The sequence below is a fragment of the Burkholderia perseverans genome (assembly GCF_022870505.1).
Lineage (GTDB): Bacteria > Pseudomonadota > Gammaproteobacteria > Burkholderiales > Burkholderiaceae > Burkholderia > Burkholderia plantarii.
In genome coordinates this window covers 2,645,954-2,759,065 of sequence record NZ_CP045094.1, presented here as the reverse complement: position 1 = coordinate 2,759,065, position 113,112 = coordinate 2,645,954, and the positions used below count along the sequence as shown (strand labels likewise).

Here is a 113,112-nt window from a genome sequence, read left to right as displayed (position 1 = left end):
GATGAAAACAGGGTTGGGGATGACGCTGCTGGTTTCGGCGGCGGCACTGCTCGCCGGGACGGCCCATGCGCAATCGAGCGTGGAACTGTACGGCCTGGTCGACGCGTTCGTCGCCTACAAGAAGCCGATGAACGGGCAGTCGAGCGTGATCGCCGGCAACGGCGGCATGACGGCGCCGTATTTTGGTCTGCGCGGAACGGAGGACATCGGAGGCGGCACGAGCGTCGTCTTCGATCTCGAGGGTTATTTCAACGTCCAGACCGGCGCGATGGGCCGCACGGGGTTCCCGCACGACGGCCTGTTCTCGCGGAATGCCTACGTCGGCCTGAGCGGCCGCTACGGCACGCTGACCGCCGGCCTGATTCCGCCGCTGCTGTGGTTCTCGACGATCACGTTCAACCCGTTCGGGAATTCCTTCGTGTTCGCGCCGATCGTGCTGCACAGCTATGTCGGCGTGAACGGCCAGGGCGTGTTCGGCAACGCCGGCGAGTGGTGGAACGCGGTGTTCTACGCCACGCCGTCGTTCAACGGCCTGATCGGGCGGGCGATGTATGCGTTCGGCAACGAGCCGGGCCACCTCGGGCAGAACAAGTGGACGGGCCAGGTCGCGTACAGCCATGGCGGCTTCGCGGCCTCGGCCGTGTATCAGCAGATCAAGTACAGCCTGAACGCCGGCGACCTCGACACCGTGCTGCCGGGATTGACGACGCAGTCGGTGTTGAACGTCGGCGCGTCATATGACCTGCATTTCGTGAAGCTGTATGGCCAGTACCAGCATGTACGGGATGCGGTGTCGAGCGGCAACGTCGGCATCGATACCGGCCAGATCGGCTTCTCGATCCCGGTCGGTGTCGGCCGCATCCTTGGTTCGGATGCCTATTCGAAGAGCACCGGCCACAGCTCGGCGTATCGCAACACCTGGGCGCTCGCTTATGACTATCCGCTCTCGAAACGCACCGATATCTACGCGGCGGTGCTGGGCGATCGCGCGAACCGGATGTCGAGCGGCATCACGGCCGGCGGAGGGATTCGCACGCAGTTCTGATCGGTGGCCGGCGCCGATGCGTGTCCGGCGGATGCGTCTCCACGAGGGACGCGCGGGCATGCGAATACAACGGCAGGGGTGAGGGGGCGCACGCGGTTCGAGCGCGAGCTTCGTGCGATCCAGGGTTGAAGGCCAGGCAGGGGCGGTCCGCATTGCGTCCCGTGGCTGATTAATTTAATGATATCGATGGAGGAGACATGTCAGTAACTGGAACTGCAGGCCGCGGCGCACGCCGGTTCGGCCGTCGGCGATCGTTGGCCGCCGTGACCATGTTGGGGTTGTCGAGCGGCGTCGCATGCGCGCAAAGCAGCGTGACCTTGTACGGCTCGCTCGACGGCGGCCTGCGCAATCTCGTGAACGGCACGAGCGCCGGCGGGGCGGCGCTGTCGATGGCATCGAACGGCGTGTTCCGGTCGAATCGCCTCGGCTTCGAGGGCAAGGAGGACCTGGGCGGCGGCTACTATGCGCGCTTCGATCTGGAGGCGGGCTACGTCCTGTCGACCGGCGCGAACAGCAGCACCACCAACCAGATATTCCAGCGCAACTCGACGGTCGGCCTGTCCGGCCCGTTCGGCCAGGTCGACATCGGCCACCAGTTCACGCTGCAGCACCGGCTGATCCGCGACTTCGAGCCGTTCAACCTGCGTTATCTGGGCATTACCGAGGCGGCGGCGGTATCGGGCGGCACCAGCGGTCGCGACGACAATGCGATCCACTACCACGGGGACTTCGGTCCGTGGACGGCGCGCGCGGTGTACGCGCCGGGCGGCATCGCGGGCAGTCTGGCCAGCGGCACCGTGCTCGCGGGCGGCCTGAACTACCACACGAAAATGATCAAGTTCGGCGCCGGCTACACGCATCGCTCGAACGCGCTGTCGACCAACGCCGCCAACACCGCGTTTTTCGCGAACGATCAATATACGGCCGGCGGCGCCGTCTCGCTCGGTCCGGTCGACGTGATGGGCGGCTATTCGCTCGCCACGCAAGGGGTTCCCTCGACGGCGCATGGCGAGACGCGCAACCAGTACCTGTGGGGCGGCTTCCGCTATCAGGCGTCGCCGTACTTCAACGTGACGGCCGCCTATTACGACAACGCCAACTCGACGTCCGGCGTGGACGGCAGAAAGGACGTCGCCATCGTGGGCATCACCTATTCGCTGTCGAAGAGCACGCTGCTCTACGCCGATGTCGACTACACGCACTTCACGGGGGGCTACGTCACCAATGCGACGCTGAATCCGTCCCTGCACAGCAAGCAGACGGGCGTCTCGTTCGGGATGAACCACGATTTCTGAGGCGGAACGGTCCATGCTCCCTGGCCTCGCACGCCACGGTTCGGACAGGCCCGCGAGGGCCGATCGACGAAGCATCGTTATCGGCCTTCCCGCATCGCCCTCGGCCGCACCCGATGCGGCCCGCAGGATCGGCGGGCGAAGCGCGGCGTGCTAGGCTGACGGCACCACCTCGTCCGGCCGATGCACGCCGAAACTTCATGACTTCCAGCACGTCCCCCGAGCGTCATTCCCAAGCCTGCCCGACCTACATCGGCTGTGCCGGATGGGCGCTGTCGTCGCGCGTGGCGGGCCGGTTCCCCACCGAAGGCAGCCATCTCGAGCGTTACGCGCGAGTTTTCTCCTCGGTGGAAATCAACTCGTCGTTCTACCGCCCTCATCAGCCGAAGACTTACGCGCGCTGGGCTGCGAGCACGCCCGACGCGTTCCGGTTCTCGGTCAAGATGCCGCGACGGATTTCGCATGAACTGGGATTACGCGACGCCGACGCCGCCTTGAGCGAATTCCTGGCCCAGGTCGAACCGCTGAAGGAAAAGTTGGGGTGTCTGCTGCTTCAACTGCCGCCCGGCCTGGTGCTGGACGACGCCACGGCCCGGCGCTTCTTTGCGCGGCTGCGAAGCGCCACGCAAACGCCCGTCGTCTGCGAACCCCGCCACGCGACGTGGTTTTCCGAGGCCGGCGCGACCATCCTGAAACAGGCCGGGATCGGCTGCGTGCGGGCCGACCCGCCACCCGTCGCCAATGCCGAGCCGATCGGCGATCCGCGTATTGCCTACTTCCGCCTGCATGGCTCGCCGCAGATGTATTACTCGGCATACGACGAGCCATTCATCGAAGCGCTGGCGGCGCGGCTGATCGAAGCCGGCCGCGCCGGCTCCGAGGCCTGGTGCCTGTTCGACAATACCGCACGCGGCGAGGCGATTCCCAACGCGCTGGCGCTGATGGAAAAACTGCAAGAGGCGCATCGCTGAAACGGGCCGTTCCGCACGCGCCCGGCACCGCCCACCATCGCGTCGATCCGCTACCGCACCCGGGACGGCACGGTCCCGAACCGCTCCTTGAACCGCTCCGCGAACCTCGCCCGCGACCGGTACCCGCAAGCCTCGGCGATCCTCGCCAGATTCCACCCGGTGGTCTGCAGCAGCATCATCGCGTGGTGCATGCGGACCTCCACCAGCAAGCTCTCGAACTCGGCCTGTTCCGCCGCGAGTCGCCGTCTGAGCGTGGCCTCGCTCATCGCCAGTTCGCGTCCGGCCGCCTGCGCGGTCCAGTGATGGCCGGGCGCGTCGCCGAACAGCGCGCGCAGCCGCCCGGAGGTGGTCGGCGCGAGCGGCGGCGGCAGCCGGAAGCCGCGCTCCGCGAGCGCGTGCAGCAGATCCATGAGCCGATACCGCAACCGCGCATCGCTGAGCCCCGCCTGCTCGACGCCCTGCAACACGTGCTGCAGCGACGCGAGCAGGTCGGCGTCGAGTGCAACGGTCTGGAACGGCGGGCGCGACCGGTCGGCACCCGTCGTCCCGGAGAGGTCAGCCGGCGCCGTCTCGCGCTGAAACGCGGCGACCAGCGCCGGCGGGAACGTCAGGAACATCGACTGAAAGCGCCGCGCGTCGCCGCCGGGCGTCTTGCGCAGATCGGCGCAGGCATGCGCATCGACGAGCAGCAGCGGCGAACCGGCGTCGAGGTCGAGCCGCGTGTGGCCGTCGTCGAGGTTCAAGCGGCCGCACAGGATTTGCACGAGCGTCGTTTCGAAGAACCGGAAGCGCCGCGTGTGCTGCGGCAGCACCAGCGACGGCCGGGCCAGCCCGCAAAGATCGCGGCGCGCCACGAGCCGCGCGGTCGAGGCCGGCGACCCGTCCACCGACTCCGACGATCGCCCGCCGTCATGCATCCGCGGTCGCTCGCCATCCGGTGCGGCGCGCCAGGCTGACGACGCAACACAAGGCTCGACCGACATGAGATTCACCCGTTCCAGGAAACCTTCGAACCGCGCCGCATCGTCAGGCCGCGGCGACGCGCGGATTGAGGCTGTAGGTCCCGGTGAGGCTCGCCGTCGCCAGCACCGGCGCCCCGGCGAGCGCGGCCCGCACGTTGGCGCCCGTCAGCGCGCCGTTCACCGCGAGTTTTGGCACAGCGAGCGCGTAGACCGTGAACACGTAGTGATGGACGATCGTGTCGTTCCAGGGCGGGCAGGGGCCGTCATAGCCGTAGTAGTCGCCGCTCATCTGCCCGTCGCCGGCAAACCAGCCGGTGTAGTCGTTGATGCCGTGACGCAACCCCTCGGGTGCATCCGGTCCGGGCTTGCCGCGCGGCGTGACGGCGGCGGAGTGGCTGCCCGCGGCGATTGCGGTCGTCGCGGCGGGGAGGTCGAGCAGCAGCCAGTGGAAGAAGTCGACGCGCGCGAGCGAGGCGGGTACCTCGCGTCCTTCCTGGTTCACGTCGTCGCCACGGCTCGGTACGTCGGGATCGCGGCAGACCACGACGAACGATTGCGTGCCGGCCGGCGCGCCGGTCCAGGCGAGATGCGGATTGCGGTTCGACGACAGCGCGACGTGCGCGGCCGGATCGGCGACGGCGAACGCGAATTCGCCGGGAATCGGCTGGCCATCCTGGAAGCTCTGGCTGGTGAGTTGCATGGGCGGGTCGATGAAGTGTGGGGGGGCGGGGCCGGCGCGGTCGCGCGAGCCATGACCACAGTGTAGGCGGCTGCCGCGCCCCCGGATCAGCCGATCCGATCAACCTCGCTCGCGAACCCGTCAATCTGAACGCATCGGCGATCATACGGCAAGCGACCTGCCGCGTCGCCCGACCGCCTCAGCCCGCTTCGGCGTAATCGACATAGCCTTGCGCGCCGCCCTGGTGGAACGTCTGAGGGTCCGCCGCCGCCAGCGCCAGCCCGCGCTCGAAGCGCCGCACCAGATCGGGATTGCCGATGAACGGCTTGCCGAACGAGACGAGATCGGCGCCGCCGCGCTCGATCAAACGCCCGGCCGCGTCCCGGTCGAAGTTGCCGTTCGCGATCAGCGTGCCGTCGTAGCGCTGCCGGACGTAGCCGATCGTGTCCTGCAGCGCGGCGATCGACGTGCCGCTCAAGTCCTCCAGCGCGCGCACCACCTGCACGTAGGCGAGTGGCAGCCGGTTGCACGCCTGCAGCAGCCGGTCGTAGGTCGCGACCGTTTCATCGGTCTGCCGGAAGCCGCCCGTCTCGAAGGCCGGCGCGATCTTCACGCCGACGCGCCCCGGCCCCCATTCGGCGATCAGCGCATCGAGCACCTCGATCACGATCCGGCCGCGCCGTTCGGCGCTGCCGCCATAGGCGTCGTCGCGCCGGTTCAGCGCGCTGTTGAGGAATTCGGGCAGCAGGTAGGGGGTCGCGCAGTGCAGTTCGACGCCGTCGAAGCCGGCCGCGCGCGCGTGGCGCGCGGCGGCGCCGTAGTCGGCGACGGTCCGGCCGATCTCGGCCACCGTCATCGCGCGCGGCGTGACGGTGTCCTGGAAGCCGTCCGGCGTGTACGCGCGCAGCGCAGGATTGATTGCCGATGGTGCGAGCGGCGCGGCGCCGTCGAAGAAGTCGGGATGCGAGACGGCGCCCGAATGCGCGAGCTGCGCGAAGATCCGCCCGCCCGCGGCGTGGACCGCGTCGGTCACGCGGCGCCAGCCGTCGGCCTGCGCCGCGCTGAACAGGCCCGGCACGTTGACGAAGCCGATCGCCTCGCGGCTGATCCAGATGGCCTCGGTCACGATCAGCCCGGCGCTCGCGCGCTGCCGGTAATAGGCGATATGCAGCTCGGTCGGCACGTGGCCGGGCGCGCCCGCGCGTCATCGACGCCATCACGATGCGGTTGGACAGGCGGCTCGGGCCGAGCTGAAAGGGTTCGAGAAGCCTCATGTGGTCGGATCCGGAAGAAAGGGATCCGGCGAATCCAACGGGATGCGGCGCACGGCGGAACGCCAGGAAAGCGACTATCAGTCATGCGATTTGCGGATGAATCGCCGGCGCGCGGCGGGCAGTTGACTATTCAAATTTGGCCGGTTCAGATGCAAGGCGCGCGGAGCCGGATCATCGGGTGATCCATGGGCGGCCGGTGCGCGGCGCGGATCGGGTCGTTTCCATCGGGTAACTCCCGATTTTTCGCCGGGATGTCTAGACAAATAGATTCGACCGCGCAGCGCCGCCGGACGGAGACGGGCGGCGCCGCGCGGCTACCCCAACCGGAACTGGAGCGTTTCCCGTGACGAGCGAAAACAACGACGAGAGCGCGGGCCGCGCAGGCGGCGAACTGATCGAATCGCGGACGATCGACTTCATCCCCGACGCGGAGCGTCACGGCCGGCTCGGCAGCCAGTTCACGCTGTGGCTGTCGGCGAACCTGCAGATCACGGCGATCGTCACCGGCGCGCTGGCGGTGGTACTCGGCGGCGACGTGTTCTGGTCGCTCGTGGCGCTGCTGCTCGGCCAGCTGGTGGGCGGCGCGGTGATGGCCCTGCACGGCGCGCAGGGCCCGCAGCTGGGCCTGCCGCAGATGATCTCGAGCCGCGTGCAGTTCGGCGTCCACGGCGCGACGATCCCGATCGTGCTGGTCTGCCTGATGTACGTCGGCTTCTCGGCGAGCGGCTCGGTGCTCGCGGGCTCGGCGCTCGCGCGGCTGCTCGGCGTGGGCGACGTGGCCGGCATCGCGATCTTCTCGGCCTGCATCGTGGTCCTGACGATACTCGGCTATCGCACGATCCACCTGATCGGCCGCGTCGCAAGCGTGATCGGCGTGATCGCGTTCGCGTTCATGTTCGCACGGCTGTTCTCGCAGCACGACGTCGGCCTGCTGCTCGCCAACCGCCATTTCTCGATCGCGAGCTTCCTGCTGTCGATGTCGCTGTCGGCGTCGTGGCAGATCGCGTTCGGCCCGTATGTGGCCGACTATTCGCGCTACCTGCCGCGCACCACCTCGCCGCTCGGCACCTTCCTCGCGGTCGGGCTCGGCTCGGTGCTCGGCGCGCAGGCGGCGATGGTGTTCGGCGTGTTCGCGGCGGCGCTCGCGGGCAGGCAGTTCGCGCATCACGAGGTCGCGTTCATCGTCGGGCTCGGGTCGTCGGGCGCCATGGCGGCGCTGCTGTATTTCAGCATCGCGTTCGGCAAGCTCACGGTGACGACGCTCAACGCCTACGGCAGCTTCATGTCGATGGCCACCATCGTCAGCGGTTTCGGCGGCCAGCGCACGATTTCGCATCGCGCCCGGCTCGCGGCGATCCTCGCGATGGTGGCGCTCTCGACGGCGCTCGCGATCGCGGGCCGCGATTCGTTCCTGAAGGCATTCACGGCGTTCATCCTGTTCCTGCTCGCGTTCTTCACGCCGTGGAGCGCGATCAACCTGGTCGACTACTACGGCTTCACGCGCTCGCGCTACGACGTGCCGGCGCTGTCCGACCCGGATGGCCGCTACGGCCGCTGGAACCGCACCGCGATCGCCGTCTACGCGATCGGCATCGCCGTGCAGCTGCCGTTCGTCTCGACGAGCTTCTACACCGGCCCGCTCGTCGACGCGCTCGGCGGCACCGACATCTCGTGGATCCTCGGCCTGGTGGTGCCGGCGCTGCTCTATTACGCCTGCGCGCGTGCCGCCGCGCGCAGGATTCCCGAGCGCCTGATCCTGCCCGCCGAGATGCCGGGTGGCCGCGAGTGAGCAGAGGCACGGGGCGGGCGCAAGGTTGTTGACTGATCGATCCAGAATCGGTATCGTGCGCGTCATGGTCAGACCCAGGGAATTCGATCGCGACGAGGTACTGGACCGCGCGCTGCGCGTGTTCTGGGAGAAGGGCTATGCGGCGACGTCGACGGACGATCTGCTCGGTGCGATGAACATCGGCCGGCAGAGCCTCTACAACACGTTCGGCGACAAGCGCGGGCTCTACCTCGAGGCGCTGCAGCGTTATTCGCTGAACAGCGTGTCCACGCACATCGCGCGCCTGCGCGGCGCGGCTTCGCCGCTGGCCGGCATCGAGGCGCTGCTGTCCGGCCTGATCGAGGACGGTTGCGGCGGGCAGGCGCTCGGCTGCCTCGGCGTGAACGCGATCTGCGAATTCGGCACCAGCGACGCCGGGTTGCGCGCGCTTGGCGAGCGCGTGGCGCCCGTGCTCGAGCGCGCGCTGGCCGAGGCGATCGGCGACGGCCAGCAACGCGGCGAGATCGATCCGGCGCTCGATGCGCGCGCGGCGGCCGGCTTCGTGCAGATCGCGATGCAGGGCCTGCAGGTGGCGGCGCGGGCCGGCACCGCGGCCGAAGCGCTGCATGGCATCGCGAGTTTCACGGTCGAGCGGCTGCGGGCATGAAGGCATGAAGGCGGCCGTTCCCGGTCCGCCGGGCCGCTCGACTCTCTCGCGCCTCGCAGTTTGAAAACGTACCGGCCAGGGCGGCCGGTTTTTTATCGCCAGTTTTTGACTGATCAATCCATAAAGGAGATGACATGGTTCCGGATTCATTGCAGCAACGCAGGGCCATCGTGTTCGGCGGTTCGCGCGGCATCGGCGCGGCGATCGCGCGCCGGCTCGCGCGGCACGGCGCCGACGTCGCGCTGACCTACGTCTCGGCACCCGACAGCGCCGCCGAGGTGGCGGCCGACATTGCCGCGCTCGGGCGCCGGGCGCTCGCGATCCGCGCCGACAGCGCGCACGCCGACGCCATTCGCGCGGCGGCCGATCAGGCGGCCGCGCATTTCGGCGGGCTCGACATCGCGGTGGTCAATGCGGGCATCCTGAAGCTCGGCGACGTCGCCGCGTTCGGCGTCGAGGACCTGGACGCGATGCTGGCCGTCAACGTGCGCGGCGTGTTCCTCGCGATCCAGGCGGCCGTCGCGCACCTGCCGCGCGGCGGGCGGATCGTGACGATCGGCAGCAACACGGCGGTGCGCAGCAACTATCCCGGCTCGAGCGTCTACTCGATGACGAAGGCGGCGGTGGCGGTGATGGTGAAGGGCGTGGCCGTCGATCTCGCGCCGCGCGGCATCACCATCAACAACGTGCAGCCGGGGCCGACCGTGACCGACATGACGGCCGTGCACATCGAGGCGGTGCGCCCGCTGATCCCGCTGCAGCGCGCGGCCGACGCGGACGAGATCGCGGCGCTGGTCGCGTGGCTCGCGAGCGCCGAATCGAGTTACATGACGGGATCGAGCCTGACGATCGACGGCGGCATGGCGCTGTGAGCGCGAGGCGCGGCGGGCGGCGCGGCGATGATGGCCGCGCGCCGCCCGCGACGGGAAGTGCTGCGACGCGGCGGGACGACGAACCCCGCGTCGCGGGCGACGGCGGCCGGCGCCGGCCCGCCGCCGTGCGGGGCGTGGCTTATGCTTCCTCGGCCCAGGCCATGTTGTCGCGTGCGAGCAGCGCCGACGACGCGGCCGGCCCGAAGGTGCCCGCCGTGTAGAGGCGCGGCCGGTCGCCGGGCTGGTGCCAGCCGTCGAGGATCGGCTCGATCCAGGTCCAGGCCGCTTCCAGCTCGTCGCGGCGCATGAAGTGCGTGAGGCGGCCGCGGATCACGTCGATCAGCAGCCGTTCGTAGGCTTCGGCGCGCCGCTCGGGGATCGCCTGCTGCAGGTCGAGGTTGAGGCTCACGGGCACCATGTTCATGCCGCTGCCGGGTTCCTTCGCGAGCATCTGCAGCTGGATCGATTCCTCGGGCTGCAGCTGGATCACGAGCCGGTTGCTGTAGTGGCGCGGGCCGTTCGGGATGATCGAGAACGGCAGGTCGGCGAACTCGATGACGATCTCCGACTGGCGCTTCTGCAGCCGCTTGCCGGTGCGCAGGAAGAACGGCACGTTGGCCCAGCGCCAGTTGTTGATGTGCGCGCGCAGCGCGACGAAGGTCTCCGCGCGGCTGTCGGCCGGCACGTTGTCCTCTTCCAGGTAGCCCTTCACGGGCTGGCCGTCCACGGCGCCGGCCGAGTACTGGCCGCGCACCGTGTCGCGCGCGATGTCGGCGGGCGTCATCGGCCGCAGCGAGCGCAGCACCTTCAGTTTCTCGTCGCGCACCGCGTCGGGGTCGAGCGAGACGGGCGGCTCCATCGCGACGATGCAGAGCAGCTGCAGCAGGTGGTTCTGCACCATGTCGCGCAGCGCGCCGGTGTGATCGTAGAAGCCCGCGCGGCTGCCCACGCCAACCGTCTCGGCTACCGTGATCTGCACGCTGCGGATGTACGGCGCCTGCCACAGCGGCCCGAAGATCGGGTTGCCGAAGCGCAGCACCATCAGGTTCTGCACCGTTTCCTTGCCGAGGTAATGGTCGATCCGGTAGATCTGCGATTCGGCGAAGTGCTTGCCGACCGCGTTGTTGATCGCCTGCGCCGAGGCCAGGTCGTGGCCGAGCGGCTTTTCCAGCACCACGCGCGAATGCGCGTCGACGAGATCGGCCGACGAGAGGTTGTCGCAGATCGTCGTGAACAGCTCGGGCGAGGTGGACAGGTAGAACACGCGGATCGCCTCGCGGCGCGACGCCTCGGCGAGGCGCCGGTAGTCGGCCGGCTCGTTGACGTCGATCAGCGTGTACTGGAACAGGTCGAGGAAGCGGTCCCAGGCCTGCGCGTCGAACGCCTTCGCATCGATGAACGGGCGCGACTGTTCCTCCATGAACTTGCGGTAGCCGTCGATGCCCCAGTCGCGGCGGCCGACCGCGATGATGCGCGTCTCGGGCGGCAGGTTGCGGTGCAGGTGCGCCATGTAGAGCGCGGGCAGCAGCTTGCGGGCGGCGAGGTCGCCGCCGCCGCCGAAGATGATCATGTCGACGGGCTGTTCGGATGCGGTCGGGTTGGGCTGGTTCGTCATGGGTGGTTCGCGGGTCAAGATCGATGAGCGTTGAACGGAAGGCGGTGTAGCATGCCGCAGTGCGGCGGAAAGTCCTAGTTTGCACGGTTTTGCATGACTTCGTGCGGTCCGGCTTCGCTTTCGCGCGCCGGGAAGGGGGCGGCGCGCCCGCGAACGGCCGGCGCGCGGCGTGTTGCGCGGATCGCGACTAAACATGGCGCGGCGTCGGGCGGCGGGCGAGGGCGACGCCGGATCGACGCCGGCCGGGGAGTTTTGGCGATGCCGGTGCCGAGGCTGGTGCCGGCCGGGCGTGCCGGCTCCGGGCGCCATGATGCAGTGCCGCGATGTGATGCCGGCGCGCCGCGTGAAAGCACGGCGGCATGACATGCCACGGCGATGACGGCGGCGCGGACGCGAGGCGGTGTCCCGCCGCCCGGCTTCACGCGCGCGATCCGGTCGATCAGGAATGCGAATGATGAACTCGATAGAAATTTGCCCAAGCGCGCGCGGCGCGGCGCGGTGCCTCCCGCCGCCGCGCGCGGCATGCTCGCGCTCAGGACGCCGCCGCGCCGGCGGCCGGTTCGTCGCCGCTGATCACGAGCAGCACCTGCGCCGTCTTCGCGCCGAGCGAGCGGATCCGGTGCGGTACCTGCGCGTTGAAGTAGACCGCGTCGCCGGTCGCGAGCGTGACCTTCTGCGACGCGAAATCGATCTCGATCCTGCCGCTGTGGACGAACAGGAACTCCTCGCCCGCATGTTCCTTGAATTCGGACGAGGCGAAATCGTGCGCCGGACGGATCATGAACGGCAGCAGCCGCTTGCGCCCGGCCTCGGCCGCGATCACCTCGTAGCCGCCCTGCGCGTCGTCGGGCCCGCTGCCCATGCGCAGCCGCTCGCCGGCCCGCACGATGGTGATCGCCTTCTCGTCGCCGTCGGCCGAGAACAGCTGCCCGACCTCGACGTGCAGCGCCTGCGCGAGCTGCATCGCGACCGCCACCGACGGCGTGCTGAGGCCGCGCTCGACCTTCGACAGATAGCTTTTCGTCAGGCCCGCGCGCTCGGCCAGGTCCTGCAGGCTCAAGCCGAGCTGTTTTCTCAGCAGCTTCAGACGAATCGCCCCCAAGGCTTCCCCCTTCATTGATTTATCGTGAAATGACACATCGTGTCATATACTACCCGACGTGTACTCATGATCGCGATGTCGGTCGACTCGACATCCGCCGCCCCACCTGGAGATGCCGAAATGGCCGAAACGCTGAGTCTGTCGAAGTCCGAGCTGGTTGCCCGTTCGCAGGCGCAACTGGACACCACGCTGTCGGTGCGCCACTGGACGACGCGCCAGAAGCTGGCCCTGACGTGCCGCATTCTATTCGACGGCGGCCACGATTCGGGCCTCGCCGGCCAGATCACGGCGCGCGCCGAGGACCCGGACACCTACTACACCCAGCCGTTCGGCCATGGCTTCGACGAGATCACCGAGACGAACCTGCTGGTGGTCGACCAGGACTTGAAGACGGTGGACGGCCGCGGCATGCCGAATCCGGCGAACCGCTTCCACACCTGGGTCTACCGCGCGCGTCCCGACGTGAACTGCATCATCCACACGCATCCGCTGCACGTCTCGGCGCTGTCGATGCTGGAGGTGCCGCTGGCGGTCTCGCACATGGACACCTGTCCGCTCTACGACGACTGCGCGTTCCTCGAAAAATGGCCCGGCGTGCCGGTCGGCAACGAGGAGGGCGAGATCATCTCGGCCGCGCTCGGCAGCAAGCGCGCGGTGCTGCTCGCGCATCACGGCATGCTGGTGACCGGCAAGACCGTCGAGGAAGCCTGCTCGCTCGCGCTGCTGATGGAGCGCGCCGCGCGCATGCAGCTCGCGGCGATGGCGGCCGGCACGATCCGCCCGATCCCCGAGGCGCTCGCCACCGAGGCGCACGACTGGATCTCGACGCCGAAGCGCCACGCCGTCGCGTTCGACTATTACGCGCGCCGCGCGCTGCGTACCCATCACGACTGCCTGGCCGCCGACTGATTGCGGCGGGTACTTGCCGGCTGCGATCCGACACGCTGCACCGTTGTCACCGCCGACGCGGGCTGCCCCCATCGGGGCGATCTGCGTCGGCTTCGTATTTTTCGCTTGTGCGGGCGATCCGTTCTCGAATATGATTGAGCACTTACTCATTTAACAGGGCGCCGGTCTTGGCACGTCCCCGCAGTTCCGACAAGCACGAAGCGATTCTCGACGCGGCCGCCGCGGCGCTCGCGCAGCACGGCGCGGCCGCCACCACGGCCCGCATCGCGCGGCTCGCGGGGGTGGCCGAAGGCACCGTGTTCACCTATTTCGAAACGAAGGACGCGCTGCTGAACGCGCTCTACCTGCATCTGAAGGACGGGCTGCGCGCCGCGCTGATGACCGGCTTCCCCCATCAGGCCAGCGCCGAGCAGCGCGCGCGCCATGCCTGGAACGCTTACGTGTCGTGGGGCGTGTCGAATCCGGACGGACGCAGCGCGATGCGCCAGCTCGACGTCGGCGGCCGCATCGAGCCGGCGAGCCGCGCGGCCGGTTCGGCCGGCTTCGGCGCGATCCGCGACGTGTTCCGCGAACGCCTGTCGGGTACGAGCGGGCTCGACACGGATCAGGCGCTGACGTTCTGCGGCGCGCTGTTCTCGTCGATGGCGGAAGCGACCATGGATTTCATCGCGAACACGCCTGAGCTGGAGGCGCAGTATCGCGAAGCGGGGTTTCGGTCGATCTGGGCGGCGTTGCAGGCGCATTGAACGCCCTAGCGACCGGGTGGCAAGGCGGTGAAAGGCGGGCAGTGGCGTGAACTTGCCGTGCCGGCCGATCATCGCCATGACGGGCGCGAGATGGGAAGTCCATCCCTTCCTGCCTCGCGCATATTAATGAGTGAGCAATCATTCATTTCATGAAAGGAGCAAACGATGTCGAAAGTCTGGCTGGTAACGGGGGCCGCGCGCGGCCTCGGGCGCGCGATCGCGCAGGCGGTGCTGGAAGCGGGGGACAGCCTGGTGGCGGGCGCGCGCGATCCGGCGCGGCTCGCGGACCTGGCGGCAAGCCATGGTGAGCGGCTGCGCGCGGTCGAGCTCGACGTGACCGACGAAGCGGCGGCCGCGCGGGCGGTGGCGGTCGCGCGCGAGGCGTTCGGCCGGCTCGACGTGCTCGTCAACAACGCCGGCTACGGCCATACCGCGCCGTTCGAGCAGACCGCACCCGACGCGTTCCGCGCCCAGATCGAGACCAACCTGTTCGGTGTGATCAACCTGACGCGCGCCGCGTTGCCGGTCATGCGCGGGCAGCGCGCGGGGCATATCTTCCAGGTCTCGTCGGTCGGCGGGCGCACCGCCACGGCGGGGCTGTCGGCGTACCAGGCGGCGAAGTGGGCAGTGGGCGGCTTCAGCGACGTGGTCGGCATGGAGGTCGCGCCGTTCGGCGTGCGCGTCTGCACGCTCGAACCGGGCGGCATGCGTACCGACTGGGCCGCGCAGGCGAGGCAGGGCGTCGACGCGATGCTGCCCGAGTACGAACCGTCGGTCGGGCGCATCCTCGAATTGCTGAACACCTACGGCGGCCACGAAGTGAGCGATCCGGCGCGGATCGCGGCGCTGATCGTCGAGCTGTCGCGGCGCGACGACGTGCCGAAGCGCCTGCTGCTCGGCGGCGACGCGCTCTACGTCTGCGAGCAGGCCGAGGCGCAGCGTGCCGACGAAGCGGCGCGCTGGCGCTCGACCACGCTGTCGACGCAATTCCCCGACGCGAAGCTGCCGGCAGGGCTCGACGCGCTGAAGGGGCTTCAGTGAGCTGGGGCGTGCGGGACATGCCCGACCAGCGCGGGCAGCTCGCCGTGGTGACGGGCGCGACGGGCGGCATCGGCTACGAAGCCGCGCTCGCGCTGGCCGGCGCGGGCGCGCACGTGGTGCTGGCGGGCCGCAACGACGCGAAGGGCGCCGCCGCGCTGCGGGCGATCCGCGCCGCGCATCCGCAGGCGGCGGTCGACTACGCGCAGGTCGATCTGGCGAGCCTGGCCTCGGTGCGGCGGTTCGCCGCCGAGTTGACGGCGCGCTACCCGCGCATCGATCTGCTGATCGACAACGCCGGCGTGATGACGCCGCCCGTGCGGCACGAGACGGAGGACGGCTTCGAGCTGCAGTTCGGCACGAACCATCTGTCCCATTTCGCGCTGACCGGACTGTTGCTGCCGGCGCTGCGCCGCGCGCCGGCGCCGCGCGTGACGATCGTCAGCAGCGGCGCGCACCGCCTGCTCGCGGCGATCCATTTCGACGACCTGCAGTGGACGCGCCGCTACCATCCGTGGCGCGCCTACGCGCAGTCGAAGCTGGCGATCCTGATGTTCGGGTTCGAGCTGCAGCGCCGCAGCGACGCGCTCGGCTGGGGCCTGCGCGTGACCGCCGCGCATCCGGGCTTCGCGCGCACCGGCCTGCAGAGCGCCGGCCCGAATCTGGGCGGGTCGCGGCGCGGCGTGATCGGCGAGGCCGTGATGCGGATGCTCACGCCGCTGATGTCGCAATCGGCGGCCGAGGGCGCGCTGCCGACGCTGTTCGCCGCGGTGTCGCCCGAGGCGCGGCCGGGCGGCTATTACGGGCCGCAGCGGCGCTTCGAGCTGGTCGGGCCGGTGGGGCCCGCGAAGGTCGGCGAGGCCGCGCGCGACGAGGCGGTGGCCGCGCGGCTGTGGACCGAGTGCGAAGCGCTGACGGGCGTGCATTGGCCGACGCGGTGAGCGGCGACATAGCGAGATGGAGATGGCGGGATGGACGGCCCGCACGCGGCCGGCCGAGCCGGCGCCGAGCGCGGGCAAGTCTCTCGCCACGCGCGGCGTGGCGGTGATCAGCGCGCACGGGCGCGAGCGGATCGCGGCGGCGCGCCCGGTGCATGCGCGGGCGATTCGTGGGCGATTCGTGGGCGGATTCTCGCGCATCTCGACGCGCACGAGCGCGAGGTGATCGTCCACACGGCGGCGCGGCTCGTGCGCGCCGCAACCGGAACAGCGGCGTGACGCGTCCGACGGACGCGGGCCGCACGGACAGCCGTCACACGTCCACGCAGGCCTGGATCGCCGCGCCGAGCTTCCCGACGATCCACGCCGGCTCGGCCGCGTCGAGCGCGGGCGAGCCGAGCGCGGCCCGCAGCACCGCGAAGCCGAGCACGTAGGCGGTGATCATCGCCGCGCGCGCCGCGGCGGCCGGGCCGTCCAGCCGCGCGGCCAGCGCCTCGATGAAGTCCGCGTGCAGCGCGGCCGCCAGGATCGGCGCGGCCACCGGGCTGCCGACCGAGCGCAGCAGGAACGCGAACGCGTCGAAGCTGTCGGGCTCGGCCGGCTCGATCGGCCCGAGCAGATAGCGCGCGACGCGTTCGCCGAGGCCGTCCGACGGCCCCTCGAACACCGGCTCGAGCGCGAACGCGTCGGCCGCGATCTGCGTGAACAGCAATTCCTTCGAACCGAACAGCCGCGGCACCATTGCCGCATCGATGCCGGCTTCCGCCGCGATCTCGCGCACGCCGATCGTGTCGTAGCCGGCCCGCGTGAACGCGAGCCGCGCCGCGGCGGCAATCCGCTCGCGACTCTGTGCGGCGCTCAAACGCGGGGCGCGTGATTTTTTATCAACACTCGTTGACATTTTGTGTCGGGCCCTCCAGGATATCAACACTTGTTGATAACACGGGTTCGACCATGACACCAGACTTTCCCGCCGATTTTTCGAACCGGCTCATGCTCGTGACCGGCGCGTCCAGCGGCATTGGCCGCGCCGTCGCGCTGCGGCTGGCCACGGCAGGCGCCCGCGTGATCGCGACCGGGCGGGACGCGGCGCGGCTGGCGCGGCTCGCCGAGGCGCTGGGCGGCCGCGGCGAATGCCGCCCGCTCGACGTGACGCGTCCCGCTGCGATCGCCGCGCTGATGGCCGATATCGAGACGCGCCACGGCCGGCTGCACGGTCTCGTCGTCAATGCCGGCCGCTCCGACGGCGGCGAGATCGACTCGCCCGACGTGGCCGGCTACGACGCGCTGATGGACGTGAACGTGAAGGGCGCCGTGTTCACCTTCGTCCATGCGCTGCCGCGGCTCGCCGACGGCGCGTCGGTCGTGTTCGTGGGATCCGTCGCGGGGCGCCGCGGGCAGCCGGGCGACGCGCTGTACGCCGGCAGCAAGGGTTTCATCCGCGCCTACGCGCGCACGCTCGGCACCGCGCCGGCGCTGATGGCGCGGCGCATCCGCGTCAACGTCGTGTCGCCGGGGCCGATCGAGACGCCGCTGACCGCGGCGGCCACCGCCGATGCCGCGGTGCGCCGTCACGTCGAGACGCTGGTGCCGATGGGACGCTGGGGGCGGGCCGACGAGGTCGCCGAGGCGGTGCGCTTCCTGCTGTCGCCGGCCGCGAGCTTCACGACGGGCGCCGACCTGACCGTCGACGGAGGCATGGCGCATGTCTGAAACGACCTGCCAGCCGGCTGGCGCGCCGACCGGTCCCGCCGTCCCGGCGCTACTGCGGCACCGGCGCATTGCGATCGTCGGCGGCGGCCCGGCCGGGCTCACGCTCGCACGGCTGTTGCAGATGCAGGGGGCGGACGTGACCGTCTACGAACGCGACGCCTCGCGCGCGGCGCGCGGGCAGGGCGGCTCGCTCGACCTGCACGAGGATTCCGGCCAGCTCGCGCTGCGGCGGGCCGGCCTGATCGAGCGCTTTCGGGCGCAGGCGCGATTCGAGGGGCAGCTGTCGCGGATCGTTGACCGGCACGGCATCGAGCGGGCCGAACTGCGCGCCGATCACGAGACGCGGACACGGCCGGAAATCGATCGCGGCGCGCTGCGGGAATTGCTGCTCGATTCACTGGCGCCGGGCACCGTGGTCTGGGACGCACGGCTCGAACAGGCGAGCCCGGACCCGGCGGGCGGCTGGCGGCTCGCGTTCGCGCGGCGCCGCGAGGCGGTGGGCGCCGACCTGCTGTTCGGCTGCGACGGTGGCGGGTCGCGGGTGCGGCCGTTGCGTACCGCCGTGATGCCGGTCTACAGCGGCGTCACCTTCGTGCAGGCGTGGCTGTCGGACGTCGATCGGCGGCACCCCGAAATCGCGGCGCGGGTGGGGCCGGGCAGCCTGATGGCGCTTGGCGACGATCGCGCGCTGATGGCGCAGCGCAACGGCAACGCGTTGATTCGCGTGTATGCGGTGCTGCGCGTGGCGGAAGGCTGGCATGCGCGATGCGGCTTCGACTGGAACGACGCCGAACGCGCACGGTCGGCCCTGCTCGATCGCTTCGCCGGCTGGTCCGCCGCGCTGACCGAGCTGCTGGCACGGGCCGAGCCCGGCTTCGAACCGTGGCCGCTCCATCACGTGCCGGCGCGGCAATGCTGGATGCCGGCCGCCGGCGTGACGCTGCTCGGCGACGCGGCGCACATCATGCCGCCGTTTACGGGCCGCGGCGTGAATCTCGCGATGCTCGACGCGCTGGAACTCGCGCACTGCCTGAGCGCGGGCCGCTTCGACACGCTCGATGCGGCCATCTCGGCTTACGAGACCGCGATGCTGGCGCGAATGCGCGGCGCCATCGAGGAAACGCTGGCCGCGCAGGATCTGATGATCGCGCCGGACGCGCCCGCGGGCATCGTGGCCCGTTTGCAGGGGAACGAACCGTGACGGCGGGGAGCGGGCGGGATGCGCCGGGGCGGCGGGCGTCGAAGCCCGCTGCCGCTGTCCCGGCCGCTCAGTCGGGCCGGCGCGTACCCGCGGTGTCCGGCGCGCGCCTGGCCGCGGCCGCGTTCCTGCGCGGCGGCTTCGGCCGGGCGCGCCGCGCGAGCAGGGCCTCGCCGTGGCGGTCGGCCCAGTCGTGCAGCGCGCGGAACATCGGCAGCAGCGCGAGCGAGGCCGCCGTCAGTTCGTATTCGACGCGCGGCGGTACCTGCGCATGCACGGTGCGCGTCAGCAGCCCGTTCGCTTCCAGGTCGCGCAGCTGTGCCGTCAGCGTGTGCTGCGTGACGCCCGGCAGCGCGCGGCGCAAGTCGCCGAAGCGCAGCGTGCCGTCCAGCAGCACGCAAAGGATCTCGATCTTCCACTTGCCGGCCACGGCATCGATCGCCGCGTGGAAGCGTGCGATCGCCCGCGGTTCGGGAACGCAGGTGTCGGGACAGGCGTCGGGGTGAGCGCTCGTGTCGGTCTCGCCATGGGTATCTTTTTGCATACTCGGTAGGTTGAATGATCCTGCTTGTCGAAATCCGCCGGACGTCGAAAATGCATGCTAGCAGGCCGCGGGCGGGGTGCCGGGCGGCGCGGCATGAAATGACGGGGAGCGAGATGAGCCGGGTGCTGGTGACGGGTGGATCGGGTTTCGTGGGCAGCCACGTGATCATTCAATTGCTGCAGGCGGGGCATGCGGTCAGGACGACGATTCGGCATCCTGATCGCCGGCGTGAGGTCTGGGCGATGCTCGAACGCGGTGGCGTGCATGCCGATGCGGAGCTCGAGTTTCGCATTGCCGATCTGCTGCGCGACCCGGGCTGGGCCGAGGCCGTGCGCGGTTGCGATTACGTGCTGCATGTCGCCTCGCCGTTTCCCGGCGGCGTGCCCCGGCACGACGACGAACTGATCGTGCCGGCCCGCGAGGGCACGCTGCGGGTGTTGCGCGCGGCCCGCGACGCGGGCGTCAGGCGCGTGGTCGCGACCTCGTCGTTCGCGGCGATCGGCTACGGCCATGGCGCACCCGCATCGCGCGACGCGCCGTTTACCGAGGCCGACTGGACCGATCCGGCCGGCGCCGGCGTGGATGCCTATGTCCGTTCGAAGACGCTGGCCGAGCGCGCCGCGTGGGCGTTCATCGAAGAGCAGGGGGGCGGTCTCGAACTGGCCGTCGTGAATCCGGTCGGGATTTTCGGGCCGGTGCTGGGGCCGGATTATGCGAGTTCGATCGGGCTCGTGAAGGCGCTGCTGGACGGCGCGCTGCCGGCCGTGCCGCGGCTCGCCTTCGGCGTGGTCGACGTGCGCGACGTGGCGGACCTGCATCTGCGCGCGATGAGCGATCCGCGCGCGAACGGCGAACGCTTCATCGCGACGGCGGGCCCGGCGTTGTCGCTGCGCGAGCTGGCGCGGCTGCTGCGCCGCCGGCTCGGCGCCGCGGCGCGCCGGGTGCCGCGCCTGCCGATGCCCGATGCGGTCGTGCGCGGACTCGGCCGCGTCTCTCCCGCGCTGCGCGCGATGGCGCCGCAGCTCGGCATCGTGCGGCACGCGAGCGCCGGGAAGGCGCGCCGGCAGCTGGGCTGGACGCCGCGTCCGGCCGAGGAGGCCGTGCTCGCGAGCGCCGAGAGCCTGCTTGCGCTGGGCCTGCTGACGCACCGCTGAGCGCACCGCGGGCCTGCCGGACGCGCCGCGCCGGGCGCCGATCACGATGCTTCATTGTTGCGCCGTTCAGCGTGCCGGCTCGCTGATTCCTTCTCTATTCGCATCGATGCGGGCGCCTCAGCGGCGTTCGCCGAATCCCATTATGCTGTCGGCCGAACGCCGCGAAGCCGGCGGATTCTTCCCATCCCAAGGAGCCCTCATGTCTGTTTCCTTCTATGACGTTTCGATCCCCGTGCTGGTCCGCGGCCTGCGCAATCTGTCGAAGATCCTCGAGATCGGCGAGACCCATGCGCGCGAGAAAGGCATCGATCCCGACACGCTGACCACGGCGCGCCTGTTCGACGACATGCTGCCGCTCACGGGCCAGGTGCAACTGGCGAGCGACGCGGCCAAGGGTTGCGTGGCGCGGCTGGCCGGCGTCGCGGTCCCGTCGTTCGAAGACACCGAGAAGACCTTCGCCGACCTGCAGGCGCGCGTCGCGAAGACGATTGCGTTCGCGGAATCGATCGGCGCCGAGCAGTTCGCCGACGGCGCGACGCGGACGGTCACGCTGCCGCTGCGCAGCGGCCCGCGCGAATTCGAGGGCCGGGTCTACCTGACGGAATTCGTGCTGCCGAACTTCTATTTCCACGTGACGACGGCCTACGGCATCCTGCGCCACAACGGCGTGCCGCTCGGCAAGCTCGACTACCTGGGCCTGCGTTGATCGCCGGCCGCCGCGTCGCGCGCTCCTGCCTGTCGCGGGGAGCCGCGGGGCGGCGGTTCGCCTGAGCGATGAACCGGTGCGTCCCGCGCGCGACAACGAGCGCGGCCGGGCCACCACCTGCCGCACTGGGCGCCTTGAAGCGGGCCCCATGCAGCCGGGCCTCATGAATCCGGGCGCCATGCGGCGAGGTTGTGCGTCAATTTGACACGCAACCTCATTCGCGGCCGGCCGACCGGATCAGAAATGCACCGTGGTGCCGCAGGCGCCGCCGACCCAGCCATGGGTGCCGGCACCGTTGCAGAACACGCCGCAACCGCCAAGCGCAAGCGTTAGCGCGACGCACGCCAGCAGGAAAACGCGTCGTTTGATCGTTTGCCTCACTGTCATCGCTCCCTTGAAAAGCGCCGCCGACGCGGACATCGGCACGCGCGTCCGCGCTTCCCGAACTAGCATAGCGGCTTTCGGCCACGCACCATGACCTGAGTCGAGCATTTGCTCGACAGGGCTGGCACTTGCCCGATCCCCTGTTAGAATCGCTAGGACGTATTGCCCCTGACTTGTCCGAATGAGACTGCTTGATGCCCTGGTCGAACAACGCATCGCCGCTGCTGCGGCGCGTGGCGAGTTCGACGACTTGCCGGGAGCCGGCGCACCGATGGAACTGGACGACGACCTGCTCGTCCCGGCCGAGGTGCGGATGGCGAACCGGATCCTGAAGAACGCGGGCTTCGTGCCGCCCGCGGTCGAGCAACTGCGGGCGCTGCGCAATCTGCAGGATGAAATGCGCGCGGTCAGCGATCGCGCCACCCGTTGCCGTCTGCAGGCGAAGATGCTTGCGCTCGACATGGCCCTCGAATCCCTGCGTGGCGGCCCGCTCGTCGTGCCCCGCGAATACTGCCGCCGCATTGCCGAACGCCTGTCCGAGCGCGTGCTCGACGACGGTGCCGGTGAAGCGGGGGTCGCATGAACGCCGAATCCGTCGATTCGCTGCTCCCGTCCGCCACGCCCGATCCCACCGCCTGCGCGGCGCCGCCGCCTGATCCGGCCGCCGAACGCGACCGCCGCTTCATGCGGCTCGCGCTGGCCGCGGCCGACGAGGCGCGGGCCGCCGGCGAGGTGCCGGTGGGCGCCGTGCTGGTGCGCGGCGACGAGGTGATCGCGCGCGGCTTCAACCATCCCATCAGCGGCCACGACCCGTCCGCGCATGCCGAAATGGCCGCCCTGCGCGCGGCCGCGCGAACGCTCGGCAACTACCGGCTGCCCGGCTGCGAACTCTACGTCACGCTCGAACCGTGCCTGATGTGCTCCGGTGCGATCATGCATGCGCGGATCGCGCGCGTGGTGTACGGCGCGGCCGATCCGAAGACGGGCGCCTGCGGCAGCGTGGTCGACGCGTTCGCGAATCCGCAGCTGAACCATCACACGAGCGTGACGGGCGGCGTGCTGGCCGACGAATGCGGCGACACGCTGCGCGCGTTCTTTGCCGAACGCCGCCGCGCCTCGCGCGAGGCGCGCCGCGCGCAAGCCGCCGCGGCCGCGCGGGCCGCGTCCGCCGGCCCGTGCGACGGCGCCGGGCCGGCCGTTGCCGCGCCCGATCTGCCCGATGCGCCCGCGCCCGGCGCCGACTGAACCAGTCGCGGCGGCGCGGCTCTAATCGGGCAATCCCAGCCGGGCTGACCCCTTTTCCCTCCGCGAGCCGATGACGAATCCTTCCTCCCTGCCACGCACGATCCGCCTGCTGGCGCCGTCCGGCTACCCGCATGATCCGCTCGCCGTGCAGCGCGCGCTCGAACGCCTCAGCAACGCGCAGCACGTGCTGCAGAACCTGATCGCGGTGGAGCGGCGCTACCTGCGGTTCGCCGGCACCGACGGCGAGCGCGCGGCCGACCTCAACCATCTCGCCGATCCGTCGCAGCCGCTGCCCGACATCGGACTCGCGGTGCGCGGCGGCTACGGCGCCGCGCGCATCCTGCACGGGCTCGACTACCGCGGGCTCGAAAGCCGCCTGCGCGACCAGCCGATCGCGCTGTGCGGCCACAGCGATTTCACGGCGATCCAGCTCGCGCTGCTCGCGAAGTCGCGCGTGAAGACGTTCGGCGGCCCGATGCTGTCGGCCGATTTTGGCGCCGAAACGCCGAGCGAATTCACCATGGCGCAGTTCTGGTCGACGCTGACGCAGCCGTCCACGACGATCGTGGCCGAGGTGCCGCAGCAGCAGTCGGCGGATGTGGCGGGCACGCTCTGGGGCGGCAACCTCGCGATCCTCGCGTCGCTGGTCGGCACGCCGTACCTGCCGCAGATCGAGGGAGGCATCCTGTTCATCGAGGACGTCAACGAGCAGCCGTTCCGGATCGAGCGGATGATCTACACGCTGCATTTCGCCGGCATCCTGGCGCGCCAGCAGGCGCTGGTGCTGGGCCAGTTCACCGGCGCGCGCGCGTTCGACTACGACAACGGCTACGACATGCAGTCCGTGATCGACCAGATGCGCGAGGTGATCGGCATCCCGATCATCACGGGCCTGCAGTTCGGCCATGTGCCGGACATGCTGACGCTGCCGGTGGGCGGGCAGGCGCGGCTCGTCGCGAACGAACACGGCTTCCGCCTGACGTTGTCGGACTATCCGGTACTGGCCGGCTGACTGTCGGCCGGCACGCACGAAACGAGGCGGGCGACCGCCTTTTTTTGCGTCCGAATAAGCAACTAACGGGCTACCTCGACTGGCACCGTCAGCTGTCGTTTGCACCAATCCGGCGCCAGTTTTGTTGACAAAAAGAGCGCATGTTTTCATCGGAAACGCTTGCACAGTCAGCGGTAGTGTCGCCGCTGCATCCAGTTGGCACGCGTTCGCACTCGATCGGGGCCAAGCCATGCCTGGATACGGTGCAAGCTGGGCCAGATAAATTGTTGACAATATTTATGTCCATCCTAGGATGCTGAACATAACGAGATGGCAAACATGACGAAGAAGGAAACCGCGGCACCCGTGAGCGCGCCGGAGGCGATCGCCGAGCGCATCCGCGCGGCGATCCTCGAGCACCGGCTCGCGCCGGGCGCGAAGCTGACCGAAGCGCAGCTCTGCGACGTGTTCGGCGTGAAGCGCGGCACGATCCGGCAGGCGCTCGCGCTGCTCGCGACCGACCGGCTCGTCGACCTGGAGCCGAACCGCGGCGCGTTCGTGGCGAGCCCGACGCTGCAGGACGTCCACGAGGTGTTCGAGATGCGCCGCATCATCGAGCAGGCGGTGGTCGAGCGTCTCGCGGCGGGGCCGGGCGCGAAGCGCCTGCGCGGCGTGACGGCGATCATCGAGCGCGAGCGCGGCGCGTTCGAGCGGCGCGATTTCGCGGCCTGCGTGCGCCTGTCGGGCGAGTTCCACACCGCGCTCGCGGCGCTGACCGGCAACACCGTGCTCTGCGATTGCCTGAACGGGCTGGTCGCGCGCTCGACGCTGATGTCCTCGCTCTACGAATCGCATGGCCGCGGTTCCTGCTCGTTCGACGAGCATGCGCGGATCGCGCAGGCGCTGGAGGCCGGCGACGCGCGCGAGGCCGCGCAACGGATGGCACATCACCTGCAACTGGTGGAACTGAGAATGCTGGACCGCCCCGCACCGGGCGCGGTCGACCTGCGCGACGTGTTCGGCGGCACGGGCTGACGTCCCGCGCGTCGCGCCCGCGCCGAACGGACGGATTGACCGGATGCTGGCGGCAGCCTCGCGTTGCCGCACGCTGGCGCGGCCCGACACGAGGCGGGCCGCGATTTCAACGACGATCGCGCGGCCCGTCCGCGGCAGGCAAGGAGATGTCATGGCTCAGTTCAGCATTGCGCCGGAAAGTCCTCCCTATCATCCGGACCCGACGAACCGCGCGGATCCCGGCGCCGGCGGCCCCGGTGCGCCGGGCGGCTACAGCGAGCGGCTCTACAACGCCGATCTCGCGCCGCTCGCGCGGCAGGGCTGGGGCGCCTACAACATCTTCGCGTTCTGGATGTCGGACGTCCACAGCGTGGGCGGCTACGTGTTCGCGGGCAGCCTGTTCGCGCTCGGCCTGACGAGCTGGCAGGTGCTGGTGTCGCTGCTGGTCGGGATCGGCATCGTCAACCTGCTCTGCAACCTGATCGCCCGGCCGAGCCAGCAGCTCGGCGTGCCGTATCCGGTGGCCTGCCGCGCCACCTTCGGCGTGCTCGGCGCGAACGTGCCGGCCGTGATCCGCGGGCTGATCGCGGTGGCCTGGTACGGGATCCAGACCTATCTCGCCTCGAGCGCGCTGGTGGTGGTGGTGCTGAAGTTCGTGCCGCAGTGGATGCCCTACGCGGACGTCCATCAGCACGGCCTGCTCGGGCTGTCCGCGCTCGGCTGGGCCGGCTTCATGCTGCTCTGGGTGCTGCAGGCGCTGGTGTTCTGGAACGGCATGGAGACCATCAAGAAGTTCATCGACTTCGCGGGGCCGGCCGTCTACGTGGTGATGTTCGTGCTGGCCGGCTACATGGTCTGGCGCGCCGGCTGGCGCAACATCGGCATCAACCTGGGCGGCGTGCGCTACCACGGCGCCGCGGTGATCCCGGTGATGCTCACGGCGATCGCGCTGGTGGTCTCGTACTTCTCCGGGCCGATGCTCAATTTCGGCGATTTCTCGCGCTATTGCGGCAGCTTCCGCGCCGTGCGGCGCGGCAATTTCTGGGGCCTGCCGGTCAATTTCCTGGCCTTTTCGCTGGTCACCGTGGTCACCACGGCCGCCACGCTGCCGGTGTTCGGCGAGCTGCTGACCGATCCGGTCGCCACCGTCGCGCGCATCGATCACCCGACCGCCGTGATCCTCGGCGCGCTGACCTTCACGGTCGCCACCATCGGCATCAACATCGTCGCGAACTTCGTGTCGCCGGCCTTCGACTTCTCGAACGTCGCGCCGCAGCGCATCAGCTGGCGCGCGGGCGGCATGCTGGCCGCGGTCGCCTCGGTGTTCATCACGCCCTGGAACCTGTTCAACAACCCGGCGGTGATCCACGACACGCTCGACGTACTCGGCAGTTTCATCGGGCCGCTGTACGGCGTGCTGATCGTCGATTTCTATCTGGTCAAGCGCGGCCGGCTGCTGCGCGACGACCTCTACACGCTGTCGGAGACGGGCGCCTACTGGTATCGCGGCGGCGTGAACCGGCGCGCGGTGCTGGCGCTGCTGCCGGCCGCCGCGCTGGCCGTGGCCTGCGTGATGGTGCCGGCGCTCGCCGGCCTCGCGAACTTCTCGTGGTTCGTCGGCGCGCTGCTGGGCGGCCTGTTCTACCGGATCGTGGCGCGGCCCTGAACGAGGACGAGACCATGAAGATCAAGCTGATCAACCCGAACACCACGCAGCGCATGACCGACGCGATGGGGCGCTGCGCGCGCGGGGTGGCGAACGCGGGGACCGCGGTGGTGGCGGCGAGCCCGCCATCGGGGCCGCCCTCGATCGAGAGCCATTACGACGACGCGCTCGCCGTGCCGGGGCTGCTCGCCGAGATCGCCGCCGGCGAGCGCGACGGCTTCGACGGCTACGTGATCGCCTGCTTCGGCGACCCGGGCCTCTACGCGGCGCGCGAGCTCGCGCGCGGCCCGGTGGTCGGCATCGCCGAGGCCGCGATGCACGCGGCGAGCGTGCTCGCGCCCGGCTTCTCGGTGGTGACGACGCTCGCGCGCACGCGCGGCATGGCCTGGGAGCTGGCCGAGCGCTACGGCATGCGCCGCTTCTGCCGCAACGTGCGCGCCACCGACGTGCCGGTGCTGGAACTCGACCGGCCCGGCTCGCCGGCGCGAGGCCGGATCGTCGACGAATGCCGCCGCGCGCTCGACGAGGACGGCGCCGAGGCGATCGTGCTCGGCTGCGCGGGGATGGTCGAGTTCGCGCGCGAGATCGAGCAGACCATCGGCGCACCGGTGGTGGAGGGCGTGACCGCGGCCGTCAAGTGGGTGGAGGCGCTGGTCGCGCTGCGGCTCGCCACGGCCAAGCGCGGCGACTACGCGCGACCGCTCGCGAAGCGCTACGACGGCGAACTCGCGCGCTTCGGCCCCGGCGCCGACGGCCTGCCGGGCGGCGCGGCGGGGACAGAGCCGATGGCGGAAGCGGCCGCGCAAACGACCGCGCAAATCGCCACCGGCGCCGCCGCCGGACCGGCCTCGCCGCCGGTGCATATACACCCGGTGTGACACGCACTATCGGCCCCGCTGTATGGGCGCCCCGAACCCTTTTCGCTACACTGGCCCAACCCTCGCATCGGCGCCACCCGGCGCGCCGCCGGCCTCACCGCCGCCGCTGACGACGCCGATGCGAGCCCCATTGATACGGGTCCCTCTTCGCATCCAACCATGTCCCACGATTCCCACTATCCGCGCGACCTGATCGGCTACGGCCGGCATCCGGTGCAGGCGAACTGGCCGGGCCGCGCGCGCGTCGCCGTGCAGTTCGTGCTCAATTACGAGGAAGGCGGCGAGACCTGCGTGCTGCATGGCGACCCGGCCTCCGAGCAGTTCCTGTCCGAGATCGTCGGCGCGGCGGCCTATCCGGCGCGCCACATGAGCATGGAGTCGATCTACGAATACGGCTCGCGCGCGGGCGTCTGGCGGATCCTGCGCGAGTTCGAGAAGCGCGCGCTGCCGCTCACGGTGTTCGGCGTCGGCATGGCGATCGAGCGGCATCCCGAGCTCGCGCGCGCGTTCGTCGAGCTGGGTCACGAGATCGCCTGCCACGGCTGGCGCTGGATCCACTATCAGGACGCCACGCCCGAGCGCGAGGCCGAGCACATGCGGCTCGGCATGGAGGCGATCGAACGTGTCACGGGCGTGCGTCCGCTCGGCTGGTACACGGGCCGCGACAGCCCGAACACGCACCGCCTGGTGGCCGAACACGGCGGCTTCCTGTACGACGCCGACTACTACGGCGACGACCTGCCGTTCTGGATGGACGTCGCCGTCACGGGCGGCGCGAACGTGCCGCAACTGATCGTGCCGTACACGCTCGACACCAACGACATGCGGTTCGCGACGCCGCAAGGCTTCAACACCGCCGATCACTTCTTCCAGTACCTGCGCGACGCGTTCGACGTGCTCTACGAAGAGGGCGACGAGGCGCCGAAGATGCTGTCGATCGGCATGCACTGCCGGCTGCTCGGCCGGCCGGGGCGGTTCCGCGCGCTGCAACGCTTTCTCGATCACCTCGAGCGGCACGACCGCGTGTGGATCACGCGCCGCGTCGACATCGCGCGCCACTGGCGCGAGCACCATCCGTATTCCACCAATCACCAAGGCGAAGGGGCGGCATGAAGGCGATGCACTACACGTTGGCAGAACTGAACGACATGGCGAACGAGGCATTCGTCGCCGCGCTGTCGGGCATCTTCGAGCATTCGCCGTGGGTCGCCGAGGCGGCCGCGGCCGGGCGCCCCTACGCCAGCATCGACGCGCTGCACGCGGCGATGTCGGCGATCGTCGAGCAGGCCGGCGAGGCGCGCCGGCTCGCGCTCGTGAACGCCCACCCGGAGCTGGCCGGCAAGGCCGCCGTGCGCGGCGAGCTGACCGCCGAATCGACGCGAGAGCAGAGCGGCGCCGGGCTCGACCAGTGCTCGCAGGCCGAGTTCGACCGGCTGCAGCAACTCAATCTCGCCTATCGCGAGAAGTTCGGTTTCCCGTTCATCCTCGCCGTGCGCGGCTACGACCGGCACGGCATCATCGCGAACTTCGAGGCGCGCGTGGCCAACACGCGCGACGAGGAGCTGCGCGCGAGCCTGGCGCAGATCTACCGGATCGCGCGCTTCCGGCTCGACGACCTGATCGGCGCCTGAGCGGCGCCTCCCTCCGGCGCGCGACGGCCTTCGGCGCCGTCGCGGCGCCCGCCGTGTCCGCGCGAACGCGGGCGCGGCGCTTTTCACGAACCCAGTACAAGGACCTCATCATGGCCATTCCGCTGCTCGATCCCAACGCTCCCGAATTCACGCGCCGCTATGTGAATCTCGCCGATCCGCGTCTCGGGGCGCAGGCGCTCGAGGCGAGCGACGACTTCTTCGCGCCGAAGGAGCGCATGCTGAATCCGAAGCCGGCCGTGTTCATCGCCGGCAAGTACGACGATCACGGCAAGTGGATGGACGGCTGGGAAACGCGCCGCAAGCGCACCACCGGCTACGACTGGTGCGTGGTCAAGCTCGCGCGGCCCGGCGTGATCAAGGGACTCGACCTCGACACCAGCCACTTCACCGGCAACTTCCCGCCGGCCGCCTCGGTCGAGGCCTGCCATGTGGCCGAGGGCGCGCCGAACCAGGACACGCGCTGGGTCGAGATCGTGCCGTCGACGACGCTGCAGGGCAACCACCATCACTACGTCGAAGTGGCCGACGCCGCGCCGTACACGCACCTGCGCCTCAACCTCTATCCGGACGGCGGCATCGCGCGGCTGCGCGTGTACGGCCAGCCGCAGCTCGACTGGAGCGGCGCGGGCCGCGGCGAGCTGTTCGACCTGGCCGCGATGGAGAACGGCGGCTACCTGGTGGCCGCCAACAACCAGCACTTCGGCCTCGCCTCGACGATCCTGCTGCCGGGCCGCGGCGTGAACATGGGCGACGGCTGGGAGACGCGGCGCCGCCGCGAGCCCGGCAACGACTGGGCGATCGTCGCGCTCGCGCAGCCGGGCGTGATCCGCAAGATCGAGGTCGACACCGCGCACTTCAAGGGCAACTATCCGGACCGCTGCTCGATCCAGGCCGCCTATGTGCGCGGCGGCACCGACAGCTCGCTCGTCACGCAGGCGATGTTCTGGCCCGAGCTGCTCGGCGAGCAGAAGCTGCAGATGGACAAGCAGCATCACTTCGAGGCGGAGCTGGCCGCGCTCGGCGCCGTCACGCACGTGCGGCTCAACATCATCCCGGACGGCGGCGTCTCGCGTCTGCGCATCTGGGGCACGCTCGAGCAATGAAGACGCTTGCCATCGAGGCGCTGACGCGCGCCGCGTTCGCGCCGTTCGGCGACGTGATCGAGACCGCCGGCGCGAAGCAGATCCCGATCAATCTCGGCACCACGATCCGCTTCCACGATCTCGCCAGGATCGACGTCGCCGACGGCGGCGGCCAGCCGCTCGTCAACCTGTTTCGCGGCCAGCCGCGCGCGCTGCCGTTCGAGGTGACGATGCTCGAACGCCATCCGCTCGGCAGCCAGGCGTTCCTGCCGCTCGACACGCGGCCCTATCTGGTGGTGGTCGCGCCGGCCGGCGAGCTCGATCCCGCCAGGATTCGCGCGTTCGTCACGCGCGGCTGGCAGGGCGTGAACTACGCGAAGGGCGTCTGGCATCATCCGCTGATCGCGCTCGGCGAAACGAGCGATTTCATCGTCGTCGATCGCGGCGGCGAGGGCGTGAACCTGAACGAGACGACGCTCGACGAATCGCTCTGGCTCACCGACGCGGCCCTGCATCACGCGACGGCCTGATTGTCCCCGTCACGGCCGTCCCGTCCCTGGCCTCGCGAACCGCGGTTCGCGGGGTTTTTTTCAGGTTCGTCGTTCCCGCTGCCGTTCCCGGCATCGCCCGCTCAGACCGCTTCGCTGACGCGCGGCGCGGCACGCGTCTTGAGCCATTGTTCGAGCGCCTCGTTCGACATCGGCCGGGCGTAGTAGAAGCCCTGCAACTCGTCGCAGCCGATGCGCTTGAGCGCGTTCGCCTCGTGCGCCTGCTCGACGCCCTCGGCCACCACGCGCAGGCCCAGCTCGTGGCCGAGTTCGACGATGGCGCGGATCACGGCGAGATCGGCGAGCGCCTCGAGCCGGCCGTTCACGAACGCGCGGTCGATCTTGAGCCGGTCGAGCGGGAAGCGGTGCAGATAGCTGAGGCTGGAATAGCCGGTGCCGAAATCGTCGAGCGAGAGCTTCACGCCGAGCGCGCGGATCTCGTTGACGGTGTCCAGATAGTGATCGACGCTCTCCATCAGCACGGTCTCGGTGATTTCGAGTTCGAGGCTGTCCGGCTTGACGTCATGGGTCATCAGGCTGTCGCGCAGCTTGTCGACCAGTTGCGCGTCGTCGCGCAGCTGCACCACCGAGAGATTGATCGACACGCGGATCTCGGGCAAGCCCGCGGCGCGCCAGCGCGCGATCTGGCGGCAGGCCTCGTCGATCACCCAGGCGCCGATCGGCACGATGAGGCGCGTTTCCTCGGCGATCGGGATGAACTGCGAGGGCGGCACCATGCCCAGATGCGGATGCTGCCAGCGCAGCAGCGCCTCCACGCTCAGCAGCTGGCCCGTCTCGGCCTGCACGCAGGGCTGGTATTCGAGCCACAGCTCGCGGCGCTCCACCGAGGTGCGCAGATGGGTTTCGAGTTCGAGGCGGTGGCGCGCGCTTTCGGCCATCTCGGGCGAGAAGAACTTGACGAGATTGCGGCCGCCCGATTTCGCGCGGTACATCGCGGCATCGGCGTTCTGCATCAGCGTCTCGATGTCCTCGCCATCCTCCGGATACAGCGCGATGCCGATGCTGCACGCCACCTGCAGCGTCATGCCGCCGATCTGGTGTGGCTCCTGCATGGGTGGCAGCAGCCGTTCCTCGATCAGGTGCGCCACGTCGGCCGCGCTGCCGGCGCCGCCGAGCAGGACCGTGAATTCGTCGCCGCCGAGCCGGCTCACGGTGTCGCCCGCGCGCACCGACTGCAGCAGCCGCTGCGAGACCGAGCGCAGCAGCCCGTCGCCGGCGTGATGGCCGAACGTGTCGTTGATGTCCTTGAAGCGATCGAGATCGATGAACAGCACCGCCACCCGGCTGTTGCCCTGCCGCGCCTGCTCGATCGCGGCGCCGAGCCGCCGGGTGAACAGCGCGCGGTTCGGCAGTTCGGTGAGCACGTCGTGCTCGGCGAGGAAGCGGATGCGCGCCTCGCTCTTCTTGCGGTCGGTGATGTCGATCAGCGTGCAGATGTAGTGCGAGACCGCGCCGTGCTTGTCGCGCACCGCGCTGATCATGAGCCAGGCCGGATAGTCGCCGCCCGCGCGCCGGCGCACCACGGCTTCGCCGTTCCAGACGCTCGAGATGTCCACCAGCGCCGTGAGCCGCGGCATCAGCGGCTGGTCGCCGCCGCTCGCCACGATGAACTCGGGCAGCGTGCCGCCGATCTGCTCGGCGCGATAGCCGGTGGCGCGATAGAACGAGGCGTTCGCGGTCAGCAGGCGGCGCTCGCCGTCGAGGATCAGGATCGCCTCCGACGACGCCTCGAACACCTTCGCCCACAGTTCGAGGCGCTGCTCCATCAGCTTGATCTGGTTGATCGGCGTGAACGCGGTGAGCACCGCGTCGCGCCCCTGGAATTCGAGGCGGCGCGCCGAGAGCATGGCCCAGGTCGGTTCCTCGCTCGCCATCCAGCGCACCTCGAACTGGTCGACGGCATTGCGGTCGGAGAGCTGCTGGAAGAAGCGCGCGCGCACCGCCGAGTCGAGCCCCGAGGCCCACGGGTCCGAGGTGCAGCCGTTGAGCCAGTAGAGCGCCGGGTGGTTGGCGTGCAGCACCTCGTGGCCGGGCACGGCCGTGACCATCATCGGCACCGGCGTGGCCTCCACCAGCGCGTGCTGCGCCTGCGCGGCGCGCGCGCTGGCGGCGAGCTCCTTCTGCACGTCGCGCTCGTGATCGAGCTGCGCGAGCATCTCGTTGAAGCCGTTGACGAGCTGGCCGATCTCGTCCTGGCTGTGCCACGCGGCGCGCTGGCGATGGTCGCCGGTGCGGCGCACGGTGTCCATCACGCGCGCGAGCTGGCGCAGCGGCCGCGAGATCTGCTGCGCCACCAGGTAGACCATCGAGAGAATCCCGCAGAGCAGGAACAGCGCGGTGCCGAGATGCAGCCACATGCGCGAGAACAGCGCGCTCACGCGCGAGCGCAGCAGCATGTCGAGCTCGGCGCCGGTGGCGCGCCAGGCGTCGCCCGCGCGGGCCACCAGCGCCTGCTGGGCCGCGTCGGCGGCCGCGCGCGAGACGGCGTCGGTGCCACCGGCGGCCACCGCCAGGCGCGCGGCGTCGCGGTAGGTCTCGATCGACGCGAGCAGCTGCCCGACCGGCGCGGCCAGCACGCGCTGCACGCCGGCGTTGGCCGCGCCGGCCTCGGCGAAATCGGAGCGCAGCCCCTGCGCGACGGCGTCGAGCTGGCCTTCGAGCACGAGATAGCGCGTGCTCAGTTCGCGCCGGAGCCTGGGGTTGTCGGCGCCTTCGTGCAGGCGCTGGCCGATGCCGTCCACCGCGTCGAGCAGCGCGGGATAGCGCAGGACCGACAGCGACATCGAGTAGTAGCTGTCGAGATCGGGATCGAGGATCAGGTTCGACTGGTTGCCGACTCGCGTGATCAGGTCGCGGCAGGCCGTGAACGCGTCGCGCACGGCCCCGGCGCGGTCGGCTTGCGGCGCATGGGCGAGCGCCTCGAGCGCGGCGCGCACGCGCGCGTTCAGTTCGCCGCTTTGCAGTTCCGCGCCGTACTGCTGTTCGGCCGCGGACAGCGCGGTTTCGGTGCGCGCGACCTCGTGCGTGCCGAGGCGTCCGTCGGCGCCGAGCGTGGCGACTTCGACGAGCGCCTCGCGCACGGTGGCCAGGTAGGCGCTGCCGACGATCTCCTTCTGCGAGAAATCGATCGACATGGTTTTCTCGTGGATCAGGATGCTGCTGATGTAGACCACCGCGCTCAGGTCGAGCAGGTAGATCAGCAGCAGCTTGCGGCCGACCCGCAAGCGCCCGAGCAGTCGAAAGAACAGGTTGTGTTGCATCGCACGCGCCAGGATGACACCGAGGGTTGACGCCATGTTCCCGACCGGGAACCGGCGTGTCCGGAAGCGTCGCCGCGGGGTCCGCGTGCGCTCGCTCCCTGACTAACGGCAGCGGCGCGTGCGTGCTTTAGCGCGAGCGTGCGGAATCGGCGCGGCGGCGCGCGGATGCGTCGGCGTGGTGCGTGCGCACCGCCGTGGCGCGATGCGGGGAGGGGGAAAGCGCGTCGCGGCGGCATGCGGCGTGGTTGCACCGGGCCATCGCGGGTGGCGCCCGGTGGCGCTGCGTGAATAGCCGGTGACACCGGGCAGGCCCGGGCCGGGTTCTCCACCGGTCCCGTTGTTCGCGGCGCATCCGCCTCGCGATGCCGGCGCCGCGAAAACGAGACGGGCTCGCACCATCGCGAGCCCGTCTCGTCATGTCCGGTCGAGCGCGTGCCTACTTCGCCGCGCCCGCCTCGAACCAGGCGGCCACTTTCATGCGCTCGTCATCGGTCATGTGCGTGACGTTGCCGATCGGCATCGCCTTCAGCTGCACCGCCTGCTGGTAGATGCGCTGCGCGTTCTGCGCGATTTCCTCGGGCGTGTCGAACATCACGCCGGCCGGCGCGCTGCCCATCATCGTCGGCTTGGCCGAGTGGCAGGCCACGCAGCGCTGCTCGAGCACCGGCTGGATGTCCTTGATCGCGAGCTTCGGCAGGTTCGCCGCCTGCGCTTCCGACGCCACCGGGCGCGGCGCGGTCCAGACCAGCGCGAGCAGCATCAGCGCCACGCCGCCGAGCGGCAGGTACCAGAGCTGCTGGCCGCGGTGGCGCATCACGAAGAACTGGCGGATCAGCGCGCCGGCCAGCATGATGATCACGAGCACGACCCAGTTGTAGCGGTTGGTGTACGTCATCGCGTAGTGGTTCGACAGCATCGCGAACACCACCGGCAGCGTGAAATAGGTGTTGTGGACCGAACGCTGCTTGCCGCGCTTGCCGTAGATCGGATCCGGCGTCTCGCCCTTGAGCATCTTGTCGACCATCTTGCGCTGGCCCGGGATGATCACGAAGAACACGTTGGCCGACATGATGGTCGCCAGCATCGCGCCGACGATCAGGTAGGCCGCGCGCCCCGAGAAGACGTGGCAGGCCAGGTAGGCGGCGAGCACCACGTAGAGGCCCACGAACACGCCGAGCAGGCGGTCGCGGTTGCCGAGCAGGCGGCACGCGCAGTCGTAGACGATCCAGCCGGCCATCAGGAAGCCGAGCGCGGACGACACCGCCACCACCGGCCCCATGTCCAGCACGTTGCGATCGATCAGGTAGGTGTTCGGCGCGAGCAGGTAGAGCACGAAGAACAGCCCGAAGCCCGACATCCAGGTGGTGTACGACGGCCATTTCGACCAGTGCAGGTCGTCCGGCATGGCGGCCGGCGCGACCGTGTACTTCTGCATGTTGTAGAAGCCGCCGCCGTGGACGTGCCACAGCTCGCCGAACACGCCGCGCTGGCGCTGGTTCGGGTCCTTCGGCGGGGTCAGGCTGTTGTCGAGGGCGACGAAGTAGAACGATTCACCGATCCAGGCGATCGCGGCGATGACGTGCAACCAGCGAATCGCGAGATTCAGCCAGTCGTTGATGAAGCCTTCCATGAAACTCCTCCAGACAAACTCGGGGCATTGTTGTCGCGTCCTCGTCGGACGGGCGGCGGGCCGATACGCTGTCAGCTGCCGCGATAGGTGCTGTACGACCACGGCGAGACCAGCAGCGGCACGTGGTAGTGCGAGCCCGCGTCGGCCACGCCGAAGCGCAGCACGACGCGATCGACGAAACGCGGCTCGGGCAGCGCGACGCCAAGCGCGGAGAAATAGTCGCCGGCGTGGAAGACGAGTTCGTATTCGCCGGCCGCGAGCGCGTCGCCTTCGAGCAGCGGCGCGTCACAGCGGCCGTCGTCGTTGGTCGTCGCCTGCTTCAGCAAGCGGCGTGCCTCGCCGTCGATGGCATGGAGTTCGATCCGGATGCCGGCACCCGGCCGGCCGTGGGCGGTGTCGAGTACGTGGGTAGTCAGCTTTCCCATTCGCTTGTGTCCTTGTGTGAATGCGAAGAATCACGGCGCCTCGATCCGGTGTTGCGGCGGCGGATCGAGGCTCCACGGCTGTGGCTACATACCCGTCGGCGGATCGAAGCGAGCGCCGAGCCGCCATTCTAAGAAAGCTTGCGGCGCGATCCGCCGCGCGATAGCGAAGATAAGCCCGCATGCATGAGCGGCGGCGCGGATTTTTGTCCAAGGCATCCCGGACAACGTATCCGACCATATTGCCGGTGTGAAGGCGAGCATGCGGCGGGCACGCTTGCCAGCCGGCCGCGGCTGCGCGATGCTCGGCCGGTTCGCGCACGGCTTTAGCCGCGCCGCGGACCCCGAAGACGGCGGGGACGCCGGGTAACCGGGCCAGGGCGTTCGAACGGACGCGGCGGCACGGTTGATGCGCCGCCTCACGGTTCGAACGCCACGCTCGCCGCTGCTCAGCTACGCGGCATCACCGAACGGAGCACGAACCGCCATGCCTGACGAATCAAACCTGCGCCAAGCCGCATCCGTCTTTTCCCTCCCGACCGACCCGGCCGCGCGCGGCCGCACGCTGCTGGTGCGCCACGCCGAGGTGCTGGTCACGATGGACGCGCAGCGCCGCGAGCTGCGCGACGCGGGCCTCTACATCGAGGACAACCGGATCGTCGCGGTCGGCCCGAGCGACACGCTGCCCGACACGGCCGACGAGATCCTCGACCTGCGCGGCCATCTGCTGCTGCCGGGCCTCGTCAACACGCATCACCACATGTACCAGAGCCTGACGCGCGCGGTTCCGGCCGCGCAGAACGCCGAGCTGTTCGACTGGCTCACCGGCCTGTACCGGATCTGGCGGCACCTGACGCCCGAGATGATCGAGGTGTCGACGCTGACCGCGATGGCCGAGCTGCTGCTGTCGGGCTGCACCACCTCGAGCGACCATCTCTACCTCTATCCGAACGGCGTGCGGCTCGATCACAGCATCGAGGCCGCGCGCCGGATCGGCATGCGCTTCCACGCGAGCCGCGGCAGCATGAGCGTGGGGCAGCGCGACGGCGGCCTGCCGCCCGATGCGCTGGTCGAGCGCGAGGCCGCGATCCTCGCCGACACGCAGCGCCTGATCGAGACCTACCACGACGCCGGACGCTACGCGATGCTGCGGGTGGCGGTCGCGCCGTGTTCGCCGTTCTCGGTGAGCCGCGAGCTGATGCGCGACTCGGCGCGGCTCGCGCGCGCCCACGGCGTCTCGCTGCACACGCATCTGGCCGAGAACGCGCGCGACGTGGCCTACAGCCGCGAGCGCTTCGGCATGACGCCGGCGCAGTACGCCGAGGATCTCGGCTGGGTCGGCCCCGACGTCTGGCATGCGCACTGCGTGCAGCTCGACGAGGCCGGCATCGCGCTGTTCGCGCGGACCGGCACCGGCGTCGCGCATTGCCCGTGCTCGAACATGCGGCTCGCCTCGGGGATCGCGCCGGTCCGGCGCATGCGGCTCGCGGGCGTGCCGGTGGGGCTCGGCGTGGACGGATCGGCCTCCAACGACGGCGCGCAGATGGTCGCCGAGGCGCGCCAGGCGCTGCTGTTGCAGCGGGTCGGCTTCGGGCCCGACGCGATGACGGCGCGCGAGGCGCTCGAGATCGCGACGCTGGGCGGCGCGCGGGTGCTGAACCGCGACGACATCGGCGCGCTCACGCCGGGGATGGCCGCCGATTTCATCGCGTTCGATCTGGCCCAGCCCGGCTTCGCCGGCGCGCTGCACGATCCGGTCGCGGCGCTGGTGTTCTGCGCGCCGTCGCAGGTGGCGTGGAGCGTCGTGAACGGGCGCGTGGTGGTGCGGGAAGGGCGGCTCGCGAGCCTCGACACCGGGCCGCTCGTCGAGCGCCACAATGCGCTCGCGCGCGAGCTTGTCGAAGCGTCGCGCTGAAGGTGCTGAAGATGCAGAGCCCGCCGTGGCGGGCTCAGGGCTCAGGCGTTGATCAGCGTGCGGGTGGCCTCGGCCACCAGGCTGCGCAGCCAGCGCACCTCGTCCGAGTAATGGCTGCGTTCGTGCCAGAGCTGGTAGTACTGCATCGGCGGGAAGTCGAGCGGCGCCGGCACCACCGACAGCGGCAGGAACTTCGCGTAGTGGTCGGCGAACAGCCGCGTGGTGGTGAAGATCAGGTCCGACTTCACCAGCACGTAGGGCGCGAGATTGAAGTACGGCAGCGTCACCACCACGTGGCGCTTGAGCCGCTCGCGCGCCAGATGCACGTCGATCGCGCCGCGCTGGCCGACCGAATACGGCGTGGGCGCGAGGTGCGGGGCGTTCAGGTACTGGTCGAGCGTGAGGCCGCCGCGCTTGGCGAACGGATGCGTGTTGCTCATCAGGCAGACGATCTTGTCGACGAACAGGTTCGACAGATGCAGCTGCTCGGGCGGCTCGGGCCAGTTGCCGACCACGATGTCGAGCTTGCCGTCCTCGAGCGCGAGCTCGTAGTCGAAGGCCGGGCCGAGCGAATGGAATTCGAGCGTCGCGTTCGGCGCCGCCTGCCGGAAGCGTTCCACCACGGTGGGCACGAACAGCACGTTCAGGTAGTCGGGGCAGCCGATCCGGTAGCAGCGGATCGAGGTGGCGGGATCGAAGTTGTGCTGCTGGAACTTGATGCGCTCGATTTCGCGCAAGGCGTTCTGCACCGGTTCGAGCAGGCGCAGCCCGTATTCGGTGGGCACCATGCCCGACTTGCCGCGCACCAGCAGCGGATCGCCGGTGATGTCGCGCAGGCGCCGCAGCGCGGCGCTGATCGCGGGCTGCGACTGATTCAGCTTGACCGCCGCGCGCGTCACGCTGCGTTCCATCAGCAGCGTATGCAGGACGCGCAGCAGGTAAGTGTCGATCGCCTCGCGTTGTTGACTCATTTTCTCTCCAGGTTATATATGTCTCGGCTGATATCGGAATCGGCTGAGTATATTGTTTTTAATATGGACAGAAATGACCGTCAAGGCGGCGTAAACCACAGTCGGGCAGCGGTTCCGGGAGCGATCCGAAGCGCGGCGAGGGCGGCAGGAGGCAGAGAGGGGAGACACGCCTCGCGGCGCGAGGCGTGGCGTTCGCGGCGGTGGAAACCGCCGGGGATCAGTCGTCGAGGCGCAGGCCGACCTTCAGCGTCACCTGCCAGTGGGCGACCTTGCCGCCCTCGATATGGCCACGTGTCTCGATGACCTCGAACCACTCCAGGTTATGCAGCGTCTTCGCTGCCTTCGCGATGGCGACGCGGACCGCATCGTCGCTCGATGCCTGCGACGAGCCGGTCAGTTCGATCTGCTTGTAGACGTGGTCACTCATGATGCCTCCGGAACGATGGATGGAACGATGCGGCGGCCGGCATGCTGTCGGCGCGCAGCCCGTCAAGGAGTGATCCACGCGCGGGGGGACAAGTTCAATCGGATGTCGCGCCGGATGGAGGCGGGAGGTCGCGCGGCGCGGAAGCAGCAACGAGCGCGCCTGAACGGGGCGACGCCGGCGGCCGGCGCTCGTCGCCCGCGACGCCGCGCAACCGGTGGGCGGTGCGCGATATCGATGCCGGTCGGCAAGCCTGTCGGCACCGGCGCCATCGACGACGACACCGACGAACATCGATGCAGCCGGCATGGCGCGGCGATACGAGGTGGGTCGAACGCGCGGGTGGAAGGACCGCCGTTCGCGGTCCGTTCAACCCGTCCGGCTCACAGCGATCGCGGCGTGGTATCGCCGGCGTTCTGCCGGCCCGCGCTGCGCTCGCCGGCACTCGCGCCGCCGAACTCGGGCAGGATTCGCGCCCGCGCGCGGCTCGCGAACACGAGGAAGCCGAAACCGTTCGCCTCGTACCAGTAGCCGCCGTTCTCGAGCCCTTCAAGCGGCTGTTCGAGCGCGTTGGTGATCGATTCGATGCAGCGCTTGCGCAGGTCGGCGATCGCCGGATACGGCGGATGCGCGCCGCGCACGGTGCAGAGCAGCACGTCCAGCCCGGGCAGCACGTGCGCGTACAGCACCGGCTCGTCCTGCGCGCGGGCCCGCGCGATCTTGGTATCGAGCTGGGCGAAGGGCTTCGCGTGGCGCAGCACGGCGAGGAACGATTCCTGGCCGTCCGATGGCGCGCGTCGGCGTTTTTTCGGAAAGGACATAAACACTCGCGTCAAAAACGATTGCAAGATTTGTGGCTTTGTCATGCGACCCACCCCCAAACCGGCTAGCGCGCCCGCATGTCGATCTTTTATAGCATACGAAAATGCCGTCTTCACTGAGTATCCGGCCACGCCGCGGAGGGCCGGACGCGTGAATGTCCACGATCGTCATGTCTGCGCTGATGCGCCTTGTGTAATGTCGTTGCTTTTTCATGATAGACCGGCGCACGCGGCGCGTGCAGGCCCGATTCATAAAAAAGCCGTGTTTTTGGGGGCGCGGGGATGAGTGTTTTCCCGTGGGCGAGCCGTGGTCCGATCGATCGCGCCGCACAAAAAACGCCCGCAAAAAAGCCCGCGCGAGGCGGGCTCGGGACCGGCGCGTGGGGGGCCGGTCCGATCGCGGCGGGGTTGCTCAGCCGCGGTTCTTCAGCGAATCGCGGATCTCGCGCAGCAGCATCACGTCCTCGGGCGGCGGCGGCGGTTCGGCCGGCGCGGCCGGTGCGGTTTCGACCGGACGGCGCAGCCGGTTGATGAAACGCACCATCAGAAAGATGATGAACGCGAGGATGATGAAGTTGATCAGCACGGTGATGAACGAACCGTAGCCGAACAGGGCGACGCCCGCGGCCTGCAGATCCTTGTACGAGTCGGGATTGCCCTTGAAGGTCGCGGGGATCGGCCCGAGCTGGATGAACTTGTTCGAGAAATCGAGGCCCCCGGTGATCACGCCGATCACCGGCATGATGAGGTCCTTGACGATGGAATCGACGATCTTCGAAAACGCGCCGCCGATGATCACACCGACGGCCAGATCCATCACGTTGCCCTTGACGGCGAACTCCTTGAATTCCTTCATGATGCTCATAAGCAGGTTTCTCCAGGGAAGGGAAAGGGAATGTGCGGCAGGCCGGCCCGCACGATTGATCGCGCACATGATAGCGAAGGCGATCGGACACTCATAGTTCGTCCAGCAGATGCTAACAAACTCGGCGCCGGACGGTGCGCCATGAAAAACGGGCCGTTGCCGGCCCGTTTCGCATGAGGTCCGAAGCCGCCGCGCCGCCCGGGCGCCGCTTCGGCGGAGCGGGCCGGCAGGCCGGCCCGGGCGTTCAGCTGTTGTTCCAGTCGTCGTCGCTGCTGCCCATGTCGACGCCGCCGTCGTTGCCGCCGCTGTCCCAGCTGTCGCCCTGACCGAAGTCGAAGCCAGCATCGTTCCCGCTGCCGTTGCCGTCGTTGCGGCCGAAGTCGTCAGGCTGGCGGTGCCGTTGGTCGTCGACGATCACGTCGCGCTCGACCACGCGCTCGCGGCCGCCCGACATCGCCTCGCCGAGCAGCACGCCGGTGAGCAGGCCGCCCATGCCGCTGCCGAAGCCGCCGCCCTGCTGCACGATCACGGGGGGCTGTTGCTGCGGATAGGGCGGGTAAGGCGGATACGGCGGCTGCTGTTGCGGGTACTGGGACGGGTACGGCGGCTGGGTCTGCGCGCCCGTCAATCGATCGGCCTCCTGAGCAAACACCGATCCCGTGCCGGCCGCCGGCGCGGCCGGGGCGGCGTTCGGATCGGGGCGGCCCTCGACGCGCGCCTTCAGGCTCGCGAAGCGGTGTTCGAGATCCTCGAGCTGGTACGGCGGCACCGGGTTCTTGCCGGTCGACAGCGTCTCGACGAGCGTGCGCGCGTCGGTTTCCACGCCCTCGATGTCGCTCGTCAGCGCGGCGGCGCCGGGCGCCGTCGACAGCCGCGCGTCGAGCTTGAGCGGACGCACTTCGTTCAACAGTTCGGTGGCGCGTTTCAGTTGCGCGCGGCGTTCGTCGTCGGCCTGCTTGTCCTCGCCCGAGCGCGCGCGGCGAAGCGTCCAGCGCAGCACCAGCGCGATCACCACCACCAGCAGCAGGAGGCCGATCCACATGCCGATCGACGGGCCGTGGCGGGCCGGCGTGGCCGGCGCGAACGGCGTGGCCGACTGCGTCGAGGCCTGCGGCTGGGCGGTGGGCTGCAGCGCGCCGCCGGCGGTGGCCGAGCGGCGTTCGCCGGCGCGGTTCGCGTCGGCGCGCACGCGCGATTCGGTCTGCGCGAACGCGGACGGGTTGGTGAAATGGATCGACGGATCGAGCGACTTCGCGCGTTCGATCTGCGCGAGCGCGTCGGCCGAACGGCCCTCGCGATCGAGCACCTGGCCGTACAGGTAATGCGCGCGCGCGCTGTCCGGATGCGCCTCGATGACCTGCGAGAGCTGCGCGTCGGCGCGTTGCCAGTTGTGCTGGTTGACCGACTGTTCGACCTGCGCCAGCGACGGCACGGCCGCGAACACGCTCGCCGAGACGGCGAGCAGCGAGATGGCGGCGGCGGCAACGAATTTGTTCATCAGTATTCAGGCGGCGAGCCTGCCTCCTTCGACGGTGCCGCGCGGCGGGCCGGATGCGGCATGCCCGCCGCGCGGTGCCGGTGCATGGATTACTTACTGCGCCGGCGTGTTCAGTTGCTTCTTCAGCGCCTCGAGGCGATCGTCGACCGACGGGCCGCGGTTCAGCGCCGCGAGCTTGTCGTCGAGCGCCTTGCCGCTGTTCGTGTCGGCCGAGTTCAGGCGTGCGTCCGAGCGCGCGTTCGACAGCGCGACCTTGTCCTCGAGCTTCTGGAAATCGGCCGACAGATCCTTGCCGCCGATGCCGCCCAGCGCGGTGGCCGCGACGTCCTTGGCCTGCGCGATTTCCTGCTTGGCCTGCAGGATGTTCGAGCGCGTGTTCAGGTCGTTGCGGCGCTGGCGCATGTCGGCGATCTGCGCCTTCAGCTTGTCGACCGACGGCTCGAGCGCGTCGAGTTCGTGGGCGAGCGCGTCGCGCTCGACCTCGGCGTTCGATTGCGCGGTCAGCGCCTCGCGCGCGAGCGACTCGTCGCCCGACTGCAGCGCGCGCTTGGCGCCGTCCTCGTACTTCTTCGCCTTGTCGGCGGCGGCGTCGCGCTTGCTGCGCTGGGTCGCGACCTGGGCCTCGATCTCGATCAGCGAGTTCTCGGCCCTGGCAATGCTGTCGTCGAGCTCCCGCACGATCTGCCGTGCGTCGCGCGACGGGTCCTGCACCGAATCGGCCGCGTCGTTCAGCAGGCCTTTGAGCGTGCGCGAGATAGAGTCGAAAAGCGACATGAAACCCTCCATGGATGAATGTCGAGGTGATCGGCGACCACCTCGGTGGCACGGCGCGGCGCGCCCGTGATGCCGGCGGATATTACACCACCGGATCGCTTAAACGCCGCTTAAACAGGGGCGGCGGCGGGTTCCGGCGGCGCTCGCGCGTGCGGTTGGCGAACCGCTTCGCAGGCGGCTTTCGCACGCGGTTCGCGCGATCCGGACATGCGGGCGCCGCGCGCGGATTTCCAGGGGCGAAAACAGACCGATACAAAGCTTTCCGCGTTGAAAGCCTGCGTGGCCGCGCGCGCCGTCTGCGCTCTCGATGATAGTCGGCGCGCGTGACGATGGTGCGCCGGCGATGCGCCTGGACGGCGCCGCGCGTGCCCGCCGCGCGTGCCCCGCGCTGGGGCAGGCAGCGGAAATTTTTACAAAAAATCGCGCGGGCGGCCGGACGATTTCATTAAAATGCGCTGTCGCGTCGCGGGAACGGATCACCGCGTGCCGTGATCCGGCGATGTGCTACGCTCCATGCGCATCGCGTCAAGCCCTAACACGTAACGTCCACACGCACACGCGCGCCACGCGCGCCCACGGTGTCGCCGCCGCGCCCGCCATTCCGACATGCCGATCATCAAACGCCCGTCCGACTCCGAACCCAACTACAAGTTACGCCGCTCGCCTTCCGGTGCGTTCTACGCGGACGAATCCGACCGCCACGGCGGTGACGATCATCGCCGCGATCGCGACGACGACCGCGACCGCGGCGGCCGGCGCTCGATCGGCGCGCGCATCGCGCTGTGGTTCGCCGGCCTGATCGCGGTGGCCGGCGTGGTCGGCGCGCTGATCGTCGGCTACGCGCTGGTGGTGATGGCGCCGCAGCTGCCGTCGCTCGACGCGCTGACGAACTACCAGCCGAAGGTGCCGCTGCGCGTCTACACGGCCGATCACGTGCTGATCGGCGAGTTCGGCGAGGAGCGCCGCAGCCTGGTGCGCTTCCAGGACATTCCCGACGTGATGAAGAAGGCGGTGCTCGCGATCGAGGACTACCGCTTCTACGAACACGGCGGCGTCGACTTCGTCGGCATCCTGCGCGCCGGCGTGGCCGACCTGATGCACGGCGGCGCGCGGCAGGGCGCGAGCACGATCACGATGCAGGTCGCGCGCAACTTCTTCCTGTCGAGCGAGAAGACCTACACGCGCAAGATCTACGAAATGCTGCTCGCCTACAAGATCGAGCGCGCGCTGACGAAGGACCAGATTCTCGAGCTGTACATGAACCAGATCTATCTGGGGCAGCGCGCCTACGGCTTCGCGGCCGCCGCGCGCGTGTACTTCGGCAAGGACCTGAAGGACATCACGCTGGCCGAGGCGGCCATGCTCGCGGGCCTGCCGAAGGCGCCGTCGGCCTATAACCCGGTGGTCAATCCGAAGCGCGCCAAGGTGCGCCAGGAATACATCCTGAGGCGCATGTTCGAGCTCGGCTACATCACGCAGCCGCAGTACGACGCGGCCGTGAAGGAAGAGATCCATACGCGCACGCCGGGCAACCAGTACGCCGTGCATGCGGAGTACATCGCCGAGATGGTGCGGCAGATGATGTACGCGCAGTACAAGGACGAGACCTACACGCGCGGCCTGAGCGTGACCACCACGATCAACTCGGCGGACCAGGAAGCGGCCTACCAGGCGGTGCGGCGCGGGATTCTCGACTACGAGCGCCGCCACGGCTACCGCGGGCCGGAAGGCTTCATCGCGCTGCCGGCCGCCGGCGATGCGCGCGACGAGGCGATCGATGACGCGCTCGCCGATCACCCCGACAACGGCGACCTGCAGTCGGCGGTGGTGGTGGGCGCGACGCCCGCGGCCGTGGACGTGCAGTTCGTGGGCGGCGCGACCGCGAAGATCGGCGCGGCCAACCTGCGCTTCGTGGCGGCCGCGCTGAGCCCGCGCGCGTCCGACGCGCTGCGCATCAAGCCCGGCTCGATCGTGCGCGTGATCAAGGACACGCGCGACAGCTGGCAGATCAGCCAGCTGCCGCAGGTGCAGGGCGCGCTGGTCGCGCTCACGCCGCAGGACGGCGCGATCCGTTCGCTGATCGGCGGCTTCGACTTCAACCAGAGCAAGTTCAACCACGTCACGCAGGCGTGGCGCCAGCCCGGTTCGAGCTTCAAGCCGTTCATCTATTCGGCCTCGCTCGAGAAGGGCCTCGGGCCGGCCACCATCATCAACGACGCGCCGCTGTACTTCCCGCCGAGCACGCCGGGCGGCACCGCCTGGGAGCCGAAGGACGACGACCAGCCGGAAGGTCCGATGACGATGCGCGACGCGCTGCGCAAGTCGAAGAACCTCGTGTCGATCCGGATCCTCGCCTCGATCGGCACCAAGTACGCGCAGGATTACGTGACCCAGCGCTTCGGCTTCGATCCGGCCAAGACGCCGCCGTACCTGCCGATGGCGCTCGGCGCCGGGCTCGTCACGCCGCTGCAGCTGGCGGGCGCGTATTCGGTGTTCGCCAACGGCGGCTATCGTGTCGATCCGTACCTGATCGCGGAAGTCGACGACGCGCACGGCCAGCCGCTGCAGAAGGCGCAGCCGGCGATCGCGGGCAGCAACGCGCAGCGCACCGTCGAGGCGCGCAACGCCTACGTGATGAACAGCCTGCTGCACACGGTGGCCACCGCCGGCACCGGCGCCGGCTCGAACGTGCTGGGCCGCTCGGACCTGCAGGGCAAGACCGGTACCACCAACGACGCGAAGGACGGCTGGTTCGCCGGCTACCAGCAGTCGCTGGTGGCGGTGGCCTGGATGGGCTTCGACCAGCCGAAGAGCCTCGGCAGCCGCGAGTTCGGCGCGCAGCTCGGCCTGCCGATCTGGATCAACTACATGCGCACGGCGCTGCGCGGCGTGCCCGATCAGCCGATGGCGATGCCCGACGGCCTGACCACGATCGACGGCGAGCTGTACTTCGCCGATCACACGCCGGGCAACGGCTTCATCGCGAACGTCGACATGGGCGACGCGGCGAACCCGATCAACGCCAACGACGCACTCGGCTCGGCCGGCGCGGCGGGCCTGACGCCGCCGCCCGTGACGCCGCAGGAGAAGCAGCAGATCATGGACATGTTCGACAAGCCCTGATCCGTGCGGGCGGGCAACCCGATGCGCGACGACGGCGCGGCGAATTTCGCCGCGCCGTTTTTCTTTGTGGCGCCGGCCTTGGCGGCCTCAGAACGAGGCGCAGACGCGCGTGACGAGCAGCCCGACCGCCTGCTGATGGAAGCGCTGCTGCCAGGCGGTGCGGATCTCGTCGATCGCGCGCCGCGTGGCCGGCGTCGGCGGCGCGACGAGGCGAATCACGAACGAGGCCTCGCGCACGACCGCGCCGGTGTCGCGGTCGCGCCATTGGCCCTGCGTGTCCCACAGCGTCAGGCCGTCGGGGAAGCGCGGCGTGACGACCTCGGCGACGAAGGCCTGGCGTTCGGCGTCGGTCACCGTGCCGTGGCCCTCGATATCGCGGCCGAACAGCAGGTCGGCCTGCTCGGCGGGCTGGCTGCCGGCACCCGTGCAGGCCGGCGGCGCGGCGGCGGGTTGCGTGGCCGGCAGCGGCGCGCAGCCGGCCAGCCAGAGGGCCGCGCCGAGGCCGGCGAGGGCGCCGCGTAGCGGCACGGCAGGGCGCCGTGGCCGGCGCGGTGAGCGGGATGATGGCAGCGGGGGCTGGATCGGTGTGGCGGGCATCGCGTGACTCCTTTCTTCGACGAAGGCTTGGTGGCGAATCGCACCGGCCGCGGCACGGCAAATGGCGGCGGCGCCGGGAGCGACGATCCCGGCGTATGCGGTACGCATTCGGTGCGAACCCGGGGCCGCCGCCGTCTCCTATCCAGACGGTCGCGCGACGCGCGAGTTGTCCACAGTTTATGTTGAAAGGCTTGTTGATAAGCTCGGGGAATGCGCCGCAAACCCTTGAGTGGGCACGGCTTTTCGACGTGGGGCGCGGCGTGGGCAGCAGCGGGCTTGCGGCCGGCTTCGCAAACGATCGCGGCGGGTCGCTGCCCGATTCGAGGCGCCGCCGCGAAAGCCCGTGCAATCAAGCATTTGGATGGCTTGTCAGGTGCTTGTCCACAGGCTCTTCAACACAATCTGGGGATATCGTCGCGGGCGTGCCGCACGCGTGCCGCGGGTTCAGCTCGCGCGGTGCGCGCCAGCGGGCGTGGCGAGGTGCGCCGCGAACGCGGCCGGATCGAGGTTCGAGCCCGGCAGCAGCACGCCCACCCGCCGGCCCTGCAGCGTCTCGCGCAGCGGGCCGAGCAGCGCCGCCATCGGCGCCGCGCAGGCGGGCTCGACGGCCACCTTCAGGGTGGTGTGCAGATAGCGCATCGCCACGCGTAGCGCGTCGTCGTCGACGCAGACGAGGCGCTCGACGTGCCGCCGGCACAGCTCGTAGCCGTATTCCTCGGCGTGGGTGGCGGCCAGCGCGCCGGCGATGGTGTGCGCCGAGCGCAACTCGACCGGCCGGTTCGCCGCGAAGCTGCGGCTCATCACGTCGGCGCCCTCGGGCTCGACGCCGTACACGCGGATCCGCGGGCTCGCGAGCCGCAGCGCCGTCGCGATGCCGGCGGCCAGCCCGCCGCCGCCGACCGGCACGATCACGGCGTCGAGGTCGGGCGCCTGGGTGGCCCATTCGTAGCCGAGCGTGGCGGTGCCGAGGATCGTGCGATAGCCGTTGAACGCATGCACGAACTGCCGGCCTTCCTCGATCTCGATGCGCCGCACCCGTTCGAACGCATCGGCCTGCCCGGCCGCCATCACGACTTCGGCGCCGTACTGCCGGCACAGCGCGAGCGGCGCGGCGTCGGCCGTGTCGAGCAGCACCACTTTCGCGCCGATGCCGAGCCGCATCGCCGCGTAGGCGAGCGCCGCCGCGTGATTGCCCGACGACACGCAGGTCACGCCGCAGCGCCGCTGCGGCTCGCCGAGCGCGAGCAGGTTCGCGAACGCGCTGCGCACCTTGAAGCTGCCACTCGCCTGCAGCAGCTCGAACTTCAGGTTGACGTGGGTGGCGTCGAGCGAGGGCAACCCGGCGCGCTCGAACACCGGCGTGCGCGAGACCCAGGGCGTGAGCGCGAAGTGCTCGGCGGCGATGTCGTCGAGCGTGGGGATCGGCTCGCCGTTGATGGACGAATGAACGGGGGGCGGGGAGAGGGTCGACATGGCGGAGAGCCGGGGCGCGCCGCGCAGGCGGACCGCCCCCGGCGGGTGTCAGGCGAGCGTCATGCTGTAGATGAACTTGCGCAGGAAGTGCTCGCAGGCGTCGAGCTGCGCTAGCTCGACGTACTCGTTGGCCTTGTGCGCCTGCTCGATGTCGCCCGGCCCGCAGACCACGCTCGGAATGCCGGCGTTCGCGAACAGCCCCGCCTCGGTGCCGTAGGCGACCTTGCGCTGCGAGCGGTCGGCCGTCAGCGCGCGCACCAGTTCGGTGATCGCGGCCTGCTCGTCGGCGTCGAGGCCCGGCGCGGCGGCGATCTTCGAGATCTCGATGGCCGCGTCCGGATGCTCGCGGCGCATCTTCGGCAGCAGCGTGTCGCGCGCGTAGGCGTCGATGCGCGCGAAGATCGTGTCGGGATCGAGCGTCGGCAGGTTGCGGAATTCGAACGAGAAGCGGCACTCGGCCGGCACCGTGTTGATCGCGTTGCCGCCTTCGATCAGGCTCGTCTGCGCGGTCGTGAACGGCACGTCGTAGAGCTCGTCGAACGGCCCGTTGGCGCGGAACTCGTCGGCGATGTCGCGGATGTGGCAGATCAGCCGCGCCGCGTACTCGATCGCGTTGAGCCCCTTCGGCGTCAGCGACGAATGGGCGGCGTGGCCGCGCACGCAGCAGCGATAGGTATTGATGCCCTTGTGCGCGATGATCGGGCGCATGCTGGTGGGCTCGCCCACGATGCAGCCGCCCGGCTGCAGGCCGCGGCGCTTCAGCTCGGCCAGCATCAGCGGCGCGCCCGCGCAGCCGATTTCCTCGTCGTAGGACAGCGCGAGATGGATCGGCCGGGCCAGCTTCGCCGCCTGCATCTCCGGCACCAGCGCGAGCGCCGCGCCGATGAAACCCTTCATGTCGCAGGTGCCGCGCCCGTAGAGCCGGCCGTCGCGGATGGTGGGCGTGAACGGGTCGCTGTCCCACTGCTGGCCGTCCACCGGCACCACGTCGGTGTGCCCCGACAGCACCACGCCGCCGTCGGTGGCGCCGTCGTGCGCGGGAATCGTCGCGAACAGGTTGGCCCAGCCGTCGCGCTTGTCGTGCGTCAGCGTCGATTCGATGCCGCGCGCGGCGAGCGCGTCGCGCACGGTCTCGATGAGACCCAGGTTCGGCACGCGGCTGGTGGTGTCCATCGCGACGAGGTCGCGGACCCACGGCAGGCTGACGGGCGATTCGACGGCGGGGAGGGCGTGGGCGGACGGCACGGCGGCGTCGACGGGAGGCATGGTGAAACTCCGGATGGCGATACGAAAATCATACTCAAAAACGCGCCGGCCCGCGCTCGCGCGGCGCCTTGCGGCGCAGCACGGGGTGTTTTCTCACCGTCGGGCGGCGCGCGAGCGGCGCAAGGCGGCGTGGCGGCGACGGATGCGCCGCTGCGGCGTCCGCCGCCGGTCCCGCCCAGGGCCCGGCGCGTCCCGCTCGCCGCGTGCCAGCTGGCCGGTGCCTCAGCGCGCCGGCGCGGCGGCGCGCCCCGTGGACGGCTGCCCCAGCGCGCGCAGCGTTTCCTTGACCGTCGACACGCGGATCGCCAGGTCCGGCGTGCGCGTCTCGATGCGCAGCTTGTCCTGGCCGGCCAGCTTCACATGGCGGTGCTTCTGCACCATCTCGATGATGCGCATCGGGTCGATCGGCGGGTTCGGCACGAACTGCATGCCGATCGCGGCCTCGCTCGCGTCGATCTTGCTGATGCCGAGCGGCTTGGCCGCGAGCCGCAGCCGGTGCGTCTCGACCAGCGCGTGAGCCTGCGGCGGCAGCTTGCCGAAGCGGTCGATCAGCTCCTCCTGGATCGCGTCGATCGCGTCGCCTTCCTCGCAGTTGGCGAGCCGCTTGTACAGCGAGAGCCGTTCCTGCACGTCGCCGCAATAGTCGGCGGGCAGGATCGCCGGCGTGTGCAGGTTGATCTCGGTGGTGGCCGCGAGCGGCGCGAGCAGGTCCGGCTCGCGGCCGTTCTTGAGCGCCTTCACCGCGTCGTTGAGCATCTCGGTGTAGAGCTGGAAGCCAATCTCGTGGATCTCGCCCGACTGCTTGTCGCCGAGCACCTCGCCGGTGCCGCGGATCTCGAGGTCGTGCATCGCGAGGTAGAAGCCCGAACCGAGTTCCTCCATCTGCTGGATCGCCTCGAGCCGCCGCTGCGCCTGCTTGGTGAGCGCCTGCGGATCATGCACCAGCAGGTAGGCGTAGGCCTGGTGGTGCGAGCGCCCGACGCGACCGCGCAGCTGGTGCAGCTGCGCGAGGCCGAACTTGTCGGCGCGATGCATGATGATGGTGTTCGCGCTCGGCACGTCGATGCCGGTCTCGATGATGGTCGTGCAGAGCAGCACGTTGGTGCGCTGGCCGACGAACTCGCGCATCACGCGTTCGAGTTCGCGCTCGTGCATCTGGCCGTGCGCGATCGAGATGCGCGCCTCGGGCACCAGCGCCTCCAGCATCGTCTTGCGGTTCTCGATCGTCTCGACCTCGTTGTGCAGGAAGTACACCTGGCCGCCACGCTTGAGCTCGCGCAGCATCGCCTCGCGGATCACGCTTTCCTCCTCGCGCCGCACGAAGGTCTTGATCGCGAGCCGCTTCTGCGGCGCGGTGGCGATCACCGAGAAATCGCGCAGGCCTTCCAGCGCCATGCCGAGCGTGCGCGGGATCGGCGTGGCGGTCAGCGTCAGCACGTCCACCTCGGCGCGCAGCGCCTTCAGCGCCTCCTTCTGGCGCACCCCGAAGCGATGTTCCTCGTCGATGATGACGAGCCCGAGCCGCTTGAACTGCACGTCCGAGGACAGCAGCTTGTGGGTGCCGATCACGATGTCGACGCTGCCCTCGTTGATCTGCTGGATCGCCGCGTTGACTTCCTTGGTGGACTTGAAGCGCGACAGCTCGGCCACCCGCACCGGCCAGTCGGCGAAGCGGTCGATGAAGGTCTGGGTGTGCTGTTCGGCGAGCAGCGTGGTGGGCGAGAGCAGCGCCACCTGCTTGCCGCCCATCACGGCGATGAACGCGGCGCGCAGCGCCACCTCGGTCTTGCCGAAGCCGACGTCGCCGCACACCAGGCGGTCCATCGGCTTGCCGCTCGTCATGTCGCCGATCACGGCCGCGATCGCGGCGGCCTGGTCGGGCGTTTCCTCGAAGCCGAAGCTCTCGGCGAACTTCACGTAGTCGCGCGGTTCGAGCGCGAACGCATGGCCCTCGCGCGCGGCGCGCCGCGCGTAGAGGTTCAGCAGCTCGGCGGCGGTGTCGCGGATCTGCTGGGCCGCCTTGCGCTTGGCGCGCTCCCACTGGCCCGAGCCGAGCTGGTGCAGCGGCGCGCTGTCGGGATCGGCGCCGCTGTAGCGCGAGATCACGTGCAGCTGCGCGACCGGCACGTAGAGCTTGCTGTCGCCCGCGTACTCGAGATGCAGGAACTCGGTCTCGCCCTCGCCGAGATCCATCGAGACCAGCCCCATGTAGCGGCCGATGCCGTGCTGCGTGTGGACCACCGGGTCGCCCACCTTCAGCTCCGAGAGGTCGCGCACCATCGCGTCGACGTTGCTGGCCTGCTCCTGGCGGCGGCGCCCCGAGCGGCGGCCGGTCGAGCCGTACAGCTCGGTCTCGGTGACGATCGCGTAGCCTTCGCCCGGCACCGCGAAGCCGCTCGTGAGCGGCGCCACGCCGAGCGCGAAGCGTTCGTCGCTGGCCAGCCACGACGCATAGCTGTCGTTGCCGGCCGGCTTCAGGCCGTTTTCGGCGAACAGCTGCGCGAGCGTTTCGCGGCGGCCCGCCGATTCAACGGTGAACAGCACGCGGTTCGGGGTGGTCTGCAGATAGCGGCGGAAGCTGGCCACCGGGTCGTCGGCCTGCCGTTCGAGCGCGAGCGGCGGCAGCGTGGTGGCCCAGCCGCCGGCGGCCTGCGCGGGCAGCACCACGCGCGCGAACGGCTTGGCGAGCGTGTAGAAATCGTCGTCGCTGAGGAACAGCCGCTGCGGCTCGAGGATCGGCCGCTCGCGGTCGTGCGAGAGGAACGTGTAGCGCTGTTTCGTGTCGGCCGTGAAGCGGCGGATCGCCGTGTCGAGGTCGCCCGTGAATACCAGCTGCGCATGCTCGGGCAGGTAGTGGAACAGCGTGGCCGTGTCGTCGAAGAACAGCGGCAGGTAGTACTCGATGCCGGCCGACGGCACGCCGTTGCCGATGTCGCGATAGATCGGCGCGCGGCTCGGGTCGCCCTCGAAGGTCTCGCGCCAGCGGCTGCGGAATGCGGTGCGCGCGGCCTCGTCGAACGGGAATTCGCGGCCCGGCAGCAGGCGCACGTCGCGCACCGGATAGAGACTGCGCTGCGTGTCCGGGTCGAACGCGCGGATCGAATCGATCTGGTCGTCGAACAGGTCGATCCGGTAGGGCAGCGGCGAGCCCATCGGGAACAGGTCGATCAGCGAGCCGCGCACGCAATATTCGCCGGGGCGAACCACCTGGCTCACGTGCTCGTAGCCGGCCAGCGTCAGCTGCGCCTTGAATTTCGACTCGTCGAGCCGCTCGCCCTGCGTGAACGCGAACGTGTAGGCGGCCAGGAACGAGGCGGGCGGCATCCGGTAGAGCGCCGTGGTGGCCGGCACGAGCAGGATGTCGCAGCGGCCTTCGCCGAGGTCGTGCAGCGTGGCCAGCCGCTCCGAGACCAGGTCCTGGTGCGGCGAGAAGGTGTCGTAGGGCAGCGTTTCCCAGTCGGGCAGCAGCCGCACGCGCGCCTCGGGCGCGAAGAAGCCGATCTCGTGGGACAGCCGCTGCGCGTCGGACGGGTTCGCGCAGATCACCGCGAGAAGCGGCACCTGGGCCTTGTGCGCGGCGAGGTAGCGGGCGATCGCGAGGGCGTCGGCGGAGCCGGGCGCGCCGTCGAAGGCGAAGCGCTGACCCGCTTTGACGAGGGCGACGGGGGACGGCGGAAAGCTGGCGTTTTCTGGCATGGACGGGGCTGGATGGCAGGCGCCGTGTACGGCGGCGAGCGGCACGGCGGCCGAGGCGAAAGACCTATTATAAAATCCGTCTCTCGATTTCCCTATTTCCGGCGCTCCGCTCCCGTGACTCCCCGACTTTTTGCCCTGATTCCCTGCGCCGGCACCGGCAGCCGCTCCGGCTCGGCCCTGCCCAAGCAGTACCGCACGCTGGCCGGACGCGCGCTGCTGCACTACACGCTCGCCGCGTTCGACGCGCTCAGCGAGTTCTCGCAGACGCTGGTGGTGATCTCGCCCGACGATGCTCACTTCGACGCGCGCCGCTTCGCCGGCCTGCGTTTCGCGGTCAGCCGCTGCGGCGGCGCCTCGCGCCAGGCCTCGGTGCTCAACGGCCTGCTGGAGCTGGCCGGGTTCGGCGCGACCGACGCCGACTGGGTGCTGGTCCACGACGCGGCGCGCCCCGGCATCACGCCGGCGCTGATCCGCACGCTGGTCGCGACGCTGAAGGACGACCCGGTGGGCGGCATCGTCGCGCTGCCGGTGGCCGATACCTTGAAGCGCGTGCCGGCCGGCGGCGACGAGATCGCCCGGACCGAGGCGCGCGACGGCCTCTGGCAGGCCCAGACGCCGCAGATGTTCCGGATCGGCATGCTGCGCGAGGCGATCCTCGCCGCGCAGCGCGACGGCCACGACCTGACCGACGAAGCCAGCGCGATCGAGTGGGCCGGCCACGCGCCGCGCGTGGTGCAGGGCAACCTGCGCAACTTCAAGGTCACGTACCCCGAGGATTTCGAGCTGGCCGAGGCATTCCTGTCACGGCCCGCGCGCGCCTCCTGAACCCCTTCCACCACGAACCAGACACCGCATGGACATCAGAATCGGACAAGGCTACGACGTACACCAGCTGGTTCCCGGCCGGCCGCTCATCATCGGCGGCGTGACGATCCCCTACGAACGCGGCCTGCTCGGCCACTCGGACGCCGACGTGCTGCTGCACGCGCTGACCGACGCGCTGTTCGGCGCCGCCGCGCTCGGCGACATCGGCCGCCACTTCTCGGACACCGACCCGCAGTTCAAGGGCGCCGACAGCCGCGTGCTGCTGCGCGAATGCGCGAAGCGCGTGGCCGCCGCCGGCTTTACGATCGGCAATGTCGACACCACCGTGATCGCGCAGGCGCCGAAGCTCGCGCCGCACATCGATGCGATGCGCGCGAACATCGCCGAGGATCTCGGCCTGCCGCTCGACCGCGTCAACGTGAAGGCGAAGACCAACGAGAAGCTCGGCTATCTCGGCCGCGGCGAGGGCATCGAGGCGCAGGCCGCCGCACTGCTGGTGCGCGGCGCGGCGTAGGCCGCCTTCCGCCCTGCCGGGCACGCGGGCCTCGTGCTTGCCTGCCCGCGCTGCTGAAACACGACGCCCCGCGAACCGCTCGCGGGGCGTCGTCGTTTGGGGCCTGCGATGGAGGGATTGATGGCCGGCGCGGGCGGCGGCGCCTACGGCCGCGGGTCGCCGGCGGCCGACACGGGCGGGCAGGGCTCGCCGGTTTGCAGCGCTTCGAGCGTGCGCAGGATCTCCGCGGGATTGCGGCCCACGTCGAGGCTGTTGACCGAGACGTGCTGGATCGTGTTGTCGGCATCGACGATGAAGGTCGCGCGCAGCGCGACGCCGGCATCGTGGTCGCGAATCCCGAGCTGGTCGATCAGTTCGCCCTTCACGTCGCCGAACGCATGGTGATTGAGCCGGTCGAGGCCCGGATGCGCGCGGCGCCAGGCGAGCTTCACGAGTTCGTTGTCGGCGCTGCCGCCGAGCAGCACGGCGTCGCGCTGCTCGAACGCGTCGCGCAGCCGGCCGAATTCGACGATCTCGGCGGCGCAGACCGGCGAGAAATCCTTCGAATAGAAGTAGAACACCTTCCACTTGCCCGGAAACGAGGCTTCGGTGATCGTCTCGAAGGCCGACTGGCCGTTTTCCTCGGGATCGTTGAAGCCCGGCTTCGCGGCCGTGACGGTGAAGGTGTCGAGCAGGTCGCCGACGGTTTTCATGGGCGCTCGTTCCGGTGAGGGGGAGTCGGGCTGCCGGCGCGGCGGCAGCGGGTACCACGACTATAGATGGTTCGCGCCGGCATTTCAGGGGCGCCATCAAGCACGGGCGCGGTGGCCGGATGGCGCGGCTCAGGCCGGCGTGCGGGCGGCCTTGCCGGTCGGGAAGTCGAGCGACACCTCGAGGCCCGGCTCCGGCGCGCGGTTGCGCAGCTTCAGCGTGCCGCGATAGCGGCCCACCAGCCGCAGCACGATCGCCATGCCGAGGCCGGTGCCGTCCGCGTTGCTGCGCGCGGCGTCGACGCGATAGAACGGCCGCATCACGAGCGGCAGCTGGTCGTCGGGAATGCCGGGGCCCTCGTCGCGCACCACCACCTCCACGCGCGCATGCGAGGCGCGCGTCTCGATCGTGATGCGGGCGATGCCGTCGGCCTGGCTCAGGCCGTACTTGCGCGCGTTCTCGACCAGGTTGCCGATCACGCGGCGCATGTCGGTCTCGTCGGCCTCCACCACGGCGGCCGGCGCGAGCCGCGTGGTGATCTGCACGCCGTCCTCGTTGGCGAGGCGCGCGCCCACGTCGTGCGCGATCAGCGACAGGTCCACCGGCTCCAGCGTGCGCTGCTGGAGCGGCCGCGCGTAGTCGATGAACGCGGCGATGATGCGGTCCATCTGCTCGATGTCGTCCACCATCGCGTCCTTGGTGGCCTGGTCGGACGGGCTCATCTCGGTCTCGAGCCGCAGCCGCGCGAGCGGCGTGCGCAGGTCGTGCGAGATGCCCGCGAGCATCAGCGCGCGATCGGCGTCGAGCTGTTCGAGGTCGCGCACCATCTGGTTGAAGCTGCGGTTCGTCTCGGCCGCCACGCCCATGCCGCGCTCGGGCAGCGGCTCGGGCATCTGCCCCGCGCCGACCTTGCGCGCCGCATGCGCGAGCCGCGAGAACGGCTGGTTCACGAGGCTCGTGATGAACGCCGAGCCGAGCAGCGACAGCGCCAGCGCGAACAGCCCCCAGCCGGCCCACTGCAGGCCCGTGACGGTGTCGAGCTGGTCGCGGTCGAGCGCGACCCAGTAGTCGTCGTCGTCGATCTTGAAGCTGATCCAGACGCCGGGGATGTCGTTGACCGACTGCGCGATCACGGTGTCGTCGCCGAGCCGGCTGCGGATGTCGTGTTCGATCAGGCGATTGAGCGACTCGTCGGGCTGCAGCTTGAACTTGTCGGTGGTCTCGCGCGGATAGACGCGCACGCCCTCGTTGCTTTCCAGATCCTGCAGCAGCGCGCGGCGCAGATCGGGATCGGAGTAGAGCAGGGCGGTGCGCGTGAGCTTCACCACGGCGACGAGCTGCAGCGCCACGCGCTGCGCGCGCGGCTCGCGCTCGATCACGCGGAAGCTCTGGAACCACGCGGCGAGGCTCACCGCGATCAGCAGCGCGATCAGCAGGAAGGTGCGCCAGAACAACCCGCCGAAAACGAGCGTCAGGAGGCGCCGGTCAATACGCATAGGAGCGGACTGTCTCGGTGGCTGGGCGAAGGGAAGCCCGCGGACGCGCAGTCAGCGCGCCCGCGTGGCGGCATCAGGCGGCGCCGTCGGGAATGAAGACGTAGCCGAGGCCCCAGACGGTCTGGATGAAGCGCGGGCTGCCCGGATCAGGTTCGATCAGCTTGCGCAGCCGCGAGATCTGCACGTCGAGGCTGCGATCGAACACTTCGTATTCGCGCCCGCGCGCCAGTTCCATCAGCTTCTCGCGCGACAGCGGCTGGCGCGGATGGCGCGCGAACACCTTCAGCACCGAGAATTCGCCGGTGGTCAGCGGAATTTCCTGGCCCGACTTGGTCAGCGTGCGCGTGGCGAGATTCAGCGAGAACTCGCCGAACTCGAACACCTCGGTGGTTTCCGACGGCGCGCCCGGCAGTTCGGCCGGCGCCTGGCGGCGCAGCACCGCGTGGATGCGCGCGACCAGCTCGCGCGGATTGAACGGCTTCGGCAGGTAATCGTCCGCGCCCATTTCGAGGCCGACGATGCGATCGACGTCCTCGCCCTTGGCCGTGAGCATGATGATCGGCGTGCGGTCGTTGCTGCCGCGCAGCCGGCGGCAGATCGACAGGCCGTCCTCGCCGGGCAGCATCAGGTCGAGCACGAGCAGGTCGAAGCGCTCGCGGACCCAGAGCTTGTTCATGGCGGTCGCGTTTTCCGCGACGTAGACGTTGAAGCCCTGCTCGCCCAGATAGCGGCGCAGCAGATCGCGCAGGCGGGGATCGTCGTCCACGACGAGGATTTTCGAGGGATTTTTGGTTTCCATGGGCGGCATCTTATCGCGATTACGAAGGGGCGCACGGGCGCGGGATTTTACGAGTAACAGTCAGTTACAAAATTTACCCGTGCTGCGATGTTGAGTAAAGCCACTCGTTAGACACTCCTTTACTTGGCGCGGAAATTCAGTGGATACTCCACCCACTCGATTTTTCGTAGTTCGTTCGCCCGATATTCGCCGGGTTCGTTCAAGTACCAGAGGTAAACGGTTGCCGCGTGAGGAAGGGAACAAATCGACCAGAGAAGCGAGCACGGTGATGCGATCGAGCCGGATCGCATGGGCACTGGCGTTCGCGTTCGCCGGTCTCTTTGCATCGAACCTTGCCTGCGCGCAGCGCCCCGAGCGCAACGCGCCGTCGCATCGGGCACCGCGCCCGCACGTACCGACGCCGCCGCGTGATTCGCAGCTCGACCGCTTCGACGATCCGCCCGGCCGTTCCGCCGTCTCTCCCGATCTCGACGAGCGTCGCCGCGACGGCCACATGACGCCCGAGGAACGGCATCTGCTCCGACAGCATATTGAAGACGCGGTGCGCGAACTGTACAAGCGCTGACTTCATCGGCTGGGTTCTCGTTGTGTGGCGTGAGTCGTCACTCCGCCGTTTCACCGTCGTTTCTCCGCCGTGTCGTCGTCCCTCATTTCAATCGATTACCTGCGCGTGACATCGCGCGGTGCCTGATTGCGCGCATTTCCACATCGATCGGCATGCCGCGTGGCCGATGCCGTGTGTTCGCCACGACGGCGCGGTTACGTTTGCGACGCCTGGTTACACGTTTGCGGCACTGACCCGCGCACGATGCGTCAACGAGGTCGCCGGGCGGCCCGTTGAGCAACGAGTGGCGCGCTGCCGATACTGGCATCGCGGTCGAAACGTCGATCGCCGATCGACTGGGGAGGGACACACGATGCATCGATCCGGAACCGTTGCGAACCCTGCCGGCGCGCTCGCCGGTGCGCGCCCGCCAGCCGCGATGCTCGTGCCGCTCGATGCGGACGACGCGCGTTTCCTGCTCGGCCGCACCGGCTTCTCGCCGACGCCGGCCGAGCTGGCGCCCTATGTCGGCATGACGCGCGCGGCGGCCGTCGACTCACTGCTGGCCGCCGCGCGGCAGGCTCCAATGACGCCGCTGCCCGACTGGGCCGACGCGCCGCTGCCGCCGCGCGCGGTGCGCAACGCCTGGACCCCCGACCAGCGCCGCGCCGACCAGCGTCTGCAGGCTCAACGCTACGACGCGCTGCGCGCCTGGTGGCTCGGCGAGATGCTGGCCACGCCGTCGCCGCTCGCCGAGCGCATGACGCTGTTCTGGCATCGCCATTTCACCTCGGGGCAGGACAAGGTGCCGTATCCGCGCACCATGGCTGCGCAGCATCGGCTGCTGCGCGCGCAGGCGCTCGGCAATTTCGGCACGATGCTGCACGCGGTCGCGATCGACCCGGCGATGCTGCAGTATCTCGACGGCGCGAGCAATCGCAAGGGGCGCCCCAACGAAAACTTCGCGCGCGAGGTGATGGAGCTGTTCACGCTCGGCGAAGGCCATTACACGCAGCACGACGTGACCGACGCGGCCCGTGCGCTGACCGGCTGGGGGCTCGACGCCGATACGCTCGAAACCGTTTGGCATCCGAATCTTCACGACGACGGCATCAAGACCGTGCTCGGCGAGACCGGTCCGCTCGACACCGCTCGCGTGCTCGACATCCTGCTCGCGCAGCCCGGGACGGCCCGCTTCGTCGCCGCGAAGCTGTGGCGCGAGTTCGTGTCCGATACGCCGGAGCCGGCCGCGCTCGACACCGTCGCCGCACGCTTTCGCGACAGCGGCTACGAGATCGGCGCGGCGCTCGCGGCGCTGTTTGCCACCGACGCGTTCTGGAGCGATGCGGTGCGCGGCGTGCATGTGAAGGCGCCGACCGAATTCGTGGCGGGCACGGTCCGCCTGTTCGAACTCGACTACGGCGACGCGGCGCAGTTCGTGCCGGTGCTGAACGCGCTCGGCGAGCGGCTGTTCGCGCCGCCGAACGTGAAGGGCTGGCCGGGCGGCCCGCTCTGGATCAACAGCTCGACCTTGCTCGCGCGCAAGCAGTTCGTGGAGCGCATGTTTCGCTCGACCGCCGCCGGCTATCATGCGAAGCCGCCTGCGGCAGCCATGGCGAGGGCCACGGGCAAGGCGGGCATGCCGGCCGCCGCGCCGCTCGCGAACGGCGCGATGCGCTTCGATCTCGACGGCTGGCTCGCGCGGTTCGGCACGACGCCGCAGGCGCGGCCGACGCTGTCGGCCGAGTTGCAGCTGCAGCACGCGGTGCTGCCGATTTTGCCGGTCGCCGCGATCGAGGCCGACGCGAACGGCGCCGCGTATCTGCGTGCGCTGCTGATGGACCCGGTCTATCAGTTGAGCTGAGCGGGATCAGGCGACGGAACGAGAAGCGAACGCAGCAGACGGTGACGAGGGTGGCACGATGAAACGACGCGATTTCCTGACCTTGGCCGGCGCGGCAAGCGCCGCCGGCGTCTCGCTGTGGATGCCGCGGCCGGCGTTCGCCGGCGGGCCGCTCGCGAGCGCAGACGACAGGCGGCTGCTGATCCTCGTCGAGCTGAAGGGCGGCAACGACGGCCTGAACACCGTGGTGCCCTACGCCGATCCGCTCTATCGCACGCTGCGGCCCACGCTCGGGCTGCGTCGCGAGACGCTGCTGACGCTCGACGAACACGCGGCGCTGCATCCGTCGCTCGCGGCGCTGCTGCCGCTCTGGCGCGCGCGCGAGCTGGCCGTGGTGCAGGGCGTCTCGTATCCGCAGCCGAACCTCTCGCACTTCCGCTCGATCGAGATCTGGGACACGGCCTCGCGCGCCGACGAATATCTCGGCGAGGGATGGCTCACGCGCGCGTTCGAGCAGGCGCCGGTGCCGCCCGGCTTCGCTGCCGACGGGCTCGTGCTCGGCAGCGCCGAGATGGGGCCGCTCGCCAACGGCGCGCGCGCGATCGTGCTCGTCAATCCCGCGCAGTTCCTCGGCGCGTCGCGGCTCGCCCATCCGGTGTCGCTGCGCGAGCGCAACCCCGCGCTCGCGCACCTGATCGACGTCGAGAACGAGATCGTCAACGCGGCGGCGCGGCTGCGGCCGCGCGACGGCGGGTTCGCGTTCGCCACCGCGTTTCCCGCCGGGCCGTTCGGCACCGCGGTGAAGACCGCGATGCAGGTGCTGGCATCGTGCGAGACGCCGCAGCGCCAGCCTGCAACCGGTCAGGGCGTGGCCGTGATGCGGCTCACGCTGAACGGCTTCGACACGCACCAGAATCAGGCGGTCCAGCAGGCCGCGCTGCTCAAGCAGCTTGCCGACGGGCTCGCGGCGATGCGTTCGGCGCTCGTCGAGCTGGGACGCTGGAACGACACGCTGGTGATGACCTATGCGGAGTTCGGGCGGCGCGTGCGCGAGAACGCGAGCGGCGGCACCGATCACGGCACGGCCGCGCCGCATTTCGTGACGGGCGGGCGCGTGCGCGGCGGGCTGTACGGCGAGCCGCCCGCGCTCGCGCGGCTCGACGGCAACGGCAATTTGCCGGTGGCCGTCGATTTCCGGCAGCTCTATGCGACCGTGCTGGGGCCGTGGTGGGGGATCGACGCGGCGTCGGTGCTGCGCGGCCGGTTCGCGCCGCTGCCGCTGCTGCGCGCCTGAGTTTGGCGGCGGTCGACAGCGACGGGGGCTTGCCTCGTCGGTGCGGCCGGAACGGCTGACAAGGGCTGCCGTTTCGTATCGGGTATCAGCGCCGCCGGGCCGCGCGCCACGCCACCCAGAGCTTGCGGATCGGCGTCAGCGCGATGCGCTGGTGCAGCACCTGATACTCGTCGCGCTCGATCTCGTCGAGCGTCGCGAGCGCGAGCGCGCCGAGTGCGCGCAGCGTGCGTTGCGCGCGGCGTTCGGCCGGTGGAATCGCGTCGAGCGCCTCGTGCAGCGCCGCGCGCGCGCGCGCGGTCTGGAAGCGCATCAGCTCGGTGAACGCGGGGCCGTAGCGGCGATGCATGAGGTCCGCGGCCGTCACCTCGTAGCGCTGCAGTTCGTCGATCGGCAGATAGACGCGGCCGTGGCGCGCGTCGTGGCCGACGTCCTCGACGAAGCGCGCGAGCGTGAGCGCGTTGCCGAGCGCGGTGGCCCAGTCCGGCGCCGCATCGGGCGTGCCCGCGCTGGCTTGCGCGACGAGCCGCGCGAACGCGCCGCCGACGCGCTCGACGTAGCGGCGCAGGTTCGCGAAATCCAGGTAGCGTGCCTGCTCGAGATCCATCGCGAAGCCGTCGGCGAGCGCCTGCAGCGCGGCGCCGTCGCGTGCGATCGCAGCGGCATGTTTCGCGAGCGCCAGCGACACCGGATGCGAAGGCTGGCCCGCGGCGAGCGCGGCCAGCTCGTTGCGCCACCAGGCGAGCTTGGTCTGGCCGATGGTCGGGTCGCTCGTCTCGCGCACCGTGTCGTCGAGTTCGCGATGCAGCGCGAACAGCGCGGTCAGCGCCGCCTGGCTGGCGAACGGCGCCTGACGGAGCGCGTAGTAGACGCTGGAGCCCGGTGGGGCGGCCTTTTGCTGGCAGTATTCGTCGAAATTCACGGACGGCGGCTACGAGTGGACGGATCGGGCGCGCAAAGCGGACCGGATGCCGCGTGGGGTGGCGAGTGCGCGGCGATTCTAGCATCGTCGCCCGATCGGTGCGGTGCCTAGAGACAAGCGTGGGGAGATCGGTTAGAATCTCGCGCTTCGCGCTTTCCGGCGGCCGCCCGACTCCACGTCGGCGGCGTGCTCGCGGGACGCCGGGCCCACCGCGGCCGCGTTCCCGAACATCGATGTGCGTGAGTGGCGAAATTGGTAGACGCACCAGGTTTAGGTCCTGACGCCCGCAAGGGTGTGCCGGTTCGAGTCCGGCCTCACGCACCATCCCCCTTTCAGCAAGACGCCGGCGACACGTAACGCAACGATTTACGATGTCGCCCGGTCTGCGCCCGTCGATCCGATTTCTCGATATCGCGCCGTCGGACGATGCATCGCCACGCGAATGAGTCCGCGCATGCGGCGTGCCCCGGCGTGGCCACCACCAGCGCTCGTCGCGCCGAATTGATGGCGCCGATGCCGGCCCGCAACGCGGGATGCGAATCCCGCGAGCCTGCCGGCGCAGCGACGGCAGCTGCCCGCGAGCCCGCGTTTCATCGCGCGTCCGGCACGCGCGCCGGCGGCCCATGCGCAGGCGAAGCCTGAAGTATCATGTCCCTCCCACCGCGCGAAGCTTGAAGTCGCTCTGGCACGCCCTCGCTGTATCGTTTGGAGCGGTCATGAATCACTTCTTTGTTGCACGTCGCAGCGCAATCGCCATGTTGATCTCGGAAATCAACGCGCTCGACGTCGTGAACGCCACGCTGCCTCCCGAGATGCAGGCCCGGGCTGCCGAATGCCGGCGTCTGCTCATCGCGCTTCGCGCCGGTCGCATCGACGATTTCATCCTGCCCGCGGAAAACCCCGTCCAGTTGACGATACTGGATTGACGGCATGCCCGAGGCACCGGTGCCGCGATCGGGTTCGCGCGACTCCTTCCGCTCCAGCCTGCCGTAGCGAGTCGCAGGCAGCGCGTCCACGATACGTGGCGCGTGCTTCCCGCCGTGCCATTTCGCTGTCGCCCAGGGTGCGTAGACAGGATCGAGAGCCTTCGTTTTTTCGGGCCGAACTGCGCCTTCCTCACTCGCCGGACTCCGATCCGCGCCACAGTGCCGGCCGAATACGCATACCGTCACTGAGCGACCCATTATCGAAAGCGACACGACGCCTGCAGGCGACCGACGCGCCGTGGGAACGCGACCACGGTCAGTGGGCGCGATATCGTCCGCACGAGACGACGCATTCGTGGCCCCGCATGCCCGAAGCGAAGCCGGCTCCGGAGACGGTCTCGGGGGCGACTTCACCGCGCTCGCCGGCGAGCGCGCAGCCCGCGACGCCGGCAGGCCAGCCGCCGTCGACGCTCGATCTCGGCGCGTTGTCGATGCGGCTGTCGCGGCTGAGGTGGCCGTTCGGGGCGAGCGACGACGAAGGGGGGGGCCGGGTGCGCGGTCCGGGTCCGAACCGGACGATTGAGCCGGCCGCCGCGCGTCGCGGCAGGCGCATGATCTGCGCGCTGCGCGGCAGCGCGTCCTCCCGTTCCAATGCCCGGCCGCGAGATCCGCTCCGCACGCGGCGCCTTGGCTCGCGCTCGACCGGCGCCACGCGATTCGACGCGAGCCGGCCAGGGACACCAGATGCCCGGCGACGGCATTGCAGGTAATATCTCGACGCCGAATCCGCAACGACAGAACCGCGCCGACGCGCAAGCCCGCCGGCTTCTTCGAATCACCGCAAGCGGGTGGTTCGACCGGCCGCCGCGCCCGTCGCGCGGAACAACCATCGACGGCAACCCCCTCACGCTACGCCGAGCCACCCATGACCGTCGCCATTCGCCTGTTGCGGACCTCGCTGCCGCTCCTGATCCCGTGCCTCTCCCTGGCCCACGCCGAGCCGCTCAGGGCGGATCTGCACGAGTCCGTCACCACGCTCGACGTGGCGGTCAAGGATTTCTACGGCAGGGAAGAGGCCGGCAAGCTCGCCGTCACGCAGTTCACGCCGGACGGCGACGGCCCGTTCCCGATCCTGATCCTCAATCACGGACGCAGCGGCACGGATCGGGGCACGCCGCCGCGCTTCCGCTACACGCGGCAAGCCGCCTTTTTCGTCAAACGCGGCTTCGCGGTGTTCGAGCCGACGCGGATCGGCTACGGCCGCTTCGGCACGCAGTTCGATCCCGAATACAGCGGCAAGTGTAGCCAGAAGGATTACCGGCCGATGATCGACGCGGCCCGCATCGAGGAGCGCGCCGTGCTGGACTACGCGAGGCAGCAGCCGCGCGTCGATCCGCACCGGATCGTGATCGTCGGGCAATCGGTCGGCGGCTTCGTCACGACCGGCGTGGCGGCCGGGAACCCCGACGGCGTGGTGGCCGCGGTCAACTTCGCCGGCGGCTCGGGGGGCGATCCCGTCGAGCATCCCGGCGTGCCGTGCCAGGGCGAGCGGCTGGAGGCGATGTACGAGCGCTTCGGCAAGACGGCGCGCGTGCCGATGCTGTGGATCTATACCGAGAACGACCAGTACTTCGGCCCGACCTACAGCCGCGCCTGGCATGCCGCGTTCGTCCATGCCGGCGGCAATGCGGACTACCGGTTGCTGCCGCCGTTCGGCGACAACGGCCACCTGCTGTTTGCGCGCGGCACCGACATCTGGGAGCCCGTCGTCGCCGCGTTCCTCGACCAGCAGGGCTTCCCGGCGCGACGGTAGCGGCGCGGGCAGCGCGCTCGCGCCGGCATCGCGGCGCGGCCGGCGTAATGATGGCCGGCGGATGGCTGGCGCGCAGGCAACGGCTGCCGCCGCGCCGCGCCACACCCTCAAGCCCCCCTCAGCGCCTGCGCGAACTCGTCAGCACGGTCTGCACGATCACGGCGATCAGCAGGAACACGCCGCTCGCGAGGTTCTGGTAATACGGGCTCAGCGTGCCGACCTGGTTGATCACGTTCTGGATCACGCCGAGCAGCAGCACGCCGGCGAGCGGGCCCGACATGGTGCCGACGCCGCCCGTGAGCAGCACGCCGCCGATCACCGCCGCGGCGATCGACTGCAGTTCGTAGCCGGTGCCCGCGGCCGACAGGCCCGAGTCGAGATGCGACGCGAGCAGCGCGCCGGCCAGCCCCGCGAGCGCGCCGCTCGCGCCGTAGGTGAGGATCTTCACGCGCTCCACGCGCACGCCGAGCATGCGCGCGGCCTCCTCGTTGCCGCCGATCGCGAAGATCGCCGCGCCGTAGGGCGTCGCGTTCAGCACCAGCGCGCCGAGCGCGTAGGCGCCCACCAGCAGCCAGATCGTGTCGTTGATGCCGAGGATCGAGCCGTTGGCGATCTGCGCGAAGAAGCCGGGATTCTCGATCAGCAGGTCCTGGCTCGCGAGCACGAGCGCGACGCCCTTCAGGCCGAGCAGCGCGGCGAGCGTGACGATGAACGGCGCCATCCGCGCCCGTGCGATCAGCACGCCGTTCGCGAGGCCGACCACGAGGCCGGCGGCGATCGGCGCGAGCAGCGCCGCGCCCCATCCGTAGGGCGCCGCGTAGGCCGCGATCACGGTGCCGAGGCCGACCATCGAGCCGACCGACAGGTCGAATCCGCCCATGATGATCACGAGGCTCTGGCCGATCGCGATCAGGCCGAGGAACGAGCCCGCCGAGACGATGTCGGCGAGATTGGCGACGTGCAGGAAGTCCGGAAAGATCGCGCCGGCCACGGCGCAGACGAGGATCAGGATGCCGATCGCGCCGCGCGACTGGATCAGCCCGACGATCCGGTTGCGGCGCTCGGTGCGTGCGCGCGGCGGCATGGCCGAGGGCGGCGTGCCGGGCGTGCCGTCCCGGCGCGTGCTTTGGGTGGGACCGATGGCGCCGGAGCCGGGCGCCGCCTGACGCGCGGTGAGCGGCTCGCCATGGGTCGCGCCGAGCTTCGTGTTCGCGCGCATCTCAGCCTCCCTGCCGTTGCAGGTACAGCGCAACGACGATGAACACGGCCTTCAGGATCTGCGCGTAGGTGAAGCTGACGTTGTTCATGATGAAGCTCGCATCGAGCACCTGCAGCAGCAGCACGCCGAACACGGTGCCGACCACCGAGATGCGCCCGCCCGAGAGCGGCGTGCCGCCGATTACCGAGGCGGCGATCGCGTCGAGTTCGAAATTGACGCCGACGTAGTTCGGATCGGACGCGCCGAGCCGCGCCGACGCGAACACGCCGGCCAGCCCCGCGAGCACGCCGCTCGCGGCATAGACGAGGAACAGCGTGCGGCGCACCGGGATGCCGGCCAGGTAGGCGGCGCCGCGGCTCGCGCCGATCAGGATCGTGTAGCGGCCGAAAGTGGTCCGGCGCACCACCAGCATGGTCAGCAGCGCGAGTACGAGCGCGATCGCCATCACCACCGGCAGCGGGCCGAGCGCGCCGGTGCCGAGCAGGTCGAACGCGTCCGACGGCGGCAGGCTCACGCGCGAGCCGCCGACCAGCGCCTGCGCGAGGCCGCGCGCGGCCACCAGCAGCGCGAGGCCGGAGATCAGCGGATCGATCCGCACGATCGACACCAGCGCGCCGTTGAAGAGACCCGCCACCAGCCCGGCCGCGATGCCGGCCGCGATCGCGGTGCCGGTGCCGTAGTCGAGGCAGACGGCCAGCGTGGCGCTGGCGAGCGCCATCACCGAGCCGACCGACAGGTCGATGCCGCGCGTGGCAATCGCGAGGTTCTGGCCCAGCGCGATCAGGATCACGGGCGCGGCTTCGAACAGCAGGCTGCGCGCGGCGAGCGGATTGGAGAAGCCGGGCGTGATCGCGAGATTCAGCGCGACCAGCAGGGCCAGCGCGACGTAGACGCTGTTGTCGCGCGCCCAGAGCAACGCGGCACGGCCGGGGATCGCGCGCGCCGCGTCGGCGGGCGGGCGCTGCACGGGAGTGTTCGAAAGGTTCAAGCTGTCCTCGCAGGGTCGGTCGGGCGGCCGCGCCGCGGGGCGCGGCCGGACGGCAGGGGGGCGGCCGGGCAGGGCGTCGCGCACGCGCGGCCCGCGGCGGGCCGGTCAGCGCTCGCGCGGCGCATCGGCGGCTCCGGATGCGGGAGGCGTGTCGTCATCGGGCGCGGTGCCTCCGGGCGTGCCGCCATTGGGCGTGCCGTCGAGCTCGTCGCGGCGAGCATCGTCGCCGCCGCGCGCAAGAATCGCGAGCACGTCGTCGGGACTCGCGCCGCGCGTCGCCAGCGTGCCGGTCGTCACGCCCTCGTTGAGCACCACGAGCCGGTCCGTCAGCTCGAGCAGTTCCTCCATCTCGGAGGACGTGACGACCACGGCGAGCCCGTCGTCGGCGAGCCTCTGCACGACGCGATGCACTTCCTCCTTCGCGCCGACGTCGATGCCGCGCGTCGGATCGTCGAGCAGCAGCACGCCCGGATGGGTGGACAGGCAGCGCGCGATCAGCACCTTCTGCTGGTTGCCGCCCGAGAGCGTCGAGATCGGCGCGCCGGGGCCGGCGGTCTTGATGCCGAGCTGTTCGATGTAGCGCGCGACCAGCGCGTCCTGGCGGCGCGTCGAGATGAAGCCGAAGCGCGACAGGCGCGGCAGCACCGAGGCCACCAGGTTGTCGCGCACCGACAGGCGCGGGAAGATGCCCTCGGAGCGGCGGTCCTCGGACAGGAACGCGAGCCCGCGCTCGATCGAGCGCGCGGGCGCCGCGTCGCGCAGCGCGGCGCCGCCGATCCGCACCTCGCCGCCTTCGGCCTTCTGCGCGCCGAACACGGCCTTGAAGGTTTCGGTGCGGCCCGAGCCGAGCAGCCCGGCCAGCCCGATGATCTCCTTCGGCGCGATGCGCAGCGACACGTCGCGCACGCGCGTGCGCCAGCGCAGCGCGTCGACCTGCAGCGCCGGCGCGGCATCGGCGGCGGCGCCGGTCTCGCGCTGGCCGCCATGGCCGCCGAGCCCCTTGCCTTCACGGCCCAGCATCGCGGCGATCAGCGCGGCGCGCGGCAGCTCGTCGGGCGTGCCGGTCTTCACGATCGCGCCGTCGCGCATCACCGTGAAGCGGTCGCAGAGCCGATAGCACTCGGACAGCCGGTGGCTCACGAACAGCAGCGCGATGCCGTCGGCGCGCAGCCGCTCGACCACCCGGAACAGCACCTCGACCTCGGCGCCCGACAGCGCGGAGGTCGGCTCGTCGAGGATCAGCACGCGCGCGCCGAGCGACACGCCGCGCGCGATCGACACCATCTGCTGCTCGCCGAGCCCGAGCGCGCTCAGCTTCGCAGCCGGGTCGACGGACAGCCCGTAGCGCCGCACGATCTCGCCCGCCATCGCGTTCATCCGGCGCCGGTCGATCAGCCATCCGAAACGTCGCGGCTCGTGGCCGATGAAGATGTTCTCGGCCACGCTGCGCTCGGGAATCAGGTTGATCTCCTGATACACCGCGGACACCCCGAGCCGCTGCGCGGCGCGCGGCGAATCGAACGCCACCGGCTGCCCGTCGAGATGCACGGCGCCCTCGTCGAGCGGATGGAAGCCGGTGAGGATCTTGATCAGCGTGGACTTGCCGGCGCCGTTCTCGCCGATCAGGCCATGCACCTCGCCGGCGCGCAGCGTCAGCGAAACGTCGCGCAGCGCGCGCACCACGCCGAACGTCTTCGAGGCGTGACGGGTTTCGAGCACGACCCGGCCGGGCGCGCCGTGCGCGTCCGGACCGGAGTCGGGCAGGGCATGCATCGGATCGTTCATGCGTGAACCTGCAAGTCGGTTGCGGGACGGGAACCCGAAGGCGCGCTCAATAGACCGAGCCGGCGTCGAGCGACTGCTTCGCGTTGCGCTTGTCGTACAGCGCGTCCTTCATGATCTGCTTCTGCGGCACCGGCTTGCCGGCGAACCAGTCCGAGAGCGACTGCATCGCGAGCGGGCCGAAGCGCGGGTTGGTCTCGACGTCGGCCGCCACCACGCCGGCCGAGATGTCGCGCACCACGTCCTTGGTGCCGTCGATCGAGACGATCGTCACGCCCTTGAGCTTGCCGGCCTGGCGCAGCGCGGTGATCGCGCCGAGCGTCATCACGTCGGCGTGCGTGTAGACGGCGTTGACGTCCGGATGCGAGAGCAGTATCTGCTCCATTACCTTCTGCGCCTCGGTGGTGGACCAGTTCGCCGTCTGCGCGGCGGCGATCTTCATGTTCGGATACGCCTTGAGGCCTTCGGCGAAGCCGTCGGTGCGCTGGCTCTCCACGGTGTTGCCGTAGCCGCCCTGGATCTCGGCGATCACGGCCTTGCCGCCCGTCGCGTCGGCGAGCGCCTTCGCGGCGCGCTTGCCCTGGTCGAAGAAGTCGGAGCCGAGGAACGTGATGAAGTCTTCGCAGAACGTGCCGGCCGTCTGGCGGTCGATCGTCACGACCGGGATGCCCTTGGCCTTGGCCTGCGCGAACGCCGGCTGCAGGCCGGTGGAGTTGTTCGGCGCGACGATCAGGGCCTGCGCGCCCTGATTGATCATGCTTTCGATGTCGGAGACCTGCTTGGCCGGGTTGTTGTTCGCGTTGGTGTAGAGCAGCCGCTTGACGCCCGCCGCCTTCGCCGCCGCGCGCACCGAGGCGGTCTCGGTGGCGCGGAACGGATTCTGTTCGTTCTCCGATTGCGAGAAGCCCACCACCAGGTTGGCCAGCTTGACGCCGCCCGGTTTCGGGTTGGTGCAGGCTTCGGACGAAGCGTTGCCGACCTTCTGCTCGGCGGTGTCCTGCGCGAGCGCGGCGGTGGACCACGCGCCGGCGAGGCAGAGCGCGAGCGTGGCGAGGTTGCGATTGAGCGATGCTGTTGACATGCCTGTCTCCAATTATTGTTGACCCAACACGTTGCACGACCGGATGGCGATGCCGGCTTGCCGGCGCTTGCTGCTATGGCCCGACCGCATCCGCGAGGCTGCCCGTAGCGCCGCCTTCGGACCGAGGGCGCGGCGCCGGCCGGCATGCCGCGAGGCGAACCTCGCGACGGCCGGATCCGCGCCGCGTACCGCAGCCGCCGCGCTCGAGAACGAGACGGCGGCCACGGTGCTTCAATTAATATTAACAGTCATGAATTGAAAATATTACTTCGGGTATCCCCGGGGTCGGCGGCCGCATCGGTGGTCATATCGGCGGCGGCGGCCGCGCAGACCGAGCCGCGTTCGATCAGCGGACCGTCGAGCTTGATGGTCCGGTGCCGCAGCGGCGCGCCGGCCATCCGGTTCTCGTGTTCCTGCAGCAGCGTTTCCACGGCCCAGCGTCCGAGCTCGTAGTTCGGCAGCACCACCGTGGTGAGCGGCGGGTGCGTGTGGCGCGCGATTTCCTGATCGTCGTAGCCCATCACCGAGACGTCCTCGGGCACGCGCAGGCCGAGCTGCTTGAGCGCCTCGATCGCGCCGATCGCGGTCAGGTCGTTGGCGCAGAAGATCGCGCTCGGCGGGTTCGGCTCGCGCATCAGCGACAGCGTGTGCTCGAAGCCCTTGCCCGAGCTCCAGTCGCCGTCGCGCACCAGGTTCGGATCGAACAGCAGGTCGGCGGTGGCGAGCGCCTGGCGATAGCCCTTCAGGCGGTCCTTCGCGGCGTCCTGCCAGGTCTCGCCGTTGATGAAGCCGATCCGCCGGTGCCCGGCGGCGGTCAGGTACTCGGTGGCGGTGTGGCCGCCCGCGACTTCGGCCGGCACCACCGAGGAAAGCGGCTGGTCGCTGCAATAGCAGTTCAGCAGCACGGTCGGCACCTTCAGCAGCGCGGCCGGTACGCCGACCTTGCGCGTGTAGACGGTCGCGTAGATCACGCCGAGCAGGTTCGGGCTCGACAGCGCCTGCTGCAGCACGCGCTGCTCGATCTCGGCGTTGCCGTGGGTCGAGTACACGGCGAGCAGGCAGCCGTTGTTCCAGGCGGCGTCGCGCGCGCCGTCGACGCTGACGACTGGATGCGGACTGGTGGAGATTTCGTCGGCGATGTAGACGATCTGGTTGCGTTCGCCGGGCGCGGCCGGCGCGCTCACGCGCGTCGGCAGCTGGTAGCCGAGTTCCTCGGCGACCTTCAGCACCTTGTTGCGGGTGTCGTCCGAGAACTTCGCGCCTACCGCGCCGTTCAGCACGAGCGACACGGTGGATTGCGACACGCCGGTGATCTTGGCGATGTCGGTCATGGTCGGGCGGCGCTGGGTCGATTTTTTCATGCGGTGCGAGAGAGCGGAAAGCGTGGTGCGTCGTTGGTTTGGGCCAACCTAGCACTAATATTACCGGCCGGCAATCGGCGATCTCCTCGATGTCTGGCCGCCATGTGGTGCCGCGCTCAGGCGTTTTGAATGAATTATTACTAATAAATTGACCTCGGCGCGGGGAGTGTGCGACGCTGGTGGCAGGCGGACTCTCGTCCCGGCCATTCGCAGTCCGGCCATTCGCAGTCCGGCCATTCGCAGTCCGGCCATTCGCGGCACGGCCATTCGCGGTCGTGCCATTCCCGGCCCGGCCCGGCCGTGTGCAGTGTGCCGGGGCCGGCGCCGCGGCCCGCCCTTGTCTCGATTCGTTTTCATGGAGCCCATCGCCTTGAGCCGCCGGCCGACTTCGTTGCCCTCGTCATCGCCCGTTGCCGCGGACCTCGATCCCGCGATCCTCGACGATCCCTCGCTGGTGGTGCTGCGCGCTGGTGCCCGGCGCGTGGTGCTCGCGCCGGCGCTCGGCGGCGCGATCGCGGCGTTCTACGACGCCGCGGCCTCGGGGCCGGTCCACTGGTTTCGCCCGACCGGGCGCGCCGCGCTCGACGGGGGCGACCCGCTGCAGATGGCGAGCTTTCCGCTGCTGCCGTATTGCAATCGCATCCGCGACGGGCGATTCCGCTTCGACGGCCGCGAATGGCACCTGCCGATGGGCAGCGGGCCGCTGCGGCACGCGCTGCATGGCCACGCCTGGCGGCTGCCGTGGGAGACCGTCGCGCGCGACGGTTCGTCGGCGGAACTGCGGTTCGGCTGGACGCCGCCGGCGGGCGCGGGCAGCGCGGCCGCGCCGGGCTGGCCGTTTCGCTACGAGGCGCGACAGCGCTTCGAGCTGGGCGAAGCGGGGCTGGTGCTGCGCCTGAGCGCGCGCAACCTCGACAGCCGGCCGATGCCGTTCGGCTTCGGCCTGCATCCCTATTACCCGCGCACGCCGCGCACGCGGATCGAGACGCGCGTGCGGGCGATCTGGCGCAGCGACGGCGAGCTGCTGCCGACCGCGCTCGGCGCACATCCGGCCGTGGACGCGCTGGCGGACGGCCTCGTGCTCGACGCGTTCGCGCTCGACAACAACTTCACGGGCTGGAGCCGCGAAGCGGTGATCCATTGGCCCGAGTCGCGGCGCCGGCTGACGATGCGCGCCGATTCGCCGCTCGATCATTTCGTGCTGTATTCGCCGGCCGGGGAGCCGTTCTTCTGCGCGGAACCGGTCAGCAACACCACCGACTGGCTCAACCTCGACCTGCCGGCAGGCGAGCGCGGCGGCTGTGTGCTCGCACCCGGGGAATCGGTGGCGGCGACGGTGACGTGGCTGCCGGCGTGGGACGACTGAACGGGCCGGGCTTCGCGCCGCCGAGGCGCGACGGAACGAACGGCGGCCGGGGTAGGCGCAGGGCAAAAAAAACGCGGCGCACCGCTCGAGCGATGCGCCGCGTGTCACGTATTGCACGTATTGCACGTGCTGCGTCCATCAGAAGATGTGCGCGATCAGGTAAATCACCACCAGCAACCCGATCGGCACGCCCAGCAACCATGCGATCAAATACTTGCCCATTGGACCTCCTTTGCCCGCGACGCGAGCCGGGAAGATCGCGGCGCGGCGGCGTTGGTTATAGCGTCCGGTCGAAGTCGTTCAACTGCTTTTCCACTTCGTCGCGTGCAATGCCGTAACGCTCCTGGATACGGCCGGCCAGGTATTCGCGGTTGCCGTCGAGTACCGCCAGATCGTCGTCGGTCAGCTTGCCCCACTTGGCCTTGAGCTTGCCGGCCAGCTGCTTCCACTGGCCCTTGATCCTGTCTTCGTTCATGGTGTCCTCCGGATGGTCCGTGATGAGGGGGCGGCGCGCGGCGCCGCCAGATAACACGTGCTGCCCGCGCGCGCGTTGCCTGCGCGGCGCGCGGTTAGCTCTTCGCCTTCAGCGCCGAGTCGTCGACCTGCTTGACGCCCTTGATCGCCTTGGTCACCGCCACCGCCTTATGGACAGCCGTCTTCGACGGCAGCACGCCGGTCAGCGTCACCACGCCGTCCACCGTCTTCACGTCGATGTCGGTGCTCTTCACCCCCTTGGTGGTGGCGAGTTCGGCCTTCACCTTGGTCGTGATCCAGGTATCGGACACCGGCTGGTCCGACTTCATTGCGGCACCGTTGTCGTCGGTGGTCGACGTCTGGGCGTAGGCGGCGGGCACCAGCGCCGTACCGAGCATCAGGGCGGCACTCGCGGCCAGCAGCGACTTCAGGGCGATCTTGTTCGTCTTGTTCATGGTGTCGTTCTCCGTAATAAATGGTGTCGTCAATGACTGGGTAAATCGGATTGCGGCGCGTCAGGCGCGCGGCGGATCCGGTATGGGCGTCACGGGCGGCAGGCCCGGCGGCGGCACCGGGATGTCCGGTTGCGGCTGGCCTGGCAGATCGTGGCCGGGCAGCGGATCGCCCGGCGGCGGCCTTGGCTCGATCGGCGTCGGATCGGGCGTTTGATGCAGTTTCATGACCTGTCTCCTTCACTCGGAGTCGCAGTTCGTTCAGATTACGGATTCGGCGGCTGCGCCAACAGGCTCAAATGCATGGGGCTTTCTAGTGCGTTTGCCCCGGTTCGGCTGGTCACGTTTTGTTACTTTTGACACGCCGTGATACGACTTTCGAAACGCCGGAAACGCCCGTCCTGTCTGGTTGAGCGGGAAACGACGCGATCGTTCGATCAAGTTGCGTGCGCAACGATCAGCGAAGTCGTGCACCGGGGCGGATGGACGTGGTGCGGGCGTACCGGTTCCAGGGGAGTCGAGCGTCGAGTCGGGTCGCGCCCGTTCGGGGCGAGTCGCGCCGCAGCGGCTGGCTCGCGCGGTCAGGTGCCGGGCGGTTCGACGGGATCGCGGAAGCTTCGACGCGGATGCATCGATCGGCAGGGACTGCCGGCAGCTGGTGGCGCGGGAGGAGGGGAAGGCCGGTGCCGGTCGATGTCCGGGCGTCGGAAGTTGGATGGTGCGGGCGCACCCGGTGCGCAGTCGGCTGTCCTGCAAGGCGGCGCGCGACGAATTGAACCGTCCGGTGAATCGGGCCGTCCGTCAGCGGGGCCGTCCGTCGGCGCGCCGCTCGCGCATGTATCGCGGCACGCGGCGGATCGGGCCGAAGGCAAGTTCGCCGAAGCGAAGCGCCCGATTGCCACCCGATTGCCGCCCGATTGCCGATTCGGCGCCCGCGCGCCTCCTTATTCGATTCGCTCGCGCGTATATGCGATCAGCTTGTCGAGCGCGCGCTCCAGCGCCGCGCGTTCGCTGTCGCTGAGCCGTTCGGCCAGATCGCCGTTCCAGCGCCGCGCGAGCGTCATGATCTTGCGGTTCAGCGCGGCGCCGTCGCGCGTCAGCGCGACCACCACGATGCGGCCGTCCTCGTCGCTGGCGGCTCGCGACAGCAGGCCCTGATGGATCAACGCCTCGGCGGCGCGGCTCGCCTGGCTCTTGTCGAGATGCGTGCGGCGCGCGAGTTCCATGATCGAGAACGGCCCGAACGCGCCGACCGCGTTGATCACGCGCGCCTCGGGCAGCGTGATGCCGAGCTTGTCGCGGTAAAGCTCGCCGAGCGCGCGGTCGGTGAGCTTGTTCATGGTGTGCAGGCGGTGGGTCAGAAACTGGTCGAGTCCGGCTTGGCTGCCTTTCATGGCGGTTCCTGAAGTAGGGCGGCGGCCCGATTGTTCCCGTATCGCCGCGTGCGGTCAACGGGGCGATAAACGGCCGAAGCGCAGCCGGGCCAGCTGTTCGGCCTCGTTGGCGAGCAGCCGGGCGGCATCGCGGATCGCGACCTCGAGCGTAATCGGTCCCGGCGCCGGCGAAAAGCAGCCGTCAAAATGTTCTGATAATTGGGGCAGCGCGGCGGCGTCGACGGCGCCCGACAGCAGGCTCGCCGGCACGCCCGCCGCGGCCGCGTGCCGGCACGCGATGAACGGCGCCTTGCCGTGCAGGGTCTGGCCGTCCGAGCGGCCCTCGCCAGTGATCAGCCAGTGCGCGCCGTCGAGCGCCGCGTCGAGGCCGATCTGGCGCGCCACCACTTCCGCGCCCGGCTCGAAGCGCGCGCCGAGCAGATGCAGCGCGAAGCCGAGGCCGCCGGCCGCGCCGGCGCCGGGCTGGTCGCGCACCTGGCGGCCGAGCGCCGCCTCGGCCAGTTCGGCGTAGCGCGCGAGCGCGGCGTCGAGCGTCGCGACCTGCTCGGGGCGCACGCCCTTCTGCGGGCCGAAGATCGCGGTGGCGCCGTGTTCGCCCGTCAGCGGGTTGTCGACGTCGGACATCGCGACGAACTGCGTTTCGGCCAGCCGCGGATCGAGCCCCGACGCGTCGAGGCGCGCGATCTCGCCGAGCCGGGCCGGCACCGGCTCGAACTCGCGGCCGTCGGCGTCGAGCGCGCGCAGGCCGAGCGCGGCCAGCAGGCCCGCGCCCGCGTCGTTGGTGCTGCTGCCGCCGAGCGCGACGAAGAAGATACGCACGCCCTCGTCGAGCAGCTGCCGGATCGCCTCGCCCATGCCGCGCGTGCCGCGCGCCTCGACCGGCACGGCCATGCCGACCGGATCGGTGATGCCGACGATCTCGGCCGTCTCGACGATCGCGGTGCGCGCGTCCACCAGCCCTGCCGCCGCCTCGCGCGGCGCGAGCGCCGCGCCCGCCACGCTCAGCGTGCGGCGCGTGCCGCCGTGCGCGAGCATCGCGTCGAGCGTGCCTTCGCCGCCGTCGGCCATCGGGCAGCCGCGCACGATCGCGTCGGGGCGCGCGCGCGCGATTCCGGCCGCGATCGCGTCGGTCACCTGCTGCGCGGACAACGATCCCTTGAACGAATCGGGCGCGATGACGATGACGGGCGCGGACGGGAAGGGCTGCATGGTGTCTCCGGTGGATATCGGGTTGGATTCTGGGCTGGATTCGCGGCGCGGGCCGGGGCCGGCCGGCGCGCGGGCCCGGCGCATGCGCGACGGCGAGATGCGAGCTTAACAGGCCCGTGGCGGCTGGCGAATAGGCAATGCGGTATGGCCGGGATCGCGGCGCGCCGCGAACCGGGCGGGTGGGGATGAGCGGGCGGCATGCGGGGTTGCATGCGGGGCTGGGCGCCGGGTTCGACGCGCAGGCAGGCGAGCGCGGGCGCGAGCCGCTGGATGATGCCGCGCGATCTGGCAGTATGGCGACAATAGTTTGCTAGAATAGTCGATTCTTCCGGCCAAAGCCGTGCTTTTCAAGCCGCAGGCGCCGCGCTCCGCAACCGGCGGCGCTCGCGCCGAACGTATGGGAACGGCGGCGCGCGACGCACCGGCGTCGTGAGGCAGGCACGGCAAGGAAAACCGATTCGCTCGAATAATTTTAGGACGATTGAAGCCATGGCTAACGTTGTTGAAAACCTCGGCAAGCTCGAACGCCGTGTGACGATTTCCCTGCCGAAGGAAGTCGTGCAGAAGGAGATCGACGCCCGTATCCAGAAACTCGCGAAGAACGTGCGCATGCCGGGTTTCCGCCCGGGCAAGGTGCCGCTCAAGATGGTCGCGCAACAATACGCGGGCCAGGTCGAGGCAGAAGTGCTGAGCGACAAGATCGGCCAGGAATTCTTCGAAGTCAGCCGCGCGGAAAGCCTGCGCGTGGCGGGGCAGCCGAGCTTTGCGCCGAAGCAGGACGCCGCGGCCGACGCTTACGCGTTCGACGCGACGTTCGAGGTTTACCCGGAGGTCAAGATCGGTGATCTGGCCACGGCTGAAGTCGAGCGCTCGACCACCACCATCAGCGAAGCCGAAATCGACCGCACGCTCGACATCCTGCGCAAGCAGCGCGTGCATTTCCACGCGCGCGGCGAAGGCGGCGAGCATGGCGACGGCGGCGCGGAGCAGGCTGCCCAGAACGGCGACCGCGTGACGGTGGACTTCGTCGGCAAGATCGACGACGTCGCATTCCAGGGCGGCACGGCCGAAGACTTCCCGTTCGTGCTCGGCGAAGGCCGGATGCTGCCGGAATTCGAACAGGCCGCACTGGGCCTGAAGGTCGGCGAGGCACGCGAATTCGACCTGACGTTCCCCGAGGATTATCACGGCAAGGATGTCGCCGGCAAGACCGCGAAGTTCACGGTCACGATGAAGAAGGTCGAATGGCCGCATCTGCCGGAAATCGACGCCGAATTCGCGAAGACGCTCGGCATCGAAGATGGCGATCTGGCCAAGATGCGCGGCGAGATCAAGGAAAACCTCGAGCGTGAAGCGAAGCGCCGCACGCAGTCGCTGGTGAAGAACCAGGTGATGGACGCGGTCCTGAAGATTTCCGAACTCGACGTGCCGAACGCGCTCGTCGCGCAGGATCAGGAGCGCCTCGTCGAAATGGCGCGCCAGGACCTCGCGCAGCGCGGCGTGCCGAACGCGGCCACCGCGCCGATTCCGGTCGAGATGTTCAAGGAGCAGGCCGAGCGCCGCGTCAAGCTGGGCCTCGTGATCGCCGAGCTGGTGAAGGCCAACGGCCTCGAGGCGAAGCCCGAGCAGATCCGTGCCGAAGTCGACGAGTTTGCGAAGAGCTACGAAGACCCGAAGGAAGTGGTCCGCTGGTATTATTCGAACCAGCAGCGCCTGGCCGAAATGGAAGCGTTCGTCGTTGAGAGCAACGTCGTCGACTTCGTGCTCGGCAAGGCGAAGGTGACGGACAAGGAAGTGAGCTTCGAGGCACTGGCAAGCGCATCGGCGCAGGCTTAAGCGTCGTTTCAGCGGCGTGCCGGCTGTCGGAGCGACGGCCCGCACGCCGTTTTTGCGTCGGTGTCCGGGCGGCCGGCGGATTCGCGCCGGCGGCGCTTCCCCCGTTCAACATTCATTTCGGACAAGGCTCATTGCATGATCAATCGCGCTGAATTGCTGGACACGCTGGCTTCCCATGCACCGCAGGATTTCGAGACGAAGGCGCTCGGGCTGGTGCCGATCGTCGTCGAGACGAGCGGTCGCGGCGAGCGTTCCTACGACATCTACTCGCGCCTGCTGAAGGAGCGGATCGTGTTCATGGTCGGCGAAGTGAACGACCAGACCGCGAACCTCGTGGTGGCCCAGTTGCTGTTCCTCGAGAGCGAGAATCCGGACAAGGACATCAGCCTCTACATCAACAGCCCGGGCGGTTCGGTCTCCGCGGGCCTCGCGATCTACGACACGATGCAGTTCATCAAGCCGGACGTGTCGACGCTCTGCATGGGCCTCGCGGCCAGCATGGGCGCGTTCCTGCTGTCGTCGGGCGCGAAGGGCAAGCGCTACGCGCTGCCGAACGCGCGCGTGATGATTCACCAGCCGCTTGGCGGCGCGCGCGGCCAGGCCTCGGACATCGAGATCCAGGCGCGCGAGATCCTGTATCTGCGCGAACGCCTGAACAAGATCCTGGCCGAGAATACGGGCCAGGATGTCGAGCGCATCGCACGCGACACGGATCGTGATAATTTCATGTCCAGCGACGATGCGAAGGCGTATGGCCTGATCGATCACGTATCGGCGAAGCGTCCGTAATGAAGCAAACGGGGTGCCGCCCCAATGGGAGCGGTGCCCGCGCCCCGAGCATCTGCGGCTAGACCAGCACGGCCGGCCAATACCCATGTCGATGTCATGGGCGGCCGGCCAGACGGCGTATCATGTAACTCGTGTGTCCGGAGGCTCATACATCCATGGCGGACAAAAAAGGTTCGAACAGCGAAAAGCTGTTGTATTGCTCGTTCTGCGGGAAAAGCCAGCATGAGGTGAAAAAACTCATCGCCGGCCCGTCGGTGTTCATCTGCGATGAATGCATCGACCTCTGCAACGAGATCATTCGCGACGAAGCAGCCGCATCCGGGGTCGAAGCCAGTCTGTCGAAATCGGACTTGCCGAGCCCGCAGGAAATCCGCGAAATCCTCGATCAGTACGTGATCGGCCAGGAGCGCGCGAAGAAGATCCTCGCGGTGGCCGTCTACAACCATTACAAGCGTCTCAAGCATCTCGACAAGAAGGACGAGGTCGAGCTCTCGAAGAGCAACATCCTGCTGATCGGCCCGACCGGCTCCGGCAAGACGCTGCTCGCGCAGACGCTGGCACGGCTGCTGAACGTGCCGTTCGTGATCGCCGACGCGACCACGCTGACGGAAGCCGGCTACGTCGGCGAGGACGTCGAGAACATCATCCAGAAGCTGCTGCAGAACTGCAACTACGAAGTCGAGAAGGCGCAGCGCGGCATCGTCTACATCGATGAGATCGACAAGATCAGCCGCAAGTCGGACAACCCGTCGATCACGCGCGACGTGTCGGGCGAGGGCGTGCAGCAGGCGCTGCTCAAGCTCGTCGAGGGCACGATGGCGTCGGTGCCGCCGCAGGGCGGGCGCAAGCATCCGAACCAGGATTTCATCCAGGTCGACACCACCAACATCCTGTTCATCTGCGGCGGCGCGTTCGACGGGCTCGAGAAGGTCATCACGGATCGCACCGAGAAGACCGGCATCGGCTTCGGCGCGACGGTGAAGAGCAAGCAGGAACGCGATTCGGGCGAGGTGCTGCGCGAGGTCGAGCCGGAAGACCTGATCAAATTCGGGTTGATTCCCGAGCTGATCGGCCGGCTGCCGGTGGTCGCCACGCTCGGCAAGCTCGACGAAATCGCGCTGATGAAGATCCTGGTCGAGCCGAAGAACGCGCTCGTCAAGCAGTACCAGAAGCTGTTCGCGATGGAGCGGGTCGAACTCGAACTGCGTCCGGACGCGCTGCAGGCGGTGGCCCGCAAGGCGATCCGCCGCAAGACCGGTGCGCGTGGGCTGCGTTCGATCATCGAACAGGCGTTGCTCGACGTGATGTACGAATTGCCGACGCTGAAGGGCGTGAGCAAGGTGATCATCGACGACAACGTGATCGACGGCGACGGCAAGCCACTGCTGATCTACGAAGACGCCCCGAAAGTGGCGGGTTCGAATTGAGCGGCTTGACTGTCTGAAGGAGCAAAAAAGCCGTTCATGGCGTCATGAGCGGCTTTTTTCGTTTAGTCTTGTGGGTAACACTGACTTCCCGTTTCACGGCGAATTTTTTACCGAATATTTCCCACGCGCTGAAGGCTTGCAATCTGCTGTGCCGGCCTCAATTACCGAACAATTGATTCCACTCATGGGGAAATGAAAATGTCAGGCACCCAACTTCTCCCGCCGGAACGCATTACGCTCCCGTTGCTGCCGCTGCGGGATGTCGTCGTTTTCCCGCATATGGTGATCCCGCTCTTCGTGGGGCGGCCGAAATCGATCAAGGCGCTCGAAGCCGCGATGGAAGGCGGCAAGCACATCATGCTCGTCGCGCAGAAGACCGCCGCGAAGGACGAGCCGACCGAAAAGGACATGTACGAGGTTGGCTGCATCGCCAACATCCTGCAGATGCTGAAGCTGCCGGACGGCACCGTGAAGGTGCTGGTCGAGGGCCTGCAGCGCGCCCAGGCGCTGTCGATCGAGGAACAGGAAACCCAGTTCTCGTGCGAAGTGCTGCCGCTCGAACCGGACCATGCCGACAGCGCCGAAACGGAAGCACTGCGCCGCGCAATCGTGTCGCAGTTCGACCAGTACGTGAAGCTGAACAAGAAGATCCCGCCGGAGATCCTGACCTCGCTGTCGGGCATCGACGAGGCCGGGCGTCTGGCCGACACGATCGCGGCGCACCTGCCGCTCAAGCTCGACCAGAAGCAGCACATCCTCGAGATGTTTCCGGTGATCGAGCGCCTCGAGCACCTGCTCGCGCAGCTCGAAGCCGAGATCGACATCCTGCAGGTCGAGAAGCGCATCCGCGGGCGCGTCAAGCGCCAGATGGAGAAGAGCCAGCGCGAGTACTACCTGAACGAACAGGTCAAGGCGATCCAGAAGGAACTGGGCGAGGGCGAGGAAGGCGCCGATCTCGAGGAGCTCGAGAAGCGCATCAACGCCGCGCGCATGCCGAAGGAAGCCAAGAAGAAGGCCGACGCCGAGCTCAAGAAGCTCAAGCTGATGTCGCCGATGTCGGCCGAGGCCACCGTCGTGCGCAACTACATCGACACGCTGATCGGCCTGCCGTGGCGCAAGAAGAGCAAGGTCAACAACGACCTGTCGAACGCCGAGCAGGTGCTCGACGAGGATCACTACGGCCTCGAGAAGGTCAAGGAACGGATCCTCGAGTATCTCGCGGTGCAACAGCGCGTCGACAAGGTCAAGGCGCCGATCCTGTGCCTCGTCGGGCCCCCGGGCGTCGGCAAGACCTCGCTCGGCCAGTCGATCGCCCGCGCGACGAACCGCAAGTTCGTGCGCATGGCGTTGGGCGGCGTGCGTGACGAGGCCGAGATCCGCGGCCACCGCCGCACCTACATCGGCTCGATGCCGGGCAAGATCCTGCAGAGCCTGACCAAGGTCGGCGTGCGCAATCCGCTCTTCCTGCTCGACGAAGTCGACAAGATGGGCATGGATTTCCGCGGCGATCCGTCGTCGGCGCTGCTCGAAGTGCTCGATCCGGAACAGAACCACACGTTCGCCGATCACTACGTCGAGGTCGATTTCGACCTGTCCGACGTGATGTTCGTGGCCACGTCGAATTCGCTGAACATCCCGCCGCCGCTGCTCGACCGGATGGAAGTGATCCGCCTGTCCGGCTATACGGAAGACGAGAAGGTCAGCATCGCCCAGCGTTACCTGCTGCCGAAGCAGAAGAAGAACAACGGGCTCAAGGACGGCGAGATCGAGGTGGCCGAAGAGGCGATCCGCGACATCATCCGCTATTACACGCGTGAAGCCGGCGTGCGCTCGCTCGAACGCGAAGTGTCGAAGATCTGCCGCAAGGTCGTGAAGATGCTGCTGCTGAAGAAGGCAGCCAGCCCGGTCAAGGTCGACGCGGGCAACCTCGACACGTTCCTCGGCGTGCGCAAGTACGACTTCGGCCTTGCCGCGAAGGAGAACCAGGTCGGTCAGGTCACCGGTCTCGCGTGGACGGAAGTCGGCGGCGACCTGCTGACGATCGAAGCCGCCGTGATGCCGGGCAAGGGCAACGTGATCCGCACCGGTTCGCTCGGCGACGTGATGAAGGAATCGGTCGAGGCCGCGCGCTCGGTGGTGCGTTCGCGCTCGCGTCGTCTCGGCGTGAAGGACGAGGCGTTCGAGAAGCAGGATATCCACATCCACGTGCCGGAAGGCGCGACGCCGAAGGACGGTCCGTCCGCCGGCATCGCGATGACGACGGCGCTGGTGTCGGTGCTGACGGGCATTCCGGTGCGTGCCGATGTCGCCATGACGGGGGAGATCACGCTGCGCGGCGAAGTACTGCCGATCGGCGGGCTGAAGGAGAAGCTGCTCGCGGCGCATCGCGGCGGCATCAAGCTCGTGCTGATTCCGGAAGAGAACGTGAAGGATCTCGCCGACATCCCGGATAACGTGAAGAACGCGATCGAGATCGTGCCGGTCCGCTGGATCGACAAGGTGCTCGAGCTGGCGCTCGAACGCGTGCCCGACGCGCTGCCGGAAGAGGAAGCCAAGGCCGCGGCCCCGGTTGCCGAAGCGGCCAAGGACGCTTCGACGGAAGTCGTCAAGCACTGATCCGAACCCGTTTCGGAACCGAACCCGCGGCCTGTCCGCGGGTTTTTTTTACCCGTCGGCGTAGGATTTCGCCGAGCATTGCGTTGCCTCATCCGTATCACTTGACATGACCGTTTCGGCTTCATTTAATGATCGACCCGGCGTGAACCGGGCGACGGCCGGCACGGGGCGGCTGTCCTGAGACTGAACCACTCACGGAAGGGGACGGCAGATGAACAAGACGGATTTGATCGACCACATTGCACGCGAAGCGGATTTATCGAAGGCATCGGCGGGACGTGCGCTCGACGCACTGATCGGCGGTGTGATGCAGGCGCTCGAAGGCGGCGGCAGCGTGACGCTGGCGGGCTTCGGCACGTTCGAGGTCGGCGAACGGATCGCGCGCAATGGGCGCAATCCGCAAACCGGCGAAACGATCCGGATCGAGGCAGCACGCGTCGCGAAATTCAGGGCTGGTAAAGCGCTGAAGGATGCATTAAACTAGCCGGCTCGCTGCCTGATGGGTGTCACGTCATTGGACGGGACCGCGTATCAGGCAGGCGGCAAGCGAAGCGGGTGCTTAGCTCAGTTGGTAGAGCGGCGCCCTTACAAGGCGTAGGTCGGGAGTTCGAGCCTCTCAGCACCCACCATTCCGCTTCGCAGGGTGCACGGAGTTCGGCTCCGAAGCCGCCTGAACGAAATCCCGAAACCCGCATGGCCGATGGCCCTGCGGGTTTTTTCTTGCCTGCGTTCCTTGATTGGCGACTGGTTCGGCGCCATGGTCCGCGACGTCAGACGAGCCGCTCGAGCAGCCACGCGCGCAGCGCGACGACCTCCTCCATGCAGGTCGAGTGCGGCATCGGATAGGCGTGCCAGTCCACCTTGCATCCCCGATCGAGCGCGAAATCGCGAGCGGCTTCACCGAGCTGCGGCGGCAGTACGTCGTCGAAGCTGCCGTGCGCGGCGAAGATCGGCGTGTCGCGGTTGGCCGCCTGGAAATCGCGTGCGATCAGCGCCGGCGACGGCAGGTAGCCGGACAGCACGATCAGCCCGGCCAGCGCGTCCGGATGCGTGAGGCCCACGGTCCACGTCATCGCGCCGCCCTGCGAGAAGCCGGCCACGAAGATCCGCGAGGTCGGGATGCCGCGGTTGTTCTGCGCCGCGATCAGCGCGCGGATCGTCTCGCGCGATGCCTCGATGCCCGCTTCGTCGACCTCGCGGTTCAGGCCGCCGTTGAACGACAGGATGTCGTACCAGGCGCGCATCACGTAGCCGTTGTTGGCGGTGACGGGCATCTCCGGCGCGTTCGGGAACACGAAGCGCACGCCGGGCGCGTCGGCCAGGCGCAATTCGGGGATCAGCGGCACGAAGTCGTTGGCATCGGCGCCGAGGCCGTGCATGAGGATCACCGCGTAGCGGGGATCGGCGGCGGTTTCGATTTCGAGGGTGTCGACGGGGCGCATGGTCGTTCCGTGGCGTAGGGAGAGAGCGGTGCCGCCATCGGACGGCACCGCGCGAGAGCCTAACGCTAACACCGGCGCGGCGCCACCGTGAAGTGCGTCGTTGTCGTCATCAATGCAGATGCCAATGCCGCCCGGCGCCGGTTGATCACGCGTGCCGGATCGCGTCGAGTCCTGCCAGCAGCGTGTCGATCTCGCCCTCGGTGGTCAGGTAGCTGACCGAGGCGCGCGCGACTTCGCGCAGGCCGCGCGCCTCCATGTCGAGCGGTGTGTAGTCGAGCCCGTTGCTGGCGATCGAAATCTGCTTTTCCGCGAGCCGGCGTCGCACCTCGGCCGGCTCGATGCCGGCCACCTCGAACGACACCAGTCCGGAGCGTTCCGCGCCGAGGTCCAGTACGCTGACGCCGGGCAGCGCCGCGAGCCGCTCGCGCAGCGTCGTGGCGACCGCGTCGATGCTCGCGCGGATCACGTCGATGCCGAGCGTCAGCGCCTCGTCGAGCGCGTTCGCGAGGCCGCAGCGCAGCGCATAGGCCGTGTCGCCGGTCTCGAAGCGCGCGGCGTCGCGGCGCAGCACCGGGTTGCCGTCGGCGTCGAACGGCGCGGACCAGACGTCGACGAACGACGGCGTCAGGCGCGGCAGGAAATCCTGCCGGATGTAGAGCAGGCCGGTGCCGCGCGGCCCGCGCAGCGCCTTGCGGCCGGTGCCGACCAGCACGTCGGCGCCCAGCTCGGCGACGTCGATCGGCAACTGGCCGACCGTCTGCGCCGCGTCGACGAAATACGGGATGCCGTGACGGCGCGCGATGCGCCCGATCGCGGCGGCCGGGTTGATCAGGCCGCCGTTGGCCGGCATCCAGGTCAGCACGATCAGCCGCACGCGCTCGTCGAGCAGCGCGGCCAGCGCCTCGGGGTCGGCCGCGCCCGTCGCGTCGCACGGAATCGTCTCGATCGACACGCCGTCGCGCTGTGCCGCGATGCGCAGCGTGGCGAGATTGCTGCCCCATTCCTGTCGCGCGACGAGAATCCGGTCGCCGGCGCGCCAGCGGCCCAGCGCATCGAACGCGAGGCCCCAGCCGTGCGTGCTGCTGGTGGTCAGCGCGATCTCGGCGGGCTGCGCGTTGAGCAGGCGCGCGGCGAGCCCGCGGGCACGCTCGCTCTGCTCGACGCCGGCCGCGCCGGCTTCCATCGGCCCCATCGCGGCTTCACGCGTGAGCTGCGTCTGGACGGCCTCCAGCGTGCGGGCCGACGGCAGCGAGGCGCCGCCGTGGTTGAAGTGGGTGGTGTGGGCGATGCCCGGCGTGGCGGCGCGCAGCGCATCGACGGCGGCGGGAGACAGGGCGGAAGTCATGAGCGGTCCTTGTGAGGGGCGTTCGGTTCGGGTGACGAGGAGGCGGCCAGCGCGATGACGGCGTCCACCTCGATCGCGACCCCGGCGGGCAGCGACGCGACGCCGACCGCGCTGCGCACGTGGCGGCCGGCCTCGCCGAAGACCTCGACGACGAGATCGGAGGCGCCGTTGGCGACCAGCGGATGGCGATCGAAATCGGGTGTACACGCAACGAATACGTTCAGCCGCACGATGCGGGCGACGCGTGCCAGCTGGTCGTCGGTGGCGGCGGCGATCTGCGCGATCACGCCGAGCGCGGCCAGCCGCGCCGCCTCGACGCCTTCCTCGATCGAGAGCGTGCTGCCGAGCCGCCCGAGGCAGGCGGGCTGGCCGTCGCGGCGCGAGATCTGCCCGGCGACGTGCAGCAGGTCGCCGTGCCGCACGAACGGCAGGTAGTTCGCGACGGCGGGCGGCGCGGACGGGAGCGTGAGGCCGAGGGCCGCGACGCGGCCGGAGATCGTTGAAGTCATGATGGTTTGGCGTTCGTGATTCGGGATCTCCGATGCTAGTTGCCGCGTCGTCCGGCGACCAATCAATCTTTGCCGGCCACGCATGAGCCGGATTCATGCGTCGCGATGGTGGTGGCGACTTCGTCTTGCGTCGTGGCGCCGTCGGGCGCATCGAGCGTGTCGAGTGAATCGCGCGCGGCGGCGGCGACGAGCCAGTCGATGAACGCCGCTGCGGCCTCGCCCGGCCGGCGCCGCGGCGTGACGAGCCACCAGCCGATCTCGGGGTGGTCCTGCACGAGGCCGGGCAGCGGCCGCACCAGCGCGCCCCTCGCCAGCTGGCGCGCGATCAGCCGATGACGGCCGATGGCGACGCCTTGTCCCGCGATCGCGGCTTCCACGACGATGTTGTAGTCATGCAGCTGGACCCGCTTCGTGTTGCCGAGGTCGAGGCCCGCGTGCGCGGCCCACGCGTCCCATTCGAAGGTGGTCTGCGAGTACGAACTCAGCAGCGGGAAGCGCAACAGCTCGCGCGGCGTGTGGGGCAGCGGCCCGCTCGCGAGCAGCGCCGGCGCGCAGACGGGCGCAAGCCGCTCGGGCATCAGTTTGCGTGCCTCGACGTCGGGCCAGCCGCCGCGGCCGTAGCGGATCGCGAGATCGATCTCGCCGGCGCCGAGATCGGCGAGCGCGATCGACGAGCGCAGCTGCAGGTCGATCTGCGGATGGGCGGCCGAGAAGGCCGCGAGGCGCGGCGCTAGCCAGTGCGTCGCGAACGAGGCCAGGACGCCGACGCTGAGCGTGGTCCGTCCCGGCGCGCGGCCGCGCAATTCCTCGGTGCCGAGCCGCAGCAGCGTGAACGCGTCGTGGACCCTCGCGTAATAGGCGTGGCCCTCGGGCGTCAGCTCGACGCCCCGCGCGCGCCGGTCGAATAGCGCCACGCCGAGATCCGTCTCCAGCTTGTGGATCTGATGGCTGACGGCGCCCTGCGTGACGAACAGTTCCTGGGCGGCCAGGCTGAAGCTGAGCCGCCGCGCGGCGGCTTCGAACGCGCGCAGGGACAGCAGGGGCGGCAAGGGGCGGGGCATGCGGCGCGTCTCGGAGCAGGCGGAAAGCTTCGACCATAGCGAGGTTCCGCCTCGTCGGCAATCGCGTTCGTGGTGTACGCCGCGCGGCAGGGGCCGCCGTCTGCCTGATTTCGGGTTGCGGCGCGGCTGTGACCGGGGGCGCTGCGTGCGATGGCGAAGCGTTGCGGGGCAGACGGGCGGCTTGCTCGCCGCACTCCGTTGCGCCGCCGGCCTGCGCTTACCGAGCGCGCCCGCCCTCGGGCCGCTGCCCCAGATGCGCGAGCGACTCGCGCAGGCGCGGCACCGCGAAGTCGATGAAGCTGCGCAGCTTCAGCGGCATCAGGTTGCGCGATACGTGAATCACGTGGACGGGCACCGGCTCGACCTCGTACTCGGACAGGACGATGTCGAGCAGGCCGGCGCGCACCGCGTGATCGACGTCGTGCTCGAGCAGCAGCGTCGCGCCGATGCCCTGCACGGCCGCGTCGGCCGCGGAGTCGGGCGCCGAGACGTGCAGGCGCGGGTCGACCGCGAGGCTCGTCAGGTCGTCGGTGCCCGGCCTGCGAAACCGCCACGGGGACAGGTAGGGACTGTTGAAGACCACGCAGGGCAGGCGCGCGAGATCGTCGGGCGTGCGCGGCACGCCATGGCGCGCGAGCAGCGCGGGGCTCGCGCAGACGACGGCCCGCAGCGCGCCGACGCGCGTCGCCACCAGGCTGCTGTCGGGCAGCCGGCCGATCCGGACCGCGGCGTCGGCATGCGCGTCGATCAGATCGACGTTGCGGTCCGACTGCAGCAGCCGGACCTTGATCTCGGGGAACTGCGCGAGGAACGCGTTGACGACCGGCAGCACGTGCTGCCGCCCGAACTGCACGGGCGTGGCGATCACCAGCTCGCCGCGCGGCATCGTGAATTCGCCGCTGGCCTCGCGCTCCTGTTCGTGGACCTGGTCGAGGATACGGCGCGCGGCCGCCACGTAGGCGAGGCCGGTATCGGTCAGCGTCAGCTTGCGCGTGGTGCGGATCAGCAGGCGTGTGCCGAGCCGGGTCTCGAGATCGCTCACCTTGCGCGTGAGCGTGGAAACGGGGATATGCAGGTCGCGCGCCGCCGCAGAGAGGCTGCCTTTCTCGACGGCGGACAGCAGCATCGACATGGCTTCGAGTCGATCCAAGATCGGGGGTCCGTCAACGGGGGAACACGGATCGGATTGTAATCGCGCAGGGGAAGGCGGATGTGCGATGCCGGCGCCGGTTTTTTCGGGGGGCGTGGGGAGGGTGCGGGAGCTGGGGCCGCATCGTTCATCGATCGGACGCAATGTGGTTGCGCGGTGCCGGTATTCAGGGCACAATCTCGCTCCGTTGCGGGTTTTGGCCGCGACGCAGCGACCGGAGCCGAGAACATTCACGGGCTCGTGGTTCGCTGGCAGCACCGATCTGGAGCGGTAGTTCAGTTGGTTAGAATACCGGCCTGTCACGCCGGGGGTCGCGGGTTCGAGTCCCGTCCGCTCCGCCAGTTTTGAAAAAATGCCCGCGCCAGCGGGTATTTTTTCGTCTGTATGCGGAGTGGAGGAAGCCGCCTGCGCGGCTTCCGGCGGGAGTCGAAGGGTTGCGCATGTATGCGCAACCGCGGCCCGCGGAATGTGGGCGAGTCCCGTCCGCTCCGCCAGTTTTAAGAAAATGCCCGCGCCAGCGGGTATTTTTTCGTCCGTATGCGGAGTGGAGGAAGCCGCCTGCGCGGCTTCCGGCGGGAGTCGAAGGGTTGCGCATGCATGCGCAACCGCGGCCCGCGGAATGTGGGCGAGTCCCGTCCGCTCCTGTCCGGTAACGGCAGTACACCATCCCCACCCACCGGCTCCCGTCACCGGCGCATCCGAAGCGAAGGTCGGTCCGTCGCGGCCCGTTTCGCCTATTTTTCACTCCGCTGATGTAATATCAGCCGTTTTGTCCAGCCACTTTCGCTCCGCATGCTCGATTTCTTCCGCAATCACCAGCGCTTGATGATGTTCCTCCTGCTCCTGATCGTGCTGCCGGGGCTCGGGTTCGTCGGGGTTCAGGGTTTCCGCGACTTCTTCGATGACAGCGCGAACGTGGCATCGGTCGACGGGCGCAAGATCACGCGCGCCGAATTCGACGGCGCCTACCGCCAGCAGATCGACCAGGCGCGCCAGGCGCTCGGCGCCAAGTACGACGCCAAGGTGATCGACACGCCGGAGCGCCGCCAGCAGCTGCTCGACGGCATGATCGAGCAGCGCGCGCTGACCGACGAGGTGCGCCGCCTGCACCTGACGGCCTCCGACGCCGCGGTGCGCGAGGCGCTGCTCAGCAACCCGCTGGTCGCCGCGATGCGCAAGCCGGACGGCTCGATCGACGCCGAGCGCTACACGCAGCTGCTGGCGATGCAGGGCATGACGCCGGACCAGTATCAGGAAAGCATTCGCTACCAGCTCACGCAGCAGCAGTTGCCGAGCAACCTGATCAACAGCGCGTTCACGCCGAAAAGCGTCGCGCAGGGCCTGACCGATCTCGCGCAGCAGCAGCGTGAAATCCAGGCGCTGGTGCTGAAGCCGGCCGACTACGCCGCGAAGGTGCAGCCGACCGACGCGCAGATCTCGGCCTACTACGACGCGCACAAGCAGGCGTTCGCGACGCCCGAGACGGCCATCATCCAGTACCTCGTGTTCACGCCGGTCACGGCCGCGGCCTCGACCACGCCGCCCACCGACGCGGACCTCCGCAAGTACTACGACGAGAACACCGCGCGCTATCGCAGCGAAGCGCAGGTACGCGTGAGCCACATCTTCATCGCCGCCGCGCGCGGCGCGAGCGCGGCCGACAAGGCCGCCGCGAAGGCCAAGGCCGACCAGCTGCTGGCCGACGTGACGGCGCATCCGGACCAGTTCGCGCAGATCGCCGAGAAGAACTCGCAGGACGCACCGTCGGCGGCCAAGGGCGGCGACCTCGGCTACGTCACGCGCGGCTCGACGGCGGGCGGCCCGGCGTTCGACGACGCGGCCTTCGCGCTGAAGCCGGGCGAGGTCAGCAAGGTGGTCGAATCGGATCTCGGCTATCACATCCTGAAAGCGACCGACGTGAAGCCGGCCGTCGTCAAGCCGTTCGACGAGGTCAAGGAGTCGATCGCGGCGGAACTGAAGCAGCAGTACGCGGCCAAGGCGTTCTCGGACAACTCGGAAGGCTTCACGTCGAGTGTCTACGAGAAGGCCAAGAGCCTGCAGCCGACCGCCGACAAGTACAAGCTGACGATCCAGACCGCCACCGTCACGCCGCAGCCGAATCCGGCGCTGGCGCCCGACAGCCCGCTCAACAACGCGAAGTTCCTGAGCGCCGTGTTCGCGGCCGACTCGGTGAAGAACGGCAACAACACGCAGGCGATCGACGTCGGCAACAACACGCTGATCGCCGCGCACGTGATGAGCGACAAGCCGGCCGCGGTGCCGCCGCTCGACACGATCAAGGACGCCGTGCGCCAGAAGTTCATCGCCGACGAGAGCGCGAAGCTCGCCAAGCAGGACGGCACGGCGAAGCTCGCGGCGCTGCAGAAGTCGAAGGCGACCGACGGCTTCCTGCCGACCGAGAAGATCTCGCGCACGCAGACGCTCGGCCTGCCGCCGGACGCGGTCGCGGCGGTCTACAAGGTCGATCCGAAGTCACTGCCGGCCTACGTCGGCGTCGATCTCGGCACGAACGGCGGCTATGCGATCTTCCGCGTGAACGCGATCGTCGCGCCGGCGCCGTCCGATCCGCAGCAGCTCGCGGCGGCCCAGCAGCAGCTCGCGCAGGTCTATGCGCAAAGCGAGAGCGAAGCGTTCATGAAGGCGCTGCGCGAGCGTGCCAAGGTCAAGCTGTACGGCTCGGTGGCCGACAGTAACAGCAACAGCAACAGCGACGACAACTGATCGGCCCGCCACGCAGCCGCGTGGCGCCGTCCGCAACGACTGGCGGCAACCAGCAATGAAAACAGCCCCGCTCGATGCCGAGCGGGGCTGTTTGCTTATGGGGCCGCGGCCCGCCGCGTCGCGTGGTGCGTTCGATCGAGGTTCAGTGCGCCCCGGCGCCGAGCAGCGGCCGCACCACCGGCCAGACGTTGTCGAGCAGCTTCGGCTGCGCTTGCTGGACCGGATGGTTCTGGTCTTCCTGGAACAGCTCCGGGCGGTTCTCGATGCCGGCCAGCAGGAACGGCACCAGCGGCAGGTGCAGCTCCTTCGCGAGCGCGCCGTACATCGCGTGGAACTTCTGCGTGTAGTCGAGGCCGTAGTTCGGCGGCACGTACATGCCGATCAGCACGACCTTCGCGTTCGCCTGCCGGGCCCCGGCCACGATCGCGCGCAGGTTCTGCTCGGTGGTGGCGAGCGGCACGCCGCGCAGCGCGTCGTTCGCGCCGAGCTCGACGATCACGATCGCGGGCTTGAGCCGCGCGAGCAGGGCGGGCAGGCGGGCGCGCCCGTCGCTGGTGGTGTCGCCGCTGACGCTTGCGTTCGCAACGCTATAATCGATTCGCTGGCTGGCGATGCGGGCCCGCATCAGGGCGACCCAGCCGGTATCGCGGGGCAGGCCGTATTCGGCCGAGAGGCTGTCGCCGAGCACGACGATGGCCGGTTTGGTGGCCATGCCCGTGGCGCTCGCCGCCGGTACCGGGCCGGCTGCATGGGCGGGCGGCGCGCCGAGCCAGGCGGTGGCGGCCAGCGCGATCACGACGGCGCGTGCGCCGTTTTTCCAGAAACGAATGTGCTTCATGCTCATCAAGATGACGGATCCGATCATTGAAGTTCGACAAGTCTCGAAGCGCGTCGCCGATGCGGCCGGCGAACTGACGATTCTCGACGGCATCGACCTGGCCGTGCAGGCGGGCAGCAGCGTCGCGATCGTCGGCGCGTCGGGCTCGGGCAAGTCGACGCTGCTCGGCCTGCTTGCCGGGTTGGACAGCGCGACCGACGGCACGGTTCGCCTGCTCGGCCGCGAACTGAACGGGCTCGGCGAGGACGAACGCGCGGCGCTGCGCAGCGGCGCGGTCGGTTTCGTGTTCCAGTCGTTCCAGCTGATGCCGCACCTGACGGCGCTCGAGAACGTGATGCTGCCGCTCGAACTGCGCGGCGGCATCACGGCGCGCGGGGCGGCCGAACGCGCGCGGCGCCTGCTCGAACGCGTCGGTCTCGGCGCACGCACCGGCCACTATCCGAAGCTGCTGTCGGGCGGCGAGCAGCAGCGCGTCGCGCTCGCGCGCGCGTTCGTCACCGACCCGGCCGTGCTGTTCGCCGACGAGCCGACCGGCAGCCTCGACGCCGCCACCGGCCACGCCGTGATCGACCTGATGTTCGAGCTGAACCGCGCGCAGGGCGCCACGCTGGTACTGGTCACGCACGACGCGGCGCTCGCGCGCCGCTGCGACACCACCATCACGCTCGACGGCGGCCGCATCGTGGCCGACCAGACCGAGCGCAGCGCGAGCTGAGCGCGATGCATCGCGCCTGACGACTTACGCCTCACGACGGTGGCGAACGGCGCCACCGAACCACGCAACGCAATCACGCAACGACGAAACAAAACGGCCGGTGATCCGGCCGTTGTGGTTCCCTGCGCGCCGCTCAGCGCTTGAGCGCCGCGCGTGCCCGTGCGATCAGCGCCGAGGTCGACGAATCGTGCTTGCCCGCATCCACGCTCGCGGCGGTCAGGTCGGCCTCGACCACCTTGCCGAGAATCTTGCCGAGCTCCACGCCCCACTGGTCGAACGGGTTGATGTTCCAGACCGAGGCCTGCACCAGCACCTTGTGTTCGTAGAGCGCGATCAGCGCGCCGAGCGAGCGCGCCGTGAGCGCCTCGACGAGGATCGTCGAGGTCGGCCGGTTGCCGGGGAACGTCAGGTGCGGCGCGAGTTCGGGCTTGTCCGGGCCGGCGATCTTGCGCGCTTCCTCGAGCGTGCGGCCGAGCATCAGCGCCTCGCTCTGCGCGAAACAGTTCGCGAGCAGCTTCGGATGATGGCTCGCCAGCGCGTGCTCGGGCGTGAGCACCGCGATGAAGTCGATCGGCACGATCGTCGGGCCCTGGTGCAGCATCTGGAAGAACGCGTGCTGGCCGTTGGTGCCGGGCTCGCCCCAGGTCACGGCCGAGGTCGGGTAGTCGACGAACGCGCCGTCGAGCCGCGCCGACTTGCCGTTGCTCTCCATTTCGAGCTGCTGCAGGTACGAGGGCAGGAAGTGCAGCGCCTCGGAATACGGCGCCACCAGGTAGCTCTGCGAGCCGAAGAAGTTGCGATACCAGATGCCGATCAGGCCGAGCAGCACCGGCAGGTTCGAGTCGAGCGGCGCCTCGCGGAAGTGCGTGTCCATCTCGTTCGCGCCGGCCAGCAGCTCGTCGAACTGCTGTGGCCCGATCGCGATCATGATCGACAGGCCCACCGCCGACCACAGCGAGTAGCGGCCGCCGACCCAGTCCCACATCTCGAACACGTTGTGGGCGTCGATGCCGAACTTCACCACTTCCTCGGGGTTCGCCGAGACGCCCACGAAGTGCTTCGCGAGCGCGTTCTCGGGGCAGCCGTGGGCGGTCAGCCAGTCGCGCGCCGAGCGCGCGTTGGTCATCGTTTCGAGCGTCGTGAAGGTCTTCGACACGACGATCACGAGCGTTTCCTCGGGATGGCAGAATTCGAGCGCGCGCGACAGGTCGGCGCCGTCCACGTTCGAGACGAACGCGCACGACAGCTCGCGCGTGGCGAGGTGGTCGAGCGCGTGGACCACCATCTTCGGCCCGAGATCGGAGCCGCCGATGCCGATGTTGATCACGTGGCGGATCCGCTTGCCGGTGTAGCCGGTCCAGCGACCGTCGCGCACCTGCTCGGCGAAGGCGGCCATCTTCCTGCGTTCGGCCAGCACCTGCGCGTGGAACGGCGCGTCGGGCGCGCTCGCGCGCAGCGCGGTGTGCAGCGCGGCGCGGCCTTCGGTCGGGTTCACCACCTCGCCGGCGAACATCGCGTCGCGGCGCGCCTCGACGCCGGCCTCGCGCGCGAGCTGCACGAGCAGCGCCAGCGTGGCGTCGGTGATGCGGTTCTTCGAGAAGTCGATCGCGAGGCCGCCGCCGCCGAACGTGAAGCGTTCGGCGCGCGTCGGGGCCGGATCGTTGCCGGCGGCGAACCAGTCGCGCAGCTGCGCGTCGCGGATCTCGTCGTAGTGCGATTGGAGGGCAGGCCAAGCGGGGAGCGAATTCAGCGTCATATCGGTTCTGGCGAAACTAGCGTGACTCGGGGGCGAGGACGGTGTCGCGACCGGCGCCGGGCGCCGGCGGACCGCGGAAACCGCGCGCGAGATGTCTCGGATCGGGCGCGGGGAATCAGTATAGCGGCGTCAAACGGCGGACGACATGACGCGCGAATAAAAGTGCCGGTTCACTAGGCGCCGCACCGCGCCGGCCAGTTCGCCGGCGGCGAGGCCGGCCGGGCCGTCGCCGAGCGCGGTCAGGCAGTCGGCCGCGAGGCCGTGCAGGTAGACGCCGCCAAGCGCAGCCTCGTAGGCGGGGATGCGCTGCGCGAGGAACGCGGCGATCAGGCCGCCGAGTACGTCGCCGGTGCCGCCGGTGGCGAGCGCCGCGTTGCCGGTCGGATTGACGGCGACGCGTCCGTCGGGATGGGCAATCATCGTGCCCGAACCCTTCAGCACGGCGATCGCCGCATAGCGCGTGGCCAGCCCGCGCGCGGCGGCGAGCCGGTCGGCCTGGACCGCCCGCGTGTCGCTGCCGAGCAGGCGCGCCGCTTCGAGCGGATGCGGCGTCAGGATCGACGCGGCGCCGCGCGCGCCGCGTGCCGTGAGCGCCGAGGCGAGGCCGGCGTCGCCGGCAACGAGGTTCAGCGCGTCGGCGTCCACCACGACCGGCAGGTCGAGCGCGAGCATCGCGCGCAGCGTGTCGCCTGAGCGCTCGCGCGTGCCGAGCCCGCAGCCGATGCCGATCGCGCTGAGCCCGTCGGTCGGCAGCGTTTGCGCCGGATGCAGCATCAGCTCGGGGAACGGCGGATCGTAGGGCGGCGCGTCCTCGCCGATGAAGCCGACGTGGACCTTGCCGGCGCCCGCGTGCAGCGCGGCGCGCGCGGCCAGGATCGGCGCGCCGCACATGCCGGTGTCGCCGCCGACGATCGCGACGCTGCCGAAGCTGCCCTTGTGCGAGGCCGACGCGCGTGCGGGCCAGTGCGGCGCGAACAGCGCGGCGGCGTTCAGCGTGGCCGAGGCGCGGGCCGGCGCGTCGAGCGTCTCGATCGCGATCTCGCCGGCGTGGTCGCGGCCCTCGCCGAGGTAGAGGCCCGGCTTCGCGGCGAGGAACGACAGTGTGTGGGTGGCGAGTACCGCCGGGCCGTCGCCGACGCGCGCGCCGCTGTCGGCGTCGATGCCGCTCGGCATGTCGAGCGCGAGCACGCGGCCATGGGTGCGGGCGCGCGCCGAGAGCGCCGCCGCGAGCCTCGCGAACGGGCCGTCGAGCGCTCTCGCGAGGCCGATCCCGAACAGCCCGTCGACGAGCCAGCCGTAGCCGTCGAACGCGGCCGGCGGCTCGGCCGAGATCGGCACGCCGGCCTCGCGCGCGAGCGCGAGCGCCCAGCGCGCGTCCTCGGGTTTCGGTTCGATCGGCAGGCAGACCTCCACCTGCACGCCGAGCCGCAGCAGCTCGGCGGCGGCCACCAGCGCGTCGCCGCCGTTGTTGCCGGGGCCGGCGGCGAGCCAGACCGGGCGCGCGTCGGGTTCGGCGCGCGCGGCGAGCCAGCGCGCGGCGGCGGCGCCGGCCCGCGCCATCAGCGTGTGCGGCGGCAGTACATCGGGTGGTTGCAGCGCGGCGGCTTCGGCCGCGCGCAGGTCGGCGACGGTGGCGAGCGGCAGCGGCTGGTGCGCGAGCGGCGCGGCGAACGGATCGGCGGGCGGCCCGGACGGGGAGGGCGAGGCAGCGGTGAGCGTGGCGAGCGGCGTCATGGCGGAGGGCCGCCGGGGCGCGGCGGCCGGGTCGATGCGCCGCCCGCGGGCGGCGTCAGGTGGCGAAGCGATCCACGTGGAGCGCGGCGAGCGTATCGGCCGGCACATGGTGCTCGCTGCCGCCGACGTAATCGGTCACCACTTTAGCAGAGCCGCAGGCAAGGCCCCAGCCGGCCGGCCCGTGGCCGAGATTGACGAACACGCGCGGATGGCGGGTCGGGCCGACCACCGGCAGGCCGTCCGGCGAGAGCAGCCGCAGGCCCTGCCACGGCAGCGCGGCCGAGATCTTCGCCGCGCCGGGAATCCAGTCGTGGGTGGCCTGGCCGAGCAGCGCGAGCGCGCTTTCGCCGAGCGCCTCGGGCAGCGGCTGCGCCGTGTCCTTGTCGCTTTGCAGCACCGGCGCGCCGCAGATGCGCACGCGCTGGTGCATGCGCGTCATGGTGATGCGCTTGATCGAATCGACCACGGTCAGGTGCGGCGCGTGTTCCTCGTAGGCGAGCGGCGCGGTCAGCGCGTTGACGCGCACCGGGCGCAGCGGCAGCGTCACGCCGAGCCGTTCGAGCAGCGGCACGCTGCCGGTGCCGGCGGCGATCACGATCGCGTCGGCCGAGATCACGTCCACTTCCTTGCCGCGCGCGCCGAGCCGGTCGCCGGGCTCGGGCGCGAGATCGACGGCCGCGCGGTTCGCCTCGACGCGGATCGCCGTGACGGCGCGGCCGAAGCGGAACTGCACGCCGTGCTCGTCGAGCGTCTGCTTGACGAGCTTCGCGAAGAGGGGACAGTTCGCGGTGCGCTCGTATTCGAGCAGCACGCCGCCCGCGAACGGCGGATCGGTCGGCACCGAATGTTCGAGCGCCGCGCATTCCCGGGCCGACAGCAGCTGGTGCGGCACCTCGTTGGCGCGCAGCAGGTCGAGCGCGGGCTGGGCCTGCGCCCATTCCTGGCGGTCGCGGATCACGTGCAGCACGCCGGCGCGCTGCTCGAACTCGAGCGCGAAGCGCCGCTCGATGTCGGCGATCGCCTCGCGCGACAGGTCGACGAGCGGCTTCAGGCGCGCGTACTGCGCGGTGAAGGCCGCGGGCTCGCGCAGCGTCGCGAGCTCGCGCGTGAACTGGCGCAGCGCGCGGTTCAGGCCCGGCTTGTAGACCACGCCGCTCTTGAGCGCGCGCCGGTGATGCATGAAGGTCGGGCCGAACCAGACATCGAGCGGGGTCGGCAGCACGAGGCCGCCATGGCCGTAGGTCGCGCCCTGGGCGACGGTCGCGTGGCGCTCGACCACGCAGACGCGGTGGCCGGCGGCACGCAACTGGTAGGCGGTGGCGACGCCGCCGATACCGCCGCCAATGACGATGACATCCATGGTGTGCTTCGATGACGGGCCGCGCGGCGCGGCCCGGGTCTGGTCGTTCGTGACGGGCCGTGTGGCGCCCGGTGAACCGCGAATGATAGCGCCAAACCGGGCCGGCGCGGATTCCGGGCGCCGCGCCGGGGTGCCCGCGGTCGACGCCGGCGGCCGGGTGCGGGCCGTCGCGGCCGGGCGCGGCGGGGAGCGCGGCAGAGGCGCGGCAGGGGCGCGGCGCGGGCCTGCCGGCGTCGACGGCACCCGCGCGCGCTGCGCCCGGCGCCTTCGGCGGTCGCACTTCCGGGTATAATTACGGCCTTCCTTTCGCCCCAATGTCGCCGTTTCGCGCGACTCATCGATGTCCGTCCAGCCCATGGCTCACTTCTCGTGTTTTCCCGGCGCCGCCGCCCTGTCCGATTTCCGCCAGACCCGCCTGCTCGACGTGCTCAAGCAGATCGACGGCGACATCGTCGCGGTGCGTGGTCAGTACCTGCACTTCGTCAACGCGTCCGACGCGCTGTCGGCCGATGACGCGGCGCGCATCGACGCGCTGATGCACTACGGCGCGCCGTTCGAGCCCGCCGCCGAGAAGGGCGCGACCGAGACCTTCATCGTGCTGCCGCGGCTCGGCACGGTCTCGCCGTGGGCCAGCAAGGCGACCGACATCGCGCTGCACTGCGGGCTTGCCGCGGTGCGCCGCATCGAGCGCGGCGTCGAGTTCACGGTCACGCTGAAGGCGGGCCTGCTCGGCCTGGGCGGCAAGAAGGCGCTGTCGGCCGAGGCGCGCGCGGCGGTGGCCGCGGCGCTGCACGACCGCATGACGGAGAGCGTGGTGGCCGCGCGCGAGGACGCGCATCACCTGTTCGACGAGCTGCCGGCCCGGCCGCTCGGCCGCGTCGACGTGCTGGCGAACGGCCGCGCCGCGCTCGAGACGGCCAACGTCGAGCTGGGCCTCGCGCTCGCCGACGACGAGATCGACTACCTGGTGGACGCGTTCACGAAGCTGGAGCGCAACCCGACCGACGTCGAGCTGATGATGTTCGCGCAGGCCAACAGCGAGCACTGCCGCCACAAGATCTTCAACGCCGACTGGACCATCGACGGCGCGAAGCAGGACATGTCGCTGTTCGCGATGATCCGCAACACCGAGAAGCTGAGCCCGCAGGGCACCATCGTCGCGTACTCGGACAACTCCTCGATCATGCGCGGCGCGCCGGCCGAGCGCTGGTTCCCGCGCGGCGCCGGCACCGACGGCCAGCCGGCCGAGCAGTACGGCCGCCACGTCGAGCTGACCCATACGCTGATGAAGGTCGAGACGCACAACCACCCGACCGCGATCTCGCCGTTCGCCGGCGCCGCGACGGGCGCGGGCGGCGAGATCCGCGACGAAGGCGCGACCGGCCGCGGCGCGCGGCCGAAGGCCGGCCTGACCGGCTTCACGGTCTCGAACCTCGACCTGCCCGGCGCGCGCGAGGCCTGGGAAAACGCGCGCGACGCCGCGCAGCCGGTGGGCGAGCGCAACCCGGCCGACGCCCACGGGCCGTATGGCCGCCCCGAGCGGATCGCCTCGCCGCTGCAGATCATGATCGACGGCCCGCTCGGCGGCGCCGCGTTCAACAACGAATTCGGCCGGCCGAACCTGGGCGGCTACTTCCGCGTCTACGAGCAGAACGTCGGCGGCCAGGTGCGCGGCTATCACAAGCCGATCATGATCGCGGGCGGCATCGGCAACGTGTCCGACGCGCATACCCACAAGCACGACCTGCCGGCCGGCACGCTGCTGATCCAGATCGGCGGCCCCGGCATGCGGATCGGCATGGGCGGCGGCGCGGCCAGCTCGATGGCGACCGGCGCGAACACGGCCGAACTCGACTTCGACTCCGTGCAGCGCGGTAACCCCGAGATCGAGCGGCGCGCGCAGGAAGTCATCAACGGCTGCTGGCAGCTCGGCGAGGCCAACCCGATCCTGTCGATCCACGACGTCGGCGCGGGCGGCCTGTCGAACGCGTTCCCCGAACTCGTCGACGGCGCCGACAAGGGCGCGCGCTTCGAACTGCGCAAGATCCAGCTCGAGGAAAGCGGGCTGTCGCCGCGCGAGATCTGGTCGAACGAATCGCAGGAGCGCTATGTCCTCGCGATCGCGCCGGCCGACCTGCCGCGCTTCGAGGCGATCTGCACGCGCGAGCGTTGCCCGTTCGCCGTGATCGGCGTGGCCACCGAGGAACGCGAGCTGAAGCTCGTCGACGAACTGGCCGACGGCAGCGACGCGTTCCCGGTCGACATGCCGATGGACGTGCTGCTCGGCAAGCCGCCGAAGATGCACCGCGAGGTGACGCGCGTGGCGGTCGAGCGCGTGCCGGTGGACGTCACGAACGTGGTGCTGGCCGAGGCCGCCGTCAGCGTGCTGAAGCATCCGACCGTCGCCAGCAAGTCGTTCCTGATCACGATCGGCGACCGCTCGGTGGGCGGCACCTCGGTGCGCGACCAGATGGTCGGCCCGTGGCAGGTGCCGGTGGCCGATTGCGCGATCACCGCGCTCGACTACGCCGGCTTCGGCGGCGAGGCGATGACGATGGCCGAGCGCACGCCGCTCGCCGTGATCGACGCGCCGGCCTCGGGCCGCATGGCGGTCGGCGAGGCGATCACCAACATCGCCGCGGCGCCGATCGCCTCGCTCGACAAGCTCAAGCTCTCGGCGAACTGGATGGCCGCCTGCGGCACCGCCGGCGAGGACGCCGCGCTCTACGACACGGTCCGCGCGATCGGCATGGAGCTGTGCCCGGCACTCGGCATCGGCATCCCGGTCGGCAAGGATTCGCTGTCGATGAAGACCAAGTGGAGCGACGCAGGCGTGGCCAAGGAAGTGGTCGCGCCGGTCTCGCTGATCATCTCGGCGTTCGCGCCGGTCGAGGACGTGCGCCGCCACCTGACGCCGCAGCTGCGCCGCGTGGCCGATGCCGGCGACAGCGTGCTGATCCTGATCGACCTCGGCCGCGGCAGGAACCGCCTCGGCGGCAGCATCCTCGCGCAGGTCACGCAGCAGGTCGGCGACGCGGTGCCCGACGTCGACGACGCGCAGGACCTCAAGCGCTTCTTCGGCGCGATCCAGACGCTGAACGAGCAGGGCCGGCTGCTGGCCTACCACGACCGTTCGGACGGCGGCCTGTGGGCGACCGTCTGCGAAATGGCGTTCGCGGGCCACGCCGGCGTGTCGCTGAACGTCGACATGCTGACGCTCGACGCCAACGAATCGGACTACGGCGACGCCAAGGACTGGGCCAGGCAGACCAGCGGCCGCCGCGAGGACCGCACGATCCGCGCGCTCTTCAGCGAGGAACTCGGCGCCGTGGTGCAGGTGCGCGCGGCCGATCGCGACGCCGTGCTCGGCCTGCTGCGCGAGCACGGGCTGTCGACCTGCTCGCACGTGGTCGGCACCGTCAACGATCGCGACGTGATCGAGGTGTTCCGCGACGCGAAGAAGATCTACGACGCGCCGCGCGCCGAGCTGCATCGCGCCTGGGCCGAGGTTAGCTGGCGCATCGCGCGCCTGCGCGACAACCCGGCCTGCGCCGACGCCGAATACGACACGCTGCTCGACGCGGCCGATCCGGGCCTGCAGCCGGTGCTGACGTTCGACGCGGCCGACGACGTCGCCGCGCCGTTCATCGCCACCGGCGCGCGTCCGCGCGTGGCGATCCTGCGCGAGCAGGGCGTGAACTCGCATCTCGAGACCGCCTACGCGTTCGATCGCGCCGGCTTCGACGCGCACGACGTCCACATGAGCGACCTGCTGGCCGGCCGCGCCAACCTGGCCGATTTCGCCGGCGCGGTGGCCTGCGGCGGCTTCTCGTATGGCGACGTGCTCGGCGCCGGCGAGGGCTGGGCCAAGACGATCCGCTTCAACGCCCAGCTGGCCGAGATGTTCTCGACCTTCTTCGCGCGTGAGGACACCTTCGCGCTCGGCATCTGCAACGGCTGCCAGATGCTGTCGAGCCTCGCCTCGATGATCCCCGGCGCCGAAGCGTGGCCGAAGTTCACGCGCAACAAGTCCGAGCAGTTCGAGGCGCGCTTCTCGCTGGTCGAGGTGCAGCCTTCGCCGTCGATCTTCTTCGCCGGCATGGAAGGCTCGCGGATCCCGGTGGCGGTCGCGCACGGCGAAGGCTTCGCCGACTTCTCGCAGCAGGGCGACGCGAGCCGCGTCACCGTCGCGATGCGCTTCGTCGATCATCGCGGCCAGGCCACCGAACGCTATCCGTTCAACCCGAACGGCTCGCCCGCCGGGATCACCTCGGTGAGCACCGCCGACGGCCGTTTCACCGTGCTGATGCCGCACATGGAGCGCGTGCATCGCACCGTGCAGATGAGCTGGCATCCGGAAGGCTGGAGCGACGAAGGTCCCTGGATGCGCGTGTTCCGCAACGCGCGCCGCTGGCTCGGCTAAGCCGCGCCGCATGCCCCGCCGCCGCGCGCATACCATCGCGCGCTGCGGCATAATCGGCTGGTTTGCATCGGCGGGCGCTCAAGAGGCGCCTGTTGTGGTGCGTATCGGCGCGTCTGGCCGGCCCCGCAAGCCGTTCGACGGCGAGACCGCCGCTGGTTTCCGTCATTCTTATTTTCGCGACCACAACAATGCCCGCATACCGTTCCAAAACCTCCACCGCCGGCCGCAACATGGCGGGGGCGCGTTCGCTCTGGCGCGCCACCGGCATGAAGGACGAGGATTTCTCCAAGCCCATCATCGCCGTCGTCAATTCGTTCACCCAGTTCGTGCCCGGCCACGTCCACCTGAAGGACCTGGGCCAGCTGGTGGCGCGCGAGATCGAGGCCGCCGGCGGCGTCGCCAAGGAGTTCAACACGATCGCCGTCGACGACGGCATCGCGATGGGCCACGACGGCATGCTCTATTCGCTGCCGAGCCGCGACATCATCGCCGACTCGGTCGAGTACATGGTGAACGCGCACTGCGCCGACGCGATGGTCTGCATCTCGAATTGCGACAAGATCACGCCGGGGATGCTGATGGCCGCGATGCGCCTGAACATCCCGGTGATCTTCGTCTCGGGCGGCCCGATGGAAGCGGGCAAGGCGCAGCTGGCCGTGCCCGGCACCAACACCATCCAGATCAAGAAGCTCGACCTGATCGACGCGATGGTGATGGCCGCCGACAGCAAGGTGAGCGACGCCGACGTGGCCGAAGTCGAGCGCTCGGCCTGCCCGACCTGCGGCTCGTGCTCGGGCATGTTCACCGCGAACTCGATGAACTGCCTGACCGAGGCGCTCGGGCTCTCGCTGCCCGGCAACGGCACGATCGTCGCGACCCACGCGGACCGTGAACTGCTGTTCAAGCGCGCCGGCCGCCGCATCGTCGAACTCGCGCGCCAGTACTACGAGCAGGAAGACGACAAGGTGCTGCCGCGCTCGGTCGGCTTCAAGGCGTTCGAGAACGCGATGACGCTCGACATCGCGATGGGCGGCTCGACCAACACGATCCTGCACCTGCTCGCGATCGCGCAGGAAGCCGAAATCGATTTCTCGATGTCGGACATCGACCGCCTGTCGCGCACCGTGCCGCAGCTCTGCAAGGTCGCGCCGAACACCAACAAGTACCACATCGAGGACGTGCATCGCGCGGGCGGGATCATGGCGATCCTCGGCGAACTCGAGCGCGCCGGCAAGCTGCACACCGACGTGCCGACCGTGCATGCGCCGTCGCTCGGCGCCGCGCTCGACCAGTGGGACATCGTGCGCACCGATGACGAGTCGGTCCATACGTTCTACCTGGCCGGCCCGGGCGGGATTCCGACCCAGGTCGCGTTCAGCCAGAACGCACGCTGGCCAAGCCTCGACCTCGATCGCGCCGAGGGCTGCATCCGCTCGTATGAGCACGCGTTCAGCAAGGAAGGCGGCCTCGCCGTGCTGACCGGCAACATCGCGAAGGACGGCTGCGTCGTGAAGACGGCCGGCGTGGACGATTCGATCCTCGTGTTCGAAGGTCCGGCGCACGTGGTCGAGTCGCAGGACGAGGCGGTCGAGCACATCCTCGCCGACGAGGTGAAGGCCGGCGACGTGGTGATCGTGCGCTACGAAGGGCCGAAGGGCGGGCCGGGCATGCAGGAAATGCTGTACCCGACCAGCTACATCAAGTCGAAGGGGCTCGGCAAGTCGTGCGCGCTCTTGACCGACGGGCGCTTCTCGGGCGGCACCTCGGGGCTGTCGATCGGCCACTGCTCGCCGGAAGCGGCGGCCGGCGGCGCGATCGGCCTGGTGCGCAACGGCGACAGGATCCGCATCGACATCCCGAACCGCACCATCGACGTGCTGGTGTCCGACGAGGAGCTGGCCACGCGCCGCGCCGAGCAGGACGCGAAGGGCTGGAAGCCGGTCGAGCCGCGCCCGCGCAAGGTGTCGGCGGCGCTGAAGGCCTATGCGAAGCTGGTGATGTCGGCCGACAAGGGCGCGGTGCGCGATCTGTCGTTGCTCGACGACTGAGACCGAGCGGGCCGGCTTGCCGCTTGAAGCGGTGAGCACTGGCCGGCGCCGATGCTTGAAAAGAATGCCGCCCGCGAGGGCGGTTTTTTTTGTCCACCGATCGGCGAATGATCGGGATATGATCTCCGCGCGCTCGATGGAAGCGCCATTCACTCTGACAATAAAACGGGGCCGGCGAGATGGAGTCTGAAGATTTATATGCGTTTCTCAGCGATCCGAATCTGGTTGAGCTGATCGAGCAGAACAAGGTCACCGACGATTTTTTCGACGTCTTCGATCTGACGGAAAACCAACACTCCAATCTGCTTGCCTGGTGCATGAATCCCAACGAAGGGCATTCCCAGGGCGATGCCGTCATCAAGGATTTTCTCGAGGCCGGCTACGCGGTGAGCGGCGGCACGATCTGGGATAACAAGAAGTTTTTCGCGAAATGGACGCCAGGGAAAATTCGCACCAGCAGTTTCGGCGCGGCGTTCGTGACGCGCGAATTGAGCATCGAGGTGGAACGCGGCGGCAAGAAGGGGCGGCTCGATCTGTTCCTGATGGACCCGCAGAACAAGATCCTGGTGACGATCGAAAACAAGGCCGGTGCCTCGTTGACGGCAGAGCAGCTGGAAAAATACGTCCAGGCCGTAAAAGCGGAAGTCTCGTCCAACAAGGTATTTGCCGACTACGATCTCGCCTTCGTCGTGCTCGATCGCGATCTGAAGGACTATTCGCAGCCCCAGCTCGATGCGCTGGGCAAGCGCTGGACGCTACTCGATTACAATTGGCTGGAAGCCTCCGCGAAGCGCGCGCGCTTCCAGCTGGCTCGCGACAAGAATGCCGCGCAGCTGCTGGTGGCCTACTGCCAGCGACAGACGGAATGGGAGAGCCCTGCCGAGAAACGGACCTCGGAGCTCGCGGCGGACCTGGCGATCGCCCACCCTAGCGTGATCGAGGCATTGCGAGGACTGAGAAGGCAGTCGGTGCTCGACTGGCGGCTGAAGACGCTGGAAGGGGCGAGCGGCGAGCTGACCTTGTTCGATGCCCAGCACCGGCTGGTTTGCGAAAAGCTGGTTGAGATTCGCGGGGTGGCTACCATCATCCAGCAGTTGATGAAGGTCATGCCGGAGCTGAAGCAGGAGCAAATTGAACGAGGGCGGATCTGGGTGAGCGTAGCACCCACGGACGCTTTGGAGCTCATGCGCGATCGTGAGGACGGATACTGGCCGATGTACCTCATTTTGCGTCAGGCCAGCAAGGTCTCGCGCCCCGATGCGCCCAAATTCAACTTGAACCTGTTCTGGGCGAGAGGCGAATTCAATGCCTCGGTGTGCGATGAGCCTTCACTGCGCGAGCACTTCGACAAAGATTTTCCGGGCTTGAAGCATTTCGCGAACTCCGATTACCGGCGCATTACAATTGCCGAGCACCTCGATCCGTCCGAGGCGGTAAAGGCGACCAAGGCGACGCTGGACAAGATGAATGCGGCGATTCGATCCTATTCCCACTGACGGTTTCGACGCGCCATGAAAAAAGCCGCTCCCTCGGGAGCGGCTTTTTTCATCAGGGCGGCCCGCAGTGGGCCGCCTCGGCAAGCCCGATCCTTACTGGATCTTCGCCTGCGCGCGCAGCTTTTCTTCGAACGCCTGCAGCTTCTGCTGCACCAGCTGTTGCGAGATCTGCGCCTTGACCTGCTCGAGCGGCGGCGGGGCCACCGGGCGCACGTCGTCGACGCGGATGATGTGCCAGCCGAATTGCGTCTTGACCGGCGTATCGGTCATTTGGCCCTTCTGCAGGTGCGTCGCCGCGTTCGCGAATTCCGGCACGAACGACTTCGGATCGGCCCAGTCCAGATCGCCGCCGTTCTTCGCCGAGCCCGGATCCTTCGAATACTGCTTGGCCAGATCCTCGAACTTCGCGCCGCCCTTGATCTTCGCGATCAGATCCTTGGCCTGCTGCTCGTTGTCGACGAGGATGTGGTGCAGGTGATATTCGTTGCCGGCCGCCGACTTCGTCAGCTCGTCGTAACGTGCCTTGATGTCGGCGTCGCTCGGCGTGTTCTTCTTCACGAAGTCCTCGATCAGCGCGCGCAGCACCACGGTCTGCTGCGCGATCGCGACCTGCTGCTTCACCTCGGGGCGGTTCGGCACGCCTTCCTTCACCGCTTCCTGCATCAGGATCTCGCGATTGACGAGCTCCTGGCTCACCATCTTGCGCAGTTGGTCGCTGTCCTGCTGGCCTTGCTGGACGAGCTGCGCCACCATCGCGTCGACGCGCGACTTCGGGATCGGCGTGCCGTTGACGACGGCAACGTTCTGGGCAAATGCCGGTGCGGCGACCAATGCGGCAGCCGCGACCCACAGGCGGGGAGATTTCAGGATCATCGGGAATTCCTAGCGAAACGAAACTTTATTGGGAAGACACATTGAATTCATCGGGCGTGTAAGCCACGATCGCGAGCGCGTGAATACCGCGCTGCATCGCATCGGCGAGCGCATCATACACCAGCCGATGGCGGGCCACGCGCGACTTGCCGGCAAACGCGGCGGACACGATCGTTACCGAATAATGCCCGCCCGCCGAGGCACCGGCATGACCGGCGTGCTGCGCGCTATCGTCGCTGACATGCAGCGCCTCGGGCGCGAGCGCGGCGGCGAGGCGTGCCTCGATCAGCGCGATGCGCGCGTCGGGCGCCGCGTTCAGGAAATCGTCGGACATCGTCATTCGTCTTTGAGGTATTTCGCGAGCCAGAGGCTCTGCAGGATGATGAACACGAACATCGCGCCGGTGGTGCCGAACAGTTTGAAGTTCACCCACTGCGACGGCGTGTAGTGATTGACGACGTAGAGGTTCGCCACGCCGAGCACGACGAAGAACAGCCCCCACGCCACGTTGAGCTTGTCCCAGATCGCGATGGGCAGCGACAGCTGCTTGCCCATCATCTTCGCGATCAGGTTCTTGCCGAACAGGTAGCGCGCGCCGATCAGCACCACCGCGAACAGCCAGTACAGCACGGTGGGCTTCCACTGGATGAATTTCTCGTCGTGCAGCACCAGCGTGGCGCCGCCGAACACGACGATCACGCCGAGGCTGACCCACAGCATGGTGTCGACCTTCTTGTGGCGCCAGGCCACCCAGGCGACCTGCAGCAGCGTGGCGACGATCGCGACCGCCGTCGCGGTGAAGATGCCCCAGAGCTTGAAGGCGGCGAAAAACAGGATGATCGGAAACAGATCGAACAGAAATTTCATGGTGATCGGGGCTGCGTGGCGCGCGCCGGGGCTGGGGCTCCCGGGCCGCCATCGTTACGGGGCCGCACGGGCCGGGGCGACCTCGTGCGGCGGGCATCCGCCGGTGCTGGGCTGGGGCTCAGCGGCCGGCGTCAGGCTCGAAGTTTAACGCAGCCGAATTGATGCAGTAGCGCAGCCCGGTTTTGTCGCGCGGGCCGTCCTCGAATACGTGGCCCAGATGCGCGCCGCAATGGTTGCAGCGCACCTCGACGCGCACCATGCCGTGCGTGCGGTCGATCTTCTCGTCGATCACCTCGCCGTCGAGCGGCTTGAAGTAGCTGGGCCAGCCGCAGCCCGAGTGGTACTTCGCGCCCGATTCGAACAGCGGCGTGTCGCAGACCACGCAGTGGTAGATGCCGGCGTCCTCGGTGTCGGTGTATTCGCCGGTGAAGGCGCGCTCGGTGGCCGCGTGCTGCGTGACCTCGTACTGCATCGGCGTGAGCCGTTCGCGCAGTTCGGCGTCGTCGGCCTGGTACGGATAGCTGCGATCGTCCTGATCGTGGGGCATGGTGGGGTTCTCCTGGGGAATGCGGCGCGTTCGTTCGTTACGACGAGCAGCTGACTTCCAGCGTGCTCGCCCAGTCGGGCGGCAGCGCGGCGTAGGCCTCGTGTTCGGGCTGTTCGTCGAACGGCCGGCGCAGGATCCGCGCGAGCCGTTCGAGTTCGGAAAAATCCTTCTCGGCCGCGCGCCGGATCGCGGTCTCGGCCAGATGGTTGCGCAGCACGTATTTCGGGTTCACGCGGTTCATCGCCTCGGCGCGCGCGGCGTCGTCGCGCGGCTCGGCGGCCAGGCGCTCGCGATATTGCGCGGCCCAGCCGTCGAACGCCTCGCGGTCGATGAACAGGTCGCGCACCGGCGCGTCCGCGCTCGCGTCGTGCTTCGACAGGCGCGCCAGATGGCGGAACGTCAGCGTGAAGTCGGCATGGCTGCCGTTCATGATTTCCAGCAGCCGGTTCGCGAGCGCGGCATCGCCTTCCAGTTCGAGCGCGAGGCCGAGCTTCGCGCGCATCGCGCCTTCGAGCGCGGGGCCGAACGTCTCGGGGAAGCGCCCGAGCACGGCCTGGGCGTCTTCCACGGCGCGCTCGGTGCGCGGATTGTCGTCGAGATCGGTGCGTTGCCGGCCGATCAGCGGCAGCAGCGCCTGCGCGAGGCAGAAGCAGTTCCAGTGCGCGATGCGCGGCTGCATGCGGTACGCGTAGCGGCCCTGCGTATCGGTGTGGTTGCAGATGTGCGAGGCGTCGAAGCCGTCGATGAAGCCGAACGGGCCGTAGTCGAGCGTGAGGCCGAGGATCGACATGTTGTCGGTGTTCATCACGCCGTGGCAGAAGCCCACCGCCTGCCACTGGGCGACCATCCGCGCGGTGCGCTGCATCACGGCCTCGAGCAGCGCGAGGTACGGATCTTCCGCGTCGCGGCAGGCCGGATGGAAGCGCGCGATGACGTGATCGGCGAGCTGCTGGAGCAGGTCGGGCCGGTCGTTGGCGAAGAAATGCTCGAAATGGCCGAAGCGCACGAAGCTGTCGGCCACGCGCGTGACCACCGCCGCCGTTTCGATCTCCTCGCGCGTGACGGGCTGGTCCGAGCCGACCAGGGCCAGCGCGCGCGTGGTCGGGATGCCGAGGTGATGCATCGCCTCCGAGCAGAGGAATTCGCGGATCGACGAGCGCAGCACCGCGCGGCCGTCGCCCATCCGCGAATACGGCGTGCGGCCCGCGCCCTTCAGCTGGAATTCGACGCGGCGGCCCGCGTGTTCGAGCTCGCCGATCGTCAGCGCGCGGCCGTCGCCGAGCTGGCCGGCCCAGACGCCGAACTGGTGGCCCGAATAGACGGCCGCGTAGGGCAGCGCGTCGGCGGGCCACTCGCGCGTGGGGTTGCCGCAGAACAGCTCGGCGAAGCCGGGCAGCGCGCGGATCGACGGATCGAGGCCGAGTTCGCGCGCGAGTTCGTCGGAGAAGCCGATCACGTAGGGCGCCGGGAGCGGCGCCGCGGGCAGCCGGGTCAGGAACGCCGGGCCGAGCCGGACGAACGCGTCGTCGCGCGGCGCGGCGAGCGAGGCGGCCAGGTCGGGAAGGGCGGGAGCGGCGTGAGCAGCGGGAAAGGAGGCGGCCAAGGCGGGTTCGTTTCCTGAAAACAACGAGTTGAACAACGGGGCACAAGCCGATATTGTAAATCCGCGCCGCACGGGCCGCTTGCGGTTGCGGACCCGACCGAGGTCGGGCCTCGAGACAATCCAACCGGGAGAGCTGGACGATGAGCATGACGATGAATTCGCCGTTGCTGGGCCAGATGATGGAGGTACCGCTGCTCGTGTCGTCGCTGATCACGCACGCGGCGCGGCACGCCGGCGACGTGGAGATCGTGTCGCGCCGGATCGAGGGCGACATCCACCGCTACACCTACCGCGACTGCGAGCGGCGCGCCAGGCAGCTCGCGCAGGCGCTCACGCGGGCCGGCGTCGGCGCGGGCGAGCGCGTCGGCACGCTGGCCTGGAACGGCTACCGCCATCTGGAGGCGTATTTCGGCATCGCCGGGATGGGTGCCGTCAGTCATACGATCAATCCGCGCCTGTTCCTCGAGCAGCTCGTCTATATCGTCAACCATGCGGACGATCGTTTCATCCTGTTCGATCTCAACTTCGCGCCGCTGATCGACCAGATCGCGCCGCAGTGCCCGAACGTGCGCGGCTGGATCGCGCTGACCGACGCGGCGCACCTGCCGGCGGCCGCCACGCCGCTGATCGCGTATGAAACGCTGCTCGACGCCGAGGACGGCAACTACGACTGGCCGCTCTTCGACGAGCGCCAGGCCTCGTCGCTCTGCTACACGTCGGGCACCACCGGTCATCCGAAGGGCGCGCTCTACTCGCACCGCTCGACGGTGCTGCACGCCTACGCGGCCGCGCTGCCCGACGCGATGGCGCTGTCGATGCTCGACGCGGTGCTGCCGGTCGTGCCGATGTTCCACGTCAACGCCTGGGGGCTGCCCTACGCGGTGCCGCTCACCGGCGCAAAGCTGGTGCTGCCCGGCAAGGATCTCGACGGCAAGTCGCTCTACGAGCTGATGGAGGCCGAGCGCGTGACCTGCTCGGCCGGCGTGCCCACCGTCTGGCTCGGCCTGCTCAACTACATGCGCGAGGCCGGCGTGCGCTTCTCGACGCTCGGGCGCACCGTGATCGGCGGCTCCGCGTGCCCGCCCAGCATGCTGCGCGCGTTCGAGGACGATTACGGCGTGCAGGTGATCCACGCCTGGGGCATGACCGAGCTGTCGCCGCTCGGCACGCTGGCGCGGCCCACCTGGGCGCAGATGCAGCGGCCCGAGGCCGAGCGCCGCCAGTCGCTCGAAAAACAGGGCCGCGTGATCTGCGGCATCGACATGCGGATCGTCGGCGACGACGGCGGCGAGCTGCCGTGGGACGGCGTCGCGTTCGGCGAGCTGCAGGTGCGCGGGCCGTGGGTGATCGACCGCTATTTCCAGGGCGAGGGCTCGCCGCTCGCCGACGGCTGGTTCCCGACCGGCGACGTCGCCACCATCGATCGCGATGGCTTCCTGCAGATCACCGACCGCAGCAAGGACGTGATCAAGTCGGGCGGCGAATGGATCAGCTCGATCGATCTGGAAAACGTCGCCGTCGCGCATCCGGGCGTGGCCGAGGCGGCCTGCATCGCCTGCGCGCATCCGAAATGGACGGAACGGCCCTTGCTCGTGGTGGTGCGCCGGCCCGGCAGCGAGGTGACGCGCGAGGCGCTGCTCGCGTTCTACGACGGCAAGGTCGCGAAGTGGTGGGTGCCCGACGACGTGGTGTTCGTCGAGGCGCTGCCGCACACGGCCACCGGCAAGCTGCAGAAGCTCAAGCTGCGCGAGATGTTCCGCGAGCATGTATTGCCGACCGTCGTGGCCGGCGACTGTCCGCTCGAAGGCGCGCCGCTTCGGCCGGCGGGATCGGTCGGGCCGGTCTGAGGGCGGGGGCCGCGCGCGGGTGCCATCGCGATACCGCGCGGCGCCGGAGTGTGCCGAGCCAGGCGGCACCGGATTCGCCGGCTTCACCGGATCCCTGCCGCCGGTCGACCGCCAGGTTGGCCGCGCCCCGTTTTTTCGGGTCGATGTGAATTGAACGGTCGTTCTTTTTTGGGTATGCTGCCCCGGTTCGATTGCGTGCGACGCACTCGTCGTGCGAACACAATGACCGACAACGCTGACGACGCGCCGCCGCCCCGGGCTCGCGCAACCGCATGGAGGCAGACAAGATGGCAGTGGCTTACACGATTCGCGACGGCGTGGCCGTCCTCACGCTTGACAATCCGCCCGTCAACGGGCTCGGCTATTCGACGCGCGCCGCGCTGATGGCGGGGCTCGACCGCGCGCTGGCCGACGCCTCGGTCACGGCGATCGTGTTGACCGGCGCCGGCCGCGCGTTCTCGGGCGGCGCCGACATCACCGAATTCAACACGCCTAAGGCGCTGCAGGAACCGAACCTGCACACGCTGATCGCGGCCGTCGAGGCGAGCCCGAAGCCGGTGATCGCGGCGGTGCATGCCGTGGTGATGGGCGGCGGGCTGGAACTCGCGCTCGGCGCGCATTACCGGATCGCGGCGCCCGGCACGCAGGTGGCGCTGCCCGAGGTGAAGATCGGGCTGCTGCCCGGCGCCGGCGGCACCCAGCGGCTGCCGCGCGCGGTGGGGCTGGAGACGGCGCTGAACATGATCGTCTCGGGCGCGTCGGTGCCCGCCGAGCAGCTGGCCGCGAGCGGCCTGTTCGACGAGATCGCCGAGGGCGACCTGCTCGACGCGGCGGTGGCGTTCGGCCGGCGCGTGGGCGCGCAATCCGGGCCGCATCCGCGCGTGCGCGACCGCGCGATCGCGCATCCGAACGCGGCCGGCTTCATCCAGTTCGCGCGCAACAGCGCGAAGGCCGCCGCGCCGAACTATCCGGCGCCGCACAAGTGCATCGACGCGATCGAGTCGGGCGTGCTGCACGGCTTCGACCAGGGACTGATCGACGAGCGCGAGGGCTTCGTCGCGCTGGTGCAGACGCCCGAGAGCCGCGCGCTGCGCCATGCGTTCTTCGCCGAGCGCGCCGCGAGCAAGATCCCCGACGTGCCGGCCGACACGCCGGTGCGCGAGATCCGCCAGGTCGCCGTGATCGGCGCGGGCACCATGGGCGGCGGCATCGCGATGAACTTCGTCAACGCCGGGCTGCCGGTGGTGCTGCTCGAAACGAAGCAGGAGGCGCTCGACCGCGGCCTCGCGACGATCCGCAAGAACTACGAGGCGCAGGTCAGGAAGGGCAAGCTGACGGCCGAGAAGCTCGAGGCGCGGCTCGCGCTGATCACGCCGACGCTGTCCTACGACGACCTGAAATCGGCCGACCTGATCATCGAGGCCGTTTTCGAGGAACTCGGCGTGAAGGAGCAGGTGTTCCGCCGGCTCGACGAGGTGGCGAAGCCGGGCGCGATCCTCGCGTCGAACACCTCGACGCTCGACGTCGACCGCATCGCCGCGTTCACGCAGCGCCCGCAGGACGTGGTCGGCATGCACTTCTTCAGCCCCGCGAACGTGATGAAGCTGCTGGAAGTGGTGCGCGGCGCGAAGACCGCGAAGGACGTGCTCGCGACCGTGATGCAGGTCGCCAGAAAGATCCGCAAGACGGC

The 113,112-nt window shown here is 69.4% G+C and carries 98 protein-coding genes and 3 tRNA genes (1 of these 101 running past the window's edge); 51 read left to right on the top strand and 50 right to left on the bottom strand.

Annotation, left to right across the window (positions count from 1 at the left end):
* Nucleotide 1 precedes the first annotated feature (1 nt).
* From BpN12_RS26775 to BpN12_RS26765, 3 genes are all read left to right on the top strand, one after another.
* A complete protein-coding gene (locus tag BpN12_RS26775; RefSeq protein ID WP_246795223.1) occupies nt 2-1,045 on the top strand; it encodes a porin in 1,044 nt (347 codons plus the stop codon).
* A gap of 311 nt (nt 1,046-1,356) precedes the next feature.
* On the top strand, nt 1,357-2,340 hold the full coding sequence (locus BpN12_RS26770; RefSeq protein WP_246795222.1) for a porin: 984 nt from the start codon (nt 1,357-1,359) through the stop codon (nt 2,338-2,340).
* A gap of 197 nt (nt 2,341-2,537) precedes the next feature.
* The gene (locus BpN12_RS26765) at nt 2,538-3,308 is read left to right on the top strand and encodes a DUF72 domain-containing protein (RefSeq protein ID WP_246795221.1); all 771 of its coding nucleotides are present in this window, start codon (nt 2,538-2,540) and stop codon (nt 3,306-3,308) included.
* 50 nt (nt 3,309-3,358) lie between these two features.
* Here the strand turns inward: BpN12_RS26765 and BpN12_RS26760 are convergent, their stop codons facing one another.
* The 3 genes from BpN12_RS26760 to BpN12_RS26750 all read right to left on the bottom strand — a co-directional run bounded on the left by BpN12_RS26760 (nt 3,359) and on the right by BpN12_RS26750 (nt 6,132).
* Nucleotides 3,359-4,291 carry a helix-turn-helix transcriptional regulator gene (locus BpN12_RS26760; RefSeq protein ID WP_246795220.1) on the bottom strand — a complete coding sequence of 311 codons (933 nt, stop codon included), beginning with the start codon at nt 4,289-4,291 and terminating at the stop codon, nt 3,359-3,361.
* Nucleotides 4,292-4,334: 43 nt separating this feature from the next.
* Entirely contained in the window at nt 4,335-4,970 is a 636-nt protein-coding gene (locus BpN12_RS26755; RefSeq protein WP_246795219.1) for a YbhB/YbcL family Raf kinase inhibitor-like protein, read from the bottom strand.
* A 178-nt stretch (nt 4,971-5,148) separates the two neighbouring features.
* The gene (locus BpN12_RS26750; protein WP_246795218.1) at nt 5,149-6,132 is read right to left on the bottom strand and encodes an oxidoreductase; all 984 of its coding nucleotides are present in this window, start codon (nt 6,130-6,132) and stop codon (nt 5,149-5,151) included.
* A gap of 434 nt (nt 6,133-6,566) precedes the next feature.
* On the opposite strand from BpN12_RS26750, the gene BpN12_RS26745 reads away from it, so the two are divergent.
* The 3 genes from BpN12_RS26745 (at nt 6,567) to BpN12_RS26735 (ending at nt 9,530) form a co-directional block, all read left to right on the top strand.
* Nucleotides 6,567-8,012 carry a purine-cytosine permease family protein gene (locus BpN12_RS26745; RefSeq protein WP_246795217.1) on the top strand — a complete coding sequence of 482 codons (1,446 nt, stop codon included), beginning with the start codon at nt 6,567-6,569 and terminating at the stop codon, nt 8,010-8,012.
* A 64-nt stretch (nt 8,013-8,076) separates the two neighbouring features.
* Nucleotides 8,077-8,658: a TetR/AcrR family transcriptional regulator gene (locus BpN12_RS26740; RefSeq protein WP_246795216.1), complete on the top strand. Its 582-nt coding sequence runs from the start codon at nt 8,077-8,079 to the stop codon at nt 8,656-8,658.
* 134 nt (nt 8,659-8,792) lie between these two features.
* The gene (locus BpN12_RS26735; protein ID WP_246795215.1) at nt 8,793-9,530 is read left to right on the top strand and encodes an SDR family oxidoreductase; all 738 of its coding nucleotides are present in this window, start codon (nt 8,793-8,795) and stop codon (nt 9,528-9,530) included.
* A 139-nt stretch (nt 9,531-9,669) separates the two neighbouring features.
* Here BpN12_RS26735 and zwf read toward each other — a convergent pair whose 3' ends face one another.
* Nucleotides 9,670-11,145: a glucose-6-phosphate dehydrogenase gene (gene zwf, locus BpN12_RS26730; RefSeq protein ID WP_246795214.1), complete on the bottom strand. Its 1,476-nt coding sequence runs from the start codon at nt 11,143-11,145 to the stop codon at nt 9,670-9,672.
* A 532-nt stretch (nt 11,146-11,677) separates the two neighbouring features.
* Nucleotides 11,678-12,262, bottom strand: coding sequence for a helix-turn-helix domain-containing protein (locus BpN12_RS26725; protein ID WP_246795213.1), 585 nt, complete (start codon nt 12,260-12,262; stop codon nt 11,678-11,680).
* Nucleotides 12,263-12,367: 105 nt separating this feature from the next.
* Between BpN12_RS26725 and BpN12_RS26720 the strand changes: the two genes are divergently transcribed.
* The 5 genes from BpN12_RS26720 to BpN12_RS26700 all read left to right on the top strand — a co-directional run bounded on the left by BpN12_RS26720 (nt 12,368) and on the right by BpN12_RS26700 (nt 16,157).
* Nucleotides 12,368-13,156: an aldolase gene (locus BpN12_RS26720; RefSeq protein WP_246795212.1), complete on the top strand. Its 789-nt coding sequence runs from the start codon at nt 12,368-12,370 to the stop codon at nt 13,154-13,156.
* A 167-nt stretch (nt 13,157-13,323) separates the two neighbouring features.
* Nucleotides 13,324-13,902: a TetR/AcrR family transcriptional regulator gene (locus BpN12_RS26715; protein WP_246795211.1), complete on the top strand. Its 579-nt coding sequence runs from the start codon at nt 13,324-13,326 to the stop codon at nt 13,900-13,902.
* 165 nt (nt 13,903-14,067) lie between these two features.
* Nucleotides 14,068-14,943, top strand: a complete 876-nt coding sequence (locus BpN12_RS26710) for an SDR family NAD(P)-dependent oxidoreductase (protein WP_246795210.1) — start codon at nt 14,068-14,070, stop codon at nt 14,941-14,943.
* A gap of 17 nt (nt 14,944-14,960) precedes the next feature.
* Nucleotides 14,961-15,881, top strand: coding sequence for an oxidoreductase (locus BpN12_RS26705; RefSeq protein WP_246795209.1), 921 nt, complete (start codon nt 14,961-14,963; stop codon nt 15,879-15,881).
* A gap of 30 nt (nt 15,882-15,911) precedes the next feature.
* Nucleotides 15,912-16,157 carry a hypothetical protein gene (locus tag BpN12_RS26700; RefSeq protein ID WP_246795208.1) on the top strand — a complete coding sequence of 82 codons (246 nt, stop codon included), beginning with the start codon at nt 15,912-15,914 and terminating at the stop codon, nt 16,155-16,157.
* A gap of 34 nt (nt 16,158-16,191) precedes the next feature.
* Here BpN12_RS26700 and BpN12_RS26695 read toward each other — a convergent pair whose 3' ends face one another.
* Nucleotides 16,192-16,740 (bottom strand): TetR/AcrR family transcriptional regulator, encoded by a 549-nt coding sequence (locus BpN12_RS26695; RefSeq protein ID WP_246795207.1) that lies wholly within the window; start codon nt 16,738-16,740, stop codon nt 16,192-16,194.
* 92 nt (nt 16,741-16,832) lie between these two features.
* On the opposite strand from BpN12_RS26695, the gene BpN12_RS26690 reads away from it, so the two are divergent.
* Both BpN12_RS26690 and BpN12_RS26685 read left to right on the top strand, forming a co-directional pair.
* Nucleotides 16,833-17,591, top strand: coding sequence for an SDR family NAD(P)-dependent oxidoreductase (locus BpN12_RS26690; protein WP_246795206.1), 759 nt, complete (start codon nt 16,833-16,835; stop codon nt 17,589-17,591).
* A complete protein-coding gene (locus BpN12_RS26685) occupies nt 17,584-18,792 on the top strand; it encodes an FAD-dependent oxidoreductase (RefSeq protein ID WP_246795205.1) in 1,209 nt (402 codons plus the stop codon). The genes BpN12_RS26690 and BpN12_RS26685 overlap by 8 nt, the downstream gene beginning before the upstream one ends.
* Before the next feature lie 67 nt (nt 18,793-18,859).
* Here the strand turns inward: BpN12_RS26685 and BpN12_RS26680 are convergent, their stop codons facing one another.
* Complete coding sequence (locus tag BpN12_RS26680) at nt 18,860-19,333, bottom strand: winged helix-turn-helix transcriptional regulator (RefSeq protein ID WP_246795204.1); 474 nt, start codon at nt 19,331-19,333, stop codon at nt 18,860-18,862.
* A gap of 98 nt (nt 19,334-19,431) precedes the next feature.
* On the opposite strand from BpN12_RS26680, the gene BpN12_RS26675 reads away from it, so the two are divergent.
* Complete coding sequence (locus BpN12_RS26675) at nt 19,432-20,487, top strand: SDR family oxidoreductase (RefSeq protein ID WP_246795203.1); 1,056 nt, start codon at nt 19,432-19,434, stop codon at nt 20,485-20,487.
* A 199-nt stretch (nt 20,488-20,686) separates the two neighbouring features.
* Entirely contained in the window at nt 20,687-21,193 is a 507-nt protein-coding gene (locus BpN12_RS26670) for a DUF1993 domain-containing protein (protein WP_246795202.1), read from the top strand.
* 237 nt (nt 21,194-21,430) lie between these two features.
* Here the strand turns inward: BpN12_RS26670 and BpN12_RS26665 are convergent, their stop codons facing one another.
* Nucleotides 21,431-21,646: a hypothetical protein gene (locus tag BpN12_RS26665; protein WP_246795201.1), complete on the bottom strand. Its 216-nt coding sequence runs from the start codon at nt 21,644-21,646 to the stop codon at nt 21,431-21,433.
* A 112-nt stretch (nt 21,647-21,758) separates the two neighbouring features.
* Here BpN12_RS26665 and BpN12_RS26660 point away from each other — a divergent pair, with 112 nt between their 5' ends.
* The 10 genes from BpN12_RS26660 to BpN12_RS26615 all read left to right on the top strand — a co-directional run bounded on the left by BpN12_RS26660 (nt 21,759) and on the right by BpN12_RS26615 (nt 30,635).
* A complete protein-coding gene (locus BpN12_RS26660; RefSeq protein ID WP_198251831.1) occupies nt 21,759-22,160 on the top strand; it encodes a DnaJ family domain-containing protein in 402 nt (133 codons plus the stop codon).
* A 101-nt stretch (nt 22,161-22,261) separates the two neighbouring features.
* Nucleotides 22,262-22,822, top strand: a complete 561-nt coding sequence (tadA, locus tag BpN12_RS26655; protein WP_246798020.1) for a tRNA adenosine(34) deaminase TadA — start codon at nt 22,262-22,264, stop codon at nt 22,820-22,822.
* A 70-nt stretch (nt 22,823-22,892) separates the two neighbouring features.
* Entirely contained in the window at nt 22,893-23,834 is a 942-nt protein-coding gene (gene ldcA / locus BpN12_RS26650; RefSeq protein ID WP_246795200.1) for a muramoyltetrapeptide carboxypeptidase, read from the top strand.
* Nucleotides 23,835-24,152: 318 nt separating this feature from the next.
* The gene (locus BpN12_RS26645; protein ID WP_246795199.1) at nt 24,153-24,848 is read left to right on the top strand and encodes a GntR family transcriptional regulator; all 696 of its coding nucleotides are present in this window, start codon (nt 24,153-24,155) and stop codon (nt 24,846-24,848) included.
* Nucleotides 24,849-24,999: 151 nt separating this feature from the next.
* Nucleotides 25,000-26,493 (top strand): NCS1 family nucleobase:cation symporter-1, encoded by a 1,494-nt coding sequence (locus BpN12_RS26640; RefSeq protein ID WP_246795198.1) that lies wholly within the window; start codon nt 25,000-25,002, stop codon nt 26,491-26,493.
* Between the two features lie 14 nt (nt 26,494-26,507).
* Complete coding sequence (locus tag BpN12_RS26635) at nt 26,508-27,371, top strand: aspartate/glutamate racemase family protein (RefSeq protein WP_246795197.1); 864 nt, start codon at nt 26,508-26,510, stop codon at nt 27,369-27,371.
* Nucleotides 27,372-27,530: 159 nt separating this feature from the next.
* Nucleotides 27,531-28,484 (top strand): allantoinase PuuE, encoded by a 954-nt coding sequence (puuE, locus tag BpN12_RS26630; protein ID WP_246795196.1) that lies wholly within the window; start codon nt 27,531-27,533, stop codon nt 28,482-28,484.
* Complete coding sequence (gene uraD, locus BpN12_RS26625; RefSeq protein WP_246795195.1) at nt 28,481-29,002, top strand: 2-oxo-4-hydroxy-4-carboxy-5-ureidoimidazoline decarboxylase; 522 nt, start codon at nt 28,481-28,483, stop codon at nt 29,000-29,002. The genes puuE and uraD overlap by 4 nt, the downstream gene beginning before the upstream one ends.
* A gap of 110 nt (nt 29,003-29,112) precedes the next feature.
* A complete protein-coding gene (gene alc / locus BpN12_RS26620) occupies nt 29,113-30,126 on the top strand; it encodes an allantoicase (RefSeq protein ID WP_246795194.1) in 1,014 nt (337 codons plus the stop codon).
* Entirely contained in the window at nt 30,123-30,635 is a 513-nt protein-coding gene (locus tag BpN12_RS26615) for an ureidoglycolate lyase (RefSeq protein ID WP_246795193.1), read from the top strand. The genes alc and BpN12_RS26615 overlap by 4 nt, the downstream gene beginning before the upstream one ends.
* A 101-nt stretch (nt 30,636-30,736) precedes the next feature.
* Here BpN12_RS26615 and BpN12_RS26610 read toward each other — a convergent pair whose 3' ends face one another.
* From BpN12_RS26610 to uraH, 3 genes are all read right to left on the bottom strand, one after another.
* Nucleotides 30,737-33,934, bottom strand: coding sequence for an EAL domain-containing protein (locus tag BpN12_RS26610; RefSeq protein WP_246795192.1), 3,198 nt, complete (start codon nt 33,932-33,934; stop codon nt 30,737-30,739).
* Nucleotides 33,935-34,370: 436 nt separating this feature from the next.
* Nucleotides 34,371-35,564, bottom strand: coding sequence for a urate hydroxylase PuuD (locus BpN12_RS26605; RefSeq protein ID WP_246795191.1), 1,194 nt, complete (start codon nt 35,562-35,564; stop codon nt 34,371-34,373).
* Nucleotides 35,565-35,635: 71 nt separating this feature from the next.
* Nucleotides 35,636-35,989, bottom strand: a complete 354-nt coding sequence (gene uraH / locus BpN12_RS26600) for a hydroxyisourate hydrolase (protein WP_042625306.1) — start codon at nt 35,987-35,989, stop codon at nt 35,636-35,638.
* Between the two features lie 484 nt (nt 35,990-36,473).
* Between uraH and BpN12_RS26595 the strand changes: the two genes are divergently transcribed.
* Nucleotides 36,474-37,901 carry an 8-oxoguanine deaminase gene (locus BpN12_RS26595; protein ID WP_246795190.1) on the top strand — a complete coding sequence of 476 codons (1,428 nt, stop codon included), beginning with the start codon at nt 36,474-36,476 and terminating at the stop codon, nt 37,899-37,901.
* Between the two features lie 41 nt (nt 37,902-37,942).
* On the opposite strand, the gene BpN12_RS26590 is transcribed toward BpN12_RS26595, so the two are convergent.
* The 6 genes from BpN12_RS26590 to BpN12_RS26565 all read right to left on the bottom strand — a co-directional run bounded on the left by BpN12_RS26590 (nt 37,943) and on the right by BpN12_RS26565 (nt 43,254).
* Complete coding sequence (locus tag BpN12_RS26590; protein ID WP_198251844.1) at nt 37,943-38,872, bottom strand: LysR substrate-binding domain-containing protein; 930 nt, start codon at nt 38,870-38,872, stop codon at nt 37,943-37,945.
* Nucleotides 38,873-39,089: 217 nt separating this feature from the next.
* Nucleotides 39,090-39,299: a dodecin gene (locus BpN12_RS26585; protein ID WP_246795189.1), complete on the bottom strand. Its 210-nt coding sequence runs from the start codon at nt 39,297-39,299 to the stop codon at nt 39,090-39,092.
* Nucleotides 39,300-39,679: 380 nt separating this feature from the next.
* Complete coding sequence (locus BpN12_RS26580) at nt 39,680-40,117, bottom strand: hypothetical protein (RefSeq protein WP_246795188.1); 438 nt, start codon at nt 40,115-40,117, stop codon at nt 39,680-39,682.
* Nucleotides 40,118-40,529: 412 nt separating this feature from the next.
* Nucleotides 40,530-40,982 (bottom strand): large conductance mechanosensitive channel protein MscL, encoded by a 453-nt coding sequence (mscL, locus tag BpN12_RS26575; RefSeq protein ID WP_198252717.1) that lies wholly within the window; start codon nt 40,980-40,982, stop codon nt 40,530-40,532.
* A gap of 244 nt (nt 40,983-41,226) precedes the next feature.
* Nucleotides 41,227-42,480, bottom strand: coding sequence for a tetratricopeptide repeat protein (locus tag BpN12_RS26570; RefSeq protein WP_246795187.1), 1,254 nt, complete (start codon nt 42,478-42,480; stop codon nt 41,227-41,229).
* Between the two features lie 93 nt (nt 42,481-42,573).
* A complete protein-coding gene (locus BpN12_RS26565) occupies nt 42,574-43,254 on the bottom strand; it encodes a PspA/IM30 family protein (protein ID WP_246795186.1) in 681 nt (226 codons plus the stop codon).
* Nucleotides 43,255-43,268: 14 nt separating this feature from the next.
* Between BpN12_RS26565 and BpN12_RS26560 the strand changes: the two genes are divergently transcribed.
* Both BpN12_RS26560 and BpN12_RS26555 read left to right on the top strand, forming a co-directional pair.
* Nucleotides 43,269-43,565 (top strand): hypothetical protein, encoded by a 297-nt coding sequence (locus tag BpN12_RS26560; protein ID WP_246795185.1) that lies wholly within the window; start codon nt 43,269-43,271, stop codon nt 43,563-43,565.
* A 295-nt stretch (nt 43,566-43,860) separates the two neighbouring features.
* A complete protein-coding gene (locus BpN12_RS26555; protein WP_246795184.1) occupies nt 43,861-46,377 on the top strand; it encodes a penicillin-binding protein 1A in 2,517 nt (838 codons plus the stop codon).
* Nucleotides 46,378-46,464: 87 nt separating this feature from the next.
* Here BpN12_RS26555 and BpN12_RS26550 read toward each other — a convergent pair whose 3' ends face one another.
* The 4 genes from BpN12_RS26550 to mfd all read right to left on the bottom strand — a co-directional run bounded on the left by BpN12_RS26550 (nt 46,465) and on the right by mfd (nt 53,409).
* Entirely contained in the window at nt 46,465-46,905 is a 441-nt protein-coding gene (locus BpN12_RS26550) for a DUF3574 domain-containing protein (RefSeq protein WP_246795183.1), read from the bottom strand.
* 513 nt (nt 46,906-47,418) lie between these two features.
* Nucleotides 47,419-48,447 carry a pyridoxal-phosphate dependent enzyme gene (locus tag BpN12_RS26545; RefSeq protein ID WP_246795182.1) on the bottom strand — a complete coding sequence of 343 codons (1,029 nt, stop codon included), beginning with the start codon at nt 48,445-48,447 and terminating at the stop codon, nt 47,419-47,421.
* A 48-nt stretch (nt 48,448-48,495) separates the two neighbouring features.
* Nucleotides 48,496-49,713 carry an acetylornithine deacetylase gene (gene argE / locus BpN12_RS26540; protein ID WP_246795181.1) on the bottom strand — a complete coding sequence of 406 codons (1,218 nt, stop codon included), beginning with the start codon at nt 49,711-49,713 and terminating at the stop codon, nt 48,496-48,498.
* Nucleotides 49,714-49,935: 222 nt separating this feature from the next.
* Nucleotides 49,936-53,409 carry a transcription-repair coupling factor gene (mfd, locus tag BpN12_RS26535; RefSeq protein ID WP_246795180.1) on the bottom strand — a complete coding sequence of 1,158 codons (3,474 nt, stop codon included), beginning with the start codon at nt 53,407-53,409 and terminating at the stop codon, nt 49,936-49,938.
* 114 nt (nt 53,410-53,523) lie between these two features.
* Here mfd and ispD point away from each other — a divergent pair, with 114 nt between their 5' ends.
* Together ispD and ispF are read left to right on the top strand one after the other, a co-directional pair.
* Nucleotides 53,524-54,234 carry a 2-C-methyl-D-erythritol 4-phosphate cytidylyltransferase gene (gene ispD, locus BpN12_RS26530; RefSeq protein ID WP_246795179.1) on the top strand — a complete coding sequence of 237 codons (711 nt, stop codon included), beginning with the start codon at nt 53,524-53,526 and terminating at the stop codon, nt 54,232-54,234.
* A gap of 28 nt (nt 54,235-54,262) precedes the next feature.
* Entirely contained in the window at nt 54,263-54,748 is a 486-nt protein-coding gene (gene ispF / locus BpN12_RS26525) for a 2-C-methyl-D-erythritol 2,4-cyclodiphosphate synthase (RefSeq protein ID WP_042625294.1), read from the top strand.
* 143 nt (nt 54,749-54,891) lie between these two features.
* Here ispF and BpN12_RS26520 read toward each other — a convergent pair whose 3' ends face one another.
* The 3 genes from BpN12_RS26520 to ompR form a co-directional block, all read right to left on the bottom strand.
* The gene (locus BpN12_RS26520) at nt 54,892-55,440 is read right to left on the bottom strand and encodes a redoxin domain-containing protein (protein WP_246795178.1); all 549 of its coding nucleotides are present in this window, start codon (nt 55,438-55,440) and stop codon (nt 54,892-54,894) included.
* A 129-nt stretch (nt 55,441-55,569) separates the two neighbouring features.
* Nucleotides 55,570-56,934, bottom strand: a complete 1,365-nt coding sequence (locus BpN12_RS26515) for an ATP-binding protein (protein WP_246795177.1) — start codon at nt 56,932-56,934, stop codon at nt 55,570-55,572.
* A gap of 73 nt (nt 56,935-57,007) precedes the next feature.
* On the bottom strand, nt 57,008-57,742 hold the full coding sequence (gene ompR, locus BpN12_RS26510) for an osmolarity response regulator transcription factor OmpR (protein ID WP_015875381.1): 735 nt from the start codon (nt 57,740-57,742) through the stop codon (nt 57,008-57,010).
* A 259-nt stretch (nt 57,743-58,001) separates the two neighbouring features.
* Between ompR and BpN12_RS26505 the strand changes: the two genes are divergently transcribed.
* From BpN12_RS26505 to BpN12_RS26495, 3 genes are all read left to right on the top strand, one after another.
* Entirely contained in the window at nt 58,002-58,298 is a 297-nt protein-coding gene (locus BpN12_RS26505) for a hypothetical protein (RefSeq protein ID WP_246798019.1), read from the top strand.
* Between the two features lie 352 nt (nt 58,299-58,650).
* Complete coding sequence (locus tag BpN12_RS26500) at nt 58,651-60,141, top strand: DUF1800 domain-containing protein (RefSeq protein WP_425306326.1); 1,491 nt, start codon at nt 58,651-58,653, stop codon at nt 60,139-60,141.
* A 58-nt stretch (nt 60,142-60,199) separates the two neighbouring features.
* Complete coding sequence (locus BpN12_RS26495) at nt 60,200-61,414, top strand: DUF1501 domain-containing protein (RefSeq protein ID WP_246795176.1); 1,215 nt, start codon at nt 60,200-60,202, stop codon at nt 61,412-61,414.
* 85 nt (nt 61,415-61,499) lie between these two features.
* On the opposite strand, the gene hpnD is transcribed toward BpN12_RS26495, so the two are convergent.
* A complete protein-coding gene (hpnD, locus tag BpN12_RS26490) occupies nt 61,500-62,333 on the bottom strand; it encodes a presqualene diphosphate synthase HpnD (RefSeq protein WP_246795175.1) in 834 nt (277 codons plus the stop codon).
* A 237-nt stretch (nt 62,334-62,570) separates the two neighbouring features.
* Between hpnD and BpN12_RS26485 the strand changes: the two genes are divergently transcribed.
* Both BpN12_RS26485 and BpN12_RS26480 read left to right on the top strand, forming a co-directional pair.
* Nucleotides 62,571-62,657, top strand: a tRNA-Leu gene (locus BpN12_RS26485).
* Between the two features lie 392 nt (nt 62,658-63,049).
* Nucleotides 63,050-63,259, top strand: coding sequence for a hypothetical protein (locus BpN12_RS26480; protein WP_246795174.1), 210 nt, complete (start codon nt 63,050-63,052; stop codon nt 63,257-63,259).
* Between the two features lie 316 nt (nt 63,260-63,575).
* On the opposite strand, the gene BpN12_RS26475 is transcribed toward BpN12_RS26480, so the two are convergent.
* On the bottom strand, nt 63,576-63,911 hold the full coding sequence (locus BpN12_RS26475; protein ID WP_246795173.1) for a hypothetical protein: 336 nt from the start codon (nt 63,909-63,911) through the stop codon (nt 63,576-63,578).
* Nucleotides 63,912-64,184: 273 nt separating this feature from the next.
* Between BpN12_RS26475 and BpN12_RS26470 the strand changes: the two genes are divergently transcribed.
* Entirely contained in the window at nt 64,185-65,072 is an 888-nt protein-coding gene (locus tag BpN12_RS26470) for an alpha/beta hydrolase family protein (protein ID WP_246795172.1), read from the top strand.
* Between the two features lie 118 nt (nt 65,073-65,190).
* Here BpN12_RS26470 and BpN12_RS26465 read toward each other — a convergent pair whose 3' ends face one another.
* The 5 genes from BpN12_RS26465 to BpN12_RS26445 all read right to left on the bottom strand — a co-directional run bounded on the left by BpN12_RS26465 (nt 65,191) and on the right by BpN12_RS26445 (nt 71,503).
* The gene (locus tag BpN12_RS26465) at nt 65,191-66,291 is read right to left on the bottom strand and encodes an ABC transporter permease (RefSeq protein WP_246795171.1); all 1,101 of its coding nucleotides are present in this window, start codon (nt 66,289-66,291) and stop codon (nt 65,191-65,193) included.
* A gap of 1 nt (nt 66,292) precedes the next feature.
* Complete coding sequence (locus BpN12_RS26460) at nt 66,293-67,279, bottom strand: ABC transporter permease (RefSeq protein ID WP_246795170.1); 987 nt, start codon at nt 67,277-67,279, stop codon at nt 66,293-66,295.
* 105 nt (nt 67,280-67,384) lie between these two features.
* Nucleotides 67,385-69,064, bottom strand: a complete 1,680-nt coding sequence (locus tag BpN12_RS26455) for a sugar ABC transporter ATP-binding protein (RefSeq protein WP_246795169.1) — start codon at nt 69,062-69,064, stop codon at nt 67,385-67,387.
* Nucleotides 69,065-69,110: 46 nt separating this feature from the next.
* Nucleotides 69,111-70,142, bottom strand: coding sequence for an ABC transporter substrate-binding protein (locus tag BpN12_RS26450; protein WP_246795168.1), 1,032 nt, complete (start codon nt 70,140-70,142; stop codon nt 69,111-69,113).
* 248 nt (nt 70,143-70,390) lie between these two features.
* Nucleotides 70,391-71,503 carry a LacI family DNA-binding transcriptional regulator gene (locus BpN12_RS26445; RefSeq protein ID WP_246795167.1) on the bottom strand — a complete coding sequence of 371 codons (1,113 nt, stop codon included), beginning with the start codon at nt 71,501-71,503 and terminating at the stop codon, nt 70,391-70,393.
* A gap of 355 nt (nt 71,504-71,858) precedes the next feature.
* Between BpN12_RS26445 and BpN12_RS26440 the strand changes: the two genes are divergently transcribed.
* On the top strand, nt 71,859-72,869 hold the full coding sequence (locus BpN12_RS26440; RefSeq protein WP_246795166.1) for an aldose 1-epimerase: 1,011 nt from the start codon (nt 71,859-71,861) through the stop codon (nt 72,867-72,869).
* 277 nt (nt 72,870-73,146) lie between these two features.
* On the opposite strand, the gene BpN12_RS26435 is transcribed toward BpN12_RS26440, so the two are convergent.
* From BpN12_RS26435 to BpN12_RS26415, 5 genes are all read right to left on the bottom strand, one after another.
* Nucleotides 73,147-73,344, bottom strand: coding sequence for a CsbD family protein (locus tag BpN12_RS26435; RefSeq protein WP_015875389.1), 198 nt, complete (start codon nt 73,342-73,344; stop codon nt 73,147-73,149).
* Nucleotides 73,345-73,438: 94 nt separating this feature from the next.
* A complete protein-coding gene (locus BpN12_RS26430) occupies nt 73,439-73,798 on the bottom strand; it encodes a BON domain-containing protein (protein WP_246795165.1) in 360 nt (119 codons plus the stop codon).
* A gap of 60 nt (nt 73,799-73,858) precedes the next feature.
* On the bottom strand, nt 73,859-74,023 hold the full coding sequence (locus BpN12_RS26425) for a hypothetical protein (RefSeq protein ID WP_246795164.1): 165 nt from the start codon (nt 74,021-74,023) through the stop codon (nt 73,859-73,861).
* A 716-nt stretch (nt 74,024-74,739) separates the two neighbouring features.
* Complete coding sequence (locus tag BpN12_RS26420) at nt 74,740-75,189, bottom strand: MarR family winged helix-turn-helix transcriptional regulator (RefSeq protein ID WP_042625277.1); 450 nt, start codon at nt 75,187-75,189, stop codon at nt 74,740-74,742.
* A 54-nt stretch (nt 75,190-75,243) separates the two neighbouring features.
* Nucleotides 75,244-76,398, bottom strand: a complete 1,155-nt coding sequence (locus tag BpN12_RS26415) for a glycerate kinase (RefSeq protein ID WP_246795163.1) — start codon at nt 76,396-76,398, stop codon at nt 75,244-75,246.
* 489 nt (nt 76,399-76,887) lie between these two features.
* Here BpN12_RS26415 and tig point away from each other — a divergent pair, with 489 nt between their 5' ends.
* The 6 genes from tig (at nt 76,888) to BpN12_RS26385 (ending at nt 83,695) form a co-directional block, all read left to right on the top strand.
* A complete protein-coding gene (gene tig / locus BpN12_RS26410; RefSeq protein WP_246798017.1) occupies nt 76,888-78,234 on the top strand; it encodes a trigger factor in 1,347 nt (448 codons plus the stop codon).
* A 135-nt stretch (nt 78,235-78,369) separates the two neighbouring features.
* Entirely contained in the window at nt 78,370-79,023 is a 654-nt protein-coding gene (gene clpP / locus BpN12_RS26405; protein ID WP_015875394.1) for an ATP-dependent Clp endopeptidase proteolytic subunit ClpP, read from the top strand.
* A gap of 155 nt (nt 79,024-79,178) precedes the next feature.
* Nucleotides 79,179-80,450: an ATP-dependent Clp protease ATP-binding subunit ClpX gene (gene clpX, locus BpN12_RS26400; protein WP_246795162.1), complete on the top strand. Its 1,272-nt coding sequence runs from the start codon at nt 79,179-79,181 to the stop codon at nt 80,448-80,450.
* Between the two features lie 198 nt (nt 80,451-80,648).
* Nucleotides 80,649-83,066, top strand: coding sequence for an endopeptidase La (gene lon / locus BpN12_RS26395; protein WP_198251875.1), 2,418 nt, complete (start codon nt 80,649-80,651; stop codon nt 83,064-83,066).
* A 211-nt stretch (nt 83,067-83,277) separates the two neighbouring features.
* Nucleotides 83,278-83,550: an HU family DNA-binding protein gene (locus BpN12_RS26390; RefSeq protein WP_246795161.1), complete on the top strand. Its 273-nt coding sequence runs from the start codon at nt 83,278-83,280 to the stop codon at nt 83,548-83,550.
* A gap of 69 nt (nt 83,551-83,619) precedes the next feature.
* A tRNA-Val gene (locus BpN12_RS26385) sits at nt 83,620-83,695 on the top strand.
* 141 nt (nt 83,696-83,836) lie between these two features.
* Here BpN12_RS26385 and BpN12_RS26380 read toward each other — a convergent pair.
* The 5 genes from BpN12_RS26380 to BpN12_RS26360 all read right to left on the bottom strand — a co-directional run bounded on the left by BpN12_RS26380 (nt 83,837) and on the right by BpN12_RS26360 (nt 88,573).
* Nucleotides 83,837-84,508 (bottom strand): alpha/beta hydrolase, encoded by a 672-nt coding sequence (locus BpN12_RS26380; protein ID WP_246795160.1) that lies wholly within the window; start codon nt 84,506-84,508, stop codon nt 83,837-83,839.
* Nucleotides 84,509-84,653: 145 nt separating this feature from the next.
* The gene (locus BpN12_RS26375; RefSeq protein WP_246795159.1) at nt 84,654-85,853 is read right to left on the bottom strand and encodes an aminotransferase class V-fold PLP-dependent enzyme; all 1,200 of its coding nucleotides are present in this window, start codon (nt 85,851-85,853) and stop codon (nt 84,654-84,656) included.
* Entirely contained in the window at nt 85,850-86,362 is a 513-nt protein-coding gene (locus BpN12_RS26370; protein ID WP_246795158.1) for a RidA family protein, read from the bottom strand. The genes BpN12_RS26375 and BpN12_RS26370 overlap by 4 nt, the downstream gene beginning before the upstream one ends.
* Before the next feature lie 62 nt (nt 86,363-86,424).
* Complete coding sequence (gene gcvA / locus BpN12_RS26365) at nt 86,425-87,423, bottom strand: transcriptional regulator GcvA (RefSeq protein ID WP_246795157.1); 999 nt, start codon at nt 87,421-87,423, stop codon at nt 86,425-86,427.
* A 217-nt stretch (nt 87,424-87,640) separates the two neighbouring features.
* A complete protein-coding gene (locus tag BpN12_RS26360; protein ID WP_246795156.1) occupies nt 87,641-88,573 on the bottom strand; it encodes a LysR family transcriptional regulator in 933 nt (310 codons plus the stop codon).
* Between the two features lie 264 nt (nt 88,574-88,837).
* Here BpN12_RS26360 and BpN12_RS26355 point away from each other — a divergent pair.
* Both BpN12_RS26355 and BpN12_RS26350 read left to right on the top strand, forming a co-directional pair.
* A tRNA-Asp gene (locus tag BpN12_RS26355) sits at nt 88,838-88,914 on the top strand.
* 451 nt (nt 88,915-89,365) lie between these two features.
* Nucleotides 89,366-91,315: a SurA N-terminal domain-containing protein gene (locus tag BpN12_RS26350; RefSeq protein WP_246795155.1), complete on the top strand. Its 1,950-nt coding sequence runs from the start codon at nt 89,366-89,368 to the stop codon at nt 91,313-91,315.
* A 142-nt stretch (nt 91,316-91,457) separates the two neighbouring features.
* On the opposite strand, the gene BpN12_RS26345 is transcribed toward BpN12_RS26350, so the two are convergent.
* Nucleotides 91,458-92,153 (bottom strand): arylesterase, encoded by a 696-nt coding sequence (locus BpN12_RS26345; RefSeq protein WP_246795154.1) that lies wholly within the window; start codon nt 92,151-92,153, stop codon nt 91,458-91,460.
* Between BpN12_RS26345 and BpN12_RS26340 the strand changes: the two genes are divergently transcribed.
* On the top strand, nt 92,143-92,868 hold the full coding sequence (locus BpN12_RS26340) for an ABC transporter ATP-binding protein (RefSeq protein WP_246795153.1): 726 nt from the start codon (nt 92,143-92,145) through the stop codon (nt 92,866-92,868). The two genes, BpN12_RS26345 and BpN12_RS26340, sit on opposite strands and share 11 nt — an antisense overlap.
* Nucleotides 92,869-93,001: 133 nt before the next feature.
* Here the strand turns inward: BpN12_RS26340 and pgi are convergent, their stop codons facing one another.
* The 3 genes from pgi to BpN12_RS26325 all read right to left on the bottom strand — a co-directional run bounded on the left by pgi (nt 93,002) and on the right by BpN12_RS26325 (nt 97,718).
* Nucleotides 93,002-94,624 carry a glucose-6-phosphate isomerase gene (pgi, locus tag BpN12_RS26335; RefSeq protein ID WP_246795152.1) on the bottom strand — a complete coding sequence of 541 codons (1,623 nt, stop codon included), beginning with the start codon at nt 94,622-94,624 and terminating at the stop codon, nt 93,002-93,004.
* A 129-nt stretch (nt 94,625-94,753) separates the two neighbouring features.
* Nucleotides 94,754-96,358: an NAD(P)H-hydrate dehydratase gene (locus tag BpN12_RS26330; protein WP_246795151.1), complete on the bottom strand. Its 1,605-nt coding sequence runs from the start codon at nt 96,356-96,358 to the stop codon at nt 94,754-94,756.
* Nucleotides 96,359-96,413: 55 nt separating this feature from the next.
* Nucleotides 96,414-97,718 (bottom strand): FAD-dependent oxidoreductase, encoded by a 1,305-nt coding sequence (locus BpN12_RS26325; RefSeq protein ID WP_246795150.1) that lies wholly within the window; start codon nt 97,716-97,718, stop codon nt 96,414-96,416.
* Nucleotides 97,719-98,073: 355 nt separating this feature from the next.
* Here BpN12_RS26325 and purL point away from each other — a divergent pair, with 355 nt between their 5' ends.
* From purL to BpN12_RS26310, 3 genes are all read left to right on the top strand, one after another.
* The gene (gene purL / locus BpN12_RS26320; protein WP_246798016.1) at nt 98,074-102,141 is read left to right on the top strand and encodes a phosphoribosylformylglycinamidine synthase; all 4,068 of its coding nucleotides are present in this window, start codon (nt 98,074-98,076) and stop codon (nt 102,139-102,141) included.
* A 188-nt stretch (nt 102,142-102,329) separates the two neighbouring features.
* Entirely contained in the window at nt 102,330-104,189 is a 1,860-nt protein-coding gene (ilvD, locus tag BpN12_RS26315) for a dihydroxy-acid dehydratase (RefSeq protein WP_246795149.1), read from the top strand.
* A gap of 179 nt (nt 104,190-104,368) precedes the next feature.
* Nucleotides 104,369-105,685, top strand: a complete 1,317-nt coding sequence (locus BpN12_RS26310) for a PDDEXK-like family protein (protein ID WP_246795148.1) — start codon at nt 104,369-104,371, stop codon at nt 105,683-105,685.
* Between the two features lie 93 nt (nt 105,686-105,778).
* On the opposite strand, the gene BpN12_RS26305 is transcribed toward BpN12_RS26310, so the two are convergent.
* The 5 genes from BpN12_RS26305 to BpN12_RS26285 form a co-directional block, all read right to left on the bottom strand.
* Nucleotides 105,779-106,558 (bottom strand): peptidylprolyl isomerase, encoded by a 780-nt coding sequence (locus BpN12_RS26305; RefSeq protein ID WP_042625259.1) that lies wholly within the window; start codon nt 106,556-106,558, stop codon nt 105,779-105,781.
* A gap of 25 nt (nt 106,559-106,583) precedes the next feature.
* On the bottom strand, nt 106,584-106,892 hold the full coding sequence (locus tag BpN12_RS26300) for a BolA family protein (RefSeq protein ID WP_246795147.1): 309 nt from the start codon (nt 106,890-106,892) through the stop codon (nt 106,584-106,586).
* A gap of 2 nt (nt 106,893-106,894) precedes the next feature.
* Nucleotides 106,895-107,425, bottom strand: coding sequence for a septation protein A (locus BpN12_RS26295; protein WP_042625257.1), 531 nt, complete (start codon nt 107,423-107,425; stop codon nt 106,895-106,897).
* A gap of 118 nt (nt 107,426-107,543) precedes the next feature.
* On the bottom strand, nt 107,544-107,972 hold the full coding sequence (gene msrB / locus BpN12_RS26290; RefSeq protein ID WP_246795146.1) for a peptide-methionine (R)-S-oxide reductase MsrB: 429 nt from the start codon (nt 107,970-107,972) through the stop codon (nt 107,544-107,546).
* 37 nt (nt 107,973-108,009) lie between these two features.
* The gene (locus BpN12_RS26285; protein WP_246795145.1) at nt 108,010-109,575 is read right to left on the bottom strand and encodes a protein adenylyltransferase SelO; all 1,566 of its coding nucleotides are present in this window, start codon (nt 109,573-109,575) and stop codon (nt 108,010-108,012) included.
* 152 nt (nt 109,576-109,727) lie between these two features.
* On the opposite strand from BpN12_RS26285, the gene BpN12_RS26280 reads away from it, so the two are divergent.
* Complete coding sequence (locus tag BpN12_RS26280) at nt 109,728-111,422, top strand: 3-(methylthio)propionyl-CoA ligase (protein WP_246795144.1); 1,695 nt, start codon at nt 109,728-109,730, stop codon at nt 111,420-111,422.
* Between the two features lie 287 nt (nt 111,423-111,709).
* Nucleotides 111,710-113,112, top strand: the 5' portion of a protein-coding gene (locus BpN12_RS26275; RefSeq protein WP_246795143.1) for a 3-hydroxyacyl-CoA dehydrogenase NAD-binding domain-containing protein. 682 nt of this gene lie beyond the right edge of the window; the window shows 1,403 of its 2,085 coding nt (coding positions 1-1,403); its start codon is at nt 111,710-111,712; its stop codon lies beyond the right edge, outside the window.

Bases quoted from the DNA above. Each gene is read 5' to 3' on its own strand.
- BpN12_RS26295 (WP_042625257.1), bottom strand. From the start codon at position 107,425: ATGAAATTTCTGTTCGATCTGTTTCCGATCATCCTGTTTTTCGCCGCC.
- BpN12_RS26425 (WP_246795164.1), bottom strand. From the start codon at position 74,023: ATGAAACTGCATCAAACGCCCGATCCGACGCCGATCGAGCCAAGGCCG.
- BpN12_RS26430 (WP_246795165.1), bottom strand. From the start codon at position 73,798: ATGAACAAGACGAACAAGATCGCCCTGAAGTCGCTGCTGGCCGCGAGT.
- BpN12_RS26415 (WP_246795163.1), bottom strand. From the start codon at position 76,398: ATGCAGCCCTTCCCGTCCGCGCCCGTCATCGTCATCGCGCCCGATTCG.
- BpN12_RS26725 (WP_246795213.1), bottom strand. From the start codon at position 12,262: ATGAAGGGGGAAGCCTTGGGGGCGATTCGTCTGAAGCTGCTGAGAAAA.
- BpN12_RS26570 (WP_246795187.1), bottom strand. From the start codon at position 42,480: ATGAACAAATTCGTTGCCGCCGCCGCCATCTCGCTGCTCGCCGTCTCG.
- BpN12_RS26390 (WP_246795161.1), top strand. From the start codon at position 83,278: ATGAACAAGACGGATTTGATCGACCACATTGCACGCGAAGCGGATTTA.
- BpN12_RS26500 (WP_425306326.1), top strand. From the start codon at position 58,651: ATGCATCGATCCGGAACCGTTGCGAACCCTGCCGGCGCGCTCGCCGGT.
- BpN12_RS26585 (WP_246795189.1), bottom strand. From the start codon at position 39,299: ATGAGTGACCACGTCTACAAGCAGATCGAACTGACCGGCTCGTCGCAG.
- BpN12_RS26330 (WP_246795151.1), bottom strand. From the start codon at position 96,358: ATGACGCCGCTCGCCACGCTCACCGCTGCCTCGCCCTCCCCGTCCGGG.
- BpN12_RS26705 (WP_246795209.1), top strand. From the start codon at position 14,961: ATGCCCGACCAGCGCGGGCAGCTCGCCGTGGTGACGGGCGCGACGGGC.
- BpN12_RS26720 (WP_246795212.1), top strand. From the start codon at position 12,368: ATGGCCGAAACGCTGAGTCTGTCGAAGTCCGAGCTGGTTGCCCGTTCG.
- ompR (WP_015875381.1), bottom strand. From the start codon at position 57,742: ATGCCGCCCATGGAAACCAAAAATCCCTCGAAAATCCTCGTCGTGGAC.
- BpN12_RS26590 (WP_198251844.1), bottom strand. From the start codon at position 38,872: ATGAGTCAACAACGCGAGGCGATCGACACTTACCTGCTGCGCGTCCTG.
- BpN12_RS26640 (WP_246795198.1), top strand. From the start codon at position 25,000: ATGGCTCAGTTCAGCATTGCGCCGGAAAGTCCTCCCTATCATCCGGAC.
- BpN12_RS26610 (WP_246795192.1), bottom strand. From the start codon at position 33,934: ATGCAACACAACCTGTTCTTTCGACTGCTCGGGCGCTTGCGGGTCGGC.
- mscL (WP_198252717.1), bottom strand. From the start codon at position 40,982: ATGAGCATCATGAAGGAATTCAAGGAGTTCGCCGTCAAGGGCAACGTG.
- BpN12_RS26300 (WP_246795147.1), bottom strand. From the start codon at position 106,892: ATGTCCGACGATTTCCTGAACGCGGCGCCCGACGCGCGCATCGCGCTG.
- BpN12_RS26710 (WP_246795210.1), top strand. From the start codon at position 14,068: ATGTCGAAAGTCTGGCTGGTAACGGGGGCCGCGCGCGGCCTCGGGCGC.
- BpN12_RS26760 (WP_246795220.1), bottom strand. From the start codon at position 4,291: ATGTCGGTCGAGCCTTGTGTTGCGTCGTCAGCCTGGCGCGCCGCACCG.
- ispF (WP_042625294.1), top strand. From the start codon at position 54,263: ATGGACATCAGAATCGGACAAGGCTACGACGTACACCAGCTGGTTCCC.
- BpN12_RS26545 (WP_246795182.1), bottom strand. From the start codon at position 48,447: ATGTCGACCCTCTCCCCGCCCCCCGTTCATTCGTCCATCAACGGCGAG.
- BpN12_RS26310 (WP_246795148.1), top strand. From the start codon at position 104,369: ATGGAGTCTGAAGATTTATATGCGTTTCTCAGCGATCCGAATCTGGTT.
- BpN12_RS26435 (WP_015875389.1), bottom strand. From the start codon at position 73,344: ATGAACGAAGACAGGATCAAGGGCCAGTGGAAGCAGCTGGCCGGCAAG.
- BpN12_RS26305 (WP_042625259.1), bottom strand. From the start codon at position 106,558: ATGATCCTGAAATCTCCCCGCCTGTGGGTCGCGGCTGCCGCATTGGTC.
- BpN12_RS26595 (WP_246795190.1), top strand. From the start codon at position 36,474: ATGCCTGACGAATCAAACCTGCGCCAAGCCGCATCCGTCTTTTCCCTC.
- BpN12_RS26445 (WP_246795167.1), bottom strand. From the start codon at position 71,503: ATGAAAAAATCGACCCAGCGCCGCCCGACCATGACCGACATCGCCAAG.
- BpN12_RS26370 (WP_246795158.1), bottom strand. From the start codon at position 86,362: ATGACTTCAACGATCTCCGGCCGCGTCGCGGCCCTCGGCCTCACGCTC.
- msrB (WP_246795146.1), bottom strand. From the start codon at position 107,972: ATGCCCCACGATCAGGACGATCGCAGCTATCCGTACCAGGCCGACGAC.
- uraH (WP_042625306.1), bottom strand. From the start codon at position 35,989: ATGGGAAAGCTGACTACCCACGTACTCGACACCGCCCACGGCCGGCCG.
- BpN12_RS26670 (WP_246795202.1), top strand. From the start codon at position 20,687: ATGTCTGTTTCCTTCTATGACGTTTCGATCCCCGTGCTGGTCCGCGGC.
- BpN12_RS26635 (WP_246795197.1), top strand. From the start codon at position 26,508: ATGAAGATCAAGCTGATCAACCCGAACACCACGCAGCGCATGACCGAC.
- BpN12_RS26580 (WP_246795188.1), bottom strand. From the start codon at position 40,117: ATGTCCTTTCCGAAAAAACGCCGACGCGCGCCATCGGACGGCCAGGAA.
- purL (WP_246798016.1), top strand. From the start codon at position 98,074: ATGGCTCACTTCTCGTGTTTTCCCGGCGCCGCCGCCCTGTCCGATTTC.
- BpN12_RS26560 (WP_246795185.1), top strand. From the start codon at position 43,269: ATGAATGTCGAGGTGATCGGCGACCACCTCGGTGGCACGGCGCGGCGC.
- BpN12_RS26645 (WP_246795199.1), top strand. From the start codon at position 24,153: ATGACGAAGAAGGAAACCGCGGCACCCGTGAGCGCGCCGGAGGCGATC.
- BpN12_RS26515 (WP_246795177.1), bottom strand. From the start codon at position 56,934: ATGCGTATTGACCGGCGCCTCCTGACGCTCGTTTTCGGCGGGTTGTTC.
- BpN12_RS26615 (WP_246795193.1), top strand. From the start codon at position 30,123: ATGAAGACGCTTGCCATCGAGGCGCTGACGCGCGCCGCGTTCGCGCCG.
- puuE (WP_246795196.1), top strand. From the start codon at position 27,531: ATGTCCCACGATTCCCACTATCCGCGCGACCTGATCGGCTACGGCCGG.
- alc (WP_246795194.1), top strand. From the start codon at position 29,113: ATGGCCATTCCGCTGCTCGATCCCAACGCTCCCGAATTCACGCGCCGC.
- lon (WP_198251875.1), top strand. From the start codon at position 80,649: ATGTCAGGCACCCAACTTCTCCCGCCGGAACGCATTACGCTCCCGTTG.
- mfd (WP_246795180.1), bottom strand. From the start codon at position 53,409: ATGCCAGAAAACGCCAGCTTTCCGCCGTCCCCCGTCGCCCTCGTCAAA.
- BpN12_RS26680 (WP_246795204.1), bottom strand. From the start codon at position 19,333: ATGCAAAAAGATACCCATGGCGAGACCGACACGAGCGCTCACCCCGAC.
- BpN12_RS26440 (WP_246795166.1), top strand. From the start codon at position 71,859: ATGGAGCCCATCGCCTTGAGCCGCCGGCCGACTTCGTTGCCCTCGTCA.
- ilvD (WP_246795149.1), top strand. From the start codon at position 102,330: ATGCCCGCATACCGTTCCAAAACCTCCACCGCCGGCCGCAACATGGCG.
- BpN12_RS26565 (WP_246795186.1), bottom strand. From the start codon at position 43,254: ATGTCGCTTTTCGACTCTATCTCGCGCACGCTCAAAGGCCTGCTGAAC.
- BpN12_RS26700 (WP_246795208.1), top strand. From the start codon at position 15,912: ATGGACGGCCCGCACGCGGCCGGCCGAGCCGGCGCCGAGCGCGGGCAA.
- BpN12_RS26465 (WP_246795171.1), bottom strand. From the start codon at position 66,291: ATGCGCGCGAACACGAAGCTCGGCGCGACCCATGGCGAGCCGCTCACC.
- clpX (WP_246795162.1), top strand. From the start codon at position 79,179: ATGGCGGACAAAAAAGGTTCGAACAGCGAAAAGCTGTTGTATTGCTCG.
- BpN12_RS26340 (WP_246795153.1), top strand. From the start codon at position 92,143: ATGTGCTTCATGCTCATCAAGATGACGGATCCGATCATTGAAGTTCGA.
- BpN12_RS26455 (WP_246795169.1), bottom strand. From the start codon at position 69,064: ATGAACGATCCGATGCATGCCCTGCCCGACTCCGGTCCGGACGCGCAC.
- BpN12_RS26470 (WP_246795172.1), top strand. From the start codon at position 64,185: ATGACCGTCGCCATTCGCCTGTTGCGGACCTCGCTGCCGCTCCTGATC.
- pgi (WP_246795152.1), bottom strand. From the start codon at position 94,624: ATGACGCTGAATTCGCTCCCCGCTTGGCCTGCCCTCCAATCGCACTAC.
- BpN12_RS26345 (WP_246795154.1), bottom strand. From the start codon at position 92,153: ATGAAGCACATTCGTTTCTGGAAAAACGGCGCACGCGCCGTCGTGATC.
- gcvA (WP_246795157.1), bottom strand. From the start codon at position 87,423: ATGCCCCGCCCCTTGCCGCCCCTGCTGTCCCTGCGCGCGTTCGAAGCC.
- clpP (WP_015875394.1), top strand. From the start codon at position 78,370: ATGATCAATCGCGCTGAATTGCTGGACACGCTGGCTTCCCATGCACCG.
- BpN12_RS26505 (WP_246798019.1), top strand. From the start codon at position 58,002: ATGCGATCGAGCCGGATCGCATGGGCACTGGCGTTCGCGTTCGCCGGT.
- BpN12_RS26280 (WP_246795144.1), top strand. From the start codon at position 109,728: ATGAATTCGCCGTTGCTGGGCCAGATGATGGAGGTACCGCTGCTCGTG.
- tig (WP_246798017.1), top strand. From the start codon at position 76,888: ATGGCTAACGTTGTTGAAAACCTCGGCAAGCTCGAACGCCGTGTGACG.
- BpN12_RS26520 (WP_246795178.1), bottom strand. From the start codon at position 55,440: ATGAAAACCGTCGGCGACCTGCTCGACACCTTCACCGTCACGGCCGCG.
- uraD (WP_246795195.1), top strand. From the start codon at position 28,481: ATGAAGGCGATGCACTACACGTTGGCAGAACTGAACGACATGGCGAAC.
- tadA (WP_246798020.1), top strand. From the start codon at position 22,262: ATGCGGCTCGCGCTGGCCGCGGCCGACGAGGCGCGGGCCGCCGGCGAG.
- BpN12_RS26350 (WP_246795155.1), top strand. From the start codon at position 89,366: ATGCTCGATTTCTTCCGCAATCACCAGCGCTTGATGATGTTCCTCCTG.
- BpN12_RS26325 (WP_246795150.1), bottom strand. From the start codon at position 97,718: ATGGATGTCATCGTCATTGGCGGCGGTATCGGCGGCGTCGCCACCGCC.
- BpN12_RS26555 (WP_246795184.1), top strand. From the start codon at position 43,861: ATGCCGATCATCAAACGCCCGTCCGACTCCGAACCCAACTACAAGTTA.
- argE (WP_246795181.1), bottom strand. From the start codon at position 49,713: ATGCCTCCCGTCGACGCCGCCGTGCCGTCCGCCCACGCCCTCCCCGCC.
- BpN12_RS26740 (WP_246795216.1), top strand. From the start codon at position 8,077: ATGGTCAGACCCAGGGAATTCGATCGCGACGAGGTACTGGACCGCGCG.
- zwf (WP_246795214.1), bottom strand. From the start codon at position 11,145: ATGACGAACCAGCCCAACCCGACCGCATCCGAACAGCCCGTCGACATG.
- BpN12_RS26480 (WP_246795174.1), top strand. From the start codon at position 63,050: ATGAATCACTTCTTTGTTGCACGTCGCAGCGCAATCGCCATGTTGATC.
- BpN12_RS26420 (WP_042625277.1), bottom strand. From the start codon at position 75,189: ATGAAAGGCAGCCAAGCCGGACTCGACCAGTTTCTGACCCACCGCCTG.
- ldcA (WP_246795200.1), top strand. From the start codon at position 22,893: ATGACGAATCCTTCCTCCCTGCCACGCACGATCCGCCTGCTGGCGCCG.
- BpN12_RS26755 (WP_246795219.1), bottom strand. From the start codon at position 4,970: ATGCAACTCACCAGCCAGAGCTTCCAGGATGGCCAGCCGATTCCCGGC.
- BpN12_RS26375 (WP_246795159.1), bottom strand. From the start codon at position 85,853: ATGACTTCCGCCCTGTCTCCCGCCGCCGTCGATGCGCTGCGCGCCGCC.
- BpN12_RS26495 (WP_246795176.1), top strand. From the start codon at position 60,200: ATGAAACGACGCGATTTCCTGACCTTGGCCGGCGCGGCAAGCGCCGCC.
- BpN12_RS26605 (WP_246795191.1), bottom strand. From the start codon at position 35,564: ATGGAAGGCTTCATCAACGACTGGCTGAATCTCGCGATTCGCTGGTTG.
- BpN12_RS26675 (WP_246795203.1), top strand. From the start codon at position 19,432: ATGACGGGGAGCGAGATGAGCCGGGTGCTGGTGACGGGTGGATCGGGT.
- BpN12_RS26735 (WP_246795215.1), top strand. From the start codon at position 8,793: ATGGTTCCGGATTCATTGCAGCAACGCAGGGCCATCGTGTTCGGCGGT.
- BpN12_RS26685 (WP_246795205.1), top strand. From the start codon at position 17,584: ATGTCTGAAACGACCTGCCAGCCGGCTGGCGCGCCGACCGGTCCCGCC.
- BpN12_RS26380 (WP_246795160.1), bottom strand. From the start codon at position 84,508: ATGCGCCCCGTCGACACCCTCGAAATCGAAACCGCCGCCGATCCCCGC.
- BpN12_RS26665 (WP_246795201.1), bottom strand. From the start codon at position 21,646: ATGCTAGTTCGGGAAGCGCGGACGCGCGTGCCGATGTCCGCGTCGGCG.
- BpN12_RS26660 (WP_198251831.1), top strand. From the start codon at position 21,759: ATGAGACTGCTTGATGCCCTGGTCGAACAACGCATCGCCGCTGCTGCG.
- BpN12_RS26765 (WP_246795221.1), top strand. From the start codon at position 2,538: ATGACTTCCAGCACGTCCCCCGAGCGTCATTCCCAAGCCTGCCCGACC.
- BpN12_RS26775 (WP_246795223.1), top strand. From the start codon at position 2: ATGAAAACAGGGTTGGGGATGACGCTGCTGGTTTCGGCGGCGGCACTG.
- BpN12_RS26450 (WP_246795168.1), bottom strand. From the start codon at position 70,142: ATGTCAACAGCATCGCTCAATCGCAACCTCGCCACGCTCGCGCTCTGC.
- BpN12_RS26690 (WP_246795206.1), top strand. From the start codon at position 16,833: ATGACACCAGACTTTCCCGCCGATTTTTCGAACCGGCTCATGCTCGTG.